The sequence below is a fragment of the Staphylococcus sp. EG-SA-18 genome, assembly GCF_017151825.1.
Taxonomy (GTDB): Bacteria; Bacillota; Bacilli; order Staphylococcales; family Staphylococcaceae; genus Staphylococcus; species Staphylococcus aureus.
On record NZ_JACYVY010000002.1, the window covers coordinates 1 to 86,403 of the forward strand.

79 protein-coding genes, 5 tRNA genes, 2 pseudogenes and 1 riboswitch are annotated in these 86,403 nt (G+C 33.6%); of the genes and pseudogenes, 16 read left to right on the top strand and 70 right to left on the bottom strand.

The window, feature by feature from the left end:
* Positions 1–332: 332 nt before the first annotated feature.
* Positions 333–1,691 carry a UDP-N-acetylmuramoyl-tripeptide--D-alanyl-D-alanine ligase gene (locus IDG66_RS00415; RefSeq protein WP_000611483.1) on the bottom strand — a complete coding sequence of 453 codons (1,359 nt, stop codon included), beginning with the start codon at positions 1,689–1,691 and terminating at the stop codon, positions 333–335.
* A gap of 14 nt (positions 1,692–1,705) precedes the next feature.
* Positions 1,706–2,776 (bottom strand): D-alanine--D-alanine ligase, encoded by a 1,071-nt coding sequence (locus tag IDG66_RS00420; protein WP_000159627.1) that lies wholly within the window; start codon positions 2,774–2,776, stop codon positions 1,706–1,708.
* Positions 2,777–3,093: 317 nt separating this feature from the next.
* Between IDG66_RS00420 and IDG66_RS00425 the strand changes: the two genes are divergently transcribed.
* Positions 3,094–4,296 (top strand): FtsW/RodA/SpoVE family cell cycle protein, encoded by a 1,203-nt coding sequence (locus IDG66_RS00425; RefSeq protein WP_001109939.1) that lies wholly within the window; start codon positions 3,094–3,096, stop codon positions 4,294–4,296.
* Positions 4,297–4,558: 262 nt separating this feature from the next.
* Here the strand turns inward: IDG66_RS00425 and IDG66_RS00430 are convergent, their stop codons facing one another.
* The 3 genes from IDG66_RS00430 to csoR all read right to left on the bottom strand — a co-directional run bounded on the left by IDG66_RS00430 (position 4,559) and on the right by csoR (position 5,338).
* Positions 4,559–4,696, bottom strand: coding sequence for an Lmo0850 family protein (locus IDG66_RS00430; protein ID WP_000828354.1), 138 nt, complete (start codon positions 4,694–4,696; stop codon positions 4,559–4,561).
* A 127-nt stretch (positions 4,697–4,823) separates the two neighbouring features.
* On the bottom strand, positions 4,824–5,033 hold the full coding sequence (gene csoZ, locus IDG66_RS00435) for a putative copper chaperone CsoZ (RefSeq protein WP_000581793.1): 210 nt from the start codon (positions 5,031–5,033) through the stop codon (positions 4,824–4,826).
* A gap of 11 nt (positions 5,034–5,044) precedes the next feature.
* Complete coding sequence (gene csoR / locus IDG66_RS00440) at positions 5,045–5,338, bottom strand: copper-sensing transcriptional repressor CsoR (protein WP_000138932.1); 294 nt, start codon at positions 5,336–5,338, stop codon at positions 5,045–5,047.
* 165 nt (positions 5,339–5,503) lie between these two features.
* Between csoR and cls the strand changes: the two genes are divergently transcribed.
* The gene (gene cls, locus IDG66_RS00445; protein ID WP_000571549.1) at positions 5,504–6,988 is read left to right on the top strand and encodes a cardiolipin synthase; all 1,485 of its coding nucleotides are present in this window, start codon (positions 5,504–5,506) and stop codon (positions 6,986–6,988) included.
* 27 nt (positions 6,989–7,015) lie between these two features.
* Positions 7,016–7,663, top strand: coding sequence for an HD domain-containing protein (locus IDG66_RS00450; protein ID WP_001187628.1), 648 nt, complete (start codon positions 7,016–7,018; stop codon positions 7,661–7,663).
* 613 nt (positions 7,664–8,276) lie between these two features.
* Here the strand turns inward: IDG66_RS00450 and yidC are convergent.
* The 7 genes from yidC to IDG66_RS00485 form a co-directional block, all read right to left on the bottom strand.
* Positions 8,277–9,149, bottom strand: coding sequence for a membrane protein insertase YidC (yidC, locus tag IDG66_RS00455; protein WP_000725802.1), 873 nt, complete (start codon positions 9,147–9,149; stop codon positions 8,277–8,279).
* Between the two features lie 85 nt (positions 9,150–9,234).
* Entirely contained in the window at positions 9,235–9,876 is a 642-nt protein-coding gene (thiE, locus tag IDG66_RS00460; protein ID WP_000483155.1) for a thiamine phosphate synthase, read from the bottom strand.
* A complete protein-coding gene (thiM, locus tag IDG66_RS00465; protein ID WP_001108492.1) occupies positions 9,869–10,669 on the bottom strand; it encodes a hydroxyethylthiazole kinase in 801 nt (266 codons plus the stop codon). Before thiM ends, thiE begins: the two co-directional genes overlap by 8 nt.
* The gene (thiD, locus tag IDG66_RS00470) at positions 10,653–11,483 is read right to left on the bottom strand and encodes a bifunctional hydroxymethylpyrimidine kinase/phosphomethylpyrimidine kinase (RefSeq protein ID WP_000594960.1); all 831 of its coding nucleotides are present in this window, start codon (positions 11,481–11,483) and stop codon (positions 10,653–10,655) included. The genes thiM and thiD overlap by 17 nt, the downstream gene beginning before the upstream one ends.
* On the bottom strand, positions 11,476–12,165 hold the full coding sequence (gene tenA, locus IDG66_RS00475; RefSeq protein ID WP_000396077.1) for a thiaminase II: 690 nt from the start codon (positions 12,163–12,165) through the stop codon (positions 11,476–11,478). Before tenA ends, thiD begins: the two co-directional genes overlap by 8 nt.
* Positions 12,166–12,244: 79 nt before the next feature.
* A riboswitch (TPP riboswitch) is annotated at positions 12,245–12,347 on the bottom strand.
* Positions 12,348–12,688: 341 nt separating this feature from the next.
* Positions 12,689–13,384: a lytic transglycosylase SceD gene (gene sceD, locus IDG66_RS00480; RefSeq protein WP_000752008.1), complete on the bottom strand. Its 696-nt coding sequence runs from the start codon at positions 13,382–13,384 to the stop codon at positions 12,689–12,691.
* A 388-nt stretch (positions 13,385–13,772) separates the two neighbouring features.
* Positions 13,773–14,168 carry a single-stranded DNA-binding protein gene (locus tag IDG66_RS00485; RefSeq protein WP_000932692.1) on the bottom strand — a complete coding sequence of 132 codons (396 nt, stop codon included), beginning with the start codon at positions 14,166–14,168 and terminating at the stop codon, positions 13,773–13,775.
* Positions 14,169–14,361: 193 nt separating this feature from the next.
* Here IDG66_RS00485 and IDG66_RS00490 point away from each other — a divergent pair, with 193 nt between their 5' ends.
* On the top strand, positions 14,362–14,802 hold the full coding sequence (locus tag IDG66_RS00490; RefSeq protein WP_000846746.1) for a YwpF-like family protein: 441 nt from the start codon (positions 14,362–14,364) through the stop codon (positions 14,800–14,802).
* A 57-nt stretch (positions 14,803–14,859) separates the two neighbouring features.
* On the opposite strand, the gene fabZ is transcribed toward IDG66_RS00490, so the two are convergent.
* The 28 genes from fabZ to fdaB all read right to left on the bottom strand — a co-directional run bounded on the left by fabZ (position 14,860) and on the right by fdaB (position 39,276).
* Positions 14,860–15,300: a 3-hydroxyacyl-ACP dehydratase FabZ gene (fabZ, locus tag IDG66_RS00495; RefSeq protein WP_000447678.1), complete on the bottom strand. Its 441-nt coding sequence runs from the start codon at positions 15,298–15,300 to the stop codon at positions 14,860–14,862.
* Positions 15,301–15,333: 33 nt separating this feature from the next.
* The gene (murA, locus tag IDG66_RS00500; protein WP_000358006.1) at positions 15,334–16,599 is read right to left on the bottom strand and encodes a UDP-N-acetylglucosamine 1-carboxyvinyltransferase; all 1,266 of its coding nucleotides are present in this window, start codon (positions 16,597–16,599) and stop codon (positions 15,334–15,336) included.
* Positions 16,600–16,709: 110 nt separating this feature from the next.
* Complete coding sequence (locus IDG66_RS00505) at positions 16,710–16,943, bottom strand: DUF1146 family protein (protein WP_000384523.1); 234 nt, start codon at positions 16,941–16,943, stop codon at positions 16,710–16,712.
* Positions 16,944–17,074: 131 nt separating this feature from the next.
* Entirely contained in the window at positions 17,075–17,167 is a 93-nt protein-coding gene (locus tag IDG66_RS00510) for a hypothetical protein (protein ID WP_031864518.1), read from the bottom strand.
* A gap of 337 nt (positions 17,168–17,504) precedes the next feature.
* On the bottom strand, positions 17,505–17,909 hold the full coding sequence (locus IDG66_RS00515) for a F0F1 ATP synthase subunit epsilon (protein WP_001094394.1): 405 nt from the start codon (positions 17,907–17,909) through the stop codon (positions 17,505–17,507).
* Between the two features lie 19 nt (positions 17,910–17,928).
* Entirely contained in the window at positions 17,929–19,341 is a 1,413-nt protein-coding gene (gene atpD / locus IDG66_RS00520) for a F0F1 ATP synthase subunit beta (RefSeq protein ID WP_000511135.1), read from the bottom strand.
* Positions 19,342–19,362: 21 nt separating this feature from the next.
* Complete coding sequence (gene atpG, locus IDG66_RS00525; protein ID WP_000157603.1) at positions 19,363–20,229, bottom strand: ATP synthase F1 subunit gamma; 867 nt, start codon at positions 20,227–20,229, stop codon at positions 19,363–19,365.
* A 30-nt stretch (positions 20,230–20,259) separates the two neighbouring features.
* Positions 20,260–21,768, bottom strand: coding sequence for a F0F1 ATP synthase subunit alpha (gene atpA / locus IDG66_RS00530; RefSeq protein ID WP_000974881.1), 1,509 nt, complete (start codon positions 21,766–21,768; stop codon positions 20,260–20,262).
* Between the two features lie 21 nt (positions 21,769–21,789).
* A complete protein-coding gene (locus tag IDG66_RS00535) occupies positions 21,790–22,329 on the bottom strand; it encodes a F0F1 ATP synthase subunit delta (RefSeq protein WP_000241344.1) in 540 nt (179 codons plus the stop codon).
* Positions 22,329–22,850, bottom strand: coding sequence for a F0F1 ATP synthase subunit B (locus IDG66_RS00540; protein WP_000140679.1), 522 nt, complete (start codon positions 22,848–22,850; stop codon positions 22,329–22,331). Before IDG66_RS00540 ends, IDG66_RS00535 begins: the two co-directional genes overlap by 1 nt.
* A 196-nt stretch (positions 22,851–23,046) precedes the next feature.
* Entirely contained in the window at positions 23,047–23,259 is a 213-nt protein-coding gene (atpE, locus tag IDG66_RS00545; RefSeq protein WP_001048816.1) for a F0F1 ATP synthase subunit C, read from the bottom strand.
* 42 nt (positions 23,260–23,301) lie between these two features.
* Positions 23,302–24,030, bottom strand: coding sequence for a F0F1 ATP synthase subunit A (gene atpB, locus IDG66_RS00550; protein WP_000349655.1), 729 nt, complete (start codon positions 24,028–24,030; stop codon positions 23,302–23,304).
* A 20-nt stretch (positions 24,031–24,050) separates the two neighbouring features.
* Positions 24,051–24,503 carry an ATP synthase subunit I gene (locus tag IDG66_RS00555; RefSeq protein WP_001801792.1) on the bottom strand — a complete coding sequence of 151 codons (453 nt, stop codon included), beginning with the start codon at positions 24,501–24,503 and terminating at the stop codon, positions 24,051–24,053.
* A gap of 67 nt (positions 24,504–24,570) precedes the next feature.
* Entirely contained in the window at positions 24,571–25,698 is a 1,128-nt protein-coding gene (wecB, locus tag IDG66_RS00560; protein ID WP_000723418.1) for a non-hydrolyzing UDP-N-acetylglucosamine 2-epimerase, read from the bottom strand.
* A gap of 23 nt (positions 25,699–25,721) precedes the next feature.
* Positions 25,722–26,351: a uracil phosphoribosyltransferase gene (gene upp / locus IDG66_RS00565; RefSeq protein WP_000048712.1), complete on the bottom strand. Its 630-nt coding sequence runs from the start codon at positions 26,349–26,351 to the stop codon at positions 25,722–25,724.
* A gap of 27 nt (positions 26,352–26,378) precedes the next feature.
* Positions 26,379–27,617 (bottom strand): serine hydroxymethyltransferase, encoded by a 1,239-nt coding sequence (gene glyA / locus IDG66_RS00570; RefSeq protein ID WP_000120494.1) that lies wholly within the window; start codon positions 27,615–27,617, stop codon positions 26,379–26,381.
* A gap of 26 nt (positions 27,618–27,643) precedes the next feature.
* On the bottom strand, positions 27,644–28,168 hold the full coding sequence (locus tag IDG66_RS00575; protein ID WP_000654185.1) for a TIGR01440 family protein: 525 nt from the start codon (positions 28,166–28,168) through the stop codon (positions 27,644–27,646).
* Between the two features lie 106 nt (positions 28,169–28,274).
* On the bottom strand, positions 28,275–28,694 hold the full coding sequence (locus IDG66_RS00580) for a low molecular weight protein arginine phosphatase (RefSeq protein WP_000697334.1): 420 nt from the start codon (positions 28,692–28,694) through the stop codon (positions 28,275–28,277).
* Complete coding sequence (locus tag IDG66_RS00585) at positions 28,691–29,737, bottom strand: L-threonylcarbamoyladenylate synthase (RefSeq protein WP_000379893.1); 1,047 nt, start codon at positions 29,735–29,737, stop codon at positions 28,691–28,693. The genes IDG66_RS00580 and IDG66_RS00585 overlap by 4 nt, the downstream gene beginning before the upstream one ends.
* 83 nt (positions 29,738–29,820) lie before the next feature.
* The gene (gene prmC, locus IDG66_RS00590) at positions 29,821–30,657 is read right to left on the bottom strand and encodes a peptide chain release factor N(5)-glutamine methyltransferase (protein ID WP_000248733.1); all 837 of its coding nucleotides are present in this window, start codon (positions 30,655–30,657) and stop codon (positions 29,821–29,823) included.
* Complete coding sequence (prfA, locus tag IDG66_RS00595) at positions 30,644–31,720, bottom strand: peptide chain release factor 1 (RefSeq protein ID WP_000460242.1); 1,077 nt, start codon at positions 31,718–31,720, stop codon at positions 30,644–30,646. Before prfA ends, prmC begins: the two co-directional genes overlap by 14 nt.
* Positions 31,721–32,320, bottom strand: a complete 600-nt coding sequence (locus tag IDG66_RS00600; RefSeq protein ID WP_000273356.1) for a thymidine kinase — start codon at positions 32,318–32,320, stop codon at positions 31,721–31,723.
* A 346-nt stretch (positions 32,321–32,666) separates the two neighbouring features.
* Entirely contained in the window at positions 32,667–32,921 is a 255-nt protein-coding gene (locus tag IDG66_RS00605) for a type B 50S ribosomal protein L31 (protein ID WP_000808968.1), read from the bottom strand.
* 117 nt (positions 32,922–33,038) lie between these two features.
* Positions 33,039–34,355 carry a transcription termination factor Rho gene (gene rho, locus IDG66_RS00610; RefSeq protein ID WP_001115102.1) on the bottom strand — a complete coding sequence of 439 codons (1,317 nt, stop codon included), beginning with the start codon at positions 34,353–34,355 and terminating at the stop codon, positions 33,039–33,041.
* A 246-nt stretch (positions 34,356–34,601) separates the two neighbouring features.
* On the bottom strand, positions 34,602–36,029 hold the full coding sequence (locus IDG66_RS00615; RefSeq protein WP_001206105.1) for an aldehyde dehydrogenase family protein: 1,428 nt from the start codon (positions 36,027–36,029) through the stop codon (positions 34,602–34,604).
* Positions 36,030–36,266: 237 nt separating this feature from the next.
* Positions 36,267–36,602, bottom strand: coding sequence for a winged helix-turn-helix transcriptional regulator (locus IDG66_RS00620; protein WP_000451438.1), 336 nt, complete (start codon positions 36,600–36,602; stop codon positions 36,267–36,269).
* An 88-nt stretch (positions 36,603–36,690) separates the two neighbouring features.
* On the bottom strand, positions 36,691–37,950 hold the full coding sequence (locus IDG66_RS00625; protein ID WP_000046597.1) for a UDP-N-acetylglucosamine 1-carboxyvinyltransferase: 1,260 nt from the start codon (positions 37,948–37,950) through the stop codon (positions 36,691–36,693).
* A 465-nt stretch (positions 37,951–38,415) separates the two neighbouring features.
* Complete coding sequence (gene fdaB / locus IDG66_RS00630) at positions 38,416–39,276, bottom strand: class IIb fructose-bisphosphate aldolase FdaB (protein WP_001131841.1); 861 nt, start codon at positions 39,274–39,276, stop codon at positions 38,416–38,418.
* A gap of 217 nt (positions 39,277–39,493) precedes the next feature.
* On the opposite strand from fdaB, the gene IDG66_RS00635 reads away from it, so the two are divergent.
* Positions 39,494–40,015, top strand: a complete 522-nt coding sequence (locus IDG66_RS00635) for a DUF2529 domain-containing protein (protein ID WP_000036005.1) — start codon at positions 39,494–39,496, stop codon at positions 40,013–40,015.
* Between the two features lie 108 nt (positions 40,016–40,123).
* Here the strand turns inward: IDG66_RS00635 and IDG66_RS00640 are convergent, their stop codons facing one another.
* The 3 genes from IDG66_RS00640 to IDG66_RS00650 form a co-directional block, all read right to left on the bottom strand.
* Complete coding sequence (locus tag IDG66_RS00640; protein WP_000159960.1) at positions 40,124–41,734, bottom strand: CTP synthase; 1,611 nt, start codon at positions 41,732–41,734, stop codon at positions 40,124–40,126.
* Positions 41,735–42,069: 335 nt separating this feature from the next.
* Positions 42,070–42,600: a DNA-directed RNA polymerase subunit delta gene (gene rpoE, locus IDG66_RS00645; protein ID WP_000701483.1), complete on the bottom strand. Its 531-nt coding sequence runs from the start codon at positions 42,598–42,600 to the stop codon at positions 42,070–42,072.
* Positions 42,601–42,711: 111 nt separating this feature from the next.
* On the bottom strand, positions 42,712–43,572 hold the full coding sequence (locus IDG66_RS00650; protein ID WP_001040736.1) for a GNAT family N-acetyltransferase: 861 nt from the start codon (positions 43,570–43,572) through the stop codon (positions 42,712–42,714).
* A gap of 423 nt (positions 43,573–43,995) precedes the next feature.
* On the opposite strand from IDG66_RS00650, the gene coaW reads away from it, so the two are divergent.
* The gene (gene coaW, locus IDG66_RS00655) at positions 43,996–44,799 is read left to right on the top strand and encodes a type II pantothenate kinase (RefSeq protein WP_000862727.1); all 804 of its coding nucleotides are present in this window, start codon (positions 43,996–43,998) and stop codon (positions 44,797–44,799) included.
* Positions 44,800–44,928: 129 nt separating this feature from the next.
* Here the strand turns inward: coaW and IDG66_RS00660 are convergent, their stop codons facing one another.
* The 3 genes from IDG66_RS00660 to IDG66_RS00670 all read right to left on the bottom strand — a co-directional run bounded on the left by IDG66_RS00660 (position 44,929) and on the right by IDG66_RS00670 (position 48,376).
* On the bottom strand, positions 44,929–45,600 hold the full coding sequence (locus tag IDG66_RS00660; protein ID WP_000120549.1) for a DUF2750 domain-containing protein: 672 nt from the start codon (positions 45,598–45,600) through the stop codon (positions 44,929–44,931).
* 398 nt (positions 45,601–45,998) lie between these two features.
* On the bottom strand, positions 45,999–47,192 hold the full coding sequence (gene ldmS, locus IDG66_RS00665; protein WP_000183726.1) for an L-aspartate--L-methionine ligase LdmS: 1,194 nt from the start codon (positions 47,190–47,192) through the stop codon (positions 45,999–46,001).
* Positions 47,192–48,376 (bottom strand): M20 family metallopeptidase, encoded by a 1,185-nt coding sequence (locus IDG66_RS00670; RefSeq protein WP_001291500.1) that lies wholly within the window; start codon positions 48,374–48,376, stop codon positions 47,192–47,194. The genes ldmS and IDG66_RS00670 overlap by 1 nt, the downstream gene beginning before the upstream one ends.
* Before the next feature lie 310 nt (positions 48,377–48,686).
* Here IDG66_RS00670 and IDG66_RS00675 point away from each other — a divergent pair, with 310 nt between their 5' ends.
* Positions 48,687–49,157 carry an S-ribosylhomocysteine lyase gene (locus IDG66_RS00675; RefSeq protein WP_000164421.1) on the top strand — a complete coding sequence of 157 codons (471 nt, stop codon included), beginning with the start codon at positions 48,687–48,689 and terminating at the stop codon, positions 49,155–49,157.
* 151 nt (positions 49,158–49,308) lie between these two features.
* Here IDG66_RS00675 and IDG66_RS00680 read toward each other — a convergent pair whose 3' ends face one another.
* The 3 genes from IDG66_RS00680 to deoC all read right to left on the bottom strand — a co-directional run bounded on the left by IDG66_RS00680 (position 49,309) and on the right by deoC (position 51,919).
* Positions 49,309–49,659, bottom strand: coding sequence for a DoxX family protein (locus IDG66_RS00680; protein ID WP_001024030.1), 351 nt, complete (start codon positions 49,657–49,659; stop codon positions 49,309–49,311).
* A gap of 13 nt (positions 49,660–49,672) precedes the next feature.
* On the bottom strand, positions 49,673–50,974 hold the full coding sequence (locus IDG66_RS00685; RefSeq protein ID WP_001242310.1) for a pyrimidine-nucleoside phosphorylase: 1,302 nt from the start codon (positions 50,972–50,974) through the stop codon (positions 49,673–49,675).
* A gap of 282 nt (positions 50,975–51,256) precedes the next feature.
* Positions 51,257–51,919 (bottom strand): deoxyribose-phosphate aldolase, encoded by a 663-nt coding sequence (gene deoC / locus IDG66_RS00690; protein ID WP_000555148.1) that lies wholly within the window; start codon positions 51,917–51,919, stop codon positions 51,257–51,259.
* Between the two features lie 314 nt (positions 51,920–52,233).
* Between deoC and deoD the strand changes: the two genes are divergently transcribed.
* Positions 52,234–52,944, top strand: a complete 711-nt coding sequence (gene deoD, locus IDG66_RS00695; RefSeq protein ID WP_000160304.1) for a purine-nucleoside phosphorylase — start codon at positions 52,234–52,236, stop codon at positions 52,942–52,944.
* Positions 52,945–53,064: 120 nt separating this feature from the next.
* On the opposite strand, the gene IDG66_RS00700 is transcribed toward deoD, so the two are convergent.
* The 6 genes from IDG66_RS00700 to IDG66_RS00725 all read right to left on the bottom strand — a co-directional run bounded on the left by IDG66_RS00700 (position 53,065) and on the right by IDG66_RS00725 (position 58,924).
* Entirely contained in the window at positions 53,065–53,508 is a 444-nt protein-coding gene (locus IDG66_RS00700; protein ID WP_000070866.1) for a Dps family protein, read from the bottom strand.
* Positions 53,509–53,707: 199 nt separating this feature from the next.
* Entirely contained in the window at positions 53,708–54,121 is a 414-nt protein-coding gene (locus IDG66_RS00705; RefSeq protein ID WP_001123300.1) for a thiol-disulfide oxidoreductase DCC family protein, read from the bottom strand.
* 457 nt (positions 54,122–54,578) lie between these two features.
* Complete coding sequence (locus IDG66_RS00710) at positions 54,579–55,952, bottom strand: EVE domain-containing protein (protein ID WP_000123402.1); 1,374 nt, start codon at positions 55,950–55,952, stop codon at positions 54,579–54,581.
* A gap of 671 nt (positions 55,953–56,623) precedes the next feature.
* Complete coding sequence (locus IDG66_RS00715; protein ID WP_000808817.1) at positions 56,624–56,854, bottom strand: hypothetical protein; 231 nt, start codon at positions 56,852–56,854, stop codon at positions 56,624–56,626.
* Between the two features lie 30 nt (positions 56,855–56,884).
* Positions 56,885–57,823 (bottom strand): type I phosphomannose isomerase catalytic subunit, encoded by a 939-nt coding sequence (locus IDG66_RS00720; protein ID WP_001127960.1) that lies wholly within the window; start codon positions 57,821–57,823, stop codon positions 56,885–56,887.
* A 435-nt stretch (positions 57,824–58,258) separates the two neighbouring features.
* The gene (locus tag IDG66_RS00725) at positions 58,259–58,924 is read right to left on the bottom strand and encodes an SDR family oxidoreductase (protein ID WP_001024095.1); all 666 of its coding nucleotides are present in this window, start codon (positions 58,922–58,924) and stop codon (positions 58,259–58,261) included.
* A gap of 151 nt (positions 58,925–59,075) precedes the next feature.
* On the opposite strand from IDG66_RS00725, the gene czrA reads away from it, so the two are divergent.
* The 3 genes from czrA to IDG66_RS00740 all read left to right on the top strand — a co-directional run bounded on the left by czrA (position 59,076) and on the right by IDG66_RS00740 (position 61,735).
* Positions 59,076–59,396, top strand: a complete 321-nt coding sequence (gene czrA, locus IDG66_RS00730; protein ID WP_000003759.1) for a Zn(II)-responsive metalloregulatory transcriptional repressor CzrA — start codon at positions 59,076–59,078, stop codon at positions 59,394–59,396.
* A 1-nt stretch (position 59,397) separates the two neighbouring features.
* Positions 59,398–60,378: a CDF family zinc efflux transporter CzrB gene (gene czrB, locus IDG66_RS00735; RefSeq protein WP_000019743.1), complete on the top strand. Its 981-nt coding sequence runs from the start codon at positions 59,398–59,400 to the stop codon at positions 60,376–60,378.
* Positions 60,379–60,643: 265 nt separating this feature from the next.
* Positions 60,644–61,735: a hypothetical protein gene (locus IDG66_RS00740; RefSeq protein ID WP_000495683.1), complete on the top strand. Its 1,092-nt coding sequence runs from the start codon at positions 60,644–60,646 to the stop codon at positions 61,733–61,735.
* A gap of 432 nt (positions 61,736–62,167) precedes the next feature.
* On the opposite strand, the gene IDG66_RS00745 is transcribed toward IDG66_RS00740, so the two are convergent.
* Positions 62,168–62,272 (bottom strand): hypothetical protein, encoded by a 105-nt coding sequence (locus IDG66_RS00745; RefSeq protein WP_001802298.1) that lies wholly within the window; start codon positions 62,270–62,272, stop codon positions 62,168–62,170.
* Between the two features lie 160 nt (positions 62,273–62,432).
* A pseudogene (locus tag IDG66_RS14265) lies at positions 62,433–62,531 on the bottom strand (recombinase family protein); the annotation flags it as partial.
* A 420-nt stretch (positions 62,532–62,951) separates the two neighbouring features.
* Here IDG66_RS14265 and IDG66_RS00750 point away from each other — a divergent pair.
* Complete coding sequence (locus IDG66_RS00750) at positions 62,952–63,110, top strand: hypothetical protein (RefSeq protein WP_001792784.1); 159 nt, start codon at positions 62,952–62,954, stop codon at positions 63,108–63,110.
* Between the two features lie 658 nt (positions 63,111–63,768).
* On the opposite strand, the gene IDG66_RS00755 is transcribed toward IDG66_RS00750, so the two are convergent.
* From IDG66_RS00755 to glmS, 3 genes are all read right to left on the bottom strand, one after another.
* A complete protein-coding gene (locus IDG66_RS00755; RefSeq protein WP_000370917.1) occupies positions 63,769–64,626 on the bottom strand; it encodes an HAD family hydrolase in 858 nt (285 codons plus the stop codon).
* A gap of 67 nt (positions 64,627–64,693) precedes the next feature.
* Complete coding sequence (locus IDG66_RS00760) at positions 64,694–65,476, bottom strand: ABC transporter ATP-binding protein (RefSeq protein ID WP_000908178.1); 783 nt, start codon at positions 65,474–65,476, stop codon at positions 64,694–64,696.
* A 231-nt stretch (positions 65,477–65,707) separates the two neighbouring features.
* Positions 65,708–67,513, bottom strand: a complete 1,806-nt coding sequence (glmS, locus tag IDG66_RS00765) for a glutamine--fructose-6-phosphate transaminase (isomerizing) (RefSeq protein WP_000334465.1) — start codon at positions 67,511–67,513, stop codon at positions 65,708–65,710.
* A gap of 680 nt (positions 67,514–68,193) precedes the next feature.
* Between glmS and IDG66_RS00770 the strand changes: the two genes are divergently transcribed.
* From IDG66_RS00770 to IDG66_RS00785, 4 genes are read left to right on the top strand one after another with little or no spacing between them, the layout of a single operon-like run.
* Positions 68,194–69,732 (top strand): PTS mannitol transporter subunit IICB, encoded by a 1,539-nt coding sequence (locus IDG66_RS00770; protein ID WP_000083807.1) that lies wholly within the window; start codon positions 68,194–68,196, stop codon positions 69,730–69,732.
* Between the two features lie 34 nt (positions 69,733–69,766).
* A complete protein-coding gene (locus tag IDG66_RS00775) occupies positions 69,767–71,899 on the top strand; it encodes a BglG family transcription antiterminator (protein ID WP_000927361.1) in 2,133 nt (710 codons plus the stop codon).
* An 11-nt stretch (positions 71,900–71,910) separates the two neighbouring features.
* A complete protein-coding gene (locus IDG66_RS00780) occupies positions 71,911–72,345 on the top strand; it encodes a PTS sugar transporter subunit IIA (protein WP_001292149.1) in 435 nt (144 codons plus the stop codon).
* A complete protein-coding gene (locus tag IDG66_RS00785) occupies positions 72,345–73,451 on the top strand; it encodes a mannitol-1-phosphate 5-dehydrogenase (protein ID WP_000648723.1) in 1,107 nt (368 codons plus the stop codon). Before IDG66_RS00780 ends, IDG66_RS00785 begins: the two co-directional genes overlap by 1 nt.
* 319 nt (positions 73,452–73,770) lie before the next feature.
* Here IDG66_RS00785 and fmtB read toward each other — a convergent pair.
* From fmtB to IDG66_RS00835, 10 genes and pseudogenes are all read right to left on the bottom strand, one after another.
* Positions 73,771–81,276 (bottom strand): annotated as a pseudogene (gene fmtB / locus IDG66_RS00790) (LPXTG-anchored DUF1542 repeat protein FmtB).
* Between the two features lie 285 nt (positions 81,277–81,561).
* Positions 81,562–82,917 (bottom strand): phosphoglucosamine mutase, encoded by a 1,356-nt coding sequence (gene glmM / locus IDG66_RS00795; protein WP_000521495.1) that lies wholly within the window; start codon positions 82,915–82,917, stop codon positions 81,562–81,564.
* 26 nt (positions 82,918–82,943) lie between these two features.
* Positions 82,944–83,876 carry a CdaR family protein gene (locus IDG66_RS00800; protein ID WP_000894032.1) on the bottom strand — a complete coding sequence of 311 codons (933 nt, stop codon included), beginning with the start codon at positions 83,874–83,876 and terminating at the stop codon, positions 82,944–82,946.
* Between the two features lies 1 nt (position 83,877).
* On the bottom strand, positions 83,878–84,687 hold the full coding sequence (cdaA, locus tag IDG66_RS00805) for a diadenylate cyclase CdaA (protein ID WP_000347896.1): 810 nt from the start codon (positions 84,685–84,687) through the stop codon (positions 83,878–83,880).
* A gap of 188 nt (positions 84,688–84,875) precedes the next feature.
* A complete protein-coding gene (rocF, locus tag IDG66_RS00810; RefSeq protein ID WP_000167873.1) occupies positions 84,876–85,784 on the bottom strand; it encodes an arginase in 909 nt (302 codons plus the stop codon).
* Between the two features lie 137 nt (positions 85,785–85,921).
* A tRNA-Lys gene (locus tag IDG66_RS00815) sits at positions 85,922–85,994 on the bottom strand.
* A 3-nt stretch (positions 85,995–85,997) separates the two neighbouring features.
* Positions 85,998–86,072 (bottom strand) — tRNA-Gln (locus IDG66_RS00820).
* Between the two features lie 9 nt (positions 86,073–86,081).
* Positions 86,082–86,165, bottom strand: a tRNA-Tyr gene (locus IDG66_RS00825).
* 29 nt (positions 86,166–86,194) lie between these two features.
* Positions 86,195–86,270, bottom strand: a tRNA-Val gene (locus tag IDG66_RS00830).
* A gap of 7 nt (positions 86,271–86,277) precedes the next feature.
* Positions 86,278–86,349 (bottom strand) — tRNA-Glu (locus tag IDG66_RS00835).
* Between the last annotated feature and the right edge of the window lie 54 nt (positions 86,350–86,403).

Here is an 86,403-nt window from a genome sequence, read left to right on the forward strand (position 1 = left end):
ATGTAAGCGTTACGCATCATTCGAATAATCATTATAAAAAATTTTTTATAAAATACGTATATCGTTAACATTCCACAACAAATTTTACTGAAACACATGTGAAATTAGACATTATAATACTACATCTTTTTGTAAAACATTATATAAACATTCAAACTACTTCCTATATAAAGTGTGTACATAGAATTAACCTTGATTTAGTTTCAAATTTATAGATTTAACATAAAAAGAAAAAGGCAATTTTGTATTTACACACAAAACCACCTCTTCTTTGTAATCTTTTAGTATTAATTCAAATCATTTTTATAAGTAAAAGGTCCCTCGACTAATCTCTATGAAATTAAAGCATTTACCACTTCTTCTAATTTCATACCACGTGATCCTTTAACTAATACACGGTCATGCGCTTTTAAATCGCTTGTTAAAACTTCTATCATATCGTCTTTAGAATTGAAGTGTTGTGCTTTTTCGACATGTTGCTGGCCCGAATCATAAATATACTTCGCTTCATTACCAAACGTATACAACACATCTATATGCTTTTCTTCTAAATAATTACCTACACCGATATGCATTTCTTTGCTATTTTCACCTAATTCTAAAACATCTCCTAAAATTAGAATGCGACGCCCTGTCAAAGTACTCAGTGTATCAATAGCTGCTCTCATACTTGTAGGACTTGCATTATAGGCATCATTTATCACAGTAATATCATTTTCTAATGTATGTTGCTCCATACGCATACCAGTTAAGCTGACATTTTTTAAATTTTGATAGATTGTGTTATATGTCAAACCTAATTCATGACCAACCGCAATGGCAATCGTCGCATTTTTCATATTATGCTTTCCTAATATTGGTAGATCATAATGTTCTTTATTATTAATCGTAAATGAAATACCTGTAGTATCTCTATCATCAACAGAACAAACTAATGCATTATCAGTAGCAACACCGATACTAATACATTTTGCATTTTCAACTTCTTTAACATGCGGTTTCAATAATGGCTCATCGCCATCATATATAAACGTACCATTATCTTTTAAACCTATTGTAATTTCAGATTTAGCTTTAGCAATCCCCTCGCGCGAACCTAAATCTTGCATATGTGACTCACCAATATTAGTTATAACTGCAATATCTGGTTGAGCGAGGTTTGACAGAAATTCAATTTCATGGAAACCTGACATCCCCATCTCCAATATTGATATTTCAGTATCATTATCTAATTCCAAAATAGTTAAAGGTAAACCAATTTCATTATTGTAATTACCTTGCGTTTTCTTAACTTTAAATTCGGTATGCAATACACTTTCAATCATATCTTTAGTCGTTGTTTTACCATTAGACCCTGTGACGGCAATTACTTTAGGGTTTACATGTCTCAAGTAAGCTTGTGCCAATTGTTGTAATGCCGTTAATGTGTCTTCAACCCATATAATAGGCCCGCTTACATTTTCATCTATAGGTGTCCCTCTTTGATAAAAAGCAGCTCCAGCACCATCTTGTAATGCTTTAGAGACAAAGCGATGACCGTCAACATTTTCACCTTTAAATGGTATAAATAACATATTTTTAGAAATTGCTCGTGAATCAATTGTGACTCCATTTATCACTTGATTTAAAAATTGATCTTCAATTTCACAAGGAATCCATGATTGAATTTGCTTTAATGTAACATTAATCATAATAACAACCTCAGTTAGTCAATTTTGTATTTATTTTTCTGTTTATCCTGGTGACGTTCTTTAGCAAGCTCGATAAGTTTTGTAATCAGTTCTGGATAAGATAAGCCCATATTTTCCCATAACTTTGGATACATACTGAAAGCCGTAAATCCAGGCATTGCATTTGTTTCATTAATATATATTTGGTTGTCTTCTGTTACAAAGAAATCTGCACGGACTAAACCAGAACAATCTGTCGCTTTGAATGCCTCTAATGCCATATTTCTAAGCGTTAATTGAACATCTTCGTCTAAGTCAGCTGGAATTTGTAATTGAACCTTACCATCTTTATATTTTGATTTGTAATCGTAAAACGCGACATCTTTTACGACTTCACCTGGCCATGTCGCTTCAGGATAGTCATTTCCTAAAACTGCTACTTCAATTTCACGTGCGTTAACGCCTTGTTCTATAACAAGCTTACGGTCAAATTGGAATGCTTCTTTAATACCTTCTTTAAGTTCCGCTTCATTATTACATTTACTGATACCTACACTTGACCCTAAGTTAGCAGGTTTAACAAAGACTGGGTAATTTAATTTATCATTTACTAATTTTAAAATGTTATGTTCATATTTTTCATATTCAGAACGTAAGAAACTAATATAAGGTAACTGTGGTAACCCTCGATGTTCAAATAATTGTTTCATTACAAGTTTGTCCATAGAACTTGCAGCTGACAATACACCATTTCCTACATATGGTACATCCAAAACTTCAAAAAGTCCTTGAATCGTTCCATCTTCACCATTAGGACCATGTAATAATGGGAATACTGCATCGTATGGTTGTCCTGAACTACTTTCTTTCAATAGCTGTGAAATCTCAAGCGCCTCTCCATTTTCTAAATGAAGCTCATCAGTAGATATAATTTCAGCTGTAATATTATTTTGCTTTCTCCAATCACCATCATTGGTAATATAAATGATATCAACATGATATTTGTCTTTATCTATTGCATTTAATACATTTTGTGCTGTCAGAATCGATACTTCGTGTTCTGCACTTTTCCCTCCAAAAACGATACAAATATTTTCTTTTGTCATTTCGTTTTCCTCCAATGATATATCAGGGTTTGCTACCTTAATATAAATTAATATTGATTTAGTCCTATTGTTAATTGATTTATTCGCATCTTTGAATCTTAATAGTATCACATTTTAATGCTATTTTGCATTTTAAAAACGAGGCGTTATGTGTCTGTATCTATGTTGATTCATTTATAATCAGAACAATATTCCCCTCTATTTTATTCCTAATTCAAATTGAAATCTATAGCTGATATCACTGTGATATTCTAGCTAATTTTTAAAAAGTCATGTAAAATTGATATAAACATTAGTGAGTATAAAAGGAGTTTGCAATGAATTATTCATCTCGTCAACAGCCGGATAAGCATTGGCTTCGCAAAGTAGACTGGGTATTAGTAGCCACTATAGCTGTTTTAGCAATTTTCAGTGTTCTGCTTATTAACTCGGCAATGGGCGGTGGTCAATACAGTGCTAATTTCGGTATCAGACAAATTTTTTATTACATTTTAGGTGCAATTTTTGCAGGTATCATCATGTTTATTTCACCTAAAAAGATTAAACATTATACATATTTATTGTATTTCTTAATCTGTCTATTATTAATAGGCTTGCTCGTTATTCCTGAGTCACCTATTACACCTATTATCAATGGTGCCAAAAGTTGGTACACGTTTGGCCCTATCAGTATTCAGCCATCTGAATTCATGAAAATTATTTTAATTTTAGCATTAGCGCGTGTCGTTTCTAGACATAATCAATTCACATTCAATAAATCATTCCAAAGTGATTTGTTATTATTTTTCAAAATTATTGGTGTCTCGTTAGTACCAAGTATTTTAATATTACTGCAAAATGACCTAGGAACTACATTAGTATTAGCTGCAATTATTGCAGGTGTGATGTTAGTAAGTGGTATAACATGGCGTATCTTAGCACCTATCTTTATTACAGGTATTGTTGGTGCAATGACAGTCATTTTAGGTATTCTATATGCACCCGCATTAATTGAAAATTTATTAGGTGTCCAACTGTATCAAATGGGACGAATCAATTCATGGCTTGACCCCTATACATATAGTAGTGGCGATGGCTATCATTTAACTGAATCACTTAAAGCTATCGGTTCTGGACAGTTACTAGGTAAAGGATACAATCACGGTGAAGTTTATATACCTGAAAATCATACTGACTTTATCTTTTCAGTGATTGGAGAGGAACTAGGTTTTATCGGTTCTGTCATATTGATCTTAATATTTTTATTTTTAATCTTCCATCTAATAAGATTAGCTGCGAAAATTGAAGATCAATTTAACAAAATCTTTATCGTTGGTTTCGTTACTTTACTTGTGTTCCATATTTTACAAAATATTGGTATGACAATTCAGTTGTTACCAATCACTGGTATTCCATTACCATTTATTAGTTATGGTGGTAGTGCGCTATGGAGTATGATGACTGGAATAGGTATAGTCTTATCAATTTATTATCATGAACCAAAACGATATGTCGATTTATACCATCCAAAAAGTAATTAATTTAAACTATTTTGAGTTTCAAATATCATAACTTTTCAAGATGACATTATATAGTCTATTTATATCGTCGATTTAAAATGTCATATATAGATATTACTCGATAATAACAATCCCTCTTTGAGGTACACATGTAAAATGTATACTCTAAAGAGGGATTTAGTTATATACTACTTGCTTTCATTTTAGTAAATCCAGTCAAAAAAGCTATCATCGAATAGTCCAACGATAGCTTTAACGGTGTGTGATTCACAATCACAGTCAATTATTTTAATTCGTGACTTACTTTATTAGATGCTGGCAAAGTATTAATAATGTCTAAACGAGATTTAGTTTTTTTAATATTCACACCTAATGATGACAATAGTTTGACTACATTTTGAATCTTTTCAGGACGTTTCATTATTATCACCTCGTTTGGATCGCTTTCAATATTATCTTACCCTATTCGACATACCTTTACTACATCATTTACAAAATTTTTAATTTATTTTCAAAATTAAAATCTATAGCGCACTCTACATTATACCCTAAATTACAATTTTGTATCCTTCATCATAGATTTCTTTTTCAATACTATTCAAATTTGCTGGTGTCTCATACGATACAGTTACTTGACCATCTATTATATTAATATTCACTTGATGAACACCTATCATATTTGAAATGCGTTCTGTCAATTGACTTACTTGTTCTTCTGTTTCAATTCCCGCTGTGTAAATCGTATTTTGATGTATCATCTTAAACTCCTTTAGTCTTTAATCAATTTTTGAAAAGTCACTAATAACTCTTCCATCGCCTCTTCCTGAGCACCTTGATTAACTTTATTCATAATACAACTTTTCATATGTTGTTCTAATAACTTTATCGCAACACTGTTTAACGCCGAACGTGTCGCTCTTATTTGCGTAAGGACATCATCACAATAGACATCTTCTTCAATCATGCGATTAATCGCTCTCACTTGTCCTTCAATTCGATTTAAACGTGATTTAAGATTCGTTTTTATTTGTTCAGAATGATGTGCATTATCTTGTTCAGTCATAGCATTCACTCCTTCATTTACATTCTTTACTATACTATATCCCATAAAACACAACGTCAACACAAAGTGTGTTTTTCAAACTAAATTGTCATGATATTTAAATTGCTTCATGATACAATTAATAAGATATACTACTCGTTTAAGATTTTCGATGGGAGGTTTCAAATGATAGAGTTATTATCCATTGCACTCAAACATTCTAATATTATTTTAAATTCAATATTTATTGGTGCATTTATTTTAAACTTATTATTCGCCTTTACCATTATTTTCATGGAAAGACGTTCTGCCAATTCTATCTGGGCTTGGTTACTAGTCTTAGTTTTCTTGCCTTTATTCGGCTTCATTTTATACTTACTATTAGGACGACAAATTCAACGTGACCAAATTTTCAAAATTGATAAGGAAGATAAAAAAGGATTAGAGTTAATCGTTGATGAGCAATTAGCTGCTTTAAAAAATGAAAACTTTTCAAATTCCAATTATCAAATTGTAAAATTTAAAGAAATGATTCAAATGTTGTTATATAATAACGCAGCATTTTTAACAACAGACAATGATTTAAAAATATACACAGACGGCCAAGAAAAATTTGATGACCTAATACAAGACATCCGTAATGCTACTGATTATATTCATTTTCAGTACTATATTATTCAAAATGATGAATTAGGTCGTACCATTTTAAATGAACTTGGTAAAAAAGCGGAACAAGGTGTAGAAGTTAAAATTCTTTATGATGACATGGGTTCTCGTGGACTGCGTAAAAAAGGCTTACGCCCGTTTCGCAATAAAGGTGGACATGCTGAAGCATTTTTCCCATCAAAATTACCTTTAATTAACTTGCGTATGAACAATCGAAACCATCGAAAAATTGTTGTAATAGATGGGCAAATTGGATATGTTGGTGGTTTTAATGTTGGTGATGAGTACTTAGGTAAATCAAAAAAATTCGGCTATTGGCGAGATACGCATTTACGAATTGTCGGGGACGCAGTGAATGCATTGCAATTACGATTTATTCTAGATTGGAATTCACAAGCCACACGTGACCACATCTCCTATGATGATCGTTATTTCCCAGATGTAAATTCTGGTGGAACAATTGGCGTTCAAATAGCTTCTAGTGGTCCTGACGAAGAATGGGAACAGATTAAATACGGTTATTTGAAAATGATTTCATCTGCTAAAAAATCGATTTATATTCAATCTCCCTATTTTATACCTGATCAAGCCTTTTTAGATTCTATTAAAATTGCGGCATTAGGTGGTGTTGATGTCAATATCATGATTCCTAATAAACCTGACCATCCGTTTGTTTTTTGGGCTACTTTAAAAAATGCAGCATCCTTATTAGATGCCGGTGTTAAAGTATTTCACTACGACAATGGCTTTTTACACTCAAAAACACTTGTTATAGATGATGAAATTGCAAGTGTTGGAACAGCTAATATGGACCATCGCAGTTTCACATTGAATTTCGAAGTCAACGCCTTTATTTATGACCAACAAATTGCCAAAAAATTAAAACAAGCTTTTATAGATGATTTAGCAGTATCTTCTGAATTAACAAAAGCACGTTATGCTAAGCGAAGTCTTTGGATTAAATTTAAAGAAGGTATTTCACAATTATTGTCACCTATCTTATAAAATAGAAATATGAGGAGTGTAACTTTAATGCAACAATCAGACGTCATTAGTGCTGCCAAAAAATATATGGAATCTATTCATCAAAATGATTATACAGGCCATGATATTGCGCATGTATATCGTGTCACTGCTTTAGCTAAATCAATCGCTGAAAATGAAGGTGTTAATGATACTTTAGTCATTGAACTCGCATGTTTGCTTCATGATACCGTTGACGAAAAAGTTGTAGATGCTAACAAACTATATGTTGAATTGAAGTCATTTTTATCTTCTTTATCACTATCAACCGAAGATCAAGAGCACATTTTATTTATTATTAATAATATGAGCTATCGCAATGGCAAAAATGATCATGTCACTTTATCTTTAGAAGGTCAAATTGTCAGGGATGCAGATCGTCTTGATGCTATAGGCGCTATAGGTGTTGCACGAACATTTCAATTTGCAGGACACTTTGGTGAACCAATGTGGACAGAACATATGTCACTAGATAAGATTAATGATGATTTAGTTGAACAGTTGCCACCATCTGCAATTAAACATTTCTTTGAAAAATTACTTAAGTTAGAATCTTTAATGCATACAGATACGGCGAAGATGATTGCTAAAGAACGTCACGACTTTATGATGATGTACTTGAAACAGTTTTTTACGGAATGGAATTATCACGACTAGACATTGAAGTTGTAGTATGATGATGCGATGTAATGGCGTGTTGTTGTGGAAGCTTGGTGTCATGCCATGTTACTTTGATGTGTTGTTGTGGAAGCTTGGTGTTGATGCCATGTTACTTTGATGTGCTGGTGCTACGATGCGACTTGATGTAGTGCTATGATGTGGCATTGCGGTGTTATGGTGTTATAGACCGGTTTGGCGTCGATGCCATGCCGTTACGATTCTATGATATGTTGTTGGGACGTTGCAATGTGTATTATGCCGTTGTGACGTTATTATTTCACACTGTTACATGTATAAGTGAATTGCTGTGGAAATTTGCGACATATACTGCTACACTGATGAATCATTGTGTCAAGATGACATTGCGATGAAGAATGACAACTCTGTTATTAACCACTTTTTACATACTGAAAACTCGTTAATATTATTTCAAATAAAAACAGCAGTAGGATGACTTTCACATTTGAAATCATCTTACTGCTGTTTCTATTTATCACATATTGTATAATGTGACACTAAGTTTCGCTTTTGAAGCGAAAAATAATGTGCGCCCTATAAAGTTAAAATTATATTCAACTTTTAGGGTGCACATTATTTGGACTTGCTAAGGTTATTTCTTTTTCTTTTTAGACACTACTTGTGTGTTTTTGCCTTTTTTATTGCTGCCGCCGTTGTGCTCTCTTTCATACGCTTCAATGAAAGGTTGTACTTCTTTTTTAGCGACTTTTTCATAATAAATGTTCGCAAAGTGTGTTTGAACTACAAGGAACGCCGCACTGACTGACCAGTACAAACCAAGTGCTGATGCTGAGCTTAATGAAATCCAGATAATCATAATTGGTGAAATGACCATCATCATGTAACCCATTTGACGTTGTTCGTCTGGCATCGTTTTACTTGATACATATGCTTGGATAAAGTATAAAACACCGGCAATAATTGTAATCCAAATATCAGGACGTCCTAAATCGAACCATAAGAAGTGTGGATATTTAAACAAACCATCTACAAGTTGGTCTTTAAGTACAAAGTATAATCCCATGATGATTGGCAATTGGATTAGCATTGGTAAACAACCCAACATACTCTTAATCGGGTTCATGTCATACTTTTTATATACTTGCATTAATTCTTGGTTTGCAGCCATTTTTTCTTCTTGTGTACGCGCACGTTTCACTTTTTCTTGAATTTTTTCAACTTCTGGCTTTGCAACTTTCATTTTTTGACGCATCATATGACTATTTTTATAGTTTGACAACATGAATGGTAATAAAATAATACGAATTACCAATACAAGGATAATAATAGCTAAACCATAATTGTCGTTTAATAAGTTATTTCCCAACCAATCCAATACATTTTTCATTGGATCTACGAATGTATTGTAGAAAAACCCACTACGTTTTTCAGGTTTAGAATAGTCACAACCAGCCAAAAAGACCATAATACCTAAAAATAATGGTAGTAACGCTTTTTTCTTCATTTTTCCACCTCTATCATTATATTCACATAGGATTTATTCTATCACATTAATGAGTACGTATGAAACAATAAGTGGAAAAATTTAACTAATTATTAAAAAAATCTTTGAATCGATTAACAGTATTTTCAATATTTTCACTTTTAGAAATGGCTGAAATGACTGAAATTCCATTGGCACCTGCTTCTACAATCGGCGCCACATTATTAGTATTGATACCGCCAATAGCTACAATCGGTAGTTGCGGATTCATTTCTTTAAACGTTGCAATCATTTCTGGACCTACTGGTATATGCGCGTCATGCTTCGACGGCGTAGGATAGATTGGTCCAACACCTATATAATCAACATGAGTTAAATCAGATTTTGCATACTCATCTAAATCACTAATACTAAGTCCAATAATTTTATCAGTGAAATATTGTGCTATCTCTTTGACTTTCGCATCATCTTGACCGACATGTATACCATCCGCGTTAATTTCTTTTGCCAAGGATACATCATCATTAACGATAAAAGGCACATCATATTGATGACAGAGATGCTGTAATTCTTTAGCTAATACAAGTTTATCGTTTCCTTTTAAAGCTGATTCACCCTTTTCTCGAAATTGGAAAAGTGTAATCCCTGCCTTTAATGCTGCTTCTAATACTTCATGAATAGTTCGATGACTCGGAACATCGGAGGTCCCACAAATAAAATACACATTTAGATACGATTGGTTAAACATATTTTTCCACCTCTTGAATACGAATCCGTTGTTGATAGGTTGTTTCATTTAAATGATATAACGTATCAAGCAACAATGGTGAAAACGTACCAGGACCACCACAATTTTCATTTTCAGCAGCTACCTCAGCAGCAATATTAAATACGCTTACCGCTTCAATTAACGCTTCTATGTCTGGTTCTGTTTCTCTAAATAAAAATCCAGCAATAACGCCTCCTAATAAACAACCAGCTCCAGTTACTCGTGCTAATAATGGAGATCCATTAGCTAATACGATGGCTTTATTATCTTGAACAATAACGTCCTCTTTACCTGTGATTACTATTGCAGTTTTATATGTTGCGTAAGCCTTTTTCGCTATTGTAACCGCATCAAGATTAGCATCACTATCTGTACCTTTCATAGTTGCTGTATCATCAATCAACGCTAATATTTCAGATGCATTGCCTTTAATTACTGATACTTTCGCTGATTTCAATAATAATTTACAAAATTGCTTTCGATATGTAGAAGCACCAACAGCTACAGGGTCAAATACAATAGGTAAGCCTGCCTCATTTGCCGTTTGAGCAATCGCAATAATATCTTGTTCATTTTCTGCTGTTAAAGTACCGATATTGATTAATAGCCCTTGTGCAACTTTGTAAAATTCTTCAGCTTCTTCGGGAGCTTCACTCATTGCAGGGCTAGCACCAATACTTAATAAACCATTCGCTGTAAAATTTTTAACTACATCGTTTGTATAACAAATTGTTAATGGGTTTTCAATACGTATTTTATTTAGATAATTCATCGTCTAATCCCTCTTTCTTTAAATATGCAAAATGATTCACTGGACCTCTACCACGGCCGATTTCAGGCGTATATTGTATACTCATTGAAATAAACTTTTTAGCCTTGTGTACAGCCTCAAATAATCGTCTACCTTTTGCAAGTTCTGCCGTTATAACTGCTGAAAATGTACACCCTGTTCCATGCGTATGTTTTGTTTTAAATCGTTCATTTTCAAATGTTTGAACACCTTCGTTAGTAAATAAATAATCTTTTGCTATATCAGTATCATTTGAATGACCGCCTTTAATGATGACACCTTTACTACCAATCTCATTAATAAAGATGCGGCCAGCCTGCATAATTTTTTCTTCACTATCAATGGTTAGTCCCGTTATTTCTTCAGCTTCTGGTAAATTCGGTGTTACTACGTCAGCTAATGGCAATAACGTATGCTGCAAGTTTTGCTTTGTGTCATTATCCATTAATGAATCACCGCTTTTCGCCAACATAACAGGATCAATTACATATGGAATAGATTCATGTTGCATTAAATAATGACGAATCGTTTCCATAGTATCTGCTGTAGCAATCATCCCCGTTTTAATAGCATGAGGTAAGGTATCATTGAAGACACTATCAAGTTGTTCATCTACCCATTGATGATTTAAATTATGAATATGTTGTACGCCCAATGTATTTTGAGCAACAATACTTGTAACGACGCCCATACCATATACACCACATGAATGAAATGATTTTAAATCAGCCATTACGCCGGCACCACCTGTTGGATCAGTACCTGCAATGGTTAATGCTATTTTAGGTTTAATCATTTACTTTTCCTCCAAATTCCCATTGTTCTAGTGTCATAGCCATATTGAAAAATCGACGCTCATGTATGCAACTTTCTAAAAATACTTGCTTTACTTGTTCCAATTCCTTGTCAGACATTGATTCGGCTAATTTATTCATTAATGCCTCAAATACGTTAATTATGTCATCCATTTCAGTACTATAAAAATCAAACCATTTTGCCGTATCTTTTTCTCTATTAAGCTTATGATCACTTTGAGAGCGCTTAGCTAATTCTGCATAAATATATGGACAAGGTGCCATTGCAGCAATTGTATAAATAGCATTTTCACGACTATGCGCTTGGAAATACATATGTTTTATGTAATGGTCGCCACTTGGAGGCCAAACTTTTGTTTTAATGATTTCTTCGTATGATTCACCAACAATTTGCGCTAAAATATCATGCGCAAGTACTTCACCTTCAACCATAAATTCTATTTGCTCTACTAAAAATTTTACGTCATTCATGCTATTCATTTTTGGAATTAACAAAGCATATAAGTTTGTAAATTCTTTTAAATACGCAGCATCAGCTTTTAAGTAATGGCGTAATGCGTCAGCTCCTATATCTCCGGATAACATCTTCTGAATAAAGTCATCCTCATAAATATCATTAATGATTGGCTTTGCAGCTTGGTACAATTTTTGTGAAAATTCCATTGTAAAAAATCCTCCCTAAATAAAAAAACTACTTCCAACATGAAAGTAGTTTGATGGCAATGTTGCTATACTAGCCCCATCACTTCAATAACTACTTTCCTACGTTGGTACTAACCAAATCAGGTCATAAGGGTCTGAACAATTCATCTCAGCCATATCATTAGGCTCCCCTAGTAGTTCCTTAGTATTCAATTGCAAATTAATCTTAGCAAACGGTTTCAACATTTTCAATTATTGTTGCTCAGTTGGGAGTGGGACAGAAATGATATTTTCGCAAAATTTATTTCGTCGTCCCACCCCGGCAAGGTTGACTAGAATTGAAAAAAGCTTGTTACAAGCGCATTTTCGTTCAGTCAACTACTGCCAATATAACTTCGTAGAGCATAGAACATTGATTTATGTCCCAGCCTGTATAATGACATATATTTGCGAAATAAAAAAACCGGAACATATCGAGAATTCCCCGATATATTCCAATCTAAAAGTTACTTATATAACTATTAATTAGCTATGCATAAATGGCTTATGCAGTAACCCAATGTCCAGCGCCACCAGTGTTATATAATTTTACTGCTGCGGCATCTTGAACACTTTCAGGAGCATTTGCTGGTGATACACCTTTATATTTAGCAGGTGCTACTGAATCCCAAGTTGATTGTAAGAATTGATACTTACCAGCTGCACCTGATGTTGGATTTACAGCATGAATATTGCCACCTGATTCACGTTGAGCAATTTGTTTTAGATGAGCATTCACATTTACTGATGAACCTTCTGATGATTTTGATTCAGTTGGTGTTGCAGTAACTTGTGAATTGTTTGATGTTGATGCTTGTGGTTGTTGAGTTTGAGCATTTTGTGGTGCTTCAACTTCTTGTGATTGTACTTGATTAGCTTGAACAGCTGATGGTGCAACATTATTAGTTGCAGGTGCTTGTGCACTCATGTCTGCTCCATTAGTACCTGTTGCATGGTAATTCCAAGCAAAGTGTGTACCATCTGATTCAAAGTGATAAGTAAACCCTTCATAGTCAAATGTATAATTATAAGCCCCAGCTTCAATTGGTTTTTGATTTAATGTTTGATCATTTGATTGCGCCATTTGCGCTAAAGATGCTTTATTTAAGTCCGCTTCACTTGCATGGGCTTCGTGACCTGCATTTCCTGCTACGATTCCTAAACCTACTGCTAATGATGATGCGAGTAATGTTTTCTTCATAATCTTAAAATCCTCCTACAAGTAATTTGTTTCTCTAAAAGTTTTACAGAGACTACTGTAACATCTATAAAATCCGTGCAGGTTACAACAAAATAAAAAAATAGCCTTGTTTTTTACACAGTGATTACAACGAAATCCCCCATAATTTCAGATATGATTCTATCGAGAATTGTCATGACAGTAAAAATGTTTTTTATTTGCAATTTTTTATGTAATCGTTTTGCAATCTATGTCTATTTTCTATTAGAAAAACTACACAAAAAGACGACCTACACAACAGTACTAGTCATGTAAGTCGTTTTTAAGTGAGTATATTTCAAGTTAATTAGATCTATAAAAAATTTAGGATGGATTAAATGTATATTAAGGATGTTTAGGATAATTGGATTTAAATTTCTAATAAGTCATGATTATCTATATTTTGAGAGTCAATATCTAAAATACTATCTGAGAGAATTTCATTATTTTGGGATTTAGGGGACATAAATTTTATTGTTTCAACATATAATTCAGTGACAAAGTGTGTTTGTCCGTCTTTATCATACTTTCTTGATCTCATTTGACCAGTTATACCAACCAATGTACCTTGATTAGTATATTTTTCTATATTAGAAGCTAACTTGCCAAATGCTTTACAGAATAAGTAATCACAGACGATTTCTCCATTTTCATCTTTATAATTTCGGTGCGTTGCAACACAAAACGTTGCAATTTTTCTATCCTCCTTTTCAAATATTTGTGCGTCTTTCGTCAGTCTCTCGACAATTACGATTTTATTTAGCATGTAGTGTGTGATTCACCTCCTATGCCTATATCTTAATTACTAGCTTAAAAATGGTCAAAATGGCAAATTTTATATAATTAATAGCTATAGCATCTCGTTATTTGTTATATTTAAAGAAATTAGTCATGAAATGACCTTAAATCTTCTAAATAATTCAAAAATCATAAATATTAAACTAATGGGATGTGGGAATATGAAAACTTTTAAAGCAGTAAGGTTTCAAATTGTGAATGAACACGGCAGAATTATAGAATATGAATTAGAAGATGGCGTAATAATTAATAAAGAGGAAAGTGGCACGGGTTGGTTGCTTGAAATTGTCATTTCTAATGAGCATTATGAAACATTTAAGGAATATCAAGACAATGAACAGTTATTGGATATTCGTGTCGTCATCACGCGTCCAGCCAATGATCCAGCTTTATTTGAATCTACTGTGAAAAGTATTAAAAATTTTAAAACAACAATGTCTATCGTATTTGAATGTCATATTTACACTTTACGTCAACAGTATGCTGAAAGTTTATTAGAACAACTTATTGATGATGGATTATCTGGTGAAGAATTAAAAAAATCATTTAATCGAATGATGCAGTCTAAACCAAAGTTAAAGGATGAAAAATTAGAAGAGTAAAATAAAAAACATTCAAAGATTTTGCCAACACATTAAATCTTTGAATGTTTTTTTGTTTTATTTTACATCTTGAATTGCAAATGTAAGTTCACAACTACAAGCAAGTTGACCATCGACAGTAGCTTTAGCATTACCTTTACCGATTGGTCCTTTAATTTTAGTGATTTCTACTTCCAACGTTAAAGTATCACCAGGTACTACTTGACGTTTAAAACGACATTTATCAATACCAGCAAATAAAGCGATTTTACCTTTATTTTCTTCACTATTTAAAATAGCTACCGCACCTGTTTGAGCTAACGCTTCAGTAATTAATACGCCTGGCATTACCGCATACTCAGGAAAATGCCCTTGAAAGAATGGTTCGTTTCCTGATACTTGTTTAATAGCCACACAACGTTGACCTTCTTCATATTCAACTACTTTATCAATTAATAAAAATGGCTGTCTGTGAGGTATAATTTGTTTAATTTGGTTATAATCAAAAATTGTTTCCATGGTTGAAATCCTCCATTATATTAATTTACTGAATTAATCGTTAATACGTTCAATGTCTGCACCTAATTGCTTCAATTTACCGTGTAAGTCAACATAGCCTCTATCTAGGTGCGTTAATTCAGTAACGCTTGTTTTACCATCAGCAACTAATCCAGCTAAAATTAAGGCGGCTGCTGCTCTTAAATCAGTCGCTTTAACTTGTGCACCTTGCAATTGACTTTTACCTTCAAGTTTAGCACTACGACCTTCTACATTGATATTAGCATTCATACGTTTGAACTCTGCAACATGCATAAAACGGTTTTCAAAAACTGTTTCGGTTACGACTTTATGACCATTTGCCGTTAATAACAATGCCATCATTTGTGATTGCATATCAGTCGGGAATCCAGGATGTGGTAGAGTTTTGATGTCTACAGGTTGTAATTCCCCTTCAGCACGTACACGAATACCATCTTCTTGATAGTCCAATTCAACGCCCATTTCTTCTAGTTTATAGACTAAACTCGCCATATGTTCTTTGATTGCACCACGTACAAAAATATCACCACGCGTTATAGCACCAGCGATTAGTAATGTGCCTGCTTCAATTCTATCTGGAATGATAGCATGTTCTACACCATGTAATGATTCTACACCATTGATTGTAATTGTGTCTGTACCAGCACCAGTAATTCTACCACCCATTTCATTAATGTAGTTTGCTAAATCGACAATTTCAGGTTCTTTAGCTGCATTTTCAATTAAAGTCTTACCCTTAGCTAATGATGCTGCCATAATAATATTTTGTGTTGCTCCTACACTTGGAAAATCTAAATGAATTGATGTACCTTTTAATCCATCTTTAGCATTAGCATAAATATTACCATTTTCAAGATGAATTTCTGCGCCTAAAGCTTCAAAACCTTTAATGTGTTGCTCAATCGGTCTACTTCCAATTGCACAACCACCAGGCAATGCAACAATAGCATGTCCTAGTCTTGCTAAAAGAGGTCCCATAACTAAAATACTTGCACGCATTTTACTAACATATTCATATGGTGCCTCTTCATTTAGAGTCTTTGTTGCATCAACGACAACAGCATTTTCGTCCTTTTTGTATGTAACGTCAGCATTTAAAGTTGTTAATACATTATTTATTGTTTCTACATCACTTAAAGCTGGAACATTAACTAATTTGCTCGGTTTATCAGAAGCTAATAAAGATGCTGTCAATATTGGTAATACTGCATTTTTAGCACCTTCTACTTTAACTTCACCCGTTAATTTATTTCCACCTTTGATTACTATTTTATCCATCGTAAATCCTCCACTTAGAACTCCTATTACTTTACATTTCCCTATTTTAAAATTATTTTAAGTCATTATTTAATTATATCTAGTTTTGATTACAAATCATAGAGTTAGACTTATTTTATTAAATATTTTACCTGCGTCGAGTATTGTAACAAATCTACAATAAAATTGCTTACTGCAGTGCCTAATAAAATAGCAACAAATATCATACACACTTGTAATTGAGTGGCGTATCCTTTTTTAAAAAATTGATCTAATCTAATTGATTGTAAAGCCCAATAGGCAATACAAATACATACAACATGTAACACTAAATGGATAACTGCATATTGTCCGATATAATCCATTTTATCACCTCATAAGATTACTGTATTACATTGTACATGAAAAATTTAAATAATGATACAAAGTTTAATACCCGTTTTTAGTAAAGTTTAAGCTAACTTACTATATAATTCTTTTTACATAAATATCATAACTATAAAGTATCTTGGTATGAAAAAATGTAGCTACTTTCAAAAAATGAAATGTCGACTGTAGATAGTGGTGAATGAAATTTTGATTTTAGCAATCTATTAGTGATTGTAAAAAAGTAAAACTATTCTTGGGAGTCGGACATAAATCAATGTCTAGACTCTATAGTGTTGTATTTGGCAGTAGTTGACGGGGCCCCAACATAAAGAAATACTTTTTCTTTAGAAATTAGTATTTCTTATACATGAGTTTTACTCATGTATTCCTATTTTTAAATACACATTAGCTGTGTTTAATGATAAAGAACCACTACATCATAAATCTTTAATAGTTCTTTATCAATTCCTTCCCCCCTCTCATGTTTTGTATCTTTAAATCAATATAATTCAAAAAAGGGTCGAAGATATGAAATCACATCTTCGACCCTTTATTTACTATTTTAATTCAGCCACACGCAAACGGTTATTTGCTCTCTCTAAAGCTCTTTCGGCTCTATGAATATCAGTATTGTCGTCATCATTTTCCAAGTGAGACTCTGCTCTTGCTTTGGCTAATTTAGCTCTTTCAACATCAATTTCTCTTGCAGTTTCTGCAGTCTGAACAATGATTGAAACTTTATCTTTTCTAACTTCAACAAAGCCATCGCTTACAGCAATATATTCAGTTCCATCGTGAAATTTCACTTTTACAAAGCCTGTTTTTAAAGCAGCTACAGTTGGAATATGTCCACTCATGACACCTATCTCACCAGCTGTTGTTTGCATAACAACGAGTTCAACATTATCACGATTGTAAACAGAACCATTAGGAGTGACAATATCTAGGTTTAATGTATTCATTATCCATTCCTCCTAATTGTTATACTTCAACACCCATATCTTTAGCTTTTGCAATAACATCATCCATGCTACCAACTAAACGGAAAGCATCTTCTGGAATATGGTCATATTTACCATCTAAGATATCTTTAAAGTTTGCAACTGTTGTCTTAACAGGTACATAAGAACCTTTTTGACCAGTAAATTGTTCCGCTACGTGGAAGTTTTGAGATAAGAAGAATTGAATTCTACGTGCGCGTTCAACTGTTTGTTTATCTTCATCAGATAATTCGTCCATACCTAAGATAGCAATGATATCTTGTAATTCACGGTATTTTTGAAGTGTTGATTGTACATCACGAGCTACTTCATAATGTTCTTGACCTACAATTGATGGTTCCAATGCTCTTGATGTAGACGCTAATGGATCCACGGCTGGATAAATACCCATTTCAGTTAATTTACGTTCTAAGTTTGTAGTTGCATCTAAATGGGCAAACGCTGTCGCAGGCGCTGGGTCAGTATAGTCATCGGCAGGTACGAATACCGCTTGAATAGAAGTAACTGATCCTTTTGTTGTAGACGTAATACGTTCTTGTAATTGTCCCATTTCAGTAGCAAGTGTTGGTTGGTAACCTACTGCAGAAGGCATACGACCTAATAATGCAGATACCTCAGAACCAGCTTGTGTAAATCTGAAAATGTTATCGATGAATAATAATACGTCTTGACCTTGTTCGTCACGGAAATATTCAGCCATTGTTAAACCAGATAATGCAACACGCATACGTGCACCAGGTGGCTCATTCATTTGCCCGAATACCATGGCTGTTTTCTTAATTACACCACTGTCACTCATTTCGAAGTATAAATCGTTACCTTCACGAGTACGTTCACCTACACCGGCGAATACAGAAATACCACCGTGCTCTTGAGCGATGTTGTTAATTAATTCTTGGATTAATACTGTTTTACCTACACCGGCACCACCGAACAATCCGATTTTACCACCTTTAATATAAGGTGCTAGTAAATCTACTACTTTAATACCTGTTTCTAAAATTTGAACTTCTGTTGAAAGTTCATCGAATGCTGGTGCTTGACGATGGATAGGATCGCGGCGAACAGAATCACTAATTTCTTCTTTAAGGTCAATTGTTTCACCTAGTACATTAAATACACGACCTAATGTTTCGTCACCAACAGGTACACTAATTTCTTTGCCTGTATCTTTTACATCCATGCCTCTTTGGACACCATCAGTTGAATCCATCGCAATTGTACGAACAACGTCGTCACCTAATTGCAGCGCAACTTCTAATGTTAGTTGTATTGTACCTTCTTCTTTAGGCACATCAATAACCAAGGCGTTATTAATTTTAGGAACTTCGTTATGTTCAAATCGAACATCAATTACAGGACCCATAACTTGAGTTACACGGCCAATTCCCATGCTATTTTCCTCCTTTAAATATTATTCAAGCGCTGCGGAACCACCAACAATTTCAGTAATTTGTTGCGTAATTTCTGCTTGTCTCGCTCTGTTATATTCTAATGATAAGTCATCAATAAGTTCAGTTGCATTATCAGTGGCATTTTTCATCGCAGTCATACGTGTTGCATGCTCACTTGCTTTTGCGTCTAATATTGTTCCGTAAATCAAACTCTCAACATATTGAGGCAAGATTACACTTAAGATAGATTCTTTATCTGGCTCAAATTCATAAGAAGACAAATGACCATGCCCCTTACTAGAATCCTCTTGAGATAATGGTAATACTTGTCTAGATGTAGGCTTGTTTTCAAGAACGCTGACATAATGACTATAGTATATATTTAATTCATCAATTTCTTCTTCACTGTATAAGTCTATAGCATGGTTAGCTAGTGCTTGAACAGATTTGAAAGAAGGTTGATCAGGTACGTCTACTTGAGAATACTCAATGTCATAACCTCTATTTTTTAGGAAATCAACACCTTGTTGCCCTAAAACTACAATACTGTATTCGCTACTATCTTGATGTTTCGCTTCAATATCAGTAATCAATTTTTTAAGCACGTTTGCACTATATGCACCTGCTAAACCTTTATCACTCGTGATAACTAAATATCCACTTCTAGTAATTTTACGAGGTCTTAGCATTGGATGGTTTGTATTGCTACTTGCCCCTGCAACTGCAGTAATTGCATCTTGCATTTTATCCATATATGGTGTGAATTGTTTTGTATTTTTTTCAGCTCTACGAAGTTTTGAACTTGATACCATGTTCATCGCTTTCGTAATCTGCTTCATTTTTTTGGTTGATTTTATTCGAGTATCTATTTCTTTAAGAGAAGCCACTATCTCACCACCTTATACTAAACTTGTTTATTATTCAGATTTGCTAAAGCTTTTTTTGAATTCGTTAATTGCTGTGTCAAACTTCTCAGCATCTGGTAAGCCACCAGTTTCTCTGATTTCATTTAACAGTTCAGTAGCATTTGATTCTGCCCAGTGGTTTAACTCATCTTCAAAACGTGTGATATCTACAACTGGAATATCATCTAAATATCCTTTTGTTAATGCATAAATAATCAACACTTGGTGTTCGACTGGTAATGGTTTGTTTTGATCTTGTTTTAAGACTTCAACAGTACGTTTACCACGTTCTAATTTACTTGCAGTAAATTCATCAAGGTCTGAACCGAATTGTGCAAATGATTCAAGTTCTCTGTATGACGCTAAGTCAAGACGTAACGTACCAGCAACTTTCTTCATTGCTTTAATTTGTGCAGATCCACCAACACGAGATACAGATTGTCCAGCATTAATCGCTGGTCTTACACCTGAGAAGAATAAATCAGATTGTAAGAAGATTTGTCCATCTGTAATTGAAATAACGTTTGTTGGTACATAAGCTGAAATATCACCAGCTTGTGTTTCGATAATTGGTAATGCAGTAATTGAACCGCCACCTAAGTCATCGTTTAATTTTGCTGCTCTTTCTAATAATCTACTATGTAAGTAGAATACGTCACCTGGGTATGCTTCACGACCTGGAGGTCTACGTAATAATAATGATAACTCACGATAAGCTGCTGCTTGTTTAGTTAAATCATCATAAACGATTAAAACATGTTTACCGTTAAACATGAATTCTTCACCCATTGTTACACCTGAATATGGTGCAATATATAATAATGGAGAAGGTTCAGAAGCTGATGCTGCTACAACAATAGTGTAGTCTAAAGCGCCTGCTTGTCTTAACTTTTCAACATTTGCTCTTACTGTTGAATCTTTTTGACCAATAGCAACATAGATACAAATCGTACCTTGATCTTTTTGGTTCAAAATTGTGTCAATTGCAATTGTTGTTTTACCTGTTTGACGGTCACCGATGATTAACTCACGTTGACCTCTACCAATTGGTACTAAAGCATCAATTGCTTTGATACCTGTTTGTAATGGCTCATCTACTGATTTACGATCCATTACACCAGTAGCTTTTTTCTCTACTGGACGTGTTTTAGTTGTGTTAATCGGTCCTTGTCCATCAATAGGTTGTCCTAATGGATTAACAACTCTTCCGATTAGTTCTTCACCTACTGGTACTTCCATGATACGACCAGTACGTTTAACTTCGTCACCTTCAGTAATACCTGTGTATGGTCCTAAAATAACCACACCCACGTTTGACTCTTCAAGGTTTTGGGCTAAACCAAGTACGCCGTTATGGAATTCTACTAGCTCACCAGCCATAACGTCATTTAATCCGTGAATTAATGCAATACCATCACCAATTTGTAATACAGTACCTACATCAGTTACGGACATTTCTGACTCATAATTTTCAATTTGTGAGCGAAGTAATGCACTGATTTCTTCAGCTTTTATGGCCATCTATGTCACTCCTCTTTATAATTAATTAACTCTTCTAAATTTTCTTTGTAATTGGACAAGATCATTTCTAACACTACCATCTAATACAGTTGTGCCGACTTTAACTCTAAATCCACCAATTAAATCTGGATTAATTTTTGTATCTACAATAACTTTAGATAACTTCGTTTGTTGAGTTACTAGTTTGACAATCTTATCTAACTCTTCTTGACTCAATTCATATGTTGACTCAATTGTTGCAAAATCTTGATTGTAGTGTCCGTTATATAAGCTTTGGAACGCCTTGAATACGTCAGCTATTAATGAGATATGTCTATTATCTGCTAACACGTACATCATATTTTTAATGTATGGATTAATGTCAGTAAATACACCATTAATCAACTCACGACGTTGTTCTGCTGTTTGAGTTGGATTACTGTCAACCATTTTCAATTGCTCAATTTTATCTTTTACTGCTTCATTTATAACTGTTAATTCTTCATTAATAGTCTCTAAATTATTTGTATCTAATGACACGTCAAATAATGCTTTAGCATACTTGTTAGCTACTTTTACCATTATTTATCGCCTGCCTCTTTTAGATACTTGTCAACCAATGCTTTTTGGTCTTGTTCAGAAATTTCTTTTCTAAGAACTTTAGAAGCAATTAACACTGATAGTTCAGATACTTGATTATTAATATCTGCAATGGCACGTTCTTTTTGGCTATTGATTTCACTTTGTGCTGTTTCAATCATACCGTTTGCACGTACGTTTGCTTCATGAATAATTTGTTCTTGCTGTTGACGTGCTTGAACCTTAGCATCTTCTAAAATCTTTTGAACTTCTTCTTGTGTTTCTTTAAGTTTTTGTTTATTTTCTTCTTCAAGTTTCTGTGCATTTAACTTAGCTTGTTCTGCGTCATCGATATCTCTGTTAATATCTCTTTCACGTTTATCCATTACATCTTTCAATGGACCCCATGCGAACTTTTTAAGTAACGCAAGTAACACGATGAAAGTTAGGACCTGTACAATCACAGTACCCCACTCAACGCCTCCAGCTGCACCAAGAACGAATAAGTTAGCTGTTTCAGTCACGGGTTCATGACACTCCTTTCATTAAAATAATCGCTAGTGTTATATAGAAAAAACGACGAGGTTAGGACCTACTGAATTTATGCGATAGGCATGGTGCATTCATATCTCAACTATTTAATAAAGTTCAAAGATATTACTATATATGCATCATGAATTATGTCCTATGCGCTTTGTCCCGACCTCTTTTATCTGTTAATTATCCAGCAAATGTCATGAATGCAATTACTACACCGATGATAGGTAATGCCTCAACTAAACCTACACCAATGAACATGATACCCATTAATTGACCACGTGCTTCTGGTTGACGTGCTACACCTTCAACTGTTCTTGAAACGATTAAACCGTTACCGATACCTGCTCCTAATGCTGATAAACCAATTGCGATTGCTGCTGCGATTAAATTCATAATTTAATTTCCTCCTGTGATTGTATATAATTATTGAAATTTTTAGTGTTCATCTGCCACTTTATGTGACATATAAACCATCGAAAGCATAATAAAGATATATGCTTGGATTGTTCCTACAAATATTGAAAATGCTTGCCAAACAATTAATCCTGGGATACTAATAATCCAACCCCATGCTGGTTCGTTAAAGAATAAGCCAGCAAGTAATGTTAATAGTATCTCACCTGCAAATATGTTACCGTACAAACGCAGACCAAGCGTTAATGTTGAAGTGAACTCTTCGAAAACATTAATAATTGCCAATGGCCAAAACGGCTGTACATAACCTTTAAGATATTGTTTCGTACCACGCATTTTAATTCCATAAAAGTGAGTTAACAGTATTATCGTTGTAGACAACGTTAAAGTCACTGTTGCATCAGCTGTCGGTGATTTCCACCACAATGTGTGATCTTTCGTTACTATAGAAAACGGAAGACCTAACATATTAGCTATAAAAATGTACAGAATCAGCGTTACTGCTAAGAAGTGGAATTGACCACCTTTTTTCCAAGCCATGTTACCTTCAATGATTCCCCTCACGAAATCAAAAATCCATTCAACGAAATTTTGTTTGCCAGTTGGTCTTTTTTTCAAATTACGCGTACAAATGATAGCAAGTAGAAAAACAAGAAACGCCGTAACAAGTATCATCAATATACTTGATAAATTGAAAACGATATCAAAACCGAATAAATTCCAACTCACGAGCGGGGATTTGTGATCCATAATCTCACCTCTTTCTTAATTTATTTGCTCACCTTTAGTAAAGGACGTATGATAACTACAACATATGAAATCATTAAACCAATAATTATACCGATGATACTTACATGCGCTTTATTAAGGTACCAAATCATACAGGCAATAATTGCAACTAAGTATCGCCACATATTTCCAGTTGAAATATGCATAGTGTCTGGTCTTTTAGCTTTAGCTAAATAGCATTCAAAAATACATGTGTTGATTGCAGAACCAGTAACACCAATGATTAATCCTAAGATAAATGCATGGTGTGTATAAAGGTATAATCCTCCCAATATTATTATTAGATAAAAATAATATTGAATGAACTGTTTAAAAATGTTGTAGAAACGACTCATTTTATATGCCTCCGTGTGACTGATATCAATCATGAAAACCGTTCCACTCATACAAACTAAATGATAATATAGGCGATTTGTGGTGTCAATTCTATTCAAATTGTTGTAAAAAAATAAGCATAGTTAGACACAATTTAGACACAATTAGACAAAAAGTCTATTTTCCTCAGAAATCGCTTGGTTTTTCAGTGATTAAATTCAAATAATACTTAATATGATTAACTATTCTTTCTGAAGCAAATCCATCACCGTAAGGATTAGATGCTTCAGACATTTGATGATATAATCTCTCATCATCGATTAATTCTTTTGCAGCTTGATACACATTTTGCTTATTTGTTCCAATGACTTTTAATGTGCCAGCTTCAACACCTTCAGGACGTTCTGTAACGCTTCGCAAAACTAAAACTGGCTTATTAAATGATGGCGCTTCTTCCTGAATTCCACCTGAATCTGTCAAAATAAAATAAGATTTTTTAGCAAAATTATGGAAATCTACTACGTCCAAAGGTTCAATCAATTCAATTCTGTCATGACTACCTAAAATCTTTTGAGCCACCTCTCGAACTTTCGGGTTTTTATGCATTGGATATACCAGTGCTAAATCAGTATACTCATCTATTAAGCGTCTAACCGCTTTAAATATATTTTCCATGGGTTTCCCGATATTTTCTCGTCGGTGTGCTGTCATAAGAATGAATTTTTTGTCATGGTATTTATCCATGATGTTAGATTTATAATTGTCATCAACTGTATATTTCATAGCATCAATCGCAGTATTACCAGTGACAACAACACTTTCTGAATATTTCCCTTCACTTAACAAATGCGATGCAGCATTTTTAGTAGGTGCAAAATGTAAGTCAGCTAATACACCAACTAATTGTCTATTCACCTCTTCCGGAAAAGGTGAATATTTATCATAACTTCTAAGCCCTGCTTCAACGTGTCCAATCGGCACTTGGTTATAAAATGCCGCTAAACCACCTGCAAATGTCGTCATCGTATCACCATGTACAAGTACCATGTCTGGTTTTTCTAATTGAATCACTTGTTCTAATTGAGTGATTGATTTAGAAGTTATCTCAGAAAGTGTCTGTCCTGATTTCATAATATTCAAATCGTATTTTGGTTTGATTTCAAAGGTACTTAATACTGAATCAAGCATTTCTCTATGCTGTGCTGTAACAACAACAATTGGCTCGAGCATTTTTTCTTGTTCCAAAGCTTTAACTAAAGGAGCCATCTTTATGGCTTCGGGTCTTGTTCCAAATATGGTCATAATCTTTTTCATCAAACTACTTATCTCCGATTCTTCTATTTAGTACCAAACAATCTATCTCCAGCGTCGCCTAACCCTGGTGTGATATATGCTTTATCATTTAGCTTTTCATCAAGTGCAGCAATATAAATATCTACATCTGGATGTGCTTCATGCATCTTTTCTACGCCTTCTGGTGCTGCAATTAAACACATGAAGCGAATATTTTTAGCGCCACGTTTCTTCAATGAAGTAATAGCTTCAATTGCTGATGCGCCTGTTGCTAACATAGGATCAACAACAATGATTTGTCTTTCAGTAATATCTTGAGGTAACTTAGCAAAATACTCTACAGCCTTTAATGTTTCGGGATCTCGATACAAACCGATATGTCCAACTCTGGCTGCAGGCACTAAACTTAAAATACCATCAGTCATACCTAAACCAGCTCTTAAAATTGGAACGATAGCTAATTTTTTACCAGCTAATCGTTTAGCCGTCATTTTAGTTACAGGCGTTTCAATATCAACATCCTGAAGCTCTAAGTCTCTAGTTACTTCATATGCCATCAACATACCAACTTCGTCTACAAGTTCTCTAAATTCTTTAGTACCTGTATTTACATCTCTAATATAGCTTAGTTTGTGTTGAATTAATGGATGATCGAAAACGTGTACTTTACTCATAAAAATTACTCCTATCTTTGTGTATGTTTATTGATATAGAGGATATTCAGCTGTTAATTTCGCAACGCGTTCTTTAGCTTGTTGTAATTTTTCTTCATCTTTACTATTTTTCAATGCTAAACTGATGATTTTTGCAACTTCCTCAAAAGCTTTTTCATCAAATCCACGCGTTGTTGCAGCAGGTGTACCTAAACGTATACCACTCGTTACAAAAGGTTTTTCTTGATCGAACGGAATGGTATTTTTGTTACATGTGATACCAACTGAATCTAAAGTCTCTTCAGCTTCTTTACCAGTAAGTCCTATAGACCCTTTTACATCAACAGCTACTAAGTGATTATCTGTACCGCCAGAAACAATTCTAAATCCTTCATTAATTAATGCTTCTGCAAGAACTTTTGCGTTTTTAACCACTTGTTGTTGATACGTTTTGAAATTATTTTCTAACGCTTCTCCAAAAGCAACTGCTTTTGCTGCAATAACATGCTCAAGAGGTCCACCTTGAATACCAGGGAAAATTGTTTTATCTATGTCTTTTTTATATTCTTCCTTACATAAAATCATACCACCACGTGGTCCGCGTAATGTTTTGTGTGTTGTAGTTGTTACAAAATCAGCATATTCTACTGGATTTGGATGTAAACCTGCCGCTACTAATCCTGCAATATGTGCCATGTCTACCATTAACTTAGCGTTTACTTCATCTGCGATTTCTTTAAACTTTTTGAAGTCAATTGTTCTTGAATATGCTGATGCTCCTGCCACAATAAGCTTAGGCTTATGCTCTAACGCTAATTTACGAACTTCATCATAATTGATTCGTTCTGTGTCTTTATCTACTCCATATTCAACGAAATTGTAGAATTTACCACTAAAATTAACAGGCGCTCCATGTGTCAAGTGACCACCATGACTCAAATTCATACCTAAAACTGTGTCGCCCATTTCTAATGCAACTAAGTAAACAGCCATGTTCGCTTGTGAACCTGAATGTGGTTGAACATTGACATGTTCAGCTCCAAACAATGCTTTAGCACGATCAATTGCGATGCTTTCAGTAACATCTACAAACTCACAGCCACCATAATATCGGCGTCCTGGATAGCCTTCAGCATACTTATTAGTCAACACTGAACCTTGTGCTTCCATAACCGCTTCCGATACAAAATTTTCCGATGCGATTAACTCTATGTTGCTATTTTGTCTCTGAAATTCTCTCTCGATTGCTTCTGCGATAACTTTATCTTGCTTGGTGATATAAGACATAAAATCTCCCCTTCTTTCAAAAAAACTTATTGGTATTTAGCACGTTCGCCACCAATCTTTTTCGGCCTAGATGTGGCAATAGTTACAATTGCCTGTCCTACTTGCTTTACTGAGGTCCTTACAGGTACACATACATGTTTAATATGCATGCCTATTAACGTTTGACCAATATCAATTCCACAAGGAACAGTAATATGTTCGACCACGATCGGATCCTTCATATGCTGAAAAGCGTATGTTGCCAAACTCCCTCCAGCATGTACATCTGGAACGACGGAAACTTCTTCCATTGTTAATGGATTATACTGAGATTTTTCTATTGTTATCGCTCTGTTGATATGTTCACATCCTTGAAAAGCAAAAGTAACGCCTGTCTCTTTACTCACAACATCTAATGCATTAAAAATAGTTTCTGCAACTTCCATCGAACCGACAGTCCCTATTTTTTCGCCAATGACTTCCGATGTTGAACATCCAATTAAACATATATCTCCTTTATTAAAAAAGGACATATCTTTTAATTCGTCTAATAACATTGTCAAATCTTTCATAAAAGCCCACCCTTCCTAAAAATAAAAAAGGAATATAGCAAAGTGCTACACTCCTCTATTATAACTTATTTAACTGTTAACATATACTAATTATACAGAATTCCTACTAGCAAATAATATCTTTTAATTTTAAAATTAAACTTACAAGTTCTTCATAGGTATGTACATACATTTCTTTTGTTCCACCGTATGGATCTATAACTTCTCCTGCTTCTTTTACATATTCATGCAATGTGAAAACATGATTTTGCAAACCAAAGTGTGCCTCTATTAATTCTTTGTGCGAATACGACATCGTCAAAATAATATCTGCTTTCAAATCTGCTTCAGTAAATTGTTGCGATAAGGTCGTTTCAGCTAAATGATGTTCTTCAACTAAGTCTTCAACATAATTCGAAACACCTTGATTGTTCACAGCGAATATACCTCTTGATTCAAATTGATGATTTGGCATAACCTCTTTTGCAATACTTTCCGCTAATGGGCTACGACATGTGTTACCTGTACAAACGAATAAAATCTTCATAGTTCACATCCTTTAATAATGTGATTACTTGCAGCTTTTAACATGCGATTCATAATTGCTTCTGTATTATCATTCAGCTCAAAGCCGTATATATACGCCGCTGAAATATTTTCATTTTCATCAAGTGAATGTAACACATCATAAAGATTATGACTTGCTTGTTTAACATCATTGTCATCCTGACATAATTGAATGAATTGCGCTTCACTTGGTATAAACGCCACCTTATTACTCGGCACAATAAAAGCTATAGAAGACCAATCTTTACCGTCATTTCCAATTTTGCTCTCAATATCTGTAATAATTGTAAGTGGTGTATTGGGTGAGTAATGCTTATACTTCATACCTGGTGCAATTGGCTGTTCAGTATCATTATAATCAGCATGGGCGATACTATTCGGAAGTATTTCTGTAATCATTGCTGCTGTTATAGAACCAGGTCTTGCAATTTTATAAGGAAAAGATGTGCAATCTAAAACCGTACTTTCTAATCCTTCTTCACTTTGTTCAGCTTGAACAATACCATCGATACGGCCATTCAAATCTTGATATACATGATTGAAAGTTGTTGGTGAAGGTCTACCACTTAAATTAGCACTTGGAGCAGCTAGAGGTTCATTTATGATTTGTAATAATTGTCTACCTACAGAATGGCTTGGCATTCTAACAGCAACTGATGATAAACCTCCAGAAACTTTTCGACATAGATAGCCTGGCTTTAACGGCAATATAAACGAAATAGGGCCCGGCCAGAATGCCTGCATTAACTTTTCTACGCGTGGATCCAAAGTATATGTAAAATCTTTTAATTGACCTTTACTGTGTATATGAACAATAAGCGGATTGTCAGATGGACGGCCTTTAGCTTCATATATTTTAGCTACAGCTTCTTCATCTGTCGCATTTGCTGCAAGTCCATAAACTGTTTCAGTTGGTAAACCTATTAAACCACCGTTTAAAACAATGTCTTTTATTTCATTAATTTTAGGATATTGCTGTAAATCTTCATTATATTCTCTAACATCCCAAATTTTAGTATCCAACTTAATCACGCCTTTCTTATTTATCATAATATAAAGCAAAAAGCTATGCACTTAACTAATCATAGCAAAGGCATAACTTCTAATTACCATTTAAATGAGACGATTCGATCGTGGCCATTTATATCTTTAATAATGTCGATTTTTTTGTCAGGAAATTTATTTAAAATTATTGATTTAAGTGCCTCACCTTGATTGTAACCAATTTCAAAAACAACTGGGCTGCCTTTTTCCATAACGTGAGGTAAATCTTCAATGATTGATTCATAAATAGCATATCCATGGTTATCTGCAAACAATGCCTGATGTGGTTCGAATCTCGTAACCGTTGGAGACATCGTAACCATATCTTTTTCATCTATATATGGTGGATTAGATATCAAGCCGTTCAACTTGATATCTTCATTAATTAAGGGCTTTAATGCATCCCCTGTTAAAAATTGTATTTGTGATTGATGCTTCTCAGCATTATTACGAGCCATATTCATTGCTTCAAGTGAAATATCAGTAGCAATAACATTTAAATCCGGCTTTTCACATTTCAAAGTAATTGCAAGTACACCACTACCCGTTCCGATATCTACGATTGTTGCATCATCTTCTAACTGTTGTAAGAAATGCAACATTACTTCTTCAGTTTCAGGTCTTGGTATCAAACAATTTGAGTTTACATCAAACGTTCTACCATAAAATGAGGCAAAGCCAACTATATACTGTATAGGCTCTCCTAATAACATACGTTGTAATGCTAAGTCGAACTTCATAATCATCGCTTTCGGCATATCATCATGCATGTGGACTACAAAGTCCGTACGCGTCCATTGAAATACATCTAACATTAACCATTCAGCTCGTGTTTGTTCAAACCCTTTTTGTTGTGTTAAATGAATTGCTTCATCTAACTTTTCTTTATAATTCACCATTATTAAGTTCTTTCAATTTATCTGTCTGCTCTGATAAAGTCAGTGCATCTATAATTTCTTCTAAATGGCCTTCCATAATTTGCCCTAATTTTTGAAGCGTTAGACCTATACGATGGTCTGTTACACGGCTTTGTGGATAATTATAAGTTCGAATACGTTCTGAACGATCACCAGTACCGACTGCTGATTTACGTTGTGACGCATACTTTTGTTGTTCTTCTTGAACTTTCATATCGTATAAACGTGCTTTTAACACTTTCATTGCTTTTTCACGGTTTTGAATTTGAGACTTCTCAGAAGATGTTGCAATGACACCAGTTGGTAAATGGGTAATACGTACTGCAGAGTCAGTTGTGTTTACGTGCTGACCACCTGCACCACTTGAACGATACGTGTCGATTTTTAAATCTTCATTTCTAATTTCAATTTCTACATCTTCAACTTCTGGTAAAACTGCCACTGTAGCTGTTGAAGTATGAATACGTCCACCTGATTCTGTTTCAGGCACACGTTGAACGCGGTGCGCACCATTTTCAAATTTCAATTTACTATACGCGCCATTACCAGAAACTGAGAAACTAATTTCTTTGTAACCACCATGGTCACTTTCAGACGCTTCTACTATTTCAGTTTTGAATCCTTGTGATTCAGCATACTTTGAATACATACGCATTAAATCACCAGCAAAAATCGCAGCCTCATCACCACCTGCTGCTGCTCTTATTTCTACAATAACGTCTTTGTCATCATTAGGATCTTTAGGAATCAATAATATTTTAAGCTCTTCTTCAAGATTTGGAAGTTCAGCTTTAATACCATTACTCTCCTCTTTTAACATTTCTACTTCTTCTTTATCATCAGTCTCACTTAACATTTCTTCAATATCAGCTAATTCTTCTTTTTTAGCTTTATAGTTACGATAAACATCTACAGTTTTTTGTAAATCAGCTTGCTCTTTAGAATATTTACGTAATTTATCTGAATCATTTACAACATCTGGGTCACTTAACAGTTCATTTAACTGTTCGTATCTTTCTTCTACAATATCTAATTGATCAAACACTTATAATTCCTCCTTATTATTATCACTAGGTGCTACGATATGGTGCGCGCGACAACGTGGCTCATAACTTTCATTGGCACCTACTAAGATAATCGGATCATCGATTTTAGCTGGTTTACCATTTATTAATCGTTGCGTTCTACTAGATGAAGAACCACAAACAGCACAAACTGCTTGAAGTTTCGTTACTTGTTCACTGACAGCCATCAATTTAGGCATTGGTTCGAACGGTTCGCCCCTAAAATCCATATCTAATCCAGCAACAATAACACGGTGTCCATCTGCTGATAGTTTTTCTACTATACTTACAATTTCATCGTCAAAAAATTGCACTTCGTCTATTCCTATAACATCAACATTAGTTAAGTCGTGCGTCATAATTTCACTTGCTTTAGAAATATTAATCGCTTCAATGGCATTACCATTATGAGAGACCACTTTTTCTTTATGATATCGATCATCAATCGCCGGTTTAAATACAACGACTTTTTGTTTAGCGTATATACCCCTTCTTAGACGTCTTATTAGTTCTTCGGATTTACCGCTAAACATACTACCTGTAATACATTCTATCCAACCGGAATGGTAAGTTTCATACATTGAGAGTTCCACCTTTTTCAAAACATAATCGCTTTATTATATCATATTTCAAATATTCATAAATGTCTTTTTCATAATTATATCGATATTGTACATGAACAATTATTTTATAAATTTGTCTTGCATATTTATATACAGCTATTCTAATTTGTTGCTTCTTATTCGTGCGGTGTTTCTACTCAATACAAACTTTAATAAAGGGGGAAATTTATCATTATGTATTAACAACATGGTATTGAGTCACTTCTTTGAACACAGTCATAAGTATATACCCTTACTACGCTTATAAATAAAAAAGCTGTCTACAATTCCATTATAGGATGCAGACAGCTTAACGATTACTATATTAGTTGTTTGATTTAAGACCAAACTTTTTGTTGAAACGTTCCACACGTCCATCCGCAGCAGCGAATTTTTGACGTCCAGTGTAGAATGGATGTGAATCAGATGAAATATCTAAACGAATAACTGGGTATTCTTTTCCATCTTCCCACTCCATCATTTCTGAAGATGTTTTTGTAGAACCGCTTAAGAATTTGAAGTTTGTAGTAGTATCTAAAAAGATTACTTGGTGATACTCAGGATGAATTCCTTGTTTCATTATTTTCAGCTCCTTTGCCCTGAACCATCTGGAACAGAGTTATTTGTGAGTTTTTACCCAATACTGTGTAATTATAAAGGTAATTAATTCAAAACGCAAGCCCCTATATAATGTTTATTAAATTATAGGTCGACCCGTTTTAGTACTTTCTTCTGCAGACTTTTGTAGCTGCTTGAAGAAATCTTCATTATTCTTAGACCTTTTAAGTTTGCGAATAAATCTTTCAGTAAAGTCAGTTGAGTCAGTGAATAGATTTCTTAATTGCCATAATGTGTCTAATTCAGATTTACTTATCAACAATTCTTCTTTACGCGTTGAACTTCTGCCAATTTCAATTGCAGGGAAGATACGACGTTCAGACAATTTACGATCTAAATGTAACTCCATGTTACCTGTTCCTTTAAATTCTTCGTAAATCATATCGTCCATACGTGAACCCGTATCAACTAATGCAGTTGCAAGTATTGTTAAACTTCCACCCGCTTCAATATTTCTCGCTGCACCGAAGAATGCTTTTGGTTTGTGTAAAGATGCAGGATCTAAACCACCTGATAATGTACGACCACTTGGTGGAATAACTAAGTTATAAGCGCGTGCTAATCTCGTTATAGAATCCATTAAAATAATGACATCTTCCCCAATTTCTACTAAACGCTTTGCACGTTCAAGTAATAATTCAGCTACTTTAACATGGTGTTCTGGTGGTTCGTCAAACGTTGAATGAACGACTTCAGCAGCTTCTACTGAGCGTTCTAAATCTGTTACCTCTTCAGGACGCTCGCCAACTAACAAAATAAATAGCTTTGCATCTGGTTTGTTCGTACTGATTGCATTCGCTATTTCTTTTAATAACGATGTTTTACCTGCTTTAGGTGGCGCCACTATTAAACCACGTTGACCTAAACCAATCGGTGTTACTAAATCCATGATGCGCGTTGAATAATTTTGTGTTTCTGTCTCTAATTTAATACGCTCATCTGGATAAAGTGGTGTCAAAGCTTGGAAATGCGGACGTTTCTTCACTTCTTCTGCGTTATGGTCATTGACAAAGTCAACTTGTAATAAGCCATAATATTTTTCGTTATCTTTAGGTTTTCTAACTTTCCCAGTTACTTTATCCCCACGTTTAATTTCAAAACGACGAATTTGGCTAGCAGATATATAAATATCTTTTTCCCCTTTAGAATAGTTCACTGTTCTTAAAAAACCATAACCATCTGGTTGTATATCATCTAAGATACCTTCCATATAATAGTTACCATCTTTTTCCATTTGTGCTTCCATAATAGCTAGAACAAGTTCTTTTTTATTTAATTTACTATAGTTCGTCAACTTAAGAGTTTTAGCTTTTTGAGTGAGTTCCTTGGTAGTATAGTTCTTGTACAATTCGTGGAATGATTCATACTGAGGAGATGTACGTTCTCTTTCAGGCATATAGTTTACACCCATTTCATTATTTTTTAGTTAGTAAGTAATAGATAGGCATGACAATGCATAAATAACTGTGCTAGCACAATCCCATTATGCTAATCCCCAACCTTTTAAATACATGAATAACTATAGCAAATTTTTATTTTAATTACAAAATCTATTTATAAAAATTGCAAAATTAAAACAGTACACAAAACTTAATTAGTCATGTGCACTGTTTTATTGCGATTTTTAATTCAAAAATCAAATTTATTTAAAATATCCAGCTATAGATTTCACTTCTAAGAACTCTTCAATACCATAATCGCCCCATTCACGACCTAAACCAGATTGTTTATAGCCACCAAATGGTAAATCTGGCTTTCTACCTGCTTCGTTTATTTCTACTGTACCTGCTTCAATAGAACGAGCTACTTTATGCAATGTTTCTTTGTCCTTACCAATAACATATCCTGCCAAACCATATTTTGTATCATTTGCAATTTGAATCGCTTCATCTAAATCGTTATAAGTGATAACTGACATTACTGGCCCAAAAATTTCTTCTTGTGCTATCGTCATTTGATTATCCACATTAATAAAAATTGTCGGACGTGCAAAGTATCCTTTTTCAAGTCCTTCTGGTTTACCAGGACCACCATAAAATAATTCAGCACCTTCTTCAATACCTTTATTAATATAATTTTGTACTTGATCAAATTGTTTTTTACTAATGATAGGGCCTACTTGTGTACCATCTTCTCTTGGATTACCGACACGCACTTGGCTAAATTGTTCTTTTAATTCAGCTAAGAATGCATCTTTAATTTTTTTAGGCACTAAAACTCGTGTACCAGCTGTACATACTTGACCAGTATTATTAACAACTTTGCCTGTTGTTGCTTTAGCCGCTTCTTTAATATCTACGTCATCTAGGACGATGTATGGTGATTTGCCACCAAGCTCTAATGATACCTTTTTAAAATCTTTAGCAGCTTTTTCCATAATTTTAGAACCAGTAGGGCCTGATCCTGTAAATGACATCATGCGTACTTTAGGATGCTCAGATAAAGGATTCCCAACGCCAGCACCATCACCATTAACAAGGTTAAATACACCTTTAGGAACACCGACTTTATCAAAAATCTCAGCTAAAATAACAGCTGCAAATGGTGTTTCTTCAGATGGTTTAAGTACAACTGGACTACCAGCCGCAAATGCTGCTGCTAATTTTAATGATGTTTGGTTTGTAGGGAAGTTCCACGGTGTAATTAAGCCAGATACACCGATTGCTTCTTTAACAACTAAATCATCTCCGCGGCGTTCTTCAAATTCGTAGTTATCTAATGCGTCTCTCGCTGCAACAAAATGGTTTAGTCCCATTTGATAATGGACACGCTCAGATAATGATAAAGGAGCACCTAATTCATCCGTAATAGCTTGTACAATATCGTCTTTTCTGTTTTCATATTCTTTTACAATTTTATCTAATAACGCTTGTCTTTCTTTCACAGATGTATGACGGAACTCTAAATAAACATTGTCTGCCGCCTCGACAGCTTTATCAACATCAGCTTTATTGCCTTTAGCAACTTTCCCGATTACTTCTTCGGTTGCTGGATTTATAACTTCTATCGTTTCATTACTATTACTTTCTACCCATTCGCCATTAATGTATTGCTTTGTGTAGTCTCTCATTATTCTTTCACTCCTCAAGAATGATTTATATATTATTTATCCGTAATGCATACGATATAAACATTACATTCCATTATGATACGCTCCCTTTTAATATGTTCAAAATAAAATGCTTTAAAATTTTGCTGCATCTATTTTTTTATATTTTTAAATAAAAATAACTATTCCCACATCATCGCAAATAATGCGAAGACTTAGAAATAGTTATAATCAATGCTATGTTTAAACGTCATGTAATTATTTAGCAGTACGTTGATCTGTTAAATCGACATATGATTGCGCCCATGCTTCAATTGGATGTAAAGCCTCTGCTAACGCTTTACCTTTTTCAGTTAGCACATAAATAATTTGTACTGGACTCGTAGAAATGATTTGCTTCTCAACTAACTCCCATTGTGCAAGCTCTGACAACTTAAGACTTAAAGCACGTGGTGTTATTGTTTTCAAATCTCTTTTCATATCGGAAAAGTGTGCTGAACAGTCATTACATCTTGAGAGATAATTAATGATTAATCCATTCCAACTTCTACCAAGTATTTTAAAAGTTTCTTCGAGATACGGACATACTTCCATCATCTTCACCTCTCATCAATAAATTTAGAATGTAAACGAACACCCTTTTTTAATCAGTATAATTATTATACCACAAAACAAGATAAATCTATACAGTTTCCGTCCAAATATCTGCACCTAAAGCTTTTAAGTGTTCTACAATATCTGTATAACCTCTATAAATATGTTTTACATTGTAAATTGTAGTTACACCCTCAGCAATTAAACCAGCAATAATTAAACAAGCTCCTGCTCTTAAATCGCTAGCATAAACTTCAGCACCATGTAATGTTGATGGCTTTATCGTTGCTGTGCCTTCGTCAACTTCAATATTTGCACCCATGCGCTTTAATTCTTCAACATGTTTAAAACGCTCCGGATAAATCGTATCAGTTACAAATGAAGGACCATTTGCCATAAATAATAATGGTGTAATAGGCTGTTGCAAATCAGTAGCAAAACCTGGATATACTAGTGTTTTAATATCAACAAATTGATATGGCGCATTATTATTGATGCGAATTCTTTCGTCTCTTACATCAACATTCACACCTAATTCACTAAATTTAGCAGTTAATGTTTCTACATGTTTCGGAACAATATTATTTAATATAACATTTTCTCCACATGCTGCAGCGATACACATATATGTGCCTGCTTCAATTCTATCAGGTATAACTTGATACTCAGAACCATGTAATTCTTTGACGCCATTGATTTTAATTGTTGATGTACCCGCTCCCTTAATATTAGCTCCCATACTTGTTAAGAAGTTAGCAACATCAACTACTTCCGGTTCTTTAGCAGCATTTTCAATTACAGTTTGTCCTGTTGCATAAACTGCAGCTAGCATAATGTTAATTGTTGCACCTACGCTAACCATATCTAGAAAAATATGTGCACCTTTTAACTCTTTAGCTTCGATTTTCATTGATGTCGTACTTGATTCATCAATTTCAGCACCTAAAGCTTTAAATCCTTTAATATGTTGATCAATTGGACGTGGCCCAAGTGGACATCCTCCCGGTAAACCAATCACACATTTTTTAAATCTACCTAACATGGCACCCATCATATAGTATGAAGCACGTAATGATTCAACTTTATTATTTGGTAATGCAGCATTTTGTATTTCAGTTGTATCAACTTCTAATTCCATACCATTTAGTGATGCCTTAATATTTAAATCTTCTAATAAACTCACTAAAGTTTTAACATCAGAGATTTGCGGTAACCCTTCTAATTTCACATGTCCTTGAGCTAATAATGTTGCAGGAATGATAGCTACAGCACTGTTTTTCGCGCCACTGATATTAACTTCCCCATTTAGTGTGCGTCCACCTCTTATTTTTATTACCTCTTGAGCCATATCATTTATCTCCTTTGTCCATTACTTTTTAATTTTTTGCATTATTAGCATTATAAATTAATTTTACTTTATTTGTAAAATAGTTTATTTTAATCGTTAAAATCTTGTCTTTCTATTTTCGATTGATTAATAACAAATCATTCACCTTTACTAATATATGCTGTTCTTCCCCACTTGACCATGGTCTAAAGTCTGATTATTCAACTAAATATTGACGTTGTTTTGACAATTATTTAGTTTTAATTCTACGGTTTTCACGTAAACTTTTTTCATAAATTGCTCATTTTCCTTATAATTATATCACAATCAATTTTGATATATTTTACCATTTTTACGCTTTCATTTTAAAATCAAACTGTTTTATTTATTACTTATACAACATAAAAAAGAAGCAAACACCATTTTGTCTGCTTCTTTTAAAATTAATATCCCTACGTTATTAATAACTTAAAGACTAAATATTAATTATTTAGCGCGGTTTGAAGTACCGAACTCTTTAATTTTACCTTTAACTGTTTCTTTGATAGCTTCACGTGCAGGTCCTAAGTATTTACGAGGATCGTAAACTTCTTTGTCGTTATTTAAAACGTCACGAACTGCTTTTGCTGAAGCGATTTGGTTTTCAGTGTTTACGTTAATTTTAGCTGTACCAAATGGAATTGCTTTTTGGATATCTTTAGTTGGGATACCAGTACCACCGTGTAATACTAATGGTAAACCAGTTGATAAACCGATTTCTTCCATTTCTTTGAATCCTAATTTTGGTTCACCTTTGTATGGACCATGAACTGAACCTAATGCTGGCGCTAATGCATCGATACCAGTTTTTTCAACTAGTTCTTGACATTCTTTAGGATCAGCATAAATGATGCCGTCTGCTACAACATCATCTTCTTGTCCACCAACAGTACCTAATTCAGCTTCTACAGAAACACCTTTTTCATGAGCGTATTCAACAACTTTTTTAGTTGTTGCTACGTTTTCTTCGAATGGGCTGTGTGAAGCATCGATCATTACTGATGTGAAACCAGCATCGATAGCTTCTTTACATTTTTCAAAGCTTGAACCATGGTCTAAATGGATTGCTACAGGAATAGTGATGTTTAAGTCATGCATTAACCCTTCAACCATTTTAACAATTGTGTAGAAACCGCTCATGTAACGAGCAGCACCTTCAGAAACACCTAAAATTACAGGTGCGTTTTCTTCTTGTGACGCTTCTAAAATTGCTTGAGTGAATTCTAGGTTATTAATATTGTATTGACCTACCGCATAACCATTTTCTTTTGCATCAATTAACATTTCTTTCATTGAAACTAAAGGCATGAAAGTTCCTCCTTGAGTGCTTACGCACGTATTTTTCAAAGTAATTATATCAAAAAAATAGCGTCAATGCATTGAAATACTGCAGATTAAATGTGTATTTTTTGAAAAATGCGATAGTTATACTAAATGCAAACGTATACATTTTTATACAATTTAAGCCGTTGCATAATATGTAGTCATTAATTACAATATTTTATAAGTAGATTGGAGGATAAAGATGTCAAAAATCTTAAACACACAACTAATAGGTATCTTTAATAGGCTAGAAAAACAATCTTTAGAAATTCAAATGGCCGCCCAATGTTTAATTCAAGCAATTGGTGGCGAAGGTTATGTTTATGTAAAAGGTTATGATGATTTACAGTTTTTCGAAAGTTTCATTCTACATAGTGATGAGCGTTTAAAATCTAGCCGAAAACTTGACGCTATTAAAGACTTTAAAGAAATTGACTCAACTGATCGTGTATTATTATTCGCACCATTTTATAATGATCAAGTTGCATTAGATATTCAAAAACTTATCGACTTAGATATCGATGTGGTCTTAATAAGCAACAAACCTAAAACAGATGATTTCCCTGATCATCTCGTACATTTTATCGATTTATCTACACCAAGACCTATAGTCTACACTGAAGATTACGATAAGATTGTCCAACCACATGCGATGGCATTGAATTATGTATACTATGACATTTATACACAAATGATTGAAATGACAAGAGACTTAGAATTATAAAAGTCACTATTGTTATTTCATACCTTGTCACTAACATAATATTAAAATTATATGAAAAACCGGTACTTTCAATGTTTAACAATGAAAGTACCGGTTTTATTAGCAAATTTATTTATTTTGTTGATATTTTAACGAAGCTTCAATAAATGATTTAAAAATCGGGTGCGGACGATTTGGTCTAGATAAGAATTCTGGGTGGAATTGACAAGCAATAAAGAAATCATTTGTCGGAATCTCTACCATTTCTACTAAACGTCCATCTGGACTTGTACCAGAAATTACCATACCATTTGCTTCTAATTGTTCTCTATAGTCATTATTAAATTCATAACGATGACGATGTCTTTCTTCAATTTCCGCTTTACCATAAACATCTTGTGCCAATGTGCCTTCTTTAATTGAACATGGATATAAGCCTAAGCGTAATGTACCACCTAAATCTTCGATATCTTTTTGTTCTGGTAATAAATCTATAATTGGGTATGGTGTTGCTGGGTCTAATTCAGCTGAATGTGCGCCTTCAAGGCCTAATACGTTTCTTGAAAATTCAACTGTTGCAAGTTGCATTCCTAAACAAATACCAAAGAATGGTACATTGTTTTCTCTAGCATACTTAATTGCACTAATTTTACCTTCACTTGCACGGAAACCAAATCCACCTGGTACTAAAATACCGTCGACATCTGCAAGGTATTCGGCTGCATTTTCATCTGTTACTTCACTTGAATCAATCCATCTAATGTCAATATCTTTGGCAAAAGGATATCCAGCATGTTTCAATGATTCAACAACTGATAAATATGCATCTTGTAAGCTAACATATTTACCTACTAAACCAATTGTAATTTTACCATCTAAATTATTAACGATATCTAACAACTGTTTCCATTCATCAAGCTGTGTTTCATATTTCGCGTTTAATTGTAAACGTTTAATAACGATATCATCCATATTTTGTTGGCTTAATTGTAATGGAATTTCGTATAAAGAGTCTGCATCACGACATTCAATAACACTTTCTTTATTAATGTCACAGAATAATGCAATTTTATCTTTTAAATCTTGTGTCATTTCATATTCAGTTCTTACAACGATTAAGTCTGGTTGAATACCTAAGCCTCGTAATTCTTTAACACTATGTTGTGTTGGCTTCGTTTTCATTTCTCCAGCAGCTTTAATATAAGGCAGTAATGTACAGTGAACATACATAACATTTTCTCTACCTAAATCGCTACGAATTTGACGAATCGCTTCAATAAACGGTAATGACTCAATATCACCTGTTGTACCGCCAATTTCAGTGATAACAACGTCTGCATTCGTACTTTCCCCTGCAAGTAATAAACGTTCTTTAATTTCATTTGTAATATGCGGAATAACTTGAACTGTTCCACCTAAGTAATCACCACGACGTTCTTTTTTCAATACGTGTGAATACACTTTACCGGCTGTCACATTTGAAAACTTGTTTAAATTAATATCGATAAATCTTTCGTAATGTCCTAAGTCTAGGTCAGTTTCTGCACCATCATCCGTTACGAATACTTCACCATGTTGATAAGGACTCATTGTACCTGGGTCAACATTTAAGTATGGATCGAATTTTTGAATTGTTACATTTAGACCTCTATCTTTTAATAATCTACCTAGAGAAGATGCTGTAATACCCTTCCCTAATGATGAAACTACGCCACCTGTTACAAAAATAAATTTTGTCATGTCTTGACCTCCTAATTATTAAAGGGAATGCTTCCTCATCAATTGTAAAAATTACGTAAAACATAACATTAAAGCAAGCTCATTCAAGTTGTTTATTTGTCGAATTCGACAAAATTAAATTCTGTTTACTTACCGTTTCCATACTGCTATGTCACTATGTATATCATTTACAACTTTGATTTTTGCGTTATCATTTCTTGATTTACTCAATTAAATAAAAAAACGCTCCCTCTCACAAATTCTGTAAGGGGAGCGTATAAATTTTATACACGTGTCCTATTTAAAGGAGCCCGAATAAAATTTTATCATCTTTCAACTAAAAGTCAAACAAAAAATTAATCGTTGAAGTCTTCTTCGTCTTCAAACACTTCTTCGTCTTCGTCTAGTTCATCTTCATCTTCTTCAATGACTATATCCGAATGATTGATTTCTTCTTCAACCTGCTCATCTTCTGGATCATTTAGTTCTTCTTGATCATCTGTTTGAGCTGGAATATCATCGTCGTCATCCATTTCATCTTCGCCCAATAATTTTAAGTTTTGATCTTCTTCATCATCTGCATCCAGAATATCGAATTTTTGAATAGTTGGTGCGATTTTCTCTTCAATATCATCTACCGAATACCAATCACGTAATCCCCATAAATTTTCTCCAACATTTAAAAAACGACCATCTGTGTTTAAATCCGTGTAAAATTGTACAACACGATTTTCAATTTCTTCGTACTCATAATCACCTAACGCTCTAAATTCATCGATGATATCATATAAGTTCATTGTTTCGCCTTTATCATTCAATAATGTATAAGCCATATCAATAAATGATTTTTCATCAACCATTTGTTTTGTATAATCTTGAATTTTCATTGCCCAATACTTCCTTTCGAAGGATATAATCTAAATTTATACGTCTGAATTCATTTATATATAGTAACAAAACTAAATTATAAATGACAATATCATATTTCGCAATCACTGTTAGTAATTTAAATATTTTTCAAAAACGACATAATCATCAGTTTGTTCGATTTCAACGAAATTACTATTTAGACATAATGGTTTAAAATCATTATTCTCTCCAAACAGAATCATCGTAATCACATTAAGGTTGTCATAGTTTTTTCTTAAGTAAGTTGGCAATTGTCGCAGCGCACTTGAACCAATACCATTAAAGCGATATGATTTATCCACTTCAATAGCAGCAATGTTCATGCGTTCACCAATCTGCTCCAATGCGATAAAGCCAACCTTTTGGCCATCAATCATTAAATTAATGATATGTACATTGGTCACTTCTGAACGACTTTCTTCTTCAAGCTTTAATGACGAAACATGTTTTGAATCTAAGTCCAAGTAATATAGTCGTTCTTTGCCAATTGGTCCTTCTTCTTTAGTCGCTGTATGCATGAATCCAGCACGTTCGTAAAGGTTCCAAGCATTGTCATTTTCCGCATCTACTACTAGATATAGATGATTAAAATCAGGAAATACACCTTGAACATATTGCGGCAATGACATCATTATTTTCGTGCCATATCCAAAACCTTGATATTTTTCATTAATCGATAATGAACGAATATAAACGACATTTTCAGGTGTATCATAACCTTCATGCTGATAGTAACGATGTAATACAAAAAAGCCCACCACTTCATTTTTATCGTTTATTGCTACGTTAGCAATCCTATCAGCATCATTAATTGCATCATCAATAACTTCTTTAGGTAAAGATGAATATATTTGTTGTCTTTCATTCAAGTCAAAATCATTAATTGCTGAACGATATTGTTCATCAAATGCTTTTAAAGTGATACCTTCAAAACAAAGTTCTTTAGCCATATATTTAACCCCTATCTTTTTATATATGAAGCATGAATCCCCATATTATTTTACCTATTATTTCACTACGATACCATTATTTGCTCTAAGTTAAATAAATTACTTATTTATATTTTTTGAATTTTAAAATTAATGTGCTACTCCTCATTACTTATCATTTTAATCAGAGACTTACAAATACACTGCGTACGAACTACTTTTAATATTGCGTCACTAACTAACAATCCTATACAACTTCAAAATTCCTAGAAAATAATATATATAACTTAACGTCTACGTTTGTAATACATTAATTGCGATACGCTTACAATGTTGAAATACAATGGCATCAAATTTGTTAATAATTACTATTATTACTTGTTTTTTAGTCATTTTACTATACTATTATTTAAGGATAGACATTAATAATGAGGTGGGAATCTTATGAAAGTTGGCATTGACGCTGGCGGTACACTAATTAAAATCGTTCAAGAGCAAGATAACCAACGTACTTTTAAAACTGAATTAACTAAAAATATTGATCAAGTTGTGGAATGGTTAAACCAACAGCAAATTGAAAAATTATGCTTAACTGGAGGTAATGCAGGTGTCATTGCTGAAAACATCAACATTCCTGCACAAATTTTTGTAGAGTTTGATGCTGCATCTCAAGGACTAGGTATTTTGTTAAAAGAGCAAGGCCATGACTTAGCAGATTATATTTTTGCAAATGTTGGTACCGGTACGTCACTACATTATTTCGACGGCCAATCACAACGTCGTGTAGGCGGTATCGGTACAGGTGGAGGCATGATTCAAGGACTCGGTTATTTACTAAGTCAAATCACTGATTATAAACAGTTAACTGACATGGCACAACACGGTGATCGTAACACTATCGATTTAAAGGTTAGACATATTTATAAAGATACCGAACCACCCATTCCCGGTGATTTAACAGCAGCTAATTTTGGTCATGTACTACATCATTTAGATGCTGATTTTACACCTAGCAATAAATTAGCAGCCGTTATTGGTGTCGTTGGCGAAGTTGTTACGACAATGGCCATTACTGTTGCACGTGAATTTAAAACTGAAAATATCGTTTATATCGGTTCTTCATTTCATAATAACGCTTTATTACGCAAAGTTGTGGAAGATTATACTGTGTTACGCGGTTGCAAACCGTACTATGTTGAAAACGGCGCATTTTCAGGTGCTATTGGTGCATTATATTTAGAAAAATAGAAAAAGACCATTTATATGCGCGTTGTTTTAAATAAACGCTATATAAATGGCCTTTTATTTTATGGTCTAAGTGTTTTGAATACGTATTGTTCCATTTATTATCACTTAATTACTTACAACTCAATTCAATTAAAATGTAAGTTCATTAGACAATTTTTGCGCTGAAACAATTGTACCAACCACGCCAGTTTTTAAATCTATCGCAACGGCTTTATGATCATCTCTAAGTTCATCTAGCCATTCTCCGAAAACAGAACCTTCAATCGTAATTAAATCACACTCTTCAAAATCTTCATCTCGAACTTTTAACGCTCTGTTTTTAATACTCCATACAGGCATAATATGCGGCTTTTTTTCGTCGCTATCATTTTCACTAATGAGAATAAACTGCTTACTACCTTTTTTAGTTAAGCCGTATACTTCATCATATTTCGCTACATCTTGGACAAATTCTTTGATTCTAATTTTATCTAATTCCGTCATCACTTCTTGTGTAACAGCTACAACGTTTAGTAGATGCCCTTCTTCTTCCATTGTTTGATTCATAATAATATGGTCTTGTTCATCAAACAATTCATCTAATTCATAAGTAGCAAAACGATCAACGTCCATTTTTACAACTTTATCAAATGGAATATCACGACTTGTTAAAAATGATACGGCCACACTTTCTTCTGTCCAAACGCCTACATACGCTTCACTTTTATAATTTAGGCGTACTAGTTTTTTATTTTTAGAGGCGAAATAAATACATTCATTTATTAATATATCTCTAAAGAATGGATATGCTTTATAAGACATGCTTGACCCTCACTTTTTAAAATATGTCATACATAAAATAGTAAATGACTCCAACAAGTTAGTCAATTAGACATATTATGAATTCAATTTAATGTCATGTTTTTCATTTTAAAAATTCAATAGCATTAAATTTTACGTATACACAAATTCGGTCTATAACACGAAACATATCTAGTTACTAAAAATTTCAAAACGATAACCTTTAGTATACCTTTATCAACAAAATGGCAACTCTTATAACATAGTGAAATAAAAGTCGCCATTTAATATTAGTATTACAAAGTATTGCCATATCATAAATTTAATTACTGTTGACTAGAATCGAAAAAAGCTTGTTACAAACGCATATTCAGTCAACTACTGGCAACACAACATTGTAGCGCCTTATGTTCCGAACTCTAATAGTGTTCAAGTTCAGCTAAAAATGCGCGTTCATTCTCCAGTACTGTTTCTTTTGAATCACCATGCCAAATACAGCCAAACCTTGATTTAACTTTATCTTCACCGTACCAATCACCATCATAATAAGATAACGGGTATAAACTACCTTCTTTGACATATTTCAAAATCGTATTGAAGAAATGTGTGTTATCACCTTTTGAATGATAACTATAAAACTTTTGATATCCTGAATTCAACTCGTTAGCAAGTAATAACATGCTCGTTGAACCATTTTGTCTAAAGTTTAAATCAATCGCATAAACGTTATCATCCTCATCGACGAGTAGGTCAAAACCAGCTACACCAAAGAATCCTTGATTCACACCGTTTTCCATAATTTGTCTACCTGCTTCTATAACGTGCTCTGGTACATTAGTAGTATTTTCATTTCCGTTATAAAATCCGTACTTATCCGTTAATTGCGTTGCCGCACCAAGATATTGAATGCCTAGCGATTCCGAGTATGCAAACTGAACGCAATAATTCGCTTTTTCTTCAATCTTCTGTTCGATAATAAGCGAATTCGTTTCAGCAGTTGCCTCTTTAATACGCGTTATCGCTTTTTGTAAATCTGCATCATGATAACAAATCATAACGCCATAGCCACCTGCTGTCGGAAGATCATCTCCCGGCTTAATTACTAACGGGAATTCCCAATTCTTAATCTCGTTTTCGAATTGCTCAATTTTTACAACTTTTCTTTTTGGTAAAAACTTCCCATTTGTCCATTCAGGTATTCTTGCTTTATTATTTAAAGCAACAAATAACGTTTTATCTAATGCATAATATTGCTGATTCAAGATTGTTTCATCATGAATATATTGAAAATAAATCTTTTTATTTTCCTTATGTGCCAATTGTTTGATCAAGTTTTCGTAAGATTGCTGATTGTTAAATGTATAAATTGAGTTCGGTACTTCCTTACCAATAACTTGAAATAGCTGATGCAATTTGTCTGTCGCACTAGCTTCGTGAACAATAACAGGTAATTGATTTGCTATTAATAACTCCCTACCAGTTAAAAAATTAGATTGATGTTCGTCCGGTTTCAACCATGGATTCGATATATACGAAGGTCTTGACGTATAGACAACATCTTTGTCATATAAATCACTTAACGTTAAGTTCGGCTCATTACCATTATTTGTCATTACTTCCCATTCCCTTTCAAATGCGCATGCTCTTCAATAATGTCTTGATAAACGTCTTGATTTGTAATTAACTCTAACCCCATCAACGCCATTATTTTAGCGCCTTTAATTAATGCTTCATCACCATGTACACTCGCAGCCGCTTCTCTAAATCTATGCGTATGTCCTACTAAATTACGTGATCCTATTTTAATATGAGGATGTATTGTTGGCACAACATGACTTACGTTCCCTGTATCCGTAGAGCCATAACCAAAATCATCATCAATAACTGCTTCACCAACTTCTTCAGCATATTTAGCAAATAAATCATCTAATTTCGGCGTTTTAATGAATTCATTCACACCGTTTTGAATTCGACCAAATTCATAATCACAACCAGTCTGTATCGCAGCTCCACGTGCGATTTGATTTACTTTTTCTGTTAATATATCCAATTCTTTACGCGTCATTGCTCTAGTATAAAAACGAGCATGTGTATAGTCTGGAATAATATTAGCTGCTTTCCCGCCATCTAAAATCACACCATGCACACGTTGATCTTTTTTAATATGTTGTCGTAGTTGTGCTACACCATTAAAATAACTAATCATAGCGTCTAATGCATTTAACGCTTCATCTGCATTTTCAGAGGCATGAGCACTTTTTCCGTAAAATTTAACATCTAAAACATCCACTGCCAAAGTATCAATCGTTTTATAAGTTTCATTTCCCGGATGAATCATTAAGGCAATGTCTATTTGATCAATCACACCAGCCTTGACATAAGAAGCTTTAGCGCTACCATTTTCCCCACCTTCTTCAGCTGGACATCCAAGAACGACTACTTTACCACCAATTTGGTCAATCACTTGCTTCAAACCAATTGCACCAAGCACACTTGCAGTTCCAATGATATTATGACCACAAGCATGACCCAACCCTGGCAAAGCATCGTATTCTGCTAAAAAACCTATAGCTGGCCCGTCAAGACCTGAATCATATGTCGCTATAAACCCAGTTGCATGCCCAGCAATCTCGGTTTCAATTTCAAAATCATGCTCTTTCAAACGATCTATTAAAGTTCGAGACGCAAATATTTCTTCATTACCAAGTTCAGGACGTTCATGAATTCTATGACTGATTTCGATATAACTATATTTATTTGTTTCTATATAATCGAGAATTTGTTGTTTTTCACTCATTTTTTACTATCTCCCTTTTACCCTACACTCATTTTAATCATCCACAATATTTTGTTCTTTCAAAATGAATTATTACTTATTCTATCGGTTTTATCTCATGATGTCATCTAGTTTTTCTTTATTTACAAAATTTTCTAATAACTAAAAGCCTTTCATAAATTTATAAAACAGTTTCAAATTGTAAAACATAAGCCCTATTGTTACAATTTAAGTATTGTTAGAAACACAACTTACAACAAACTTAAGTTTTATAATGCAACAAATCATAAGCGTTTTATAGTTTTGAGTAGTTAATAGGAGGAAATTCAAAATGACAAAAATGAATGTTGAAAGTTTCAATTTAGATCATACTAAAGTGGTTGCCCCATTTATTAGATTAGCGGGAACGATGGAAGGATTAAACGGAGATGTCATTCACAAATACGACATTCGTTTCAAACAACCAAACAAAGAACATATGGATATGCCCGGACTACATTCATTAGAACATTTAATGGCTGAAAATATTAGAAATCATAGTGACAAAGTTGTTGATTTAAGTCCTATGGGTTGCCAAACTGGTTTCTATGTATCATTTATTAATCATGATAATTATGATGATGTATTAAATATTGTTGAAGCAACTTTAAATGATGTGCTAAATGCTACTGAAGTGCCTGCTTGTAATGAAGTACAATGTGGCTGGGCAGCAAGTCATTCATTAGAAGGTGCTAAAACTATCGCTCAAGCATTTCTAGACAAACGAAACGAATGGCATGATGTTTTCGGTACAGGAAAATAAATCTTAGTCAATCAAGTTAATCAGAAAAGCAGTCGAACAATGATGTTACAATCGCCATTGTCCAACTGCTTTTTATTATGCTTCAAAGTCAAAAAATCGAACAAATGAAAAAGTAAAATCTTTAACATTTGTCCGATTTATTTGAGAACCACTATAATTTCTTAATTAGTCCCATTAACACGAACTGCATAGGTAACCTTAAATATAGTTGCCATGTTGGCAATTGTTTATCTCCTAAAGGTAACTTTTTAACTGCCATATAGATATTAGCTGGGAATACAGCTAGCAAGAATAGATTGATTGTATTTTTCAAGCATTGAGATGGTCTTTTAATTAAAAGTGCAAGTCCAAATAATATCTCAAAGATTCCTGTAACAAGAACCGCTGTTTTTCGAAGTGGGAAACATTTCGGTATGATATTTCTAAATTGTCGTTCTCGTGTAAAATGCAATACACCTATTACACTAAAACCTATTCCTAATAAATATCTTAGTATGTTCAATCAGCTTCAACTCCTATTCTATAATGATTTTATGAATTAATGTAGGCGATACAACATGATCAGCAATTGTTATGCTTGAATCTAATTTTTTAACAACATCGTCTACATCTTGGCGATTACTGTGAATCGTTAATAATGATTCTCCTTCTTCTACTTTATCACCAATTTTTTTATTTAAAACAATACCAACCGCTAAATCAATATCATCCTCTTTTGTTAAACGTCCCGCTCCTAACATCATCGAAGCGACACCTATATCGTTAGAGACTAATTCAGTCACATAACCTGATTTTTTAGCTTTATATTCAATTTGATATTGAGCTTGTGGCAAACGCTCTGGATGGTCAATAACAGTTTCGTCGCCACCTTGGTTTTTAATAAATGTTTTGAATTTTTCTAATGCTGCACCTGAATTAATTGCCTCAATTAGCAACGCTCTCGCTTCTTCAAGCGTTTCAGCTTTGTTTGCAAGTACAACCATTTGAGAACCTAATGTTAATACAAGTTCTGTTAAATCTTTCGGACCTTGTCCTTTCAACGTATCAATTGCTTCTTGTAACTCAAGCGCATTGCCAATCGCACGTCCAAGTGGCTGATTCATATCAGAAATAATCGCCATCGTATTACGTCCCACATTATTACCAATACGTACCATTGCGTGCGCTAATGCTTCAGCATCTTCTAATGTTTTCATAAATGCACCGCTACCAGTTTTTACATCTAATACAATTGCATCTGCACCAGCAGCAATCTTTTTACTCATAATTGAAGAGGCAATTAATGGTATTGAATTGACAGTACCAGTAACATCCCTTAAGGCATATAATTTTTTGTCTGCAGGAGTTAAATTTCCTGATTGTCCTACAACTGCCACTTTATTTTCATTAACCAATTTCACAAATGTTGCTTCATCTATTTCAACATGAAAACCATCAATTGCTTCTAATTTATCAATCGTACCACCTGTATGACCTAATCCACGCCCACTCATTTTTGCAACAGGAACATCTACAGCTGCTACTAATGGTGCTAAAACCAATGTAGTTGTATCTCCTACACCACCTGTTGAGTGCTTATCTACTTTGACACCTTTAATATCACTCAAATCTATCATATCACCAGAATTAACCATAGCCATCGTTAATGCTGCACGCTCATCATCATTCATATCTTGGAAATAAATCGCCATTGCTAAACTTGATGCTTGGTAATCAGGAATATCCCCTTTAACATAGCCGTCAATAAAGAAATTAATTTCTTCCGTTGTTAGTGTATGACCGTCACGCTTTTTCTCAATAATGTCTATCATTCTCATTTTTATCATCCTTTTCTTAAAAAGCTTAGGACAAAGCATCTGCGCTTTCTCTAGTCCATTTTTAAAAGCACAAGCGAAAATTATTATAGCAAGCTATCGATTTCATTTTTAATATCACAATTTCAATGCGATGTTATTATTCTTAAATAGATTGGTTATAACGTTAAAGTCCCTATTAAATTAACTTAGAATCATCATGGCATTTATGATGTCTTAAAGCTGATATCGACATACTTATATATATGGTTACGATGTCCCATGCTTACATATTTTTTTATAAAATTAGTAATCTGAATCTGCTTCTAAACCTTGCATAATTTGAACGCCTGCGCTCGCACCAATACGTGTCGCACCTGCTTCAACCATTTTATTGAAATCTTCTAAATTACGTACGCCACCTGATGCTTTTACTTCTACATCAGCACCTACTGTATCTTTCATTAATTTAACGTCTTCTGCAGTCGCACCGCCACCTGCAAAACCTGTTGAAGTTTTAACGAAGTCCGCACCAGCCGCTTTTGTTAATTCACTCGCTTTTACGATTTCGTCATGGTCCAACAATACCGTCTCAATAATCACTTTTACTGTGTGACCTTTCGCAGCTTTAACCACTGCTTCAATGTCTTGTTGTACATCATCAAAACGTCCATCTTTTAATGCGCCGATGTTGATGACCATGTCAATTTCATCTGCACCATTTTGAATCGCATCTTCTGTTTCAAATGCTTTCGTCGCAGTTGTCGATGCACCTAATGGGAATCCTATTACCGTACAAACTAACACCTCTGAATCAGCTAGTCGTTCTGCTGCATATTTAACATGCGTTGGATTCACACATACAGATTTAAAATGGTATGCTTTCGCTTCATCGATGATTTGATCGATTTGCGTACGTGTTGACTCAGGCTTCAATAAAGTGTGATCAATCAATTTTGCACTATGCATTTTCTATCTCCTCCTTTATGGTTGATTATAAAAATACGGTTGTAAATTAGTTGATTGAGCGTCAGGTTCATTTAAATATCAGGTTAGATGTTCGCTTTTTATGTAACCGCATACATATACTATTACATTAATTCATTTCCCATAAACAAACAATACAATTGAACGTGATATCTTCATTATGAACGATGACTTGACAACAAGCTAATCAGGATTATATTTTTATAATTCTTTAATTCTATAGTACAAAAATTCGCAAAAAAGGGAAACAAATGTTATCTTAAAATTATTAATGAATATTAAGGAGAAGATAACAAATGACAAAAGGTACACCACATATTCAACCAAATGGAGTAAAAATTGCTAAAACAGTATTAATGCCTGGCGATCCGCTACGCGCAAAATATATTGCTGATAATTTTTTAGAAAATGTTGAACAATTTAACGATGTACGTAACATGTTTGGTTACACTGGTACATATAAAGGTAAAGAAGTTTCTGTAATGGGTTCTGGTATGGGTATTCCAAGTATTGGTATTTACTCATATGAGTTATACAACTTCTTTGATGTAGATACAATCATTCGTATCGGTTCTTGTGGCGCATTACAAGAAAATGTTAACTTATACGATGTTATTATTGCACAAGCTGCATCAACTAATTCAAATTATGTAGATCAATACAATATTCCAGGTCATTTCGCGCCTATCGCTGACTTCGAGTTAGTAACTAAAGCTAAAAATGTCGCTGACCAAATCGGTGCTACTACACACGTAGGTAACGTATTATCTTCTGATACATTTTACAATGCCGATCCAACATTCAATGATGCTTGGAAAAAAATGGGTATTTTAGGTATCGAAATGGAATCAGCTGGTTTATATTTAAATGCGATTCATGCTGGTAAAAAAGCACTTGGTATTTTCACAGTAAGTGATCATATTTTACGTGACGAAGCTACTACACCTGAAGAACGTCAAAATTCATTTACACAAATGATGGAAATCGCTTTAGAAATCGCAGAGTAACTTATTTAAATTGACTTTAATTGCTCTTTAACAATGCGATTAAACTCAAAAAGCCAACACATTCTGGGCGTATCCCCATTTATGTGTTGGCTTTTATTTATATTATTACTTATCTGTAGATTAGCTTAAGTAAGATTTAAACATCCAATTATGTTTATCTACTGATGTTTGCATACCTATAAACATATCTTCTGATACATCATCGCCAGCATTACCAGCAATTTCGATTGCGTTTTCTAATTGTTTTGAGATATTTGTGAAGTCTTGTGATAATTCTTCAACCATTTGTTCTGCAGAGTAACCTTTCGCAGCTTCTTTAACAATTGATTGCTCTAAGCATTCAGTTAATGTACCTACAGGGTTTCCTCCTACCGCTAAAATTCTTTCAGCTAATTCGTCTACATATTGGCTTGCTTCATTATATAATTCTTCAAATTTAACGTGTAATGAGAAGAAGTTAGGTCCTTTCACATACCAGTGGAAATTATGTAGCTTTGTGTAAGCTACTGTCCAGTTTGCTACTTGTTGATTCAATTCTTTTACAACATCTTGTTGATTACTCATATTTAATACACTCCTTAAAATTGTCTACGTCTTGCTTGTTTATATTAATTATTATATTATAATGATTCTAATCTGTAAAGTGTTTTTACTCTCTTTTTTATAATTATTCTAATCTAACCGTAAAGTGTTCCGCTATTTAAATGCCTAAATTTTAATTCATCATCTAATATATCCATTATCAATTAGCAAGTATGTTTTATCAATCAGTAAGTTTTACTTTCGCATTATCATCTAAAAAGAACGATTTTTCATAATCATTTGGTTGGTGCCATGTTGTTTTCCACATTCTATTTCTATTATTAGCAAACATTCGATAACCGAAATTACGGACTGGTTTAGGTACAAGCCATAAACCTACGCCCAATAATTTAGTTCGATTAGGTAGTGCTGTGATTAGTTTAATAATCGCCTGCGATTCAAAATATATACAATCACCTTTCTGTAAAATCACACTATTTTTATTTGCCGCTTCTGGATGTTGTTTAAAAAATTGTTGGCCAACTTCACCTTTTAACGTGGCAAATTGATAATTTCTTGGTAGGTCATGTTGAATTAACCAAATGACATAGTTATAACAATATATACAGTTTCCATCATAATATACGATTGGCATAATTTATTCGCTCCTTTAATAGTACTTATAGTCATTTTTCCTAATTTAAAAACATTTAAACAAGGTTGTCACTTGATAAGTCCTCGCGACACGAAATTGCCATAAAATTTATTTTTCAGTTTTATATTTATTGTATAATGTATTTTTTATTTACTTTAAATTTCTCAATCTACAGTGTAATCTTATTTCTTATTATTAACTTAGCGTTTGGTCATTCGTCTTATTCAACATACCACTGGAAAACTCATATAAAGTTTTAATTCTGTAACATAAATTCTTTTATATTCATATACTGTCTTTATTATTTATTAAAATAAAAACGAGTAATCTATCATAAGCTCTTAATTAGCTCTTATGGTTGATTACCCGTCATTTTTTCTTTATGCGGTTATTCAAATATGCAATTATGCAATTTTTAATCCTATCCTTACTTCTTTTCAAAAACTACCATATATCATTAGTCATGTTTGACTTTGACTATACGTGTGTATTTTAAAAACTGCTCTGAATATTTCTCCTTAATTTCCTCTAAACTGTCATATGTAATACCTACAATATGCCAATTAGGATTGAAATAATAGAAAGAATCTTTTTGTCGTGACCATTTAATCATATTACCGTCTTTATTATAACGTGGTAATGTTACTTCATAGCCTTCTAACACATTAATATACGTTTGGAAAATGTCTGTATCTATACGATTAAAATTATCAATAACTAAATAACTTTTATCCTTTTTAGGCATTAATTGAGTAATAAACCCTTCACGATAGTATAATGCCCCTGTTTCATTTGGTAAATACTTGCCATAAAGCATATCTTCTGAAAAATCAGGATGACCTGTTGTTATAACAGGATTTGCATTCGCTTTTTGCAATAAGTCATTAGCCGCTTTTAAGCCTTCTTCTTTTCGATCTACAACAAGTAAAATAAATGGCTTTAACGCTTCTTCTTTTTCACTTTCAAGCATATCTGGTTTTTGAACCATTTCAAATGGAGATTTCAATCCATTATTATCGCTCATTTCAATAATTGCATCATACTGTGCTTGTGACATACTTGCAATAGCCTGTTTTGCATTTTCTTGAAGGAAATATAAGTTTTTCAATTTAGGATGCTTATTTAATGTACTTAATGTAATCGGTGTAATGTCTTTCTCATAAGACACTTCAATCACTGTACTATTTGTTCTACCAGGAATTGGTGGTTTTTCATGAATATGCTTTGATACTTCTCCAATTCCAACGACAGATTGATTTTTCGTTCGATTATAAAAAATAATATTGTCGCCTTCTTCTAACTGAGTATAAAAATGATAACCATTACGTTTAATACCGTTGTACGTGTGCGTATAAATCGTATATTGGTTTCCAGGTTCAAATTCTTCAGTTTCAGCTAAAAAGAAATAACGCGGTATCTTAATTTCGCCTTTACCAAGACCACTTATTAAATCAAACTCTTCTGCAGTGATTTGATTGAACAATGTCTCTTTCATATTACTCATACGAAATTCCAAAGCTTCACTACGCTTTAAATAATCTGCTGTTAATGGTTTCAATTGTTCATTAAAACGAAACTGTACACGTATTTTATTTTGTGCACCTGTTTCAACACTAATAATTTCACCACATCCAAGTAGTCCAGTATCCGTCTGAACTTGATAAAAGATGACTTGATCTCCTACTTTAGCCTTTTTAAACGCTCTAAATCCTTGAGATGGGTTAAAATGTGCGCCTGATTCAAATAAAGCTGTTTGTCCTACTAACGGTTCATTATGATTCCAACGGTTATATCCACAATTCAACCAAAAATAATTCGTTTCTGCTGTCATCTTAATACTCCTTAACCTGAATAAATTTTAGAAACACTATGAATTACATTCTTTTAGTGTTTCTTATGCAGTTGGACGCGTATGCGAACAACTGTATACCCTTTGTTCACTGCGATTTTAATCGCATTTCCTATAACATTGTAGCGCCCAGGACATTAATTTACGTCCCAGACCCTTATCGTTTTCACTTCTAAGTAAGTCGAACTATTTTGCTTTACAACAAGTGCGACTCTAAATACAGTTGGACACACATACGAGCAACTGTATACCTTTTAATCAGTTTTCTATATTTTATTTATTATATCTGTCTTAATGATAAAAATTGTTACAAACAGTTTAACATATTTAGCTACCTATTTTGCATATAAAAAACATGCTTGCATACACTATGCAATAAAAATTACAAATTTATATATGATACCACTAAGCTTGCTTATCTCTATAGCGCCATTGATACACATTTTTAAATATCTATACTGCCGTTAGAATTTTATCATGTCTTAATTTTCATTAAATATTAATTACTTCATTTTATATAAACCAACAAAAACCCCCTCACTACTATGCAAGTGAGAGGTTATGTTGATGTGCTTTATTTTCATCAATGTCATTAACACGATCATATTTCTTCTGTTAATGCACTGTACTTTATTCAAACGCGCTATCGACAATTAATTTGAAGCTACAAAGGTACCGCATAATGGCAGCACATTAATTAACAATGCGCTAAACTTTAATGAGGCGCTGATTTGCTTGTCTTTAAAAGTCAACATAGCACTGATAATTCCTAAAATAGCTACTATACGTGGAATTGTCATGCTCGGATACTGCGGTATATGTAAGAAAGCACCAAGACCTGCTATCACACCACATACTAACGCAATATATAGAAATTGCTTCAAATCATTCACTCCTAAATTGTTATTACACTATTACACATAGCTAATCATCAATGTGAAATCGCCTTCAAAGACACTATCCAAATCTTCAGAAGTCAAAATAAAGTTTGTACCAGTAGTCAGTTTGAAAATTTCACCATCGACAATCATTTGTCCTTCACCTTCCAACACTGTAACTAAACAGAACTCTCTAGGCTTCATATAATTTAACGTGCCAGAAATTTCCCATTTAACCAATGTAAAGAAATCATTCGATACAATGTGTGTACACTTATGGTTTTCAATAATTTCACTTTCAGGCAAAATATTAGGTAATGGTGCATTGTACTGAATAACGTCTAAAGCTTTTTCAATATTTAACGGTCTATCATTATATTGATTATCTTGACGATTGAAATCATAAAGTCTATATGTAATGTCTGACGATTGCATCGTTTCGTATGCTAATATTCCTGAAGAAATAGTATGTACTGTTCCTGCTGGAATAAAATAGAATTCTCCAGGTTTTACTTTAATATATCTAAGTATCGACTCTATCGTTCCGTGTTGAACATGATTCGCAACTTCTTCTCTAGACTCTGCTAAAGTCCCTATAACTATTTCTGCATCTTCTTCTGCATCTATAATATACCAACATTCAGATTTGCCATATTGCCCGTTTTCATGCTCATAAGCATAAGAATTATCAGGGTGCACATGAATAGAAAGTGATTCTCTTGCATCCACTATTTTAGTTAGAAGCGGAAAATCTTTGCTTGGGAAATCACCAAACAATTCACGATGTTCTGACCAAATACGGTCTAATGTTTGACCTTGATATGGTCCATTAATAATCTCGCTCGTACCATTTGGATGTGCTGACACACACCAACATTCCCCAGTTGTATCATTGTCTAATTGATATCCAAACTCACTTAGACGTTGACCGCCCCATAATTTTGTTTTTAAAATTGGTTGTAAAAATAATGGCATTGTTGCACCTCCATTGTGATTAAGTAAGCAATAGAACTCTGATGTTGTTGTTCCATTATATTTTGATTTTGTTCTCATTTACATCGTATTATAAACTTCCACATTTCAAATTAACTATTAGTGATTGTACCATATTTACTAACATTGCAGTACTGCCAATTAAAGCGCTTCACTTAAATTTACAGTACTTTAACATTTTTAAAAATTAATAGCATAGAGATTATCTCTCTCTTACATTTGTACACATTTCCCTTTAAATTTACTCGCCCATTATACCAATTAATAAACAACTTTAATAGTTGTGCCATACATTGTTCAAATTCTTTGTAAAATGCATAGACAATACGTACTTATTCATACTTATAATTCATCATTTTCAAAAAAATAACGAGTTACGAAAACGTAACCCGCTTCAAATCATATTTACTATCCTTATTAATCCTTTTCAATTTCAAATTGAGTTAAAGCATCTTTAATGTCCTGCTCACCACTAATAATTTGAAACTCTTGGTGATTAAAATGATTGGATGTGACAATTTCTTTTAATACTGTCGCAACATCTTCTCTAGGAATTTCACCTTTACCATCAAAATATTGTGCAGCTTCTATCTTTCCAGATCCTGCTGCATTTGTAAGTGCCCCTGGATGTAAAATTGTATAATTCAAACCTGAACGTCTTAAATAGTCATCAGCGTAATGTTTAGCTATTGTATATGGCTTTAAATCACCGCTATCATCAAAAGCCTGACGTCTCGAATCATATGTTGAAACCATGACATAGTGTTTAATATTAGCCTCTTTACTCGCAATCATTGATTTAACAGCACCATCTAAATCGACAATAATTGTTTTATCTGCACCCGTGTTCCCTCCAGAACCTACTGAAAAGATAACTTTATCGAATGGTTTAAACGTCTCAGTTAAAGTCTCTATTGAATCATTTTCAACATCAACAAGAATTGCTTTCATACCTTGTGATTTTAACGCATTAAGTTGATCTGATTGCCTAACACCAGCAGTAAATGGTACATTTTCTTTTGCTAATTGTTGCACTAGTAACGAACCTACACCGCCATTAGCACCTATAACCAAAATATTCATTTACAACACTCTCCTATTTATTATTCTCTATGCCATACCACTTTATGAGATATGTAAAACTTGTTACAACTATAAAAATCAATTGACATACTACTGGGAACGTATTAAATTAATATATGAACAAATATTCATATGAAAGGATTGTCATATAATGTCAGAACAATATTCAGAAATAAATACAGATACATTAGAACGCGTAACTGAAATTTTCAAGGCATTAGGCGATTACAATCGAATACGTATCATGGAATTGTTATCAGTCAGTGAAGCAAGTGTTGGTCACATTTCACATCAATTGAATTTATCTCAATCAAATGTCTCGCACCAATTAAAATTACTTAAAAGTGTGCATCTTGTGAAAGCAAAACGACAAGGCCAATCAATGATTTATTCATTAGATGACATCCACGTAGCAACTATGTTAAAGCAAGCCATACATCACGCGAATCATCCTAAAGAAAGTGGGTTATAATATGTCTCATTCACATCATCATCATGACCATATGCATAGTCATGTAACTACAAATAATAAGAAAGTATTGTTTATATCGTTTTTAATAATCGGTCTATATATGTTTATCGAAATCATCGGCGGTCTCCTTGCTAACAGCTTGGCATTACTATCTGACGGTATCCATATGTTTAGCGACACATTCTCATTAGGTGTTGCACTTGTCGCATTTATTTATGCTGAAAAGAATGCCACAACTACAAAAACATTTGGTTATAAACGTTTCGAAGTACTCGCAGCGTTATTTAACGGTGTAACGCTTTTTGTAATAAGTATTTTGATTGTTTTTGAAGCGATTAAACGTTTCTTTGTTCCTTCTGAAGTTCAATCAAAAGAAATGTTAATCATTAGCATTATTGGTTTAATTGTCAATATCGTTGTTGCATTCTTTATGTTTAAAGGCGGCGACACTTCACACAATTTAAATATGCGTGGTGCTTTTCTACATGTTATCGGAGACTTATTAGGTTCAGTTGGCGCCATTACTGCAGCTATTTTAATTTGGGCATTTGGATGGACAATCGCCGATCCTATCGCAAGTATTTTAGTTTCCGTTATTATTTTAAAAAGTGCTTGGGGTATCACAAAATCTTCTATTAACATTTTAATGGAAGGCACACCAAGTGATGTTGATATAGATGAAGTTATAACTACTATTAAAAAGGATTCACGAATACAAAGTGTGCATGATTGCCATGTTTGGACAATTTCAAATGATATGAATGCATTGAGTTGTCATGTTGTTGTAGACCATACATTGACAATGAAAGAATGTGAATTATTATTAGAAAACATTGAGCATGATTTATTACATTTAAATATTCACCATATGACTATTCAATTAGAAACGCCTAATCACAAACATGATGAATCGATTATATGTTCAGGAACACATAGTCATTCACATAACCATCATGCTCATCATCACGCGCATGCACATTAATAATTTTAACCTACTGCCATTGCATCGATTAAACTTTTCAATGGCAGTAGGTTTTTTATGTCTTTATGGCGACTTGTTTGGTCTTTGATGATGCAATGTTTATTAACAAATTTTCAACTATTATTTCTTACATTAGTCATATTTTTGACAATTTACTATTATAATTCTCTAACTTTAGTCACTTTAATTAATTTTTATTAGATATTAATATGAAAATAACGTGTTTTTTGTTATTGTATTTATATGAAGAAAAGGAGGCACCACTTTGTTTACTTACTTTAAATCAGCATTTAAAAATGCTAAACCACAATTATTAATAACATTGATATATGCACTTATAGCATTTGCTGTAATTGCAGTTGTATATTTACTTGCTAATTTCCAGCTTGCTAAGTATGTACAAACTATTGCAATTTATTCACAATTTGGGCAAAAACCACCAGTAGATGCATATTTAAAAGTTATCGCTGTATTACTTATAGCAGCTGTAGTTTCACTGTTTGTTTTAGTTCAAATTTTTATCGGAATTACAAATGTTATGAAACGAGCAATGAGTCATGAAAAAGTAAAATTTACCGATTTATTTATTGCATTTAAAAAAGGTAATTATTTAAAGAGCGTTCTGATAGGTCTTGTATCTATAGCAATGATTATCGTTCTTTCACTTCTGACATCATTACTATACAAATTATTTTCTCCAGTATCAGAAATGATTATGAATTCAGTACAATCATCATATGCAGATAGTACACACCTGATTGGTATTGCTATTACAACTCAAAGCATCATAATCATTGTTGTTTTATTGATTAAAGCAATTATTACTTGGTTATTGTTAATACCTGTTTTCAACTTTATGACTAGTTTCGTTGAATCAACTAACGATAAAGTAAAAACACACTTAGCTAATGGATTTAAAGCAATGAAAAATGGTCAAAAAACATTTTTCAAATTTTTCATTGGAATACTATTATTAAACTTAATTATTATTTTATTTAAAACACCTGTTGGTTACTTGATTTCATTTAATACGCAATCACTCTCTCAAAGTGTTGCAGAAAATATCATAAGAGTTTATACAGTAATGACAATTATTTTATTCGTTGTTATTCATGCAATCATTTTAATGGGTATCGTTCAATATTACTTAAAACGTGGTCAAAAAATTACTAAAGATAAAGTAAAAACAGCTGACAAGAATAAAAAAGTTGTCACTGAACCAAAAAATACAAAAGTAGAAAATGATAAAGTGACAACATCTGTTGAAACAAAAACAGAAAAAGCACAAGATTCATTAAATGATAATACAACAAAAACAATGACTTCAGATAAACCAGAAGACAATCAACCAAAATAAATTTTAGAGCCCCTTACAACTTTAGTTGTTAGGGGCTCTTATGCATGCGCTTAGCGCAGGCGCTCCTACTTTTCAACTTTAGTTGTTAGGGGCTTCTTTCTAAAATAACTAAGTGAATTATCTATATATGAAGAGGTCTCCAATACTTTTTATATAATTCGTGATTACATTCTATACTTTTAATTGTATTTTCTGCTGTATGGAAAGTTGGTTTTATTAATTCTGATTATGTTCAGAACTACAATTCATAAGAAAAATGTGTTAAAATATATTTGTAGTAAGTAGAAGCAAAAGATGAAAATCTTTAACTCTTGAAACACAAAAAGGGCAACACTCGGAAACATGTTACCCTAATGAGCCCGTTAAAAAGACGGTGACCTTATATTTTATTTAAAAATAGCCTTCAAAATGCCGGTCAAAGCGAATAGAAGGTTATTTTTTATGGTCTTGAGTACTAATCAATACTAAACCAATGATTGTTAATACAACCATCAGCATTTCAAAATCAGACATGCTAGTCCTTTCTAGGAGTAACAACTATAACCATAGGCATCACCCCTTTATTAAGAGATTAGCCACCATCTATCCAACTTGCTCAATAAATATTATAACATGCACACTTTTAAACAGTAATTCATAGTATAAGTTTTTTCATTTCTTAATCAACTCGATAAACAGTTGAGTGACATACCCTTGTCTAACTAGCTATTTCTTCCCCTGTTATCGTTTGTTCATCATATAAAAATTTAATTTCTCATTTTTTATTCTCTGGTAAAGAAGAGCACCAACCTTTTCGGCTGATATGCTCCCTTCAAAATAGACATTGAAAAATGAAAACTTTGAAAGAGAAATCGTCAGTCTATTATTGATAAGTATTATCCTATCCTCGAAAAATTACTTTCAGACACTAGTGAACAAAAATTTTACTATAAGCGTATACTTTGGCAATATTCGAAGGAAAAACATGGATTAACCTGTGCATATTATACATTTAGAGCTTATATACTTAAACATGATGAATTTACTCCTTATATTATGAAATGTTATCAATAGATGTCGCCTAAAGATACAACAAGATTCGAGACAAAACCTGATCATCAAGCACAGTTTGACTGGAAAGAAAGCATTAACTTTAAAACGAAAGATAATCAAAGGATTCCACTATATATAGGTGTGCTACTACTTTATTATTCTCGTTTTATAATCATGCATAACAATGAGTAAATCAAGTGATGCCTTATTTAATTCATTAACACAATCGTTTGAGCTAATAGAAGGTGTATATAATGAACTTGTAACGGATAACTTGAAAATAGTCATGTATAAGCCAAGAAAAGAAAGTACAAGTGGTCGAATAAATCGTAGATTTAAATAATTCACTGATGGTTTTAAATTTCAAGTAAAACCTTGTATTTCCGGCCTCCCTAGAAAAAGATAAAGTTGAATCAATAACAAAAATATTAGATGAAATTAATGCTTACCAAGACGAATTGCATTTGGAAGAGATTCCTAAGTTTTTTTAATCTTAATGAACGATTTAACTACTAAGTTCATACTAGTACAGGTAAATTGCCTATTACTGCCTAAGAGAAAGAAAAAATTTTCTTACAACCACTACAGAATGTGAATGTAAAAAACTCATATAAAGTGAAACATATCTTACTTATGGAATGAAATGTTTGATTATCCCAAAATCACAAATGCGATTTTGGAGTTGTTAGGGGCTCTAACGCAAATACACCCCTACTTAAAATAACGGTAGTTGTTATAGTATACTTAAATGCATAAACCATATAAAAGGTGATGCTAATATGACATACGGTTCAATTGTAGCTATACTCTGTGCCCTATTTGTGATTTTCTTCATTCCATATATGGAGAAGAAAGACAAAAAGAAGAAATAACACTAGTATCTGGATTACTAGCATACAAAGGAGCAGTAAGACATTTTCTAATAGAAAATAACTTTACTGCTCCTTTGTAAATTACTCTTCAACTATTGTAAATTAAATAATAAATAACTGCCGATGTTATTAATCAGCTAAAAAATGCTTTGCTAAATATTTTGCTGCGCCATCCTCTTCATTCGTGTATGCCGTTACATCTGAAGTTAATGCTTGGATTTCAGGGCGTGCATTTTTCATAGCAACTGTATAATGACCAAATTCAAACATTGCTCTATCATTGTCGCTATCTCCAATAACTAACGTTTCTTCTTGATGAATACCAAAATGTGCAATCATTTCTTTAATGCCTGTACCTTTATCAGTTTGATAAGCCATTGTTTCCGCATTAAATCTTGATGAATTTGAAACACTAATCTGTAGTTGCACATGATTTTGCTTTAATTCATCTCTAAATGCTGTTATTTTTTCTAAATTAGAACTGAATAGATAAATTTTTGAATATTCACCTTCAGGAAACTTAGTTACCCAATCTATCTTACCAGCAAGCGCATCTTGTCTTGAAGACCATTCACTATGACTTACGCCATTAATAGGATCTTGACTACGAATCATATCTCGCATCCATGTTTCATCTTCTTTTAAAGAAACTCTATTACCTTCAAAAGGAAATACCTCATAATAAATTTGTTGGCGCTTAGCTAAATTAGTAATTTGTTGCACTTGAGCCAATGATAAACCATGCTTGAAGATAATTTCTCCATCTACTTCTCCAATTGTTCCATTTGAACTAATGATGCCATTAACCGCAAAATCTTGAGGTACAAGTTGATGTATTTCAGAATGCGAACGTCCTGTTGCCAAAAATACTTTATATCCTTTCTCTCTCAATCGATTAATGACATCTTTCGTATACGGTGATGCTTGATTATTTTCATGTAAAATTGTTCCATCCATGTCCAAAAATATTGCTTTTACGTTATCCATATTGCCCTCCACTGTCCATTTTATCTTAATTAAATTTTGTCATTATTAGTTAGTATTTGCAAAATATTTACTCTAACATTGCCATAGAAAATCGATTATTCCATCTTTGAACTGCTACATTTTTCTGGAAAAATCGTGACATGTTTTCAGATGTCAAAATATCATCTATTAATCCTTGTTGTACACTTTCCCCATCTTTTAATAGCAAAATTTTAGTAAAGTTACTAGTAATTTCTTCAATAAAGTGCGTAACATAAATCATCGCAAGCATTGGATATGAATCTGACAATGAGTCAAGTATACTTAACAACGATTCTCGTGCAATAAAGTCTAAACCAGCTGCTGGCTCATCTAAAATTAAAACCTGGGGTTGCCCCATTAAAGCTCGCGCAATCATCACTCGTTGTTTTTCACCTGTAGATAAATAACCAATATATTGTTGCGCTTTAGCAGACATTCCAACTAATTTAAGTAATTGATGTGCTTCATTACGTACTTCTTCATCAATATCTTGATAAACACCAATTGATTTAAAAGCACCGCTTATCACCACATCGATTACTCTTTCACCCTCTTGAAACTTTTCCAGTAAACTATGAGATACAAAACCTATATGTTGTCGTACAGTCTCTGCAGAATACCCTACCTTGCCTGGCATTTTACCGAAAAGGTTAACAGTTCCAGATGTTGCAGGCTCATACGCATTTAAAATATTTAGAAGTGTTGTCTTGCCAGCACCATTCAACCCATATAATATCCATTTATCACCTTTAGCAATTTGCCAAGAAATCTTTTTTAAAATTGTTTTTCCTTGCTTCATTCGCCCAATTTGATCTAATTGAATTAACATGCGAGGTCACCCCTTTATTGCTACTCCATACTTCTCATAAAATCATATTAACATAACACCCTTAATTGTCAGACTATTTAAATAAATAAAACACTTCATTTTTACGCATTTCTGCCAAATTAAGATGAAGTAAAAGCTAAGTCGACCTAAAAAAGCACCCTTCTAGTCGATTAATCTAAAAGGGTGCCATATACTTTAATTTTAATACATGATTGATTCTAAAAAAGTGAATTATTCCACAGTAACTGATTTAGCAAGGTTACGTGGTTTATCAACATCTAAATCTCTGTGTAATGCTGCATAGTATGAAATTAATTGTAATGCAACCACTGATACTAATGGCGTTAACAATTCATGTACATGAGGAATGACATAAGTGTCGCCTTCTTTTTCAAGACCCTCCATAGAAATAATACATGGATGTGCACCACGTGCTACTACCTCTTTAACGTTACCACGAATTGATAAATTAACTTTCTCTTGTGTTGCTAAACCTACAACTGGTGTACCTTCTTCGATTAAGGCAATTGTACCATGTTTAAGTTCTCCACCAGCAAAACCTTCTGCTTGAATGTAAGAAATTTCTTTAAGTTTTAACGCACCTTCTAAACTTACGTTATAGTCAATAGTACGTCCGATAAAGAATGCATTGCGTGTTGTTTCTAAGAAATCTGTAGCAATTTGTTCCATAATTGGTGCATCGTCAACAATTGCTTCTATTGCTGTTGTTACTTTTGCTAATTCTCTCAATAAATCAATATCTGCTTCACGACCATGCTCTTTTGCAACGATTTGAGACAAGATTGATAATACTGCAATTTGTGCAGTATATGCTTTTGTAGATGCAACTGCGATTTCAGGACCCGCGTGTAATAACAATGTGTGGTCTGCTTCACGTGATAAAGTTGAACCTGCAACATTAGTGATTGTTAATGATTTATGACCTAATTTATTAGTTTCAACTAATACGGCGCGGCTATCTGCAGTTTCACCTGATTGAGAAATATAAACGAACAATGGTTTTTCAGATAATAATGGCATGTTGTAGACAAACTCTGATGCAACGTGTACTTCAGTTGGTACGCCAGCCCATTTTTCTAAAAATTCTTTACCTACTAAACCTGCATGGTAGCTTGTACCTGCTGCAATAACGTAAATGCGGTCTGCTTCTTTAACATCATTGATGATGTCTTGATCAATTTTCAAGTTACCTTCTGCATCTTGATATTCTTGAATAATACGACGCATTACTGCTGGTTGTTCATGAATTTCTTTTAACATGTAGTGTGCATAAACACCTTTTTCAGCATCTGATGCATCAATTTCAGCAATATATGAATCACGTTCTACAACGTTTCCATCTGCATCTTTAATAATAACTTCATCTTTTTTAACAATAACGATTTCATGGTCATGGATTTCTTTATATTCGCTTGTCACTTGTAACATTGCAAGTGCGTCTGATGCGATAACATTGAAACCTTCACCAACACCTAATAATAATGGTGATTTATTTTTAGCAACATAGATTGTGTCTTTGTCTTCAGCATCTAATAAACCTAATGCATATGAACCATGTAATAATGACACAACTTTTGTAAATGCTTCTTCAGTTGAAAGTCCTTGATTTGAAAAGTATTCAACTAATTGAACGATAACTTCTGTATCTGTTTCTGAAATGAATGATACACCTTGTAAGTATTCACCTTTTAACTCTTCATAGTTTTCAATAACACCGTTATGAACTAGAGTAAAACGGCCATTTGATGATTGATGTGGATGAGAGTTTTCATGATTCGGTACACCGTGTGTTGCCCAACGTGTGTGACCGATTCCAACAGGTCCATCAAAATCGCTACTATCAGCAACTTTACGTAATTCTGCAATACGACCTTTTTCTTTAAATACAGTTGTATTATCATCATTTACTACTGCGATACCTGCAGAGTCATAACCTCTGTATTCTAATTTTTCTAAACCTTTTAATAATAATTCTTTGGCATTATCATAGCCAATATAACCAACAATTCCACACATAACGACATTTTCCTCCATATTGGAATAGTACGCGTAAATTATGATTTATTGCCGATAATTTAGATTGACAATCTGCTTTCATAATATAAATAGGAACATGCTATCATCGCATTCATCCATAACAAATTAAGCATAGTTATTTTTACAACTATACAAATTGCTCACACTGTACTTTCCATATTAATATTTTTTATATTCAATTTCTGGCGATCTTATTAACTTTGTCCATTAAGTCACCCTAATGTTTTACTTAATAAGCTAACGAATGAGCCACATCCGGGATAGCATCCGCCGATCTATTCGATCACTATCCTCCTCGTCTACAAATACATATATTGCACTCTATAAAGGCCACTCATATATTAACCTTTAATCTTCAAATACAAATATTTATTTGCACAGGCGCTTTAACTGTACTGCCGAACTTTCCCCCTTTCCATTAATCATTATTGTACAACGGTGTTGTTTTGTTTTGCAAATATTTTCACAATAAAATTTTAAAAATCCTAAAACAATTTTTTTGTTTTACTTTTTCAAAATATCTATACTGTCACATTGATGACACTTTATTTAATTTTGTCACATTTATTTTGACAAAGTTGATTTTTGTTTATATTGAGTAACAAGTAACCTCTCTATACACTATATATAGTCACATATATTAAAAAAGAGGTGTAAACATGTCACAAACTGAAGAGAAAAAAGGAATTGGTCGTCGTGTTCAAGCATTTGGATCATTCTTAAGTAGTATGATCATGCCAAACATTGGCGCTTTCATCGCTTGGGGTTTTATCGCGGCCATTTTTATAGATAATGGATGGTTACCTAACAAAGATTTAGCTACTTTAGCAGGACCAATGATTACTTATTTAATCCCATTATTGATCGCATTTAGTGGTGGTCGTTTAATTTATGATTTACGTGGTGGTATCATCGCAGCAACAGCAACTATGGGGGTCATCGTTGCATTACCTGATACACCAATGTTACTTGGTGCAATGATTATGGGTCCACTTGTTGGTTGGTTAATGAAGAAGACCGACCAATTGATTCAACCTAGAACGCCGCAAGGTTTTGAAATGTTATTTAATAACTTTTCTGCTGGTATTTTAGGATTTATCATGACGATTGCAGGATTTAAAATTTTAGCACCACTTATGAAATTTATTATGCATATTTTATCAGTGGCAGTTGAAGCATTAGTACATGCACACCTACTTCCACTTGTAAGTATTTTAGTAGAGCCTGCAAAAATTGTATTTTTAAACAATGCGATTAACCATGGTGTATTCACACCGCTTGGTGCAGATCAAGCTGCAAAAGCTGGTCAATCAATTTTATACACAATTGAATCTAACCCTGGACCAGGTTTAGGTATCTTACTTGCTTATATGATTTTTGGAAAAGGCACTGCAAAAGCAACGTCATATGGTGCTGGAATTATCCACTTCTTAGGTGGTATTCATGAAATTTATTTCCCATATGTATTAATGCGTCCTTTATTATTTATCGCTGTTATTTTAGGTGGAATGACTGGTGTTGCAACTTATCAAGCAACAGGATTTGGATTTAAAAGTCCCGCGTCACCAGGTTCATTTATAGTTTACTGTTTAAATGCACCTAGAGGTGAATTCTTGCACATGTTACTCGGTGTCTTCCTTGCTGCACTTGTATCATTCGTTGTAGCTGCTTTAATTATGAAGTTCACTAGAGAACCAAAGCAGGATTTAGAAGCTGCGACAGCTCAAATGGAAAATACTAAAGGGAAAAAATCAAGCGTTGCTTCTAAGTTAGTATCTTCTGATAAAAATGTTAATACAGAAGAAAATGCTAGTGGTAATGTTAGTGAAACATCTTCATCAGATGATGATCCTGAAGCGCTATTGGATAATTACAACACTGAAGATGTTGATGCACACAATTACAATAATATAAATCATGTTATTTTTGCCTGCGATGCGGGTATGGGTTCTAGTGCAATGGGTGCAAGCATGTTACGTAATAAATTTAAAAAGGCGGGCATTAATGATATTACAGTTACAAATACTGCGATTAATCAATTGCCAAAAGATGCTCAATTAGTTATCACTCAGAAAAAACTAACTGATCGTGCTATTAAACAAACACCAAATGCCATCCATATTTCAGTGGATAATTTCCTTAATTCACCAAGATATGAAGAACTTTTAAATAATCTAAAAAAAGATGATCAAGCATAATAATTAAATAAATTAAAAAATGGAGGATACCGCCATGTTATTGAGTACACGTGAAAAAGAAATGATAGCCCTATTGATTAAGTACCACGGTCAATATATCACTATACACGACATTGCTCAGCAACTTGCGGTGTCCTCTCGTACTATTCACCGTGAATTAAAAGGTGTTGAAGCATATTTAACTTCATTTTCATTAACTTTAGAACGCGCAAACAAAAAAGGGCTACGCATTGCTGGCACAGATTCTGATTTAAACGATTTGAAGCAATCGATTGCACAACATCAAACCATTGACTTATCTGTTGAAGAGCAGAAAGTAATTATTATATACGCTTTGATACAAGCCAAGGAGCCAGTTAAACAATATAGTTTAGCGCAAGAAATTGGCGTTTCTGTCCAGACTTTAGCAAAGATGTTAGATGATTTAGAGCTTGATTTAAATAAGTACCAACTATCTTTATCTCGAAAGCGTGGCGAAGGCATTTACTTGGTAGGTACTGAATCAAAGAAACGTGAATTTTTAAGTCAATTAATGGTGAATAACTTAAATAGTACTAGCGTTTATTCAGTAATTGAAAATCATTTTGTCTTTCATTCATTAAATCAAATCCACAAAGACTTTGTTGACTTAGAGCGCATTTTTAATGTTGAAAGACTATTAATGGACTACCTAAGTGCCTTACCCTACCAACTTACCGAATCAAGTTATTTAACTTTAACTGTCCATATCGTGCTATCCATTTCACGTATAAAAAATGGTGAGTATGTCGCATTAAACGATGATATTTATGATTCTGTACAAAACACATTTGAACACAAAGTAGCAAGCGAACTTGCTGATAAACTTGGTCAAATATATGACGTCACGTTTAATCAGGCAGAAATTGCTTTCATTACTATCCATTTACGTGGAGCTAAACGAAAAAATCTTAATGATACATCATTAAATAATCGTTGTGAAGAAAACAAAATTAAAGCGTTTGTTAACAAAGTAGAAATGATTTCCGGTATGACATTTGCAGATTTGGATACTTTAGTAGATGGACTGACGCTACACCTTAATCCTGCAATCAATCGTTTGCAAGCTAATATCGAGACCTATAATCCGTTAACAGACATGATTAAGTTCAAATATCCAAGACTATTTGAAAATGTAAGATTAGCTTTAAATGATTGTTGGCCTGATTTGATTTTTCCAGAGAGTGAAATTGCTTTTATAGTTTTACACTTTGGTGGCTCGATTAAAAACCAAGGTAATCGATTTTTAAACATATTAGTCGTTTGCAGCAGTGGTATGGGAACTAGTCGTCTATTATCAACTCGTCTAGAGCAAGTTTTTAGTGAGATTGAGCGTATTACACAAGCATCAGTCAGCGATTTGAAGTCACTAGATTTAAGTCAATATGATGGCATTATTTCTACTGTGAATTTAGACATCGACTCCCCCTATTTAACGGTAAACCCATTATTACCAGATAGTGATATCAGTTATGTCGCACAGTTTTTAAATACAAAGTCTACGTTCCAAGAGACGCATGATAAATCATCAAACATGATTGATAAGGATGATGTTCATGTTGAAACGAAAGATATTGATGGCAATACATCTTTTGAAAATGAACAAACTTCATACTTAACTTCAGTTTTCGAAAAACATTTAAGTGACGAAAAATCAGAACAATTAATGCATCATATGCGTTCGGGTTTAACTTTGCTTGATTCAGTGAAAATAGTTAGTACCGAAGTTAAACAGTGGCAAACATATATCGCAGATTATCTATATCAATGCGATGCAATAAACGATCCAACGTCATTCGCTGAACTACTAGAGCAACGATTGATTGACAATCCAGGATGGATATTAAGTCCATATCCTGTTGCGATACCACACCTAAGAGACAATATGATTAAACACCCTATGGTTCTAATCACAGTTTTAGAAGAACCGTTAATATTGCCTAGTATTCAAAATGACAATCAAACAATTAAATATATGATTTCCATGTTTATTCCTGACAATGATTTTATGGCATCACTGGTAAGTGACTTGTCCGAATTTTTAAGTTTGAAATTAGAATCTATTGATACTTTTATGGAAAATCCACAGGAACTTGAAACATTATTAAGAAACAAATTTTTAGAACGAATTAAAAAACAATTTATTTAGGAGTGTACAAAATGAGCGAATTATTTAGTAATGACAATATCTTTTTAAATGTAAATGTTAACAGCCAAAATGAAGCAATTGAAAAAGCAGGTAAAGCCTTAGTTGATAGTGGTGCTGTAACAGATGCTTATATTCAAGCAATGAAAGATCGTGAACAAGTCGTATCAACATTTATGGGAAATGGCTTAGCAATTCCTCATGGCACAGATGAAGCTAAAACAAATGTGATTCACTCAGGTTTAACATTATTACAAATCCCTGAAGGCGTTGACTGGGATGGCGAAGTAGTTAAAGTTGTCGTGGGAATCGCTGGTAAAGATGGCGAACATTTAGACTTGTTATCTAAAATTGCAATTACATTTAGCGAAGAAGAAAATGTGGATCGTATCGTTCAAGCAAAATCTGCAGAAGAAATTAAACAAGTATTCGAGGAGGCAGATGCATAATGAAAGCAGTTCACTTTGGTGCTGGTAACATAGGTCGTGGTTTCATTGGTTATATTCTTGCAGACAACAATGTTAAAGTAACATTTGCAGACGTCAATGAAGAAATCATTAATGCTTTAGCTCATGATCATCAATACGATGTTATTTTAGCTGATGAGTCTAAAACAACGACGCGCGTGAATAATGTTGATGCAATTAATTCAATGCAACCTTCTGAAGCGTTGAAACAAGCAATTCTAGAAGCTGATATTATTACAACAGCTGTTGGTGTTAACATACTACCTATTATTGCTAAATCTTTTGCGCCTTTCTTAAAAGAAAAAACAAACCATGTTAATATTGTTGCTTGTGAGAATGCTATTATGGCAACTGATACATTGAAAAAAGCAGTACTTGATATTACTGGCCCTCTTGGTAACAATATTCATTTTGCTAACTCAGCAGTTGATAGAATTGTACCATTACAAAAGAATGAAAATATATTAGACGTTATGGTTGAGCCATTTTACGAATGGGTTGTTGAAAAAGATGCATGGTATGGCCCAGAACTAAATCATATTAAATATGTTGATGATTTAACACCATATATTGAGCGTAAATTATTAACTGTGAATACAGGACATGCATATTTAGCGTATGCTGGTAAATTTGCAGGTAAAGCTACCGTATTAGACGCTGTAAAAGATAGTTCAATTGAAGCTGGCTTACGCCGTGTTTTAGCTGAAACAAGTCAATATATTACTAATGAATTTGATTTTACTGAAGCGGAACAAGCTGGTTATGTTGAAAAAATAATAGACCGTTTCAACAATTCTTATTTATCTGATGAAGTGACACGTGTCGGACGAGGTACGTTACGTAAAATTGGCCCTAAAGATAGAATTATAAAACCATTAACATATCTTTATAATAAAGATTTAGAACGCACTGGTTTATTAAATACAGCTGCATTGTTATTGAAGTATGATGATACAGCAGACCAAGAAACTGTTGAGAAAAATAATTACATTAAAGAACACGGTTTAAAAGCGTTTTTAAGCGAATATGCTAAAGTTGACGATGGCTTAGCCGATGAAATAATTGAAGCGTACAATTCACTTTCATAATTTATTGAGCTTTGTTTGAAACAAGAAGTTTCCAACGTTATTCGTTAACAATCAGTAATAATGTAGTAGTTCCGTTGAATTAACAATATTAAATTTCTGAACATAAAAAAATACTCCCTTCAACATAGACACTTAACTTGTGTTATGTATGAAAGGAGTATTTTTGCGTTAATAATTTGTTTTATTTTCGAGCCACAGCCACCTATTCAATGGCTATTGGTCATTACTAAAACAAATTCATATTAACTGTTAGACTTGGTTACTTAGTAAGGAATATTTCCCTATGAAATAACTAGATGTTCACATTCTTGAATAAATTTTATTCTTCAGTTTGTTGGTCTTTCTTAGTGAATCTTCTAATTAAGAATGCCATACCTGCACCTAGAGCTAATTCAGCATATGGTAAATCGTCATTATGTGACATACCAGTATCTGGTAAAGTTTTAGCTTGTTGTTTAGGCTTATTAACTTTTCCTTGTTGGTCTGATTTTGCATTTGCTTTGTTTTCTTCAGTCTTAGTTACATTAAGCATATCTTGATGCATACTATGACTACCATTAGAAACTGTTGCTGGAGATGCATTGGCACCGTCGTTTTGCGTAGCTTTATTGTTTGCAACTGGGCCAACTGATGTTTGCGTATCATTAGTTTGCATATCTTTAGCTTTATTGTTTGCAACTGAGCCAACTGATGTTTGCATATCATTAGTATCTGCTGTTGCCGTATCATCTTTTTGGCTAACATTAGTTGAAGTCATTTTTTCTTTTGCTTCAGAAGATGCAGATGTTGATGGTTTATTCGAAACTTCAGTATCAGCTTTGCTTGGCGATTTATCTGCTTCGTTAGATGCAACGTTAGTTTCAGACTTAAGTTGTCCTGCATCAGTTTGATTTGACGTACTTTCCTCTTTATCTTTTGATGTATTAGAAGGTACATTTGGTTCTGTTATGTCTGCTGAAGGCAATGTTTCAGTTGTTGATTCAACCATACTTTGATTTGTTGAATCTCTACCATCTTTTTCTGCCTTAGCTTTATTTTCAGATTTTGGTTGTGCAACCTTGCCATTAGTTGATTGAGATTCAGCACTATTATTTACTTCAGCATTTTGTTTTGAATCATTTACAGATGCATTATCTTTACTATCAGCAGATGATGCTGCTTCTGTGCTCGCAGTTGTTGGAGCCGTCGTTGTTGATCCTGTTGGTGCATTCTCGTTTGTTGCTGTAGTTGTACTATTGTTATTTGTTGTGCTTTCTGCTGGCGTTGCATTATCTGTTTCTGTTACAGGTTTATCAGTTGTGCCGTTATTAGTTGATTCTACTTCTGGTTTACTAGTTACATCGTTATCCATTGTCGGACTGTTTGTTGATGCATCTGCACTAGAATTGTTATTAGCTTGCGGTTTATCCTTTGCATCATCAGTTGCTGATGTTACTGTTGTTTCACCTGTTGCCGCATCACTATTATTTGGTGTTGTCGGAGAAGCGTCTGCTTTGCCATTATCTGTCGTCTCAGATACGTTAGGTTGTCCAGTGTTTTCTGGTGTTGCATTAGCATTTGAATTTGCTGTTGCATCATTATTATCTGTACCATTATTAGTATCATTAGCATCTGGATCATTCTGAGGCACAATCGCTTCAATTGCAGGTATCGTTACATTTTGTAATTCAGCAACCTCTGTATTTGTTTGTGTTTTATCTAATTTATCAGCAAATCTGTCAAAATATCTACCTAAATCTGTACGTGCAATTTCTTTCGCCGATGCATCTGCATCTGCATTTTTAATTATTTCTATTTGCTTGTTAACCACTTCTCTAATTGCTTCCAAAGCATTTTTCTTAACTACTGGATTAATACGTTGTGCTTTAAGTTGTTCAAGCGCACTATTTTTGACAGTAGCGATTTCTGCATTTGTAGTTTGATCAGAAATATCTTCAGTTGCTTTTGATAAAATGTCTTCTAAAGCATTCGTAAACGCTTCTTTTTCTTCAGTTGTAGCATCAGCGTCGACATTTACACCTGCTTCAATCTGGTCTAGTGCAGTTTCTAATTCTTCGATAGCTTTTTGTTTTTCTGTTGAGTCGATTTGAATGTTATCAAATGCTTCAAGTCCTTGAGCTTTCGCTTTTTCAACTTCAGCAGTTGTTGTTGCATCAGTAATACCTTGTTTAGCTTGATCTGTAATTTGTTTAATCATTGCTAATGCTTCAGTTTTTTCTTCAGCAGTTAACTGGTCACTTTGATCAATAGATTCTTTCGTATCTTCTGCTTTAACTTCAATAGCTTGGTTCGCTTTAGGTTTAACAGTAGCATCTACTTGAATAGCATCAATTGCTGCTTTACCTTGTGTTAATGCATCATCAACGTCACCATTATCCACACCATTATTAATGCTTTCTAATGCAGTTTGAACATTTTGGTCAACTTGCTTAATTGCTTATTGCTTTTCATCTTGTGTTGCATTAGTGTCAGCTGAAATATTATTTTTCTTCTGATCTGCATAAGCATATAAATCTGTTGTAGCTGATTCTTTTTTACCTGTTGGAATTGTGTAATCGTTAATATTATCTAAGTCATTATGAATTTGAACTTCAATGTCATCTTTAGAAGTAGCTTGATTAACATTTTGATCCGCAGTTTGTTTTAATTCAGCAAGTTTTTGTTTCGCTTCAGCAATTTCACTTGAAGTCGATGCGTTAGAGTTATCCGCTTCGTTTACTTTAGCATTATATGCATCTTCAATTTTAGCTAAAGCATCTTTTTTGTACTCACTAAATGTTTTAACTGCATTAATTTTAGCTTTTCCTTCTTTAACTGCATTATCAACATATTCATTTGTTGATGATTGATCGACATTTGTTTTCGCTTGATTTAATTCAGTATCAACTTCTTGTTTTGCATCATTAATTTCTTGTTGTGATGCATTTGGTGTTTGTTCTATTTGTGTTTTCTTATCAGCTGCAGCTTGATCTAATTCTTTTTTACCTGCTGGTTTCTTAACAGGATTTGCATGAAGTTGTTGAACTTTTTGTACTGCTGTATCTTTAGCAGTAGTTACATCACCTGTAGTAGTTGCTGCATTAATATTATTTAAACCTTCTTCATATGCTGCTCTAACTGGTCCAATATCGTTACCTTTTTCTTCATTAGTAGTCTCATTATTATTAAGTATTTCAGTTATTTTATTTTGCATTTCAGTTAGCAATTCCGCTCTTGCATTCGTTTTAACATCTGTTGATGCTTGAATTGGGTCGATGGCTTGAATTGCATTATCTTTTGCAGTGTTTACGTCATCAATTGACTGTGCATTTTCAATATTTTGATTACCTTGTGTTAATTGTGCGTCTACTTGTTGATTTGCTTGTTCTTTTTCTTCAGTAGTCGCATCTGCAGTTTGTGCAATAAGCGCTTTTTGTTCGTTTGCTTTTGTTGCTAATTCATCTTTCGCAACATCTTTAATTGTTGTATCTGCAGTAATACCTTGAATATCAGCAACTGCTTGATCTTTAATTTGCGTAACATCATTAGTTGTTTGTGCATTTAAGATATCTTGATACGCTTTTTCTTTAGCTTTTAAAACTAAATCTTTTGCTGCATTTTTCTCTTCAGTTGTAGCACCAGTTGTATTATCAATTGCTTGATTTTGAGTTGTCACAGCTTGATCAACATCATTTTTAGCATTTGATTTAACCGATGTTGCTGGTTGCGTGCTTTGAATTGAATTCTTTCCAGCGTCTTTCGCCTGATCTACACCATTATCATCAGTTGCAGCTGTAATATTATTTTTCGCGTCTGTAACTGCTGTTGCTAATTGTTGAATAGCTGCTTCTTTTTCTTCAGTTGTAGCGTTCTGATCATTATTGATAACATTTGTTTGCGTTGCTTGTAATTGATCAATTTCATCTTTAGCCGTTTGTTTCTTCACAACTTTTGGTGTTACCGCATTAATCGCTGCTTCTGCATTTGTTTTAGCTTCATCAACTTGTGCGTTAGTAGTTGCTGCTGCAATGGCTTGAATTGCTTTACCATTTTCAGTATTTGCTTCTGCATCAGCTGCTTGTTTTTCTTCATCTGTTGCATCTGGCGTAGCTTGAATCTCTTGCAATTTGTTATTTAAAATTGCTGTGATTTCATTACGTGCAGTTGCTTTTTTATTAACTGTTGGTGTTACTTGATCAATACTAGTTTCACCTGTCGTTTTCGCTTGGTCTACATCATTTTGACTATTAGCAGCTTCAATGTTGCTATTTGCTTGTGTCACAGCATTATCTACGTCCGCATTAGCCGCTGCAATTTCTTCAGCAGTAATGTCTTGCGTTTGAGCGATTGCTGTTTTACGTTCATTCGCTTTCGTAGCAATTGCTTCTTTCGCATTATCTTTAGTTGTTGTTGCTGGCTGAATCGCTTCAATTTTAGCAATTTCTGCATTTTTAGCCGCTTCAACTTCCGCATTTGTATGTGCTGCATCTATTGCTGCATCAGCAGTCGTTTTTTCAGTTTGGACTTGTTGTTTCGCAGCTGCTTTTTCTTCTGTTGTTGAACCGTTATTAGCATCAATTGCTTTTTCTTGAGCTTGTACTTTATCTGCAATTGCTTGTTTCGCTTGAGGTTTAACATTTGCATCAGGTGTAATGGCTGCGATTGTAGCTTCATTTGTAGTTTTTGCATTATCTACATCTGTATTTGCTGCAGCATTATCTATATCAGCGTTTGCAGACAGAACAGCTTGATCAACTTTTTCTTTCGCTGCTTGTTGTTCTTCAGTAGTCGAATCATTCATTGCTTCGATTGCTGTTTTACGTTCACTTGCTTTTTGAGCAATTTCTGCTTTAGCATCCGATTTCTTAGTTGTGGCAGCTTGAACTTGATTAATTGCAGCAATACCATTGTCTTTAGCTGTTGTTACAGCACTGTTTGTATTTGCAGCATCAAGATTTGTTCTTGCTTCTTGCTTTTTAGTATCTAATTCTGTATATGCAGCTTGTTTTTCTTCTGTAGTTGAAGCATTGCTATTTTGAATTTCTTGTTTACGTGTATTATATGCGTTTTCTACTTCTGTATCAGCTGCAGGTTTAACTTTTGCTTGTGTTTGAATTGCATTGATTTTATCTAATACTTTTGATTTTGTATCAGCAACTTCCTGTTTTGATTTAACAACTTGGATGTCATGTAAACCTTGCTTTTGAGCTGCTTCTACTGCTGCATCAGCTTCTGCTACTTCTTCATTTGTTGCATTTGAAACTGTAGCATTTTGAGCTTTTCTAGCTGTTGCAGCTTGTTTAACTTCATTATAGGCATCCATTTTTGTTTGCGTAGAGTCAGTAATATTTTCAATTTTTGAGATTTCTTCGTTTTTAACTCTTTCTAAATCTTGTGCAGTCGTTGTCGCTTCAATTGCTTTAACACCAGAAACTTTAGCTGCATTAATACGTTCAATAGCTTCCGCTACTTCTTCATTTGTTGTATCAGGATTTAAAGGTGCTTGATCAATTTGTGCTTGAACAACTTCGTCAAATTCTTCAAGAGCTGCTGCTTTAGCTGTTGTAGCAGGTGTAGTTTGATTAATATCATTGATTGCTTTTGTTTTAATGGCTTCTACTTGTGCATTTGTTGTTGCTGCATCAATATCTTTAATTGCCTTTGTTTCAATTTTACCAATTTTATCATTTGCTACATCTTTTTCATCTTGTAATGATGCATTTGACTTTTTAATTTGTTGTTTACGAGTTGTAACTGCTTGGATAATATCTTGTTTCGCTTGAGGTTTAACTGTTGGTGTAATCACATCTTGTTCTAACACTGCGATACCATTATCTTTTTCAGTTGTGACACCTTGTGATGTTGTTTGTTTATTAATTTCTGCGATTGCATTATTTTTATCATTGTTAATTTTAGTCACAAGCGCTGCAACTTCATCTTGCGTAACTTTTTTACTTTGTTGTGCTGCTGTAACCTTTTCTTGAGCTTTAGTATCTAATTCAGCAATTGCTGCTTGATTATCAATTAATGCAGCTTGTAATTTAGTTACTAAACCATCAATATCCGCTTGAGATGCACGATTTGCAGTTTCAACATGATTCGCATCTTCATTTAAAATAGTATCTGCTTGTTGTTTAAGTTTATTGTATTCTGCAATTGATGCTGTTGTGTAATGACTATTATCAACTTGTGAGTTTACTTGTTGTTGCAACGCATCTTTGTTCATTTCAACCGCTACTGAAAATGGATCTGCAGTTAGTGTAACTTCTGGTTGCGCATTATTAATTACAACATCTGAAGCAGTACGATATGTTAATTTTTCATTAAAATCAATATTTTTAGGTGTATCGATATTCGCAACATTAACTTTATATGATAATTTTAAAGATTTATCTGGGAATAAAACTTCTTTAGTGTGTGTACCACGTGCCGTTGTCACACCTTGGCTTGTAAATGTAACTTTATTTGCAGTTTGATCATAATTAACAGTCATATTTTTCAATACTGTACTGTCTTCATTACCATTAGGGAATGTTGTAGTTAATGAATCATTAATGTAAGTTACACCTTGTGGTAATGTTACTTCATATTTAAATTGATCTGCTTTCAATGAAGCACCAAAATTACCATTGTTACCGATTTCAGTATTAATTGTAAATTCTTTATTATTTGTTGCTTTCGGTGCTAAATCTCTATTTTTGACATATAAATGTGATCCTGAGAATAGACCTACATTATCAATGAATGAATAGTATTTATAACCATCTTTATTTGTTGTAATTCTTGAAGCATCAGCAACTGCTGTATTGTCAGGAATAAATTGTAAATCTAAACGATCAGCATCTGTTGGTACTTTAAATAAGTGTGCAGTACCAGTCTTAGCTACATTTACAGTTGCTAATTCAGTATTTTTCTTAGCATCTTTAATAACTAAATTTGTTGCACCTTGCTTACTATTCGTTTGCATAGTAGTAAAGTTGATAATTAATTCTGAATCTGGTTTTACATTAACAGTTTTTGAAATACCGTTAAAGTTACCATGATCTGTAGAATCATTTGCATTCACACGACCTAATGCAGCTACATTTCCCCTAGCTTGATAGTTCTGAGGGTTATTCTTATCAAACATATCGCTTCGTCTTAATTCTGAGTTAACGAAACCAATCTTACCGTTGTTAATTAATGAATAACCATTTACTTTATCTGTAACAGTTACAGTTGGATCCTGTCTATTCTCATCTGTTGATATGGCAGGATCATCAAACGTTAATGTTGTATTAATACTGCCTTCACCAGTATTGCTAGCATTTGGATCTTGAGTTTGTGCGTTTGCTGCTACAGGTGCTGCTGGTTGCGCTGCTGGAGCATTCGCTGGCTGTGTTTGATTTGCCGGTGTTGCTTGGTTATTTCCTTGTCCTGCTTGGTTTGCCGGTGCTGCTTGATTTCCAGGTTGTGCTTGTGCAGCGTTATTTGGATCAGCTTGATTACCTTGTCCAGCTGGTTGTGCTGTACCTGCTGCCGGTTGTGCTGCGCCTCCTACTGGTTGTGCTGCGCCTCCTGCTGGATTAGCCTGTCCACCTTGGTTTGCTGGTTGTGCTGCTGGTTGTCCTTGGTTCGCAGGTGCAGCTGGTTGTGCTGCAGGATTAGCTTGAGCACCAGCATTTGCGTTAGGCTGTGCATTGGCATCAGCTGGTTGTGCTGGTTGATTTTGTGCAGGCTGATTTTGCTCTGCTGCAGACGCTGTTGTCGGGTTAATAGATATAAATGTAACAGTGGCAATTAAAGCTGAAAAAATACCGACATTAAATTTTCTGATACTAAATTTTTGTTGTCTGAATAAATTCATTAAGTCATCCTCCTGGTTGATTATTCTCGCTGTTAAATGATTTCACTTAATCAACTGTTAAGATAAGTAGTAGCATCTGCGTTAAAAACACAAAGCAACTCTATCTAATTAAAATTAATTTTATCATCATTATATATTGAGTACCAGTGTATTTTATATTACATATTTATTACTTTGTTTTTATTTTGTTTATATCATTTTACGTTTGTACTATAAATTATTTCTAGAAACACAAAAAACCGATGCATACGCATCGGCTTATTTGTAATACAGTATTTATGGTATTTATTTATCTAATCCCATTTTATCTTGAACCACATCAGCTATTTGTTGTGCAAATCTTTCAGCATCTTCATCAGTTGCTGCTTCAACCATGACACGAACTAATGGTTCTGTTCCAGAAGGTCTTACTAAAATTCGACCTTCTCCATTCATTTCTACTTCTACTTTAGTCATAACTTCTTTAACGTCAACATTTTCTTCAACACGATATTTATCTGTTACGCGTACGTTAATTAATGATTGTGGATATTTTTTCATTTGTCCAGCTAATTCACTTAGTGATTTACCAGTCATTTTTATTACAGAAGCTAATTGAATACCAGTTAATAAACCATCACCAGTTGTATTGTAATCCATCATAACGATATGCCCAGATTGTTCTCCACCTAAGTTATAATTACCGCGACGCATTTCTTCTACTACATATCTGTCGCCAACTTTAGTTTTATTAGATTTAATTCCTTCTTGTTCAAGCGCTTTGTAAAAACCTAAATTACTCATAACAGTAGAAACAATCATGTCATTATTCAATTCTTGATTTTTATGCATTTCTTGACCAATAATAAACATAATTTGGTCACCGTCAACGATTTGACCATTCTCATCTACTGCTATGATTCTGTCTCCATCGCCGTCAAATGCTAACCCAAAATCACTTTCAGTTTCAACAACTTTTTCTGCTAATTTTTCAGGATGTGTAGAGCCACATTTCTCATTGATATTATATCCATCAGGACTACATCCAATTGTTTCAGTATCTGCTTCTAAATCACCAAATAAGAATGGCGCTAATGATGATGTTGAACCATTTGCACCATCTAAAACAATTTTCAAACCTTCAAAGTTAACATCTACTGTTGATTTTAAATAACTCAAATATTTTTGTGCCCCTTCAAAGTAATCTGAATAATGTACAATATCATTACCAACTGGTCTTGGTAATTCTGGGTTTTCTTGATCCAATAATGCTTCAATTTCATTTTCTTGTTCATCTGATAGTTTAAAACCATCTGATCCAAAGAATTTAATACCATTATCTGCAACTGGATTATGAGAGGCTGAAATCATTACACCTAACTCTGCACCCATATCGCGTGTTAAATATGCAACACCTGGTGTTGAAATAATACCTAATCGCATCACTTCTGCACCAATTGAAATCAAACCAGCTATTAATGCTGATTCTAACATTTCACCTGAAACTCTAGTATCGCGACCTACAAGTACACGTGGGTGTTTTTCACCTTTATTATGTGCTAGAACATAGCCACCGTATCTTCCTAATTTAAATGCCAATTCAGGTGTTAGTTCTTGGTTTGCGACACCTCTTACTCCGTCTGTACCAAAATATTTTCCCATTGTTTACTCTCCTTTAATTTAGCTATTTATTTTACATTTATATAAGCCTTCGTTTCACTTGGTTGTGCTTTAGTGACATGTTCTGGTAAATTGATTTTTACAGTCTTTTCAGTTGATTCTGAAATACCATCTAAATCTACTTCTGCATCAACTTCGCTTATATTTTGTAAGTCATCTCGACTACCGAAGATTTCAATTTCTTTATCTTCTAAATCAATCGAACTTAACTCTTTATCATCTGCTAAACTACCTTTCTGTTTAACATTTACTTTAACCTTTTTGCTAAAAGGCTCTACTTTAACTTGTAAATTCACTTCATTAGGTTGAATCGATACATTTAATTTATTCAGTTTTTTATCAAAAGCCGTTACTTCTGCGACATCTTTTGTGTCACCATTAATCTTTTTATTAGTTTTAAAAGTGGCTTTTAAATAAGCGATATCATTCAATTGTTCTTCTCCACCTGTTACTTTAACTGTTTGTGGTGAAACTTCTTGCTTTGTAATTTTATAAAGTGGATCAATATCACTCTGACTTACATCAGGTTGAACTGTCATCTTTTTAGTTACTTTGTTTTCAAGCGTAATATTTGCTAATTTAGGTTTTACAGAATAATGAATGTCATCAGCTAACCCTTTAACTTGATACTTCTCTTGATATTTTCCAGCTTTAGCATTTGATAAATCAATCACTACTCTTAAATCTTCTGGATTTTCAATTTTTATTATCTTTGATTGTGGTCCTGAAATAGTCACATTAACTGTTTCAGGCGCTTTTGTTAAATGCAAATCTTTAGTGTTATAAAGAATTTCAACGGGTACATCTTGAATCGTTTTACTAGACTTTTGACCAAGATTACCAGTGTTAAAGATATTTCCAAAAACATTGTTAACAGATAAAAAGAAAAACAATGCCAAAAGAAAGGCAATAAATCTCAAGCCCCATTTACTTTCTAGCATATTATTTCACACCTTTCTTTTGAAAGCGTGTGCCAAACCAATGTTCAGCAAGCAACTCTTCAAAAATTTCGTTTGAAATGTCTCGTCGTAATTTTCCATCAAATGTTACCGAAATATCACCAGTTTCTTCAGATACAATAACGGTAAATGCATCAGATACTTCTGAAATACCAACCGCAGCTCTATGTCTTGTACCCAAACTTTTAGATATCTTAGGACTATCAGACAATGGCAAATAACTTGCTGCTGCTGCAATCTTCGTGCCTTGAATAATCATTGCACCATCATGTAAAGGTGTGTTAGGTATAAAGACATTAATTAAAAGTTCTTGCGAAATATTTGAATCCATTGCAATACCTGTTTCAATATAATCTTGAAGACCTGTTTCTTTTTCAAAGACAATTAATGCACCTATACGTCTTTTAGCCATATATTGCACAGCCTTTGAAACCGATTGAATCAATTTCTCTTCATCTTTACTATACGTATTAGAAGTATAGCGTTTTAAAAAGCTACCTCTACCAAGTTGTTCTAACGCACGTCTAATTTCTGGTTGGAATATTACTATTAAAGCTAATACCCCCCATTGAATAACGATATCGAATAATTTAGATGTTGCAGTCAAGTTCAATATCATACTTATCTGCTGACCAATAACAATTACTAATATCCCTTTAAGTAATTGTATCGCTTTAGTTCCCTTAAAGACCGTGATGAGAAGATAAAGTACATACCAAACTATCAGTAAATCAAGGATACTCGTTACAATTTTTAACGTACTGAGGTTTTGAAAAAAGTTGGAAAAATCCATAACATCTCCTCCGGGTAATATTTTTCCATAATACCCATTATACCAATCATTTACATCACTGTCATACGAACATATATTTAAATAGAAAAAATTTATTTTAAAGATTATAACTACTCTTAATCATTTTAGTGAATTAAAAAAAGTAGTGCAAAAAGCAAAATATACTTTATACACTACAAATCATTTATTTATAATAAAGTTTCACCAAAAAATGTTCCAACTAATGAAACCGCTTGTTCAGCAGTATGATTATTACTGTCAATCAATGGATTTACTTCAACTAAATCCATTGAGGAAATTAAATGTGATTGATGCAGTAATTCCAATGCAAAATGGCTTTCTCTATAACTAAGACCACCCAAAACTCTAGTACCAGTGCCTGGCGTTTCAAGCGGATCTAAAGCATCAACATCTAAAGATAAATGAACGCCATCAACATTGCGTGACTTCAAATATTCTATTGTATTTTCAATTACTTCCTTTATCCCCAATTTATCAATATCTGACATAGTAAATGTTTTAATATTATGATCTTTGATAAATTGTCTTTCACCTTTATCTAAATCTCTCATACCAATTAGTACGATGTTTTCTGGCTTGATTACATTACTATTTAATTCTAAAAGTTCTTTGGGACCTTCGCCTGTCAAAATCCTTAGAGGCATACCATGAATATTTCCACTTGGTGACTCTTCAGGTATATTTAAATCACCATGTGCATCATACCAAATAACACCTAAATTATTATAATGTTTACTTATTGCTGATACTGAACCTACCGCAATAGAATGATCTCCACCAAGAACTAGAGGAAATCTGTTATTTTCAATTGATGCTGAAACCTCTTTATTTAATTTTTGATTAACATCTATAATTTCATCATAATTTCTTAATCCTTTTTGTTCACTATGAAATTTTTCAATGTTCACAACAGGTACCTTAATATCCCCCTTGTCATATACATCAAGGTCTAATTGCTTTAATCTTGAAATTAATCCAGCATATCTAATTGCTGTTGGTCCTAAATCAACACCTAATTTTCTTTGTCCAAATGTTGATGGTGCACCTATAATATCAATTGCTTTTGTCTTTGTCATAAGCGTCCCCCTTTGCTCTATGTAATTAAAGAATAATGTATGCGCTTACCATTATCAAGCAATAGCTACACATATAATCTGTTTATCTTATTACTTCATAAAAAAAAGCACTTCCCAAAAATGGAAAGTGCAAGTAGTGAGCCATAGAGGATTCGAACCTCTGACCCTCTGATTAAAAGTCAGATGCTCTACCAACTGAGCTAATGGCTCTAATGGCTGGGCTAGCTGGATTCGAACCAACGAGTGACGGAGTCAAAGTCCGTTGCCTTACCGCTTGGCTATAGCCCAATATATAGATGGTGGAGGGGGGCAGATTCGAACTGCCGAACCCGAAGGAGCGGATTTACAGTCCGCCGCGTTTAGCCACTTCGCTACCCCTCCAGCTTATTCATATAATTTAATAATCAAAATGGTGGAGAATGACGGGTTCGAACCGCCGACCCTCTGCTTGTAAGGCAGATGCTCTCCCAGCTGAGCTAATTCTCCAAAATAATGACTCCTACGGGACTCGAACCCGTGTTACCGCCGTGAAAGGGCGGTGTCTTAACCGCTTGACCAAGGAGCCATGGCTCCACAGGTAGGACTCGAACCTACGACCGATCGGTTAACAGCCGATAGC

What these genes read in the sequence shown, in the direction of transcription:
- IDG66_RS00415 (WP_000611483.1), bottom strand. Translation starts at nt 1,691, where the DNA reads ATGATTAATGTTACATTAAAGCAAATTCAATCATGGATTCCTTGTGAA.
- IDG66_RS00420 (WP_000159627.1), bottom strand. Translation starts at nt 2,776, where the DNA reads ATGACAAAAGAAAATATTTGTATCGTTTTTGGAGGGAAAAGTGCAGAA.
- IDG66_RS00425 (WP_001109939.1), top strand. Translation starts at nt 3,094, where the DNA reads ATGAATTATTCATCTCGTCAACAGCCGGATAAGCATTGGCTTCGCAAA.
- IDG66_RS00430 (WP_000828354.1), bottom strand. Translation starts at nt 4,696, where the DNA reads ATGAAACGTCCTGAAAAGATTCAAAATGTAGTCAAACTATTGTCATCA.
- csoZ (WP_000581793.1), bottom strand. Translation starts at nt 5,033, where the DNA reads ATGATACATCAAAATACGATTTACACAGCGGGAATTGAAACAGAAGAA.
- csoR (WP_000138932.1), bottom strand. Translation starts at nt 5,338, where the DNA reads ATGACTGAACAAGATAATGCACATCATTCTGAACAAATAAAAACGAAT.
- cls (WP_000571549.1), top strand. Translation starts at nt 5,504, where the DNA reads ATGATAGAGTTATTATCCATTGCACTCAAACATTCTAATATTATTTTA.
- IDG66_RS00450 (WP_001187628.1), top strand. Translation starts at nt 7,016, where the DNA reads ATGCAACAATCAGACGTCATTAGTGCTGCCAAAAAATATATGGAATCT.
- yidC (WP_000725802.1), bottom strand. Translation starts at nt 9,149, where the DNA reads ATGAAGAAAAAAGCGTTACTACCATTATTTTTAGGTATTATGGTCTTT.
- thiE (WP_000483155.1), bottom strand. Translation starts at nt 9,876, where the DNA reads ATGTTTAACCAATCGTATCTAAATGTGTATTTTATTTGTGGGACCTCC.
- thiM (WP_001108492.1), bottom strand. Translation starts at nt 10,669, where the DNA reads ATGAATTATCTAAATAAAATACGTATTGAAAACCCATTAACAATTTGT.
- thiD (WP_000594960.1), bottom strand. Translation starts at nt 11,483, where the DNA reads ATGATTAAACCTAAAATAGCATTAACCATTGCAGGTACTGATCCAACA.
- tenA (WP_000396077.1), bottom strand. Translation starts at nt 12,165, where the DNA reads ATGGAATTTTCACAAAAATTGTACCAAGCTGCAAAGCCAATCATTAAT.
- sceD (WP_000752008.1), bottom strand. Translation starts at nt 13,384, where the DNA reads ATGAAGAAAACATTACTCGCATCATCATTAGCAGTAGGTTTAGGAATC.
- IDG66_RS00485 (WP_000932692.1), bottom strand. Translation starts at nt 14,168, where the DNA reads ATGCTAAATAAAATCGTAATTGTCGAGAGACTGACGAAAGACGCACAA.
- IDG66_RS00490 (WP_000846746.1), top strand. Translation starts at nt 14,362, where the DNA reads ATGAAAACTTTTAAAGCAGTAAGGTTTCAAATTGTGAATGAACACGGC.
- fabZ (WP_000447678.1), bottom strand. Translation starts at nt 15,300, where the DNA reads ATGGAAACAATTTTTGATTATAACCAAATTAAACAAATTATACCTCAC.
- murA (WP_000358006.1), bottom strand. Translation starts at nt 16,599, where the DNA reads ATGGATAAAATAGTAATCAAAGGTGGAAATAAATTAACGGGTGAAGTT.
- IDG66_RS00505 (WP_000384523.1), bottom strand. Translation starts at nt 16,943, where the DNA reads ATGGATTATATCGGACAATATGCAGTTATCCATTTAGTGTTACATGTT.
- IDG66_RS00515 (WP_001094394.1), bottom strand. Translation starts at nt 17,909, where the DNA reads ATGAATACATTAAACCTAGATATTGTCACTCCTAATGGTTCTGTTTAC.
- atpD (WP_000511135.1), bottom strand. Translation starts at nt 19,341, where the DNA reads ATGGGAATTGGCCGTGTAACTCAAGTTATGGGTCCTGTAATTGATGTT.
- atpA (WP_000974881.1), bottom strand. Translation starts at nt 21,768, where the DNA reads ATGGCCATAAAAGCTGAAGAAATCAGTGCATTACTTCGCTCACAAATT.
- IDG66_RS00535 (WP_000241344.1), bottom strand. Translation starts at nt 22,329, where the DNA reads ATGGTAAAAGTAGCTAACAAGTATGCTAAAGCATTATTTGACGTGTCA.
- atpE (WP_001048816.1), bottom strand. Translation starts at nt 23,259, where the DNA reads ATGAATTTAATCGCAGCAGCAATCGCAATTGGTTTATCAGCATTAGGA.
- atpB (WP_000349655.1), bottom strand. Translation starts at nt 24,030, where the DNA reads ATGGATCACAAATCCCCGCTCGTGAGTTGGAATTTATTCGGTTTTGAT.
- wecB (WP_000723418.1), bottom strand. Translation starts at nt 25,698, where the DNA reads ATGAAAAAGATTATGACCATATTTGGAACAAGACCCGAAGCCATAAAG.
- upp (WP_000048712.1), bottom strand. Translation starts at nt 26,351, where the DNA reads ATGAGTAAAGTACACGTTTTCGATCATCCATTAATTCAACACAAACTA.
- glyA (WP_000120494.1), bottom strand. Translation starts at nt 27,617, where the DNA reads ATGTCTTATATCACCAAGCAAGATAAAGTTATCGCAGAAGCAATCGAG.
- IDG66_RS00575 (WP_000654185.1), bottom strand. Translation starts at nt 28,168, where the DNA reads ATGAAAGATTTGACAATGTTATTAGACGAATTAAAAGATATGTCCTTT.
- IDG66_RS00580 (WP_000697334.1), bottom strand. Translation starts at nt 28,694, where the DNA reads ATGAAGATTTTATTCGTTTGTACAGGTAACACATGTCGTAGCCCATTA.
- prmC (WP_000248733.1), bottom strand. Translation starts at nt 30,657, where the DNA reads ATGGTGAATTATAAAGAAAAGTTAGATGAAGCAATTCATTTAACACAA.
- IDG66_RS00600 (WP_000273356.1), bottom strand. Translation starts at nt 32,320, where the DNA reads ATGTATGAAACTTACCATTCCGGTTGGATAGAATGTATTACAGGTAGT.
- IDG66_RS00605 (WP_000808968.1), bottom strand. Translation starts at nt 32,921, where the DNA reads ATGAAACAAGGAATTCATCCTGAGTATCACCAAGTAATCTTTTTAGAT.
- rho (WP_001115102.1), bottom strand. Translation starts at nt 34,355, where the DNA reads ATGCCTGAAAGAGAACGTACATCTCCTCAGTATGAATCATTCCACGAA.
- IDG66_RS00615 (WP_001206105.1), bottom strand. Translation starts at nt 36,029, where the DNA reads ATGAGAGACTACACAAAGCAATACATTAATGGCGAATGGGTAGAAAGT.
- IDG66_RS00620 (WP_000451438.1), bottom strand. Translation starts at nt 36,602, where the DNA reads ATGGAAGTATGTCCGTATCTCGAAGAAACTTTTAAAATACTTGGTAGA.
- IDG66_RS00625 (WP_000046597.1), bottom strand. Translation starts at nt 37,950, where the DNA reads ATGGCTCAAGAGGTAATAAAAATAAGAGGTGGACGCACACTAAATGGG.
- fdaB (WP_001131841.1), bottom strand. Translation starts at nt 39,276, where the DNA reads ATGCCTTTAGTTTCAATGAAAGAAATGTTAATTGATGCAAAAGAAAAT.
- IDG66_RS00635 (WP_000036005.1), top strand. Translation starts at nt 39,494, where the DNA reads ATGTCAAAAATCTTAAACACACAACTAATAGGTATCTTTAATAGGCTA.
- IDG66_RS00640 (WP_000159960.1), bottom strand. Translation starts at nt 41,734, where the DNA reads ATGACAAAATTTATTTTTGTAACAGGTGGCGTAGTTTCATCATTAGGG.
- rpoE (WP_000701483.1), bottom strand. Translation starts at nt 42,600, where the DNA reads ATGAAAATTCAAGATTATACAAAACAAATGGTTGATGAAAAATCATTT.
- IDG66_RS00650 (WP_001040736.1), bottom strand. Translation starts at nt 43,572, where the DNA reads ATGGCTAAAGAACTTTGTTTTGAAGGTATCACTTTAAAAGCATTTGAT.
- coaW (WP_000862727.1), top strand. Translation starts at nt 43,996, where the DNA reads ATGAAAGTTGGCATTGACGCTGGCGGTACACTAATTAAAATCGTTCAA.
- IDG66_RS00660 (WP_000120549.1), bottom strand. Translation starts at nt 45,600, where the DNA reads ATGTCTTATAAAGCATATCCATTCTTTAGAGATATATTAATAAATGAA.
- ldmS (WP_000183726.1), bottom strand. Translation starts at nt 47,192, where the DNA reads ATGACAAATAATGGTAATGAGCCGAACTTAACGTTAAGTGATTTATAT.
- IDG66_RS00670 (WP_001291500.1), bottom strand. Translation starts at nt 48,376, where the DNA reads ATGAGTGAAAAACAACAAATTCTCGATTATATAGAAACAAATAAATAT.
- IDG66_RS00675 (WP_000164421.1), top strand. Translation starts at nt 48,687, where the DNA reads ATGACAAAAATGAATGTTGAAAGTTTCAATTTAGATCATACTAAAGTG.
- IDG66_RS00685 (WP_001242310.1), bottom strand. Translation starts at nt 50,974, where the DNA reads ATGAGAATGATAGACATTATTGAGAAAAAGCGTGACGGTCATACACTA.
- deoC (WP_000555148.1), bottom strand. Translation starts at nt 51,919, where the DNA reads ATGCATAGTGCAAAATTGATTGATCACACTTTATTGAAGCCTGAGTCA.
- deoD (WP_000160304.1), top strand. Translation starts at nt 52,234, where the DNA reads ATGACAAAAGGTACACCACATATTCAACCAAATGGAGTAAAAATTGCT.
- IDG66_RS00700 (WP_000070866.1), bottom strand. Translation starts at nt 53,508, where the DNA reads ATGAGTAATCAACAAGATGTTGTAAAAGAATTGAATCAACAAGTAGCA.
- IDG66_RS00705 (WP_001123300.1), bottom strand. Translation starts at nt 54,121, where the DNA reads ATGCCAATCGTATATTATGATGGAAACTGTATATATTGTTATAACTAT.
- IDG66_RS00710 (WP_000123402.1), bottom strand. Translation starts at nt 55,952, where the DNA reads ATGACAGCAGAAACGAATTATTTTTGGTTGAATTGTGGATATAACCGT.
- IDG66_RS00720 (WP_001127960.1), bottom strand. Translation starts at nt 57,823, where the DNA reads ATGCCATTATTTTTACAACCAATTTTAAAAACAAAATTATGGGGCGGT.
- IDG66_RS00725 (WP_001024095.1), bottom strand. Translation starts at nt 58,924, where the DNA reads ATGAATATTTTGGTTATAGGTGCTAATGGCGGTGTAGGTTCGTTACTA.
- czrA (WP_000003759.1), top strand. Translation starts at nt 59,076, where the DNA reads ATGTCAGAACAATATTCAGAAATAAATACAGATACATTAGAACGCGTA.
- czrB (WP_000019743.1), top strand. Translation starts at nt 59,398, where the DNA reads ATGTCTCATTCACATCATCATCATGACCATATGCATAGTCATGTAACT.
- IDG66_RS00750 (WP_001792784.1), top strand. Translation starts at nt 62,952, where the DNA reads ATGAGTAAATCAAGTGATGCCTTATTTAATTCATTAACACAATCGTTT.
- IDG66_RS00755 (WP_000370917.1), bottom strand. Translation starts at nt 64,626, where the DNA reads ATGGATAACGTAAAAGCAATATTTTTGGACATGGATGGAACAATTTTA.
- IDG66_RS00760 (WP_000908178.1), bottom strand. Translation starts at nt 65,476, where the DNA reads ATGTTAATTCAATTAGATCAAATTGGGCGAATGAAGCAAGGAAAAACA.
- glmS (WP_000334465.1), bottom strand. Translation starts at nt 67,513, where the DNA reads ATGTGTGGAATTGTTGGTTATATTGGCTATGATAATGCCAAAGAATTA.
- IDG66_RS00770 (WP_000083807.1), top strand. Translation starts at nt 68,194, where the DNA reads ATGTCACAAACTGAAGAGAAAAAAGGAATTGGTCGTCGTGTTCAAGCA.
- IDG66_RS00775 (WP_000927361.1), top strand. Translation starts at nt 69,767, where the DNA reads ATGTTATTGAGTACACGTGAAAAAGAAATGATAGCCCTATTGATTAAG.
- IDG66_RS00780 (WP_001292149.1), top strand. Translation starts at nt 71,911, where the DNA reads ATGAGCGAATTATTTAGTAATGACAATATCTTTTTAAATGTAAATGTT.
- IDG66_RS00785 (WP_000648723.1), top strand. Translation starts at nt 72,345, where the DNA reads ATGAAAGCAGTTCACTTTGGTGCTGGTAACATAGGTCGTGGTTTCATT.
- glmM (WP_000521495.1), bottom strand. Translation starts at nt 82,917, where the DNA reads ATGGGAAAATATTTTGGTACAGACGGAGTAAGAGGTGTCGCAAACCAA.
- IDG66_RS00800 (WP_000894032.1), bottom strand. Translation starts at nt 83,876, where the DNA reads ATGCTAGAAAGTAAATGGGGCTTGAGATTTATTGCCTTTCTTTTGGCA.
- cdaA (WP_000347896.1), bottom strand. Translation starts at nt 84,687, where the DNA reads ATGGATTTTTCCAACTTTTTTCAAAACCTCAGTACGTTAAAAATTGTA.
- rocF (WP_000167873.1), bottom strand. Translation starts at nt 85,784, where the DNA reads ATGACAAAGACAAAAGCAATTGATATTATAGGTGCACCATCAACATTT.